Source organism: Paenibacillus sp. NPDC057934, assembly GCF_042887565.1.
Lineage (GTDB): Bacteria > Bacillota > Bacilli > Paenibacillales > Paenibacillaceae > Paenibacillus_AQ.
Genome location: NZ_JBHVPB010000007.1, coordinates 1 through 115,343, shown reverse-complemented (window position 1 = coordinate 115,343; position 115,343 = coordinate 1). Strand labels below are relative to the sequence as shown.

Annotated in this window: 91 protein-coding genes (1 of these 91 running past the window's edge); 66 read left to right on the top strand and 25 right to left on the bottom strand. The window is 49.1% G+C overall.

Annotated features, from left to right (window positions below; translation table 11 throughout):
- From ACFVRY_RS17415 to ACFVRY_RS17380, 8 genes are all read left to right on the top strand, one after another.
- Positions 1 to 772, top strand: the final stretch of a protein-coding gene (locus ACFVRY_RS17415; protein ID WP_387501519.1) for a glycoside hydrolase family 3 protein. Its footprint begins 926 nt before the window's first position; 772 of the gene's 1,698 nt are visible here — the last part of the coding sequence; its start codon lies beyond the left edge, outside the window; it ends in the stop codon at positions 770 to 772.
- 279 nt (positions 773 to 1,051) lie between these two features.
- Positions 1,052 to 1,693, top strand: a complete 642-nt coding sequence (locus tag ACFVRY_RS17410) for a TetR/AcrR family transcriptional regulator (protein ID WP_387501517.1) — start codon at positions 1,052 to 1,054, stop codon at positions 1,691 to 1,693.
- A gap of 279 nt (positions 1,694 to 1,972) precedes the next feature.
- Positions 1,973 to 2,905 carry an ABC transporter permease gene (locus ACFVRY_RS17405; RefSeq protein ID WP_387501515.1) on the top strand — a complete coding sequence of 311 codons (933 nt, stop codon included), beginning with the start codon at positions 1,973 to 1,975 and terminating at the stop codon, positions 2,903 to 2,905.
- Positions 2,906 to 2,918: 13 nt separating this feature from the next.
- Entirely contained in the window at positions 2,919 to 3,806 is an 888-nt protein-coding gene (locus ACFVRY_RS17400) for a carbohydrate ABC transporter permease (RefSeq protein ID WP_387501513.1), read from the top strand.
- Between the two features lie 61 nt (positions 3,807 to 3,867).
- Positions 3,868 to 5,379: an ABC transporter substrate-binding protein gene (locus ACFVRY_RS17395; RefSeq protein ID WP_387501512.1), complete on the top strand. Its 1,512-nt coding sequence runs from the start codon at positions 3,868 to 3,870 to the stop codon at positions 5,377 to 5,379.
- 30 nt (positions 5,380 to 5,409) lie between these two features.
- Positions 5,410 to 7,893 (top strand): glycoside hydrolase family 2 TIM barrel-domain containing protein, encoded by a 2,484-nt coding sequence (locus ACFVRY_RS17390; protein ID WP_387501510.1) that lies wholly within the window; start codon positions 5,410 to 5,412, stop codon positions 7,891 to 7,893.
- A gap of 146 nt (positions 7,894 to 8,039) precedes the next feature.
- Complete coding sequence (locus tag ACFVRY_RS17385) at positions 8,040 to 8,573, top strand: hypothetical protein (RefSeq protein WP_387501509.1); 534 nt, start codon at positions 8,040 to 8,042, stop codon at positions 8,571 to 8,573.
- Between the two features lie 104 nt (positions 8,574 to 8,677).
- Positions 8,678 to 8,929 carry a hypothetical protein gene (locus ACFVRY_RS17380; RefSeq protein ID WP_387501507.1) on the top strand — a complete coding sequence of 84 codons (252 nt, stop codon included), beginning with the start codon at positions 8,678 to 8,680 and terminating at the stop codon, positions 8,927 to 8,929.
- Positions 8,930 to 9,319: 390 nt separating this feature from the next.
- Here ACFVRY_RS17380 and ACFVRY_RS17375 read toward each other — a convergent pair whose 3' ends face one another.
- Positions 9,320 to 9,901 carry an LOG family protein gene (locus ACFVRY_RS17375; protein WP_387501505.1) on the bottom strand — a complete coding sequence of 194 codons (582 nt, stop codon included), beginning with the start codon at positions 9,899 to 9,901 and terminating at the stop codon, positions 9,320 to 9,322.
- Between the two features lie 225 nt (positions 9,902 to 10,126).
- On the opposite strand from ACFVRY_RS17375, the gene ACFVRY_RS17370 reads away from it, so the two are divergent.
- A complete protein-coding gene (locus ACFVRY_RS17370; protein WP_387501503.1) occupies positions 10,127 to 10,939 on the top strand; it encodes an SDR family NAD(P)-dependent oxidoreductase in 813 nt (270 codons plus the stop codon).
- A gap of 80 nt (positions 10,940 to 11,019) precedes the next feature.
- On the opposite strand, the gene ACFVRY_RS17365 is transcribed toward ACFVRY_RS17370, so the two are convergent.
- The 6 genes from ACFVRY_RS17365 to ACFVRY_RS17340 all read right to left on the bottom strand — a co-directional run bounded on the left by ACFVRY_RS17365 (position 11,020) and on the right by ACFVRY_RS17340 (position 15,663).
- Positions 11,020 to 11,601 carry a TetR/AcrR family transcriptional regulator gene (locus tag ACFVRY_RS17365; protein WP_387501501.1) on the bottom strand — a complete coding sequence of 194 codons (582 nt, stop codon included), beginning with the start codon at positions 11,599 to 11,601 and terminating at the stop codon, positions 11,020 to 11,022.
- A 168-nt stretch (positions 11,602 to 11,769) separates the two neighbouring features.
- Positions 11,770 to 12,270 carry a DedA family protein gene (locus ACFVRY_RS17360; protein WP_387501499.1) on the bottom strand — a complete coding sequence of 167 codons (501 nt, stop codon included), beginning with the start codon at positions 12,268 to 12,270 and terminating at the stop codon, positions 11,770 to 11,772.
- A 7-nt stretch (positions 12,271 to 12,277) separates the two neighbouring features.
- Complete coding sequence (gene pssA / locus ACFVRY_RS17355) at positions 12,278 to 12,802, bottom strand: CDP-diacylglycerol--serine O-phosphatidyltransferase (RefSeq protein WP_387501498.1); 525 nt, start codon at positions 12,800 to 12,802, stop codon at positions 12,278 to 12,280.
- 48 nt (positions 12,803 to 12,850) lie between these two features.
- Complete coding sequence (locus ACFVRY_RS17350; RefSeq protein ID WP_387501496.1) at positions 12,851 to 14,635, bottom strand: sensor histidine kinase; 1,785 nt, start codon at positions 14,633 to 14,635, stop codon at positions 12,851 to 12,853.
- Positions 14,632 to 15,312, bottom strand: coding sequence for a response regulator transcription factor (locus ACFVRY_RS17345; RefSeq protein ID WP_387501495.1), 681 nt, complete (start codon positions 15,310 to 15,312; stop codon positions 14,632 to 14,634). The genes ACFVRY_RS17350 and ACFVRY_RS17345 overlap by 4 nt, the downstream gene beginning before the upstream one ends.
- A gap of 111 nt (positions 15,313 to 15,423) precedes the next feature.
- A complete protein-coding gene (locus ACFVRY_RS17340) occupies positions 15,424 to 15,663 on the bottom strand; it encodes a hypothetical protein (RefSeq protein WP_387501494.1) in 240 nt (79 codons plus the stop codon).
- Between the two features lie 384 nt (positions 15,664 to 16,047).
- Here ACFVRY_RS17340 and ACFVRY_RS17335 point away from each other — a divergent pair, with 384 nt between their 5' ends.
- The 5 genes from ACFVRY_RS17335 (at position 16,048) to ACFVRY_RS17315 (ending at position 25,092) form a co-directional block, all read left to right on the top strand.
- On the top strand, positions 16,048 to 16,959 hold the full coding sequence (locus ACFVRY_RS17335) for an ABC transporter permease (RefSeq protein ID WP_387501493.1): 912 nt from the start codon (positions 16,048 to 16,050) through the stop codon (positions 16,957 to 16,959).
- A gap of 31 nt (positions 16,960 to 16,990) precedes the next feature.
- The gene (locus tag ACFVRY_RS17330; RefSeq protein WP_387501492.1) at positions 16,991 to 17,872 is read left to right on the top strand and encodes a carbohydrate ABC transporter permease; all 882 of its coding nucleotides are present in this window, start codon (positions 16,991 to 16,993) and stop codon (positions 17,870 to 17,872) included.
- An 89-nt stretch (positions 17,873 to 17,961) separates the two neighbouring features.
- Positions 17,962 to 19,545 carry a DUF3502 domain-containing protein gene (locus ACFVRY_RS17325; RefSeq protein WP_387501491.1) on the top strand — a complete coding sequence of 528 codons (1,584 nt, stop codon included), beginning with the start codon at positions 17,962 to 17,964 and terminating at the stop codon, positions 19,543 to 19,545.
- Positions 19,546 to 19,675: 130 nt separating this feature from the next.
- Positions 19,676 to 21,979: an AraC family transcriptional regulator gene (locus ACFVRY_RS17320; protein WP_387501490.1), complete on the top strand. Its 2,304-nt coding sequence runs from the start codon at positions 19,676 to 19,678 to the stop codon at positions 21,977 to 21,979.
- A gap of 770 nt (positions 21,980 to 22,749) precedes the next feature.
- On the top strand, positions 22,750 to 25,092 hold the full coding sequence (locus ACFVRY_RS17315) for a glycoside hydrolase family 95 protein (protein ID WP_387501489.1): 2,343 nt from the start codon (positions 22,750 to 22,752) through the stop codon (positions 25,090 to 25,092).
- A gap of 104 nt (positions 25,093 to 25,196) precedes the next feature.
- Here ACFVRY_RS17315 and ACFVRY_RS17310 read toward each other — a convergent pair whose 3' ends face one another.
- The 4 genes from ACFVRY_RS17310 to ACFVRY_RS17295 all read right to left on the bottom strand — a co-directional run bounded on the left by ACFVRY_RS17310 (position 25,197) and on the right by ACFVRY_RS17295 (position 29,935).
- Positions 25,197 to 26,891, bottom strand: coding sequence for a CocE/NonD family hydrolase (locus ACFVRY_RS17310; protein ID WP_387501488.1), 1,695 nt, complete (start codon positions 26,889 to 26,891; stop codon positions 25,197 to 25,199).
- Positions 26,892 to 27,113: 222 nt separating this feature from the next.
- The gene (locus tag ACFVRY_RS17305) at positions 27,114 to 27,887 is read right to left on the bottom strand and encodes an ABC transporter permease (RefSeq protein WP_387501487.1); all 774 of its coding nucleotides are present in this window, start codon (positions 27,885 to 27,887) and stop codon (positions 27,114 to 27,116) included.
- Entirely contained in the window at positions 27,884 to 28,870 is a 987-nt protein-coding gene (locus tag ACFVRY_RS17300) for an Ldh family oxidoreductase (protein WP_387501486.1), read from the bottom strand. The genes ACFVRY_RS17305 and ACFVRY_RS17300 overlap by 4 nt, the downstream gene beginning before the upstream one ends.
- An 18-nt stretch (positions 28,871 to 28,888) precedes the next feature.
- The gene (locus ACFVRY_RS17295) at positions 28,889 to 29,935 is read right to left on the bottom strand and encodes an aliphatic sulfonate ABC transporter substrate-binding protein (RefSeq protein ID WP_387501485.1); all 1,047 of its coding nucleotides are present in this window, start codon (positions 29,933 to 29,935) and stop codon (positions 28,889 to 28,891) included.
- A gap of 120 nt (positions 29,936 to 30,055) precedes the next feature.
- Here ACFVRY_RS17295 and ACFVRY_RS17290 point away from each other — a divergent pair, with 120 nt between their 5' ends.
- Positions 30,056 to 30,970, top strand: coding sequence for a LysR family transcriptional regulator (locus tag ACFVRY_RS17290; RefSeq protein WP_387501484.1), 915 nt, complete (start codon positions 30,056 to 30,058; stop codon positions 30,968 to 30,970).
- Positions 30,971 to 31,033: 63 nt separating this feature from the next.
- On the opposite strand, the gene ACFVRY_RS17285 is transcribed toward ACFVRY_RS17290, so the two are convergent.
- On the bottom strand, positions 31,034 to 31,798 hold the full coding sequence (locus ACFVRY_RS17285) for an ABC transporter ATP-binding protein (RefSeq protein WP_387501483.1): 765 nt from the start codon (positions 31,796 to 31,798) through the stop codon (positions 31,034 to 31,036).
- A gap of 244 nt (positions 31,799 to 32,042) precedes the next feature.
- On the opposite strand from ACFVRY_RS17285, the gene ACFVRY_RS17280 reads away from it, so the two are divergent.
- Positions 32,043 to 32,810 carry an HAD-IIB family hydrolase gene (locus ACFVRY_RS17280; protein ID WP_387501778.1) on the top strand — a complete coding sequence of 256 codons (768 nt, stop codon included), beginning with the start codon at positions 32,043 to 32,045 and terminating at the stop codon, positions 32,808 to 32,810.
- A gap of 247 nt (positions 32,811 to 33,057) precedes the next feature.
- On the top strand, positions 33,058 to 34,686 hold the full coding sequence (locus tag ACFVRY_RS17275; RefSeq protein WP_387501482.1) for a response regulator: 1,629 nt from the start codon (positions 33,058 to 33,060) through the stop codon (positions 34,684 to 34,686).
- Between the two features lie 101 nt (positions 34,687 to 34,787).
- Here ACFVRY_RS17275 and ACFVRY_RS17270 read toward each other — a convergent pair whose 3' ends face one another.
- A complete protein-coding gene (locus tag ACFVRY_RS17270) occupies positions 34,788 to 37,520 on the bottom strand; it encodes an alpha-mannosidase (protein ID WP_387501481.1) in 2,733 nt (910 codons plus the stop codon).
- 133 nt (positions 37,521 to 37,653) lie between these two features.
- Here ACFVRY_RS17270 and ACFVRY_RS17265 point away from each other — a divergent pair, with 133 nt between their 5' ends.
- The 8 genes from ACFVRY_RS17265 to ACFVRY_RS17230 all read left to right on the top strand — a co-directional run bounded on the left by ACFVRY_RS17265 (position 37,654) and on the right by ACFVRY_RS17230 (position 51,582).
- A complete protein-coding gene (locus ACFVRY_RS17265; RefSeq protein ID WP_387501480.1) occupies positions 37,654 to 39,462 on the top strand; it encodes a cache domain-containing sensor histidine kinase in 1,809 nt (602 codons plus the stop codon).
- Between the two features lie 198 nt (positions 39,463 to 39,660).
- Positions 39,661 to 40,587 (top strand): ABC transporter permease, encoded by a 927-nt coding sequence (locus ACFVRY_RS17260; RefSeq protein WP_387501479.1) that lies wholly within the window; start codon positions 39,661 to 39,663, stop codon positions 40,585 to 40,587.
- Positions 40,588 to 40,670: 83 nt separating this feature from the next.
- Positions 40,671 to 41,555 (top strand): carbohydrate ABC transporter permease, encoded by an 885-nt coding sequence (locus ACFVRY_RS17255; RefSeq protein ID WP_379194803.1) that lies wholly within the window; start codon positions 40,671 to 40,673, stop codon positions 41,553 to 41,555.
- A 55-nt stretch (positions 41,556 to 41,610) separates the two neighbouring features.
- Complete coding sequence (locus tag ACFVRY_RS17250) at positions 41,611 to 43,170, top strand: extracellular solute-binding protein (protein WP_387501478.1); 1,560 nt, start codon at positions 41,611 to 41,613, stop codon at positions 43,168 to 43,170.
- Between the two features lie 213 nt (positions 43,171 to 43,383).
- Entirely contained in the window at positions 43,384 to 49,407 is a 6,024-nt protein-coding gene (locus ACFVRY_RS17245; RefSeq protein WP_387501477.1) for an S-layer homology domain-containing protein, read from the top strand.
- 323 nt (positions 49,408 to 49,730) lie between these two features.
- Positions 49,731 to 50,396 carry a Type 1 glutamine amidotransferase-like domain-containing protein gene (locus ACFVRY_RS17240; protein WP_387501476.1) on the top strand — a complete coding sequence of 222 codons (666 nt, stop codon included), beginning with the start codon at positions 49,731 to 49,733 and terminating at the stop codon, positions 50,394 to 50,396.
- A 289-nt stretch (positions 50,397 to 50,685) separates the two neighbouring features.
- Complete coding sequence (locus tag ACFVRY_RS17235; RefSeq protein ID WP_387501475.1) at positions 50,686 to 51,174, top strand: hypothetical protein; 489 nt, start codon at positions 50,686 to 50,688, stop codon at positions 51,172 to 51,174.
- A gap of 153 nt (positions 51,175 to 51,327) precedes the next feature.
- Positions 51,328 to 51,582 carry a CPCC family cysteine-rich protein gene (locus tag ACFVRY_RS17230; protein ID WP_387501474.1) on the top strand — a complete coding sequence of 85 codons (255 nt, stop codon included), beginning with the start codon at positions 51,328 to 51,330 and terminating at the stop codon, positions 51,580 to 51,582.
- A gap of 521 nt (positions 51,583 to 52,103) precedes the next feature.
- On the opposite strand, the gene ACFVRY_RS17225 is transcribed toward ACFVRY_RS17230, so the two are convergent.
- The 3 genes from ACFVRY_RS17225 to ACFVRY_RS17215 all read right to left on the bottom strand — a co-directional run bounded on the left by ACFVRY_RS17225 (position 52,104) and on the right by ACFVRY_RS17215 (position 58,149).
- Positions 52,104 to 54,749 (bottom strand): glycoside hydrolase family 3 protein, encoded by a 2,646-nt coding sequence (locus ACFVRY_RS17225; RefSeq protein ID WP_387501473.1) that lies wholly within the window; start codon positions 54,747 to 54,749, stop codon positions 52,104 to 52,106.
- 109 nt (positions 54,750 to 54,858) lie between these two features.
- The gene (locus ACFVRY_RS17220) at positions 54,859 to 55,740 is read right to left on the bottom strand and encodes a helix-turn-helix domain-containing protein (RefSeq protein ID WP_387501472.1); all 882 of its coding nucleotides are present in this window, start codon (positions 55,738 to 55,740) and stop codon (positions 54,859 to 54,861) included.
- Positions 55,741 to 56,673: 933 nt separating this feature from the next.
- Positions 56,674 to 58,149: a protein adenylyltransferase SelO gene (locus ACFVRY_RS17215; RefSeq protein WP_387501471.1), complete on the bottom strand. Its 1,476-nt coding sequence runs from the start codon at positions 58,147 to 58,149 to the stop codon at positions 56,674 to 56,676.
- A gap of 215 nt (positions 58,150 to 58,364) precedes the next feature.
- Between ACFVRY_RS17215 and ACFVRY_RS17210 the strand changes: the two genes are divergently transcribed.
- From ACFVRY_RS17210 to uxaC, 7 genes are all read left to right on the top strand, one after another.
- Positions 58,365 to 59,588 (top strand): enolase C-terminal domain-like protein, encoded by a 1,224-nt coding sequence (locus ACFVRY_RS17210; protein WP_387501470.1) that lies wholly within the window; start codon positions 58,365 to 58,367, stop codon positions 59,586 to 59,588.
- An 83-nt stretch (positions 59,589 to 59,671) separates the two neighbouring features.
- Positions 59,672 to 60,514, top strand: coding sequence for an NAD-dependent epimerase/dehydratase family protein (locus ACFVRY_RS17205; protein ID WP_387501469.1), 843 nt, complete (start codon positions 59,672 to 59,674; stop codon positions 60,512 to 60,514).
- Positions 60,515 to 60,772: 258 nt separating this feature from the next.
- Positions 60,773 to 62,464, top strand: coding sequence for a carbohydrate-binding protein (locus ACFVRY_RS17200; protein WP_387501468.1), 1,692 nt, complete (start codon positions 60,773 to 60,775; stop codon positions 62,462 to 62,464).
- A gap of 100 nt (positions 62,465 to 62,564) precedes the next feature.
- Entirely contained in the window at positions 62,565 to 63,893 is a 1,329-nt protein-coding gene (locus tag ACFVRY_RS17195; RefSeq protein WP_387501467.1) for a family 43 glycosylhydrolase, read from the top strand.
- Between the two features lie 214 nt (positions 63,894 to 64,107).
- Positions 64,108 to 64,821 carry a GntR family transcriptional regulator gene (locus tag ACFVRY_RS17190; RefSeq protein WP_387501466.1) on the top strand — a complete coding sequence of 238 codons (714 nt, stop codon included), beginning with the start codon at positions 64,108 to 64,110 and terminating at the stop codon, positions 64,819 to 64,821.
- Positions 64,822 to 64,919: 98 nt separating this feature from the next.
- The gene (locus tag ACFVRY_RS17185; RefSeq protein ID WP_387501465.1) at positions 64,920 to 65,972 is read left to right on the top strand and encodes a mannonate dehydratase; all 1,053 of its coding nucleotides are present in this window, start codon (positions 64,920 to 64,922) and stop codon (positions 65,970 to 65,972) included.
- A gap of 14 nt (positions 65,973 to 65,986) precedes the next feature.
- Positions 65,987 to 67,408, top strand: coding sequence for a glucuronate isomerase (gene uxaC, locus ACFVRY_RS17180; protein WP_387501464.1), 1,422 nt, complete (start codon positions 65,987 to 65,989; stop codon positions 67,406 to 67,408).
- A 101-nt stretch (positions 67,409 to 67,509) separates the two neighbouring features.
- On the opposite strand, the gene ACFVRY_RS17175 is transcribed toward uxaC, so the two are convergent.
- Entirely contained in the window at positions 67,510 to 68,229 is a 720-nt protein-coding gene (locus ACFVRY_RS17175) for a YebC/PmpR family DNA-binding transcriptional regulator (protein WP_387501463.1), read from the bottom strand.
- A 205-nt stretch (positions 68,230 to 68,434) separates the two neighbouring features.
- Between ACFVRY_RS17175 and ACFVRY_RS17170 the strand changes: the two genes are divergently transcribed.
- Positions 68,435 to 68,836 (top strand): RrF2 family transcriptional regulator, encoded by a 402-nt coding sequence (locus ACFVRY_RS17170; protein ID WP_387501462.1) that lies wholly within the window; start codon positions 68,435 to 68,437, stop codon positions 68,834 to 68,836.
- A 95-nt stretch (positions 68,837 to 68,931) separates the two neighbouring features.
- On the opposite strand, the gene fabV is transcribed toward ACFVRY_RS17170, so the two are convergent.
- Positions 68,932 to 70,122, bottom strand: a complete 1,191-nt coding sequence (gene fabV, locus ACFVRY_RS17165; protein ID WP_387501461.1) for an enoyl-ACP reductase FabV — start codon at positions 70,120 to 70,122, stop codon at positions 68,932 to 68,934.
- Positions 70,123 to 70,304: 182 nt separating this feature from the next.
- Between fabV and ACFVRY_RS17160 the strand changes: the two genes are divergently transcribed.
- From ACFVRY_RS17160 to yajC, 8 genes are all read left to right on the top strand, one after another.
- On the top strand, positions 70,305 to 71,054 hold the full coding sequence (locus tag ACFVRY_RS17160) for a BofC C-terminal domain-containing protein (RefSeq protein ID WP_387501460.1): 750 nt from the start codon (positions 70,305 to 70,307) through the stop codon (positions 71,052 to 71,054).
- Between the two features lie 394 nt (positions 71,055 to 71,448).
- Positions 71,449 to 71,952 carry a crossover junction endodeoxyribonuclease RuvC gene (ruvC, locus tag ACFVRY_RS17155; protein ID WP_066365612.1) on the top strand — a complete coding sequence of 168 codons (504 nt, stop codon included), beginning with the start codon at positions 71,449 to 71,451 and terminating at the stop codon, positions 71,950 to 71,952.
- Entirely contained in the window at positions 71,949 to 72,566 is a 618-nt protein-coding gene (gene ruvA, locus ACFVRY_RS17150; protein ID WP_387501459.1) for a Holliday junction branch migration protein RuvA, read from the top strand. The genes ruvC and ruvA overlap by 4 nt, the downstream gene beginning before the upstream one ends.
- A gap of 46 nt (positions 72,567 to 72,612) precedes the next feature.
- A complete protein-coding gene (gene ruvB / locus ACFVRY_RS17145; protein ID WP_387501458.1) occupies positions 72,613 to 73,620 on the top strand; it encodes a Holliday junction branch migration DNA helicase RuvB in 1,008 nt (335 codons plus the stop codon).
- 33 nt (positions 73,621 to 73,653) lie between these two features.
- The gene (locus ACFVRY_RS17140) at positions 73,654 to 75,759 is read left to right on the top strand and encodes a SpoIID/LytB domain-containing protein (RefSeq protein WP_387501457.1); all 2,106 of its coding nucleotides are present in this window, start codon (positions 73,654 to 73,656) and stop codon (positions 75,757 to 75,759) included.
- 9 nt (positions 75,760 to 75,768) lie between these two features.
- Positions 75,769 to 76,797, top strand: coding sequence for a tRNA preQ1(34) S-adenosylmethionine ribosyltransferase-isomerase QueA (queA, locus tag ACFVRY_RS17135; RefSeq protein ID WP_387501456.1), 1,029 nt, complete (start codon positions 75,769 to 75,771; stop codon positions 76,795 to 76,797).
- Between the two features lie 16 nt (positions 76,798 to 76,813).
- The gene (gene tgt / locus ACFVRY_RS17130) at positions 76,814 to 77,953 is read left to right on the top strand and encodes a tRNA guanosine(34) transglycosylase Tgt (RefSeq protein WP_387501777.1); all 1,140 of its coding nucleotides are present in this window, start codon (positions 76,814 to 76,816) and stop codon (positions 77,951 to 77,953) included.
- A gap of 45 nt (positions 77,954 to 77,998) precedes the next feature.
- A complete protein-coding gene (gene yajC, locus ACFVRY_RS17125) occupies positions 77,999 to 78,310 on the top strand; it encodes a preprotein translocase subunit YajC (protein ID WP_387501455.1) in 312 nt (103 codons plus the stop codon).
- An 82-nt stretch (positions 78,311 to 78,392) separates the two neighbouring features.
- On the opposite strand, the gene ACFVRY_RS17120 is transcribed toward yajC, so the two are convergent.
- A complete protein-coding gene (locus tag ACFVRY_RS17120; protein ID WP_387501454.1) occupies positions 78,393 to 79,232 on the bottom strand; it encodes a phosphatase PAP2 family protein in 840 nt (279 codons plus the stop codon).
- 96 nt (positions 79,233 to 79,328) lie between these two features.
- Positions 79,329 to 79,721, bottom strand: coding sequence for a TIGR04086 family membrane protein (locus tag ACFVRY_RS17115; protein WP_387501453.1), 393 nt, complete (start codon positions 79,719 to 79,721; stop codon positions 79,329 to 79,331).
- Positions 79,722 to 79,941: 220 nt separating this feature from the next.
- Between ACFVRY_RS17115 and ACFVRY_RS17110 the strand changes: the two genes are divergently transcribed.
- Positions 79,942 to 80,709, top strand: coding sequence for a YetF domain-containing protein (locus tag ACFVRY_RS17110; protein WP_387501452.1), 768 nt, complete (start codon positions 79,942 to 79,944; stop codon positions 80,707 to 80,709).
- A gap of 4 nt (positions 80,710 to 80,713) precedes the next feature.
- Here the strand turns inward: ACFVRY_RS17110 and spoVB are convergent, their stop codons facing one another.
- Entirely contained in the window at positions 80,714 to 82,330 is a 1,617-nt protein-coding gene (spoVB, locus tag ACFVRY_RS17105; protein WP_387501451.1) for a stage V sporulation protein B, read from the bottom strand.
- Between the two features lie 214 nt (positions 82,331 to 82,544).
- On the opposite strand from spoVB, the gene ACFVRY_RS17100 reads away from it, so the two are divergent.
- The 6 genes from ACFVRY_RS17100 (at position 82,545) to ACFVRY_RS17075 (ending at position 89,407) form a co-directional block, all read left to right on the top strand.
- Complete coding sequence (locus tag ACFVRY_RS17100) at positions 82,545 to 82,796, top strand: post-transcriptional regulator (RefSeq protein ID WP_387501450.1); 252 nt, start codon at positions 82,545 to 82,547, stop codon at positions 82,794 to 82,796.
- 223 nt (positions 82,797 to 83,019) lie between these two features.
- Positions 83,020 to 84,270 (top strand): protein translocase subunit SecD, encoded by a 1,251-nt coding sequence (gene secD / locus ACFVRY_RS17095; protein ID WP_387501449.1) that lies wholly within the window; start codon positions 83,020 to 83,022, stop codon positions 84,268 to 84,270.
- Complete coding sequence (secF, locus tag ACFVRY_RS17090) at positions 84,260 to 85,156, top strand: protein translocase subunit SecF (protein WP_387501448.1); 897 nt, start codon at positions 84,260 to 84,262, stop codon at positions 85,154 to 85,156. Before secD ends, secF begins: the two co-directional genes overlap by 11 nt.
- A 123-nt stretch (positions 85,157 to 85,279) precedes the next feature.
- On the top strand, positions 85,280 to 86,248 hold the full coding sequence (locus ACFVRY_RS17085) for a cation diffusion facilitator family transporter (protein ID WP_387501447.1): 969 nt from the start codon (positions 85,280 to 85,282) through the stop codon (positions 86,246 to 86,248).
- Positions 86,249 to 86,279: 31 nt separating this feature from the next.
- Positions 86,280 to 88,682, top strand: coding sequence for a single-stranded-DNA-specific exonuclease RecJ (gene recJ, locus ACFVRY_RS17080; RefSeq protein ID WP_387501446.1), 2,403 nt, complete (start codon positions 86,280 to 86,282; stop codon positions 88,680 to 88,682).
- Between the two features lie 206 nt (positions 88,683 to 88,888).
- Positions 88,889 to 89,407 carry an adenine phosphoribosyltransferase gene (locus ACFVRY_RS17075; protein ID WP_387501445.1) on the top strand — a complete coding sequence of 173 codons (519 nt, stop codon included), beginning with the start codon at positions 88,889 to 88,891 and terminating at the stop codon, positions 89,405 to 89,407.
- Positions 89,408 to 89,502: 95 nt separating this feature from the next.
- On the opposite strand, the gene uraA is transcribed toward ACFVRY_RS17075, so the two are convergent.
- Positions 89,503 to 90,807, bottom strand: a complete 1,305-nt coding sequence (uraA, locus tag ACFVRY_RS17070; protein ID WP_387501443.1) for a uracil permease — start codon at positions 90,805 to 90,807, stop codon at positions 89,503 to 89,505.
- Positions 90,808 to 91,168: 361 nt separating this feature from the next.
- On the opposite strand from uraA, the gene ACFVRY_RS17065 reads away from it, so the two are divergent.
- The 15 genes from ACFVRY_RS17065 to ACFVRY_RS16995 all read left to right on the top strand — a co-directional run bounded on the left by ACFVRY_RS17065 (position 91,169) and on the right by ACFVRY_RS16995 (position 109,975).
- Positions 91,169 to 93,349 (top strand): RelA/SpoT family protein, encoded by a 2,181-nt coding sequence (locus ACFVRY_RS17065; RefSeq protein WP_387501442.1) that lies wholly within the window; start codon positions 91,169 to 91,171, stop codon positions 93,347 to 93,349.
- 21 nt (positions 93,350 to 93,370) lie between these two features.
- Positions 93,371 to 93,814: a D-aminoacyl-tRNA deacylase gene (gene dtd, locus ACFVRY_RS17060; protein WP_387501440.1), complete on the top strand. Its 444-nt coding sequence runs from the start codon at positions 93,371 to 93,373 to the stop codon at positions 93,812 to 93,814.
- A gap of 120 nt (positions 93,815 to 93,934) precedes the next feature.
- Positions 93,935 to 94,144 carry a hypothetical protein gene (locus ACFVRY_RS17055; protein ID WP_387501438.1) on the top strand — a complete coding sequence of 70 codons (210 nt, stop codon included), beginning with the start codon at positions 93,935 to 93,937 and terminating at the stop codon, positions 94,142 to 94,144.
- 214 nt (positions 94,145 to 94,358) lie between these two features.
- Complete coding sequence (locus ACFVRY_RS17050; RefSeq protein ID WP_387501437.1) at positions 94,359 to 94,793, top strand: hypothetical protein; 435 nt, start codon at positions 94,359 to 94,361, stop codon at positions 94,791 to 94,793.
- A 758-nt stretch (positions 94,794 to 95,551) separates the two neighbouring features.
- Complete coding sequence (gene hisS / locus ACFVRY_RS17045; protein WP_387501436.1) at positions 95,552 to 96,805, top strand: histidine--tRNA ligase; 1,254 nt, start codon at positions 95,552 to 95,554, stop codon at positions 96,803 to 96,805.
- A 59-nt stretch (positions 96,806 to 96,864) separates the two neighbouring features.
- Positions 96,865 to 98,649, top strand: a complete 1,785-nt coding sequence (aspS, locus tag ACFVRY_RS17040; protein WP_387501435.1) for an aspartate--tRNA ligase — start codon at positions 96,865 to 96,867, stop codon at positions 98,647 to 98,649.
- Between the two features lie 66 nt (positions 98,650 to 98,715).
- Positions 98,716 to 99,468 (top strand): tRNA threonylcarbamoyladenosine dehydratase, encoded by a 753-nt coding sequence (locus ACFVRY_RS17035; protein ID WP_387501434.1) that lies wholly within the window; start codon positions 98,716 to 98,718, stop codon positions 99,466 to 99,468.
- A gap of 221 nt (positions 99,469 to 99,689) precedes the next feature.
- Positions 99,690 to 100,988, top strand: coding sequence for an NCS2 family permease (locus tag ACFVRY_RS17030; protein ID WP_387501433.1), 1,299 nt, complete (start codon positions 99,690 to 99,692; stop codon positions 100,986 to 100,988).
- Between the two features lie 133 nt (positions 100,989 to 101,121).
- The gene (locus tag ACFVRY_RS17025; RefSeq protein ID WP_387501432.1) at positions 101,122 to 103,380 is read left to right on the top strand and encodes a HelD family protein; all 2,259 of its coding nucleotides are present in this window, start codon (positions 101,122 to 101,124) and stop codon (positions 103,378 to 103,380) included.
- Between the two features lie 155 nt (positions 103,381 to 103,535).
- Positions 103,536 to 105,098 (top strand): tetratricopeptide repeat protein, encoded by a 1,563-nt coding sequence (locus ACFVRY_RS17020; protein ID WP_387501431.1) that lies wholly within the window; start codon positions 103,536 to 103,538, stop codon positions 105,096 to 105,098.
- Between the two features lie 454 nt (positions 105,099 to 105,552).
- Positions 105,553 to 105,834 carry a CD3324 family protein gene (locus ACFVRY_RS17015; protein ID WP_066364419.1) on the top strand — a complete coding sequence of 94 codons (282 nt, stop codon included), beginning with the start codon at positions 105,553 to 105,555 and terminating at the stop codon, positions 105,832 to 105,834.
- A gap of 139 nt (positions 105,835 to 105,973) precedes the next feature.
- A complete protein-coding gene (locus tag ACFVRY_RS17010; RefSeq protein WP_387501430.1) occupies positions 105,974 to 107,191 on the top strand; it encodes a chromate transporter in 1,218 nt (405 codons plus the stop codon).
- Positions 107,192 to 107,465: 274 nt separating this feature from the next.
- Positions 107,466 to 108,770, top strand: coding sequence for a replication-associated recombination protein A (locus ACFVRY_RS17005; RefSeq protein ID WP_387501429.1), 1,305 nt, complete (start codon positions 107,466 to 107,468; stop codon positions 108,768 to 108,770).
- A 398-nt stretch (positions 108,771 to 109,168) separates the two neighbouring features.
- Positions 109,169 to 109,321 (top strand): hypothetical protein, encoded by a 153-nt coding sequence (locus ACFVRY_RS17000; RefSeq protein WP_387501428.1) that lies wholly within the window; start codon positions 109,169 to 109,171, stop codon positions 109,319 to 109,321.
- A 267-nt stretch (positions 109,322 to 109,588) separates the two neighbouring features.
- On the top strand, positions 109,589 to 109,975 hold the full coding sequence (locus ACFVRY_RS16995; RefSeq protein ID WP_387501427.1) for a hypothetical protein: 387 nt from the start codon (positions 109,589 to 109,591) through the stop codon (positions 109,973 to 109,975).
- Between the two features lie 120 nt (positions 109,976 to 110,095).
- Here ACFVRY_RS16995 and ACFVRY_RS16990 read toward each other — a convergent pair whose 3' ends face one another.
- Positions 110,096 to 110,542, bottom strand: coding sequence for a GNAT family N-acetyltransferase (locus ACFVRY_RS16990; RefSeq protein WP_387501426.1), 447 nt, complete (start codon positions 110,540 to 110,542; stop codon positions 110,096 to 110,098).
- A 62-nt stretch (positions 110,543 to 110,604) separates the two neighbouring features.
- On the opposite strand from ACFVRY_RS16990, the gene ACFVRY_RS16985 reads away from it, so the two are divergent.
- Positions 110,605 to 111,378, top strand: a complete 774-nt coding sequence (locus ACFVRY_RS16985; protein ID WP_387501424.1) for a class I SAM-dependent DNA methyltransferase — start codon at positions 110,605 to 110,607, stop codon at positions 111,376 to 111,378.
- 224 nt (positions 111,379 to 111,602) lie between these two features.
- Here ACFVRY_RS16985 and mnmA read toward each other — a convergent pair whose 3' ends face one another.
- The gene (gene mnmA / locus ACFVRY_RS16980) at positions 111,603 to 112,727 is read right to left on the bottom strand and encodes a tRNA 2-thiouridine(34) synthase MnmA (RefSeq protein ID WP_387501422.1); all 1,125 of its coding nucleotides are present in this window, start codon (positions 112,725 to 112,727) and stop codon (positions 111,603 to 111,605) included.
- A gap of 324 nt (positions 112,728 to 113,051) precedes the next feature.
- On the opposite strand from mnmA, the gene cymR reads away from it, so the two are divergent.
- Positions 113,052 to 113,471 (top strand): cysteine metabolism transcriptional regulator CymR, encoded by a 420-nt coding sequence (gene cymR / locus ACFVRY_RS16975; RefSeq protein WP_066364394.1) that lies wholly within the window; start codon positions 113,052 to 113,054, stop codon positions 113,469 to 113,471.
- Between the two features lie 149 nt (positions 113,472 to 113,620).
- On the opposite strand, the gene ACFVRY_RS16970 is transcribed toward cymR, so the two are convergent.
- Positions 113,621 to 114,109: a GNAT family N-acetyltransferase gene (locus ACFVRY_RS16970; RefSeq protein WP_387501421.1), complete on the bottom strand. Its 489-nt coding sequence runs from the start codon at positions 114,107 to 114,109 to the stop codon at positions 113,621 to 113,623.
- A gap of 125 nt (positions 114,110 to 114,234) precedes the next feature.
- Between ACFVRY_RS16970 and ACFVRY_RS16965 the strand changes: the two genes are divergently transcribed.
- Positions 114,235 to 115,122 carry an AraC family transcriptional regulator gene (locus ACFVRY_RS16965; protein WP_387501420.1) on the top strand — a complete coding sequence of 296 codons (888 nt, stop codon included), beginning with the start codon at positions 114,235 to 114,237 and terminating at the stop codon, positions 115,120 to 115,122.
- Positions 115,123 to 115,343 lie beyond the last annotated feature (221 nt).

Below are 115,343 nucleotides of genomic sequence, written 5' to 3'. Positions count from 1 at the left end.
TATGTTCTTGTTCAACAAGAATATAGAGGAAGATTTCAGCTTCATGGAGAAAGGGTTGGAAAGCGGAATCCTGACCATGCAAAGGCTGGATGAAGCCGTCACCCGCATTTTAGCCCTCAAAGCATCTTTAGGGCTCCATCTGCGGCAACGTTCCGGCACACTTGTTCCGGAGCCGGAGGCGCTCTCGCTGCTGCAATGTGAGGAGCATCGGCTATGGTCGAAGGCCTCCGCAGACCAAGGTGTCACCCTTGTCAAAGATACGCAACAATTGCTGCCAATTTCTGTCCCTAAGCATAGACGTGTACTCTTATATAGTCTGACAAACGGTAAAGTACCTGGGAAGGGTTCGCATGTAGGCCAACTGGCAGAGCGATTAGTAAAGGAAGGGTTTGAAGTCACACGCTTTGACCCTGAACGACTTGACTTTGCAGCCATATTCCAATCCGTAGAGAAGCTGCGCGATCAGTACGACCTGATTCTATACGCAGCAAATGTGGAGACAGCAAGCAATCAGACGACAGTGCGCATTCATTGGGAACCGTTTCTTGCTGCGAATGTACCGTGGTTTGTTAAGGAGCTGCCAACGGTGTTTGTTTCTTTTGCCAACCCGTATCATTTGCTGGATGTTCCCCGTATACCCACGTATATTAATGCCTATTCGTGCAATGAAGCCACAATTGAAGCTGTCGTTGACAAGCTGCTCGGTCGTTCACCTTTTGCGGGAACCGATCCGGTAGATTCATTCTGCGGTTTGTGGGAAGCAAAGCTGTAGCCTGTATAAGTTGAACAAAAGAGAGTAACAAAACGCAAGAAGGAACGAAGGGGGAAGTTTGGAACTGTAGGAGCGCAGCGATCGCCTTTGTCGCCAGATTTCAACCGCTACAATCGGTAATAAAGAAGAAATCTGGGGACAACAGCGACCGGAAGTCCAAACATTCCACCGTAGTGACGGCCGAGCTTTGTGTTCGATCTTAAGTTCGTCTTATATGCAAAGGATTTTATTATTGGAAATGCCAATTTCGGCAACTATAAATGAATAAGGGGGAGTTTAATGGAACCCAAATGGAAAGAACAGCTGGAGCTGCATAGAAATCAGCGGCGTGAAGATATTATCCAGCATGCAAAGCAGTTATTCATGGAACGTGGTTTAACCGCGGTTACACTTAAGGATATTGTTGAAGCTTGCGGGATTAGTAAAGTGACCTTATATAAGTATTTCCGCTCTCTGGATGAGATTATTTTCGAGGTGGAAATTGAGATTTTAAGCGCTTGGTTAGAAAAGGTCAATCAGGCGACTCACCAAGGCAATAGTGGCTATGAAAAGCTGCAATTCTTGCTGGAGGAGCAGATCCTGGACTCAAAGGGAAGTAAGGACGCGATTCGATTCATTGCGATGTTCGATACGCTCTATCAGGAAGAATATCCGACTCCAGAACTTGAAAATCGATACCGGTCGTTTCTACGTAGTGTGCCGCATCCTTTTTTAGCTACGCTCCAAGATGGGGTGAATGATGGATCGATCCGCCAGGATATAGATGTCAAGGCACTGGGTTACACCATAAGCAATGTCGTGAATGCGACCAAACAGCGGATGATGCTGCGCGGGAAACTGCTTCACCAGGACCAGGATACAGATCCTGCTATTGTGATGAGACATATGGTGGATATGATCTTGGCTTATGTAAAAGCTTAAGCTAGTACGCGTACGCGCTTAAATCATCGTTTCTGTAAATATAAAGGTGCTACTCCTTTGGGAATAGCGCCTTTTTTTGTCTCGGCGGCTTGGAATCGCACATTGGAGCGGATGTTATCCGTCCCCGGAATTTTAACAATAGATTTACTTCATGTTGATGATACTGTGACAATTTGATTCTATACTAAGGGTGTTTACTAGTGGTAAACACTTATGTACTACCAGTAAATGGTGGAGAGCGCAATGACAACAATTTGATTTTTAGAAAGGGAAGGCCACATGACGAAATCAACTACAGACAAAAGGAAAAGCCAAGCCAGGAAATCCGGCGTGCTGCTTCTAATGATGCTGCCGGGAATCTTTTACCTTGTAATCAACAATTACTTACCCATGTTTGGCGTGGTCATTGCATTCAAGGACTTCAATTATACCAAGGGCATTTTCGGCAGTGATTGGGTTGGATTCAAGAACTTTGAATATCTCTTCAAGACATCGGATGCCTTCGTCATTACAAGAAACACGATTCTGTATAACGGCGTCTTTATTATTCTTAATCTATTTATTGCGGTCGGCTTAGCTGTCTTGCTGAACGAGGTGAAGCAGCGCTTCTTATCCCGTTTTTACCAAAGTGTCATTCTGCTCCCGTATCTGATCTCTATGGTGATCATTGGGTACCTGACCTTTGCGGTATTCAGTATGGACAGCGGGCTCTTGAACAAGAGTATTCTGCCGATGTTCGGAATCTCCGAAATTTCCTGGTACAGCGAGGCGAAATATTGGCCCTACATCTTGACCTTTGTACACAGCTGGAAGAGCGCCGGTTATCTGTGCGTGATCTATCTGGCAGCAATCATCGGGATCGATCAGGAATATTATGAGGCTGCAACTATAGATGGGGCGGGAAAATGGAGACAGATCAAGAGTATTACCTTCCCGCTAATCATGCCGGTGGTCACGGTAATGACGTTACTGCAGATCGGGCGCATCTTCTACTCCGACTTCGGCTTGTTCTATCAAGTTCCGCTCAACACAGGAGCCTTGCAATCGACCACCAACGTTATTGACACCTATGTCTATCGCGCACTGATGACCCTTGGAGATATCGGAATGTCTTCGGCAGCCGGGCTGTATCAGTCCTTAGTTGGTTTTGTGCTCGTCTTCATCTCCAATTATGTGGTGAAAAAATTCAACAGCGATAATGCCTTGTTCTAAAGGAGGGAAAGTATTGAAAACAAGAAATTTGATGTGGCAATGGGGAATCAATATCATTCTGATGCTGACCGCCTGTGTATGTATCCTTCCTTTTGTCCTGTTATTGACATCTTCTATAACCGATGAGCAGGCCATTTATCAACATGGTTATTCCTTCTTCCCGGAGAAGATCAGCTTTGCTGCTTATGAATACTTGTTAAATGATGCTTCGGGCATCCTGCATGCTTACGGGATCACGATTTTCATTACAGTAGTGGGAACGGCTTGCGGCCTGGTCCTGACAGCTCTTCTGGCTTATCCTTTATCACGGCCCAATTTACCGTTTCGTAATCTTTGGTCATTCTTCGTATTCTTCACGATGTTGTTCAACGGCGGTCTGGTGCCGACCTATCTGGTGTATACACAACTACTCGATATGAAAAATACGATCTGGGCACTTATCGTGCCAGGGCTGCTGATGAATGCCTTCTATGTCATGCTGATGCGTACCTTCTTCGTAACGTCGATTCCTGAACCTGTTATTGAATCGGCCAAAATAGATGGTGCAGGTGAGCTAGGTACTTTTATCCGGATTGTGCTGCCGCTTTCCCTGCCGATTCTGGCGACCGTTGGATTATTTCAATCGATTAACTACTGGAATGACTGGTTTAACGGAATGATCTATGTTACGGATAGCAGCCTGTTCAGTCTGCAGAACCTGCTAAACCGGATATTGCTGGATATTCAATTTTTGGCGAGTAGCAATTTTGGTAGTAGTCAAGCGGACGTGTCTTCCAATGCGCCAATGGAAACCGTACGGATGGCGATGGCGGTGATCGGTGTCATTCCGATTGTGGTAGCTTATCCATTCTTTCAAAGGTTCTTTGTTAAAGGACTTACAGTAGGTGCAGTGAAAGGCTAAGGCTATGTCCAGTATGACACTGGTTAGCATAAATAAGGAACTCACTAGGGAGGCTTCAGAGATGGACAGAAGAGGGAAAAAAGCAGTGTACAGTATTTTGACGTTGGCGATTTCGGCAACAATGGTGCTGTCAGGATGCAGCACAAAGAAAGCCGGCGGGGAAAGTGCATCAACAGACGGGAAGAATGAAGCTCCTTACGAAGTGACCATGGCTTTCTACGGCAATGAGCAGAAGGATATGCAGGAAGTACAGGGTGAAATGAACAAGCTCATCCAGTCCAAAATCAATGCCACCGTCAAATTGCTGCCGATCGCAGTGAGTAACTGGGCTCAGCAAACGAACCTGATGCTTGCCAGCAATGAAAAGATAGATCTGATGTTCACGTCTTCCTTATTCAATTACAGTACGCAAGTGGCTAAAGGACAATTGACACCACTTGATGACCTGCTGGACAAAGACGGAGAGGGGATCAAAAAAGCGTTGGATCCTTCCCAGCTCTCGGCTTCCAAAGTTGACGGCAAGATCTACGGTGTTACGCCAGTAAGAGATCTTGCTTCTGACTACGGTATCTTAATGCGTAAGGATCTTCTGGACAAATATCATATCGACGCAGCCAATATCAAAAACATTAATGATCTGGACGCGGTCTTTCAGGTGATTAAAGATAAAGAACCGACGATAGTACCACTGGTGGCCAAGAATCCTGGAACGGCTCCGTTCGACGCGGGATATATCACGTACGACCCTCTCGGAGGAGGGGTAGGGGTTCTGCCCGACTTTGATAACAACATGAAGGTCGTTGATTTCTATGAAACGCCGAAATACGCAGAACAACTGAGCACATTGCGCAGGTGGTACCAGCAAGGATTTATGCTGAAAGACGCGGGGACAAGCAAGCAGGATGGTAGAGAAATGGTGAAAGCGGGCAAGGCCTTCGCTTACTTTTCCAACCTTAAGCCGGGATCCGAAATTGAAGCCTCCCGTAAGAGCGGCAAAGAAATGACGGTAGTTCGCCTTACACCGGCTTATGCTACGACGGACTCCATCACAGGTATTATGTGGTCGATTCCGGTAAATTCGCAGAATCCCGAAAAAGCGATGATGCTTCTGAACCTGCTGTACTCTGATAAAGAGTTGTACAATCTGTTCACTTGGGGTATTGAAGGCAAGCATTATGTGAAGAAGTCCGACAATGTAATTGATTATCCGCAAGGCGTAGATATTCAGAGCCTGGGCTATAACTTCGGTACGCCATATCTGTTCGGTAACCAATTCTTGTCCTACACCTGGACAACAGAAGATCCGGATATCTGGAACAAGATGGACAAGTTCAATAGGGGTGCCAAGAAATCCAAGGCGCTGGGCTTCAGCTTCAATGTAGACAATGTAAAAACTGAAATGGCGGCAGTCAATAACGTACTCTCAGAGTTTAGAGTAGGACTGGAAACAGGTACGCTTGACCCGGCAGAAAATTTGCCGAAATTTATTGAAAAGCTAAAAGCAGCAGGCAGCGACAAGATTATTAGCGAGAAGCAAAAACAGCTTGATGAATGGGCGAAGACTCAGAAATAAAGGGTACAGTGCAGAAGGAGTCAAAAGCGTATGCGGACCAGGGAGAATTTTGATACAAACTGGATGTTTCACTTTGGTGAGGTAGGAAAGATTGCGAAGACGGTTAAGAAAGCAGGGATGATAGCTGGCTTGACCAATGCGCTTGAGGAAGAGCGCCATGAGCCTTTCGCTATGGGTGAAGCCGCACGCATCACCCAGGACGTCATTCGGAAATTAATGGGAGACCCCAATTTTGAAATTTCGCAAATTTACGGTTCGGATACACCAGGAGACAAGCATACAGGCTGGGTTAGTGTAGACCTGCCGCATGATTGGAGATTGGAGCAACCCTATAGCCAGGAGGAACATGGGGCAGCGTTTCAGGGATATCTGCCTGGTGGTGTGGGCTATTACCGCAAAGTGTTCCAAATTCCGCAGGAAGATGAGGGTCAGAAAATCGTCATCGAGTTTGACGGTGTCATGCGGGCCAGCTCGGTGTGGGTAAATGGGTGCTTCGTTGGCGATCATCTCAGCGGGTATACCAGCTTCCATTATGACATTACTGATCTGTTGAAATACGGAGAAGCTGAGGGGGATAATGTCATCCTGGTTCGGACGGATACCACCGGCGGAGATGAAGGCTGGTGGTACGAAGGTGGTGGTATCTATCGTCATGTGTGGTTAACCAAATACGATTATCTCCATGTCGACGCCTGGGGAACCTTTGTCAGAACCGACTGGGTAGAGAATGATACGGCTGCGATTACAGTGGAAATGACGATAAGTAACGAGTATCCACAGACGATGGATTACCGCATTCGTACAAGTATTTTGGATAGGAACGGCAAGCTGTCTTCTACAACAGAGACGGATTGTACAACGGGTGGACTCGACAAATTAACAACGTTGCAATCCCTTCAAGTCCCGCATCCGCAGCTCTGGTCACTGAGCACACCACATTTATATGAGGTTATAACCGAACTGCTGCATGAGGGCAGCATCGTCGATACGTACCGGACGGTTACAGGCATACGCACGGTGGAATACCGCCGGGACGGGTTATACCTGAACGGCGAGTACGTGCTTCTAAAGGGTACTTGCAATCATCAGGATTTTGCGGGCGTGGGCATCGCGCTGCCGGATCGTGTACATGAATACAAAATCAAGCGGCTTCTGGAAATGGGCTGCAATGCTTATCGCTGTGCCCATCATCCCCCGGCGCCGGAACTGCTAGAAGCCTGTGACAGACTCGGAATGCTGGTCATGAACGAGAACCGTGTGATGGAAAGTACGGAGATCAAGCTCGAGGAATTGAAATCGATGTTGTACCGTGATCGCAATCATCCCAGCATTTTTATGTGGAGTCTCGGCAATGAGGAGAAGATCAGCGGGAGCTATCAAGCCAAGCGAATGCTTAAGCGTATGCGCGAGCTGGCTACAAAAATCGATCCTACCCGTCCGCTTACGGTGGCCTGCTTAAGTCAGGAGGGAATTGAGATTGATGTGAACGGTGTTAACTATGCTGAGTCTATAAAAGGAAGCCAATCGATCGGAGAGTGGTTCCATGACCATCCGCAGGCCAAGGTGCTGAATACGGAGAATGTCTCCTTCTTCTCTACAAGAGGGGTCTATGAGGATGATCCAGAGGGTGGGCGCTGCTCCAGCTACGGCTCTAAATATACGATGTCAGGTAAGGAGATGGATGTAGGCAACCTGGGCGGCGCGGGCGGAACGTCCACACCTGAGCGAAGCTGGCGTTATTTTCTGGATAACCGGTTTTCAGGAGGTTTGTTCGTGTGGACAGGCTTTGATTATCGCGGAGAGACGACACCATTCCAGTGGCCGTCTGTGACATCGCAGTTCGGTGTCCTTGATTACTGCGGCTTTGCCAAGGATTCTTATTATTTCTATCAATCGATCTGGAAGGATGAGCCCATAGTTCATCTAATGCCGCATTGGAATTGGCCGGAACGGGTGGGGCAGCCGGTGGAAGTCCGCGTGTATACCAATTGTAGTGAGGTAGAACTGGTACTGAACGGACAAAGCTTAGGTATTAAGAAAGCGGAAGTGGAAACAGGAGAACATACATTATCGTGGCAGGTCGTTTATGAACCGGGTGTGCTCGAAGCTGTTGCTTATCGGGACGGTATTGAAGTAGCGAGAGAGCGGAAGGAAACAACCACCGAAGCGTATGCTATTCATCTAGAGGCTGATGGGACAGAGCTAATTGCTGATGGTCAAGATGTATCCATAATTACTGTAACAGTAAGAGATACAACGGGAAAAGTAGTGCCTGTTGCCAATAACCTGATTCAGTTTCAGGTTTCAGGACAAGGCAAGCTGCTGGGGCTAGGTAATGGTGACCCCGGGTGTCATGAGTCAGATAAAGGGACTGCCAGAAGCGTATTCAACGGCTATGCCCTAGCCATCGTACAGTCGTTGAATCAGGCAGGGAGTATCCAAATTGAAGCGTCGTCGGCAGGCTTGGTATCGGACGTATTGACCTTAACCTCAAAGGATTCATCTGCTATCTAATAGTAATTGAAGAACACCCCTTAGAATAGACATTGGAATAAACCCCTGGTTTATCTGATAGAGTTCCAGGGGGTGTTTTTGCTTCGTTGATACTGATTGGTAAAATTTTGATATTTATGAGAATATAGAACAGGGAGGGGGAGCTTATGAGCAAATTCCTGAATGTAATTATGGTAATACTCATGCTGATGTTCATCTCTGCGTGTTCACAAGCAAGTTCCAATTCTGCTTTAGAAACAGGAGAAATGAGGACACAGAAAGATTTTATCGCGAGTAAAGTGGAATTCTACACCCAAGATCACTTTAGATTTGTGGAAAAATTCACAATTGATGGTGCAAAAGATCAGTATATACTTCATTTTTCTTTTGTGCCGGAAGTGGGTTCTGCCCCAATCAAAGAGGATATTTATCGTTCAATAGTGGATTATGCCTGGAATGTGACCAACTTCTTCCCGGAAATTAAACGTTATGAATTTCAGGTATTATGGGATGAGAATGTCAAGAAAGAGGCCGTAGAGGCCATTATGGATGAGGAGGTTGTAGAGAGCCTGGCCGTTCGTTATCTTGATTTGAAGAATACTCAATTAAGTGGCGGTGATATTTCTTACCGGTCGTTCTTCTCTAGCCTCACTGAATCGGATGAAGCAAAGCGTTGGGCGGAGAAAGAGACTGGAGCTTAGAATGCACCAATTCGCTGGTAGTTCATAGTTAAGGGATTACCCCAAAACTAGGTATATTTCTTGATAAGAAGCCTATCTGCTAAAAAATAAAGCGAAAATAGAAGATGGCGATGCTCGGAAGGATTCCTAAGCCTGCCATGTTCTATTTGTGGTCGATGACCACCTTCTTCGGCAAGGGAAAGGCAAGCGAAAGCCAGAGCCAGAGTGAAACCCAAAGCCAGAGTGAAACGCTGACCCAAACCCAAACCCAAACCCAAATCCAAACCCAAACCCAAACCCAAACCCAAACCCAAACCCAAACCCAAACCCAAACCCAAACCCAAACCACTCGGCCTTCAGGCGTGCAGATCCGCTAAAGTGAAAATGGGTGTTGCGGGTTATGCAGCGCTTAAATAACGGGAAATACTCCCGTTAATTTTTCGAAAATAGCGTGTTCCAAAAAAATAACGGGAAAAACTCCCGTTATTCTCTAAGATACCCTTCGATTTTCTGATAAAGGGGAAAAATAACTGGAGAAATTCCCTTTAATCCGAGCAAAACGCTTGAAAGGGGAGAATTAACGGTACATTTTCCTGTTAAATCAGATCTAAGCCCAGATCCCAGATCCCAGTTCCCAAGTTAGGATGTGAGGATCTGCATGGATTCTGACCAATCCACCATTCTGCGCTACAAGCGCACGGAGATTCAAGCCCCTTTTGGGACAACTTCTTCGTAAATAACGTTCACTTGGGAAGCGTGACTGTCGATTAAGTCCGGTCTTCGGTGAGATAGGTTTTGACTGCCGGCGGATTGTATGCTGCGAACTGATCCAGAATTCCATTGGCTGTAGTATCGACGAGCACCATGGACCGATATTTTTCCTGCATGAATTTCTCGGCAGCGATATGATCAAACATGGTGATTAAAGCGTCATAGTAATGTTCGATGTTTAGCAGACCTAGTGGCTTATTGTGAAGTCCAAGCTGGCCCCATGTAAAAATCTCGAAGTATTCTTCCAGTGTGCCTGGTCCTCCCGGCAAAGCGATGAAGCCATCGGCGAGTTCTGCCATCTTGGCTTTGCGTTCATGCATTGAATCGACAACAATCAGCTCTGTCAGGTGGTTGTGGGCAATTTCCCGGGTCTGCAGAAAATGTGGCAGGACGCCGACCACCTTCCCGCCTTTTTCTAATACGGCATCGGCTACGGCTCCCATCAAGCCAACACTGGCTCCGCCATAGATCAGGGTGATGTTACGCTCTGCAAGTTCATGACCTAGTTTCTGTGCGCCTTCTTTATAGAAAGGGGATGCACCTTCACTCGATCCGCAAAAAACAGCTACACTCTTCATCGTATCCTCTCTCCTTCGGAATGCTTTTTATAGGTATCCTACCATACGTATGTTCGGGTGTGAAGTGACCTGAGTCATCGGCATGAACGCTACACTTCGGGGCCGGACGAATTACGTTTGACTTTAATGATGTCCCTATCTATAATTAAAAATATGAACGGTCTGTCTTTTATTTAATGATTCATAATTGTCCTAATATTATAAACATCATAAGGAGAGATTAGAATGAGCAGAGTATGGTTTATTACAGGAACGTCTACAGGATTTGGACGGAAATTCGTGGAGCAATTGCTGCACACTGGAGATAAAATTGTTGCTACAGCACGGAACATTGATTCAATCGCCGATTTGAAGGATAAATCGCCGGAGAATGTTCATATCGCTGCACTCGATGTCACGAAGAAGGAAGAGATTGAAGCAGCGGTGCAAGAGGCAGTGGACGTATTCGGCCGGATTGATATTGTCGTTAATAACGCTGGCTATGGGCTATTTGGAATGCTGGAGGAATATACGGATGAGCAGATCAGAGATCAGTTCGATGTGAACGTGTTCGGTATGCTGGATGTTATCCGGGCAACCCTTCCGGTCTTCAAGAAACAGAAGTCAGGGCATTATGTGAATTTGTCATCGGTCTTCGGGGTGTGGGCTGTTCCAACTTACAGTATATACGCAGCATCCAAGTTTGCAGTGGAAGGCTTCTCCAAAGCAATGGCAGCTGAGCTGGCCATGTTCGGGATTAAGACTACGATTGTGGAACCGGGCGTCTTCTTAACTGAATTTATGGGATCTTCTCAAAAACAAAGCAAATCTACCGACGAATATGCACCGGTGTATGAAGCCTTCAACAAGAGCTATGAGGCCTTGAAAATAGGCGATCAGGGTAAAGCGGTAGAATCCATTATTGCTATGATCAATAGTGAGAATCCTCCCCTGCATTTCCCGGTAGGTGCTATGGCATCGTATAGTATCCGGGATGAGCTGGGCAAAAGAATCGAAGAAGTTGTGGCGTGGGAAAAGGTATCGTTGATCGCGGAGTAATCTCCACCACGTTCCCGCTACCCATAGAAAGAGACCTTACGATTGAAGCCGTAAGGTCTCTTTCTATTGACAATATCGGTTTATTTCAACTCTTCATTGATATAACGAGATAGTTGATCTTTGAGCAGTTGGAACGGGGAGAACGGGAGAAGCTTGTTCATGAGCAGGCCTCCCTCGATCAGAGAGAGTATGACTACGGCTGTATTACGGGGATTGGCATCCGATCGGAATTCCCTTTGGGCGATTCCTGTATTTATGATGTCTTCCAGCAATACGAGCATTCTGTCCATCGCTTCTTGTGCATGTTGGAACAGGAGAGGGGAAACAGCTTCGGCTTCCACAGCGGCATTGGCAATAGGGCAGCCCCCTGGAAAATCGAGGTCGAGATAAGTCTCGACGAAGGCGTTCAGCTTATCGGCTGCTGTTGATGCTGAGGCGATGGCTGGCTCTATCCGTTCAGTAATCAGTGTGCAGTTGTATTTGAACGACTCGATCATCAGGTCTTCTTTGTCTCTGAAATGATTATATAAGCCTCCCTTTTGCAGTCCGGTCGCATCCGTAACCTCGGCTAGGGAGGTGGACAAGTAACCGCGCTGGTTAAGCAGCAGGGAGGTTTTCTCGATCACATATTGTTTCGTTTTCTCACCTTTACGAATCTTCAACACCGCCTTTCAAGCTTATGCTTCTTCTTTATTCTAAATTCAAAGGAAGCAGACGTCAATAAAAGACTGATTGTTCGTTTTTATGGTGAATCATTCTGCGAATTAGTGTATAGCAGAGGAAAGTATGAACAATTTTCGTATTCCGGCAAGGCCAGCAGGGAGTGCTGTTTACAGTCCGGCAAAGGATATGTTGGACCCCATGTAATAACCGATAGAGGTGAATATCAGAACCCACACCAGTGACCCCAGGCTAGCGGTGAGGAAATATTTCCGAAAGGGCATGGCACTAATTCCGGAGATGTAGCTAGTAGCATGTCTCAAGCCTGGAACGAAGTACCCGAGCAGGATCGTCCAGAGACCAAACCTTGCGAACCAGCGCTTCACAATCTCAAATCGTTTAGTGGTGAGGCCGATCCACTTCCCATGCTTGTCAACCAGTGGCTGCCCCAGTTTTTTGCCCAGAGTATAACTAGTGACCATACCTGTGACCGCCCCGACGAAGCAGACCAGCACGGAGATCGAGAAATCAAGGACCATTACAGAACACAGATAGCCTACGAACAGCATTAGAATTTCATCGGGAACCGGAATGCCTATAATTCCAAGCGCAAGCAGCGCAAAAATCGCGAAATATCCATATTGAGTGATCATATCCATAATCCATGCCATGCTGCAGTCACTTCCTGGCGTAAGTTTTTTTAAAGGATGGAAACGGAATTCTGCTTATCATCAGAACAGACAGCAGGCCCATCACAAGCAGGGTCATTTCAGGCTTCACGCGGTCACCAAGTAATGTTGTAAGAGACAGTATTACTCCGGCAGCGGTAATAGGCAGACCGACGAACCCTCTGACGGGAGCACTTATATTAAATCTTGCCAACCGGAGCGCTCCGCATACCAGGAATAGAACCGCCGCAAGCGGTCCGAGCCACAGGGAATCCTCCAGCTTGTACATTAAGATCAGAAATACCGGGGCAATCCCGAAGGAGACGATATCTGCGAGCGAGTCCAACTGTTTGCCAAAATCACTGGGACAATGCAGTAGCCGAGCCAACAATCCATCTAGCACATCACATACGGCCGCTACCATCACCAGTGCAAATGCAACCATATATTCTTCGCGAATGGTAAAAAATAACGATAAGGCCCCTGCCCCCAAGTTGATTACAGTGAAAGCTGAGGGTAACCAAATCCATTTCATGTTTATTCTCACGCCTTTCGTGTAAAAAAAGATGATATTGAAAAATGATTAATGATCAAAGGTAATGACGATGCGTACGCCCATCCCCGTGTTCTCCGCTACATACTGGCAGCCGTGCAGATCCAGAATCCGCTTGACAATGGCAAGCCCAAGTCCAGTTCCTCCAGTCTGACGGCTGCGTGAAGGCTCTGCCCGGAAGAACCGCTCCCAGATCTGTTCTAACTGATGCTCCGGAATTTGCTCGCCAGTATTTTCAATGGAGAAAATAGAGGACTCTTCTAAGCCCTTAATACTTATAGTAATCGTACTACCTTCCACCGCATGCCGGATCGCATTGGTAACGAGGTTAGAGACTACCTGTTCCATCCATCTTAAATCGCCATAGAGCGGGAGTTCGTTGGACGGGATGATCACAGCTTCAAGATTTTTTTGCTTCAATAAATAGACTAGTTTGCCCATCACATCTTCCACCAGCTCGCTGAGCATATAGGTTGTTTTACGGAGCTTGAGGGTGTCGGACTGCAAGGTCGCCAGATTCAGCATATCCTGCACGAGCATTTCCATCTTCTCCGATTCCTCGATAATGACGCCGATATAGTGATCCTGCTTGCCGGCGCTCACGCCGTCCTGCAATCCTTCCGCGAAGCCCTTGATGATGCTGATGGGGGTCTTCAGCTCATGCGATGCATTGGCAAAAAACTCCTGCTGGGCGATCTCCATTTTTTGCTTTTCTTTCATATCACTCACCAGTTGCTGATTAGCCTCCTGAAGCTCCCCAAGCGCACTGTCCAGTTTGCGTGAGAGGGTGTGCATGCTGTGCGAAAGATTACCGAGCTCGTCATTTTGCCGGATAGGCTCGTGATCACTGAAGTCGAGATTGCCCATTCGCTTCGCTGCATTGTTAATCGAAATGAGCGGACGGGTCACGATTTTAGAGAAGAAGAGAGAGAGAAACAGGATCAGAATGAACCCGCCGATGCCGAGATAGACATAGAACCACTGCAGGGCCTGATTCGTCTCACTGACCTCCTGGAGCGAAGTCACGGTGAACAACAGGTCAATGTCGCCGTTCTTCATCTTCACAGGGTAGAGCAGAATGGAACTGCGGACGCCGGTCCAGGGTTCTGTCCAATCTGCTTGCTGAACCTCCAGTTTTTTTAGCTTCTCCAGCAGGGTTGGAGTTAGAGGGAACCATTCCTCCATAGCAGACAGCATAAGAACCTGGCGGGGGTTCCATGTCTTCAGATCAGGAAGCACAATTTCTGTAACTGTGCCCGTAATGGTCTCTGCTTCCCCAATCTCGTCTTCCCCGGCCACCACTTTTGTAGGAGGTTCTCCAACGACAGGTCTACCTTGCTTCTGAATGTTTATCGGATAAAGCACATGGATCTGCGATTCTTCAACGACATCGTTCTCACCGAAGATGGTTAGCTCATCGCCCTGCTGAATCTGGGCATTCTTCAGCTCGGTGCCATACATATTCATAAAAAGAGACAGGTTGATCGTAACGAGCTGCCCATTTTCTTTTTTCAACGTGATATGAAAGGGGTCGCCTAGCTTCACTTTGCCTTCCAGGGTCAGTATGGCCAGCTGGCTTTTGTTCTGAATGATGAACTTGGCCGTGTCCTTGGAGATTTGACTCATGCTCCGGTTCTCTTGGGAAGCGTAGTTTGCGGCGTATGCCTTCAAATGATTTTCTACCCGGGAGATTTTCTGGTTCTCGTAGAAGCCTTCGAAGAACAGCATTTGGCTGAGGATCACCATGCCGTAAAAGCACAGGAAAAAAACAACAGTCATGATGAACAGCTTATAGGTGACACCACGCTTCTTCATTCTTCCTCCTCGAACTTATAGCCGGTACCGATTACAGTACGAATATGCCGTGATTCCGTTCCGAGCTTGCTCCGCAGTTTTTTGATATGGGTATCCACCACCCGGGAATCACCTTCAAAATCCAATCCCCATATCCGGTCAAGTACGGTATCGCGCGAGATGACAATCCCTTTGTTTTTGATTAAGTACAGAAGCAGCTCATACTCCTTAGGGGCCAGCTCCACTTCCACATGGTTCACTTCCAGCCGGCGGGCCATCGTGTTCAGCACCGCGCTGCCAAACGTGATTAGTGCTGGTTGAGCTTTGGGAAGACCCTCGACTCTTTTCATCAGAACATTCGCCCGGGCGACGAGCACCTTGGGACTAAACGGCTTGGTGACATAATCGTCGGCGCCCAGCTCAAAGCCTAGTATTTTGTCATCCTCGCCGGATTTGGCCGTCAGTAAAATAATAGGCACCTCTGAGCGGCTGCGAACCTGGCGGCATACTTCCCAGCCATCGATTTTCGGCATCATGATATCTAGAATCAGGAGATCCGGTTGCAGGTCATCGAAGCGGAGCAAGGCTTCTTGACCGTTGCCCGCTTCGTGGACTTCCCAATCACTTTGTATGAAATAGTCGGCAATGACTTCACGAATACGGATTTCATCCTCAACGAGAAGCACTTTTTTATTCATGTAATCCCTCTTTTAATTCAGCTTGGAAAAAAGTATAACCTGCGGGTATGTCTTTCATGTGTCCATGAGGACAATGTGATCGTTTTTGGGGGAGAAGCGGGGGAGTCATTTTTAAACATCATCAAATGAAGTGAAAAACACATCTTCGAGGATCGCCTTCGCGTTCTTGAGACCACGGGGGCTGAGCTGTTCTAGCATTCTGGCGATATCGTCCATGTCCCCGGCTCCAGGTGAAGCCAGCTCTTGTTCATTAACATCTGGCGTTCCCTCCACCAGGGAGAACGGCGAATTGACAGGTTCATCTTCTTCGGGAGCAAAATGGGTCCATGAAGCATTCACAGCATCCTTCATACATTGAATGAGAAATTGCAGTTCCTCCTGCGAATATCGCTGTAAAAAAAGATGGCACCCTTGTCCATTTGCCGATGAAGTGCGGCATGCAAGTGATACAGCTCCTGCCCAAGGGGTGTGGTGGAGTAGAGAATCTCCTTATTAAGTAGGGTTTGTCATCAGTATAACAATAATAAGGGCACCTATAAAGTTTCGGGGAAACAATACTGCTGTCACATATATAACATGATTTTGAGATCAAAACGCAATAAAATCATAGAAATCGGTGCCTTCTTATCGTAGAAATGATAACAAAATCACAGTAATCGAAAGTATAAAATGAGTTATAGCTGTGATAGTATTCCATTTGTAAGCGGATTCATGAAATGTAGAGGGGGTTCCATTTTGCTCAAAGAACTGAATAAGCACAAGGTCTTGTATCTGATGACCTTGCCTGCGATGCTACTGCTGCTGGTCTTCAGTTATTTTCCGATGGCTGGCATCATTATCGCTTTTAAAGATTTCAATTTAAGTACGGGGATATTTCGCAGCTCCTGGGCGCACCCGATCTATGAGAATTTTCAATACTTCTTCACTTCATCCAATTGGGTTCGGGTGACCCGGAATACCATCCTGCTGAATTTATTGTTCATCGCGTTAGGCACCTTCCTTAATGTGGCGCTGGCGATCCTCTTTAATGAGATCCGGTCGGTCTGGTTCAAGCGGGTTTCTCAATCACTAACGCTGCTTCCATACTTCATCTCCTGGATTGTGGTGGGCGTGTTCGCTTACAACATCCTGAGCTATGAGCACGGAATGTTAAGCGAGCTGCTGGTGAGATGGGGCTTTGATAAGATTGACTGGTATTCGCGTCCAATGGCTTGGCCATTTATAATCGCCATAATTTTTGTGTGGAAAAGCATCGGCTATAACAGCATCATCTACCTGGCCACTCTGATGGGAATTGACAACACACTGTATGAATCGGCCCGGATTGACGGGGCTACCAAGTTCAGGCAGATCATTCATATTACCATTCCGATGCTGCGGCCAACCATTATCGTGCTGACTTTGCTCGGCATCGGCCACATTATGAACTCTGATTTCGGAATGTTCTACTCCCTTGTCGGCGATAACTCCCAAATCTATTCTACAGTGGATGTCATCGACACCTTTGTCTTCCGCAGCTTGAAGGGGGCCGGGGATATGGGAATGGCCGCAGCGGCGAATTTCTATCAGTCGGTGCTGGCCTTCGTGCTTGTGTACATCAGCAATCGGCTAGCCCGCAAGTATGAAAGCGACGCAGCGCTCTTTTAAAAAAAATGAGGTGCATAATGGAGGTACTTGCATGAAAATCAGCACATCCTTTTCCTGGGGCCAAGCGTTTCTAAATCTGATCGTCACGCTGATCGCCTTGTTCTGTGTCATCCCGTTTATCATCATTCTATCCAGCTCTATGACCCGGGAAATGGACATTCTCACGAGCGGGTATAATCTATTCCCGAAAAATGTGGACTTCGCAGCTTACCAGTATTTGTTCCAGCGGATGAGCGTCATTCTGAATGGCTACAAGGTCACGAGTCTGGTCACGGTGATTGGTACCATTGCCAGTCTGGCAATTACGGCCATGATTGCTTACCCGCTGTCGTTACGCAGGCTGAAATACCGTAATTATATCTCCGCCTACGTACTGCTCACAATGCTCTTCAGCGGCGGGATGGTGCCATGGTATATCATCTGCGTCAAATATCTTCATCTGCACAACAATATGGCTGCACTTATTCTGCCTTCGATGGTTAACGGGTTCAATGTGTTCCTGATGCGCAGCTACTTCTCCTCGATCCCGGAGGAAATGCATGAATCCGCCAAAATCGACGGTTCCGGTGAGTTCCGGACGTTGATATCCATCATTTTGCCGCTGTCTACACCGGTGTTTGCCTCAGTTGGCTTGTTTATAGCTCTGGGCTACTGGAATGATTGGTGGCTGGGGCTGATGCTGATTGACAAGATAGAGCTGCAGCCGCTGCAGCTGCTTCTGCGGACCATTATCTCGAATGTGGATTATCTGGCCAATTCCAGCGTGCTGGCCACGACTGCTGACCAGATGATGCCGCGCGAAAGCATCAAGATGGCCGCCACGATGATTACGATTGGTCCGATTATTTTTCTGTATCCGTTCCTTCAGAAGTATTTCGTCAAGGGATTGATGCTGGGGGCAATTAAAGGGTAAGACGTTACGAGTTTGGCAGGTTGATGAAGGCTTGAACGGCAATGGTGCCGCTGAGCATATTCACAAAATTGTTAATAGGGGGAACGGCAATGGTCAAAGGGAAGAGATCGGCTGCGCTGGCATTAACGGTGCTGCTGGCAGGAGGGCTGCTCGCGGGCTGCGGCGGCGGAGACAAAGAGAATGCAAGCACCACCCCAAGTAGTACAGAAGGTACTAAAACAAGCGAAGGACAAAAGGCAGAGCTGAAGCCGGTTACGCTGCGCTTTTATTTCCCGGGAGATAAGCCGCAGGCGACTGATGAGGTGTGGTCGTATGTGTCAGAGCTGACTAAGGACACCTTGAATGCCAAGTTCGAGATCAATTTTGTCAACTGGAATGACTATAAGGATAAAATGAAGTTGTTGCAGGCTTCGGGTGATAATTATGATCTTAATTTTGATGCGAACTGGAATGATTTCTCCAACGCCATGAATCGCGGCTCTTACCTGGATCTGACCGATCTGCTGCCACAATATGCTCCCCAGCTGACCGAAACGTACAAAGAACAGAATCTGCTGGACCCGATCAAGGTCAAGGGACGGGTGTACGGAGCGCCTTGGACACTGAAGAAAAGTATTAAGCCTATCGTCTGGTACCGGGGTGATCTGGCGAAAAAAGGCGGTTACATGAAAGACAAAGTAGAAACGGTGGAAGAACTGGATGAGTACCTCCATGCTGCTAAAAAGGCTTCGCCGCAAATTCTCCCTATCTCCTGGCGGCCGGATAACTGGTATAGCGATGTTGCCCAGGTGTTTCTGCAAAAGTATGAATACGAGAACCTGAACTCCATGGGCCTGGTCGTCAAGATTGATGATCCCGAGCATAAGGTCATTCCGTGGGAGCAAACTGAAGCCTTCAAGGAACTCGTATTCTATGCTAAGAAGTGGAACGAGGATGGCTTGATTCCGCGCAACCTGCTGGCGACCAAAGGAACGGAAGGTGACTTCTCGGCTGGAACGCTGAGCGCTGCTATCAATCAGATTGACGGAGGAATTCTGGAGAACCCTAATATTTTCAAGCCGTCCGTGGAAGCGGAAGGCGCTGTGAAGACCTGGTCGGAATTCTATCCGGACAAGAAATGGGTTATCGCTTCACCGCTGGATAATATTGTAGCGATCAACAAGAATGCAGCTAACCCGGAGCGGGTGCTCATGTTCCTGGAGGAGCTGTCGACCAACCAGAAGGTGTATGATGCTGTGATTTATGGCATTTTGGATAAGACCTACAAGCTGGATGGAGATAACGTGAAGTACATGGATGGGCAAGGCAATGGCCAGCCAACCAACTATCTTGATTGGCCGGGACAGTGGGGCTTCTGGCGCAAGGAATTCCAGAAGTATGATGAGCAGCATACGCCGAAATACTATGAGACTTATGATGCCTTCATTAATCGTCCAAACCAGATTACGTCGACGGTCAAATACTTTGTCCCTGACCAGACGCCGATCAAGACGGAGGCAGCCAAGCGGGAGCAGCTGCGCAGTGAGCTGGGCAATCTGCTGATGTGCGGAATCAACATCAAGGACGTGGACAAAGATGTAGCTAATTTTATCGCGAAGGAGAAGGATGCCGGAACCGACAAGATCGTGGCCGAGGTCCAAAAACAGCTGGATGAATTTCTCGCAGCGAACTAGGCTGGATTAACGAATATATGGCGTCAAACTGATCATCGCGAGTGGCGATATAACATTGCCATTCGCGATCCTTTTCGTCTATACTGGAATCCAATAAATGAAAGCGCTTAAAGAGAGAGGGAGGCTGTCGGTGACAAAGCTCAGGAGAGATTCTCTGTTTGTCCGGATGCTGTTATCCTTCATGGCATTGACGATGGTTCTTGTCGTGACGATGACCCTTGTTTTTTCCAACCTCTACTCCAAGACGCTCTTTAATCAGCTATCACGGGAACAAATCAAGGGACTCGAGACTTTAAGCGGAAATATCGACAATCTCTTCCGGGAGATGGATCAGATCTTTCTGAATTTGGAGATCAACGACAACATCAATTATTTCCTGGCGTTAAGCAGCAGTGATGCCTTGACCAGTAACCAGGCTCGCATCCAGATCCGTAATATCCGCCAAATCAATCCCTACATCCACTCCATTTTTGTTTACAACTCAGCGATCAAAGAATTCATTTGCGAGGGCGAGCTTGGCTTTGATGCCGCAGGCTTTTTGAGACAGGGGTCAACTTACCGCAAAAGTGTGGGCAACAAGCGGACCATCTACTTAACCCGGCTGGTTCCGACGGGCAACAAGCAAGACTTTTTGACCAATAAGAAGGATTACACCATCAGTATCGAATATACGAACCTTAGCATTAGTGGCGAGCAGCAGACGGTAATCATTAATATAGACGAGAATTTGTTTATTCATGATTACCTGGCGAACTCAGACAACGAACTGCTTATTGCGGACGCTCAGGGAACGCTGCTCGCACATACGAACCCGGAGAGAATTGGCGGGGATATCAAGGACACTTCCGCTTTTGCCACCGTATTGCAACAATCTGCGCCTAAGGGCAACCTCTCCGATAAGGAGGGAACCTCCCGATCGCTTGTCGCTTTTGTGCAAAACCAAACCACCGGCTGGTATATTCTGAGCAAGGCACCCTATTCCACGCTGGTCAAGCCGATTCAGGATAAACGCAATGGCTTTCTGGCTGTCTGTTTAAGTGTGCTCCTGATGTGTCTCGCTGCTATATTTTTGATTTCTAAGAGGCTCTATATCCCGGTAGAGAAGTTGACGGAATTGTTTAAACGCTCCCCGTTCCATGTGGAGGGCGGACAAACCGGCGATATCTCCTTTATTCAATCGGTTTATACAGAAACGCTGCTGCATATGCGTTCATTGGAAAACGAGAATCGGAGCAATCAGCGGATTGTGAAGGAGAGTTATTTGCGCAGCCTGCTGACCGATGGGGGAACTGATGAACGAGAAGAGTCCCATGCAGGCGATTACAGACTTGGGGTTTGTCTGGACCGGTTCCGTCTATGTCTGTTCAGGATCGATGCCTATTCACAGTTAGATGGGAAGGAAGCAGCCCTGTTCGAGTCGCTGCTGTTCGAGAGTATCGGTCAACGGCTTCAAAATGATTACGCTTATGAGGCTGTAAGGATGCCCAAAGGAGAGATCGCTGTTCTAATCAATGAGAGTGAGGAGGGAACGGAAGGCTTAGAGGATCTGCTAGATGTGTTGGAGAGTATCCAGAGGTTCATTGCGTCGCATGGGATCACGGTCAGTGTCGGGCTCAGCGATGTGCGGCAGGACAGGGATTGTGCGTTGGCCTACGCCCAGGGCCTAGAGATGCTTCAGCAGCGGTTTGTGCTAGGTTTTGGCCGAATCATCCATCTGGCAGAGGTTGAAGAGACACTTACACGCAGTTATGGACTTCCGGCCGAGATGGAGAAGAAGCTGATTTCTTGTATTTCTATGAACGACAGAGCTGGATTCCAGGAGAGTTTGGGTGGTGCAGCCTATGTGCTAAAAGGGTTCGTGTACTCTGATGCCATTAAGGCGCTGTTTCATCTCTTTCTGGTCTGCATCACCCAAATGAACCAGACCATTAATGACGAGAACAAACGTCTCGGTGTGCTGTATGGGGAACTGAATCTGATCTTTACCGAGATGGAGACGCTGGAGCAGGCCATGGAATGGCTGCTTAGACAATTCGACCATTACAGCAGCAGCTTGGACAGTATCAAGCAGTTGAAGGAGAACAAGTTCTACCGCAAGGTCGAAGAGATTATGCAGTACATCCAGCAGAATTATAACGACAATAACTTGAGTGTTGAGGTTCTGGCCGAGCGGGCCGGCTATACGCCTAATTATTTATCTAAGATTTTCAAAGAAGTCACAGGAATCAATTCCAGCGAATACATCCGCAAGGTGCGAATAGACAAGGCCAAGGAATTGCTGCGCAGTGATGAGTACCGGGTGAGCGACGTGGCCGAACTGTGTGGATACACCAACAGCAGCCACTTTTATTCCGCTTTCAAGAAGCAAGTGGGCCTGACGCCTTCGGCATACCGAGAGCTGTCGCTGCAGGACAATTCACCTGCTACTGGTTAGGGAGGACAGGAAGGTATTTTCTTTTGTATAAGAGGCTCAACATTATAATCTTTGCCTGCCAAAAGAACCTGGTCAAACCTACGTCATGAACACCATCCATTCCGTAGGTTGAAGCCTCAATTATAGGAGCGAACGGAACCGTATACCCTTGGTTCACCAGGATTTCACCCCTCCAGGTGACAATTGCGTCGAAAGGCTTAACTTCATTCTATAGGCATTCGAATAACAGGAAAAACGCCAGTTATTTTTATTGAAACTCCTTCTTTTCTAAGAATAACTGGAAAATATCCTGTTAATTACATCACCACTAGGTCATTACGGGATAAAAGAGGTTTTTAACAGGAGTAATTCCCTTTATTTATAACAAATAAGATGAAAGGAGACATTTAACGGTATGTTTTCCCGCTATCAAGGTCTCTCTTAAGCTTCGAACGTGGGCTCGGGTGATGATTCCAGTGAAGTGTAGACTTGCATTCGCCGTTGTTATCTTACTTCTTCTATTTTAAGCCTCTTCTATTCGCTGAACTTAAGAATGATAGCCCACGGATGTGCTACACAAGTTACACCTTAGTATACCAAGGATTTCGCCCTTCCAGGACGTTGGATTTCTAAGTTCACACTATATAGAAGCGGTTCATAAAGAAGAAATCAGGGGACAACAGCGACAGGAAGTCCAAACATTCACCGTAGTAACAACCGAGTCTTACATTCGAATCCTAAGTTCGTATTATATATAGAAAATATAGAAATTTGAGAGGAGAATGATTCACATGAGTTCAGCTTCACAGGTGAAAGGAATTGACGATCTGAGGTTATGGTTTACCTCCCCGAGCGACCGATGGGAGAATGCCATACCTGTAGGTAATGGCCGGCTTGGTGCGATGATCTATGGTGATCCGCTGGAAGAAAGAATCGCGCTGAATGAAGACAGCCTGTGGTACGGGGGGCCGCGGAATCGCAATAATCCGGATGCCAAGGCAAATCTGGCGGAGGTGCAGCAACTGCTGCTGCGGGGTGAGGTAGGAAAGGCACAGGAACTGGCTGTGCTAACCCTGTCGGGTATCCCTGAAAGTCAGCGCCATTATGTTCCACTTGGAGAACTGGCGCTAGTGTTTGAACATGGGGGAGCAATTGCGAACTATTCACGTCAATTGAATCTGGCTGATGGAATAGCCAGTGTCCGTTATGAAGTGAACGATGTAAGTTATGAGCGGGAGATCTTCGTCAGCTATCCCGATCAGGTGATGGTTATGCGCATCACGGCCAATGTGCCGGGAGCCGTGAGCTTCAAAGCCCGGCTGAAGCGGGGTAGCAACAATCGCTACTATGACGAGCTTGTCCAAGCCGATAATCATACGCTGGTTATGCGGGGGAATGAGGGGGGCGCAGGTGGGGTGGATTTTCGCACCGTACTGCGTGTGAAAGCCAAAGGTGGCGGCAAGGCGGCCATTATTGGAGAGCACGTCGTAGTGGAGCAGGCTGATACTGTGACTCTGTACCTGACAGCGGCAACCTCCTATCGCTATTCCCAGCCGGAGCTGCAAGCTTTGAAGGCTATGGATCAGGCGTGGGACTTGGAATATGCCGCGCTGAAGGAGCGGCATATCCTCGACATGGAGGCTGTGATGGGACGCGTATCGATCCGGCTTGGCGCAGCGGTCGAAGAGGGCCAATTGCAAGGGGATAACCTGCCAACGGATGTCCGTCTGGATCGTATCCGTAGCGGTGAAGAGGACCTCAGCCTGATCGCGCTCTATTATCAATTCGGGCGCTACCTTCTGGCGGCTTCTAGCAGACCTGGCTCCTTGCCGACCACGTTGCAAGGAATCTGGAATGAGCAGTTTCTGCCTCCTTGGGACAGCAAATATACGATTAATATCAACACCCAGATGAATTATTGGATTGCAGAATCAGGCAATCTGGCGGATTGCCATGAACCCTTGTTCGAGATGATTGAGCGTATGCGGGAGCCGGGCAGGATAACGGCCCGGGATATGTATGGTTGCAAAGGCTTCGTAGCTCATCACAATACGGATTTGTGGGGCGATACGGCACCGCAGGATCACTATATTCCCGCTACCTACTGGACAATGGGTGCAGCCTGGCTATGCCTGCATTTGTGGGAGCATTACCAATTCGGCAAGGATACTGCTTTTCTGGAACGCGTATATCCCATACTTAAAGAGGCGACGGAGTTCTTCGAAGACTATTTGACGGAGCTGCCGGACGGACGTATGGTCACCGTGCCGTCAGTCTCCCCGGAGAATACTTATCTGCTGCCCGATGGCACTGCGGGAATCCTCTGCGCGGGTCCATCGATGGACAGCCAGATTCTGCATGAGCTGTTCAGCGCCTGCATCGAGGCAGCGGATATTCTGGAGGTGGATGCTGCTTTTGCTGAGCGGCTGCATACACTGCGCGAACGACTGCCGCAGCCGGAGATCGGCAGGCACGGACAGCTACAGGAGTGGCTGGAGGACTACGAAGAGGCTGAGCCGGGCCATCGGCATATTTCGCATCTGTTCGCGCTGCATCCCGGGACACGTTTCTCCGCCAGGGAAACCCCGGAGTGGATGAAGGCGGCGCGGGTGACGCTGGAGCGACGGCTGGCGCACGGAGGAGGCCATACTGGCTGGAGCCGGGCCTGGATTATTAATCTCTGGGCTAGACTTGCGGATGGAGAGAAAGCGTGGGAGAATGTCCAGGCGCTGCTGGCTCACTCCACGCTGCCAAACCTCCTTGACAATCATCCACCTTTCCAAATTGATGGGAATTTTGGCGGCGCTGCCGGGATTTCCGAAATGCTCCTGCAAAGCCATGCCGGAGAACTGCATCTATTTCCGGCGCTTCCGAAAGCATGGGCCGAGGGTGAGGTACGGGGACTGCGGGCCAGGGGCGGCTATACCGTGGATATGATCTGGAGTCGGGGATTGTTGGACCAGGCTGTTATTCATGCCTACAATGACGGAGAATGTACGCTGCGTGTGCCTGGTGATGGCGATGTGGAAATCACCTGCAATGGACAGCCGGCAGTCGTTACGCGGGACGAAAATGGCTCCGTGAGCTGGACAACAATGGCGGGCTCAAGCTACGTAGTTCTTCCAAGGCATTAGCATTGTAGAACATCAATGCCTTCAAAGCTGACTAAAACAGGCGGCCCTGGTCAAACGTTCACTACGTTTGACCGGGGCCGCCTTTGATTTACACATTTATACGGCTAAGATTGTGGCTTCCATACCGGAAGCTGGATACAAGCGTTGTGACTTCCACCCCAATAAATACTCTGCTCGGCCGTCACAGTCTCCTGTATCCCGGCCCAGTTGCCGGCCTGGTTAGGGTGCACATGATAAGCAGGGAAGTTGGAAGAGGAAATATCGACCCTGATCCGTGAGCCTGACCCCAGTGCCCAGGTGATAGGCCATAACTGGAACGTTATTTCTTCGAGTGAGCCGGGCGAATAAGGCAGAGCTGATGGCGAGCCGTTCCGGTATGCCAGTGAAGTTATGCCATCAGCGATATTATAGGCGCTGCCGTCCGGCAGAACCTCGCTCACTTTGATGGTGAACGAGGTATCTTCAGCGGTTGACTTGATCTGCAGCACCGCTTCAATGGAGCCTGCGAGGTATAGTTCCTCTTCCAGCGGTACAGAGAGAAAGCTCAGGACATCCTGGCGATAGCCTGGTTCCGGCTGTAGTGCACAAGCTGTGCGGGGCTGGCCTGGCCCGGGTTCAAAGGTAGATAAGAGACCGCTTCCACCTACAGTAATCACTGGATCAAGCGGATCGTAAGTGTAACTTAACTGATGCTCATCCGCTTCGGGCACATTGCCAAGGGTGTTATGCTGGCCTAAATAACAGGTTCGCTTCTGCACCGGCGGCGGCCAGGACGTCCAATATTTCCAGTCATCCACGCCGATTACATAGGTCTTAACTGTGCCGAGCTCCTCTTTATACGCCGCCTGCTTGAGCATGTAATCAAACCATCCCATAACCTCGCGTAAACCTCCATTGCCGCCATTAACGGTTCCACCCGGAAAACTACGGTCGCCATGCGGCGTGAGCGAATGCACCCAAGGACCGACGATAAAGCGGCTGCGCGCCCGGATCTCCGGTGGAATCTGCTCATAAGTCAGCATCATGCTTTCCAGCGCAATATCAAACCATCCTCCGACCATACAGACCGGAACGGTAAGACGGGACGGAATATGCCGGAATTCCTGCCAGAAGTCCTCCTGCCATAGCTCGTCTCCGGCTCCCGGGTTCAACAGGAATTCACGGTACCATGCCAGCTCTTTACCGAGTAGAGTCACATCCATCTCCAGGGGAGGGCGGAATTCGCGCGCCTGCTTTTCCAGCTCCCGGGGACTGCGGCCTTTAAGATCGGCGTCAGCGTTGGTAACCGTCCAGCTGGTATAGATATCCGGACGGAACATCCCGTCCATATAGATGAAGCGTTGTTGTTCGGTACCGATCACGGAAATATATAGTGTCTTGACCTCGGGCGGCAGACTGTCTGCGAGCACCCAATGGTTAAAGCCAAGATAGGAACCGCCATATAAGCCAATATTCCCGTTGCACCAGTGCTGAGCGATAATCCAATCCAGTGTATCCAGGCCATCCTGCTTCTCATGTACAAACGGCACCCAGCGCCCGCCGGAGGAACCGCGTCCTCTACACTCCTGGATGATGACATTGTATCCATAAGCAGAGAGCATTACGACTTCGGGGTCTGGCCGGAATTCTCTGCCTATGTAAGGATTGCGAACCACAATCACTGGCGCGGGCTGTTCGCCCCTGCTTAACCATACGTGGGTCATCAACTGTACCCCGTCACTCATCGTCACCCATAGGTCCTGACGTTCTCCCACCTCATGATGCGGAGCAGGGAATTCAGGATCTTGATTCTCTGACATGTTAGACGCCTCCCGATAAAAGATGGTGATCTGTTGTTTTCAAATAGGAATGCTATATTTGAATTCTAACATGCAAGCCATAGAGATGATATTGGGCAAAGAGGTGTCATGGCATATTCCGCAGCGGACTTTACTCATGTAAAAAACAGGCGCAGCATCCCGCATAGAAGGGAAAGGCTACGCCTGTTTGGTTTATTCCTGCACGTGCAACTGATAAGATGATCAGCCGTTGTAATTATCCCGCCAGCGCAGCAGGCGGGTCTCAAGCTTGCGCACAAGGGAGTCGGTTAGCTTGCCGACTCCGGCGAAGATAACGATGCCGACGAAGACAACCTCAGTTTGGGCAAACTGGCGGGCATCCGAGATCATATAGCCGACTCCGGCATTCGCCCCCATTAGCTCGGCAACGATCAGGCTCAGCCAGGCCGTACCGAGGGACAAGCGGATACCGAGCAGCAGATTGGGCATGGCAGCCGGCAGAATGAGGCGGGTGATCTGCTTGAATCTACTGAACTCCAGAATACGGGACACCTCGAACAGCTTGGAGTCCACGCTGCGAATGCCGACGAAGGTGTTGAGATAGATAGGGAAGAAGGCACCCATCGCAATCAGCAGCACCTTCGAGAACTCCCCGAAACCGAACCACAGGATGAACAGCGGCATAATCGCCAAATGCGGAACCGTACGAATCATCTGTAGCGTCGGGTCCAGCGTCCATTCCGTTTTTTTATAGAAGCCAACTAATAATCCGAATACGATACCCAGCCCGCCGCCAATCAGAAATCCGATCAGGGCACGATAGATGCTGATCCCGATATTGGACAACAACACACCGCTTGAGAGCAGGTCAATAAAGCTTCTGCCGATCTTGAGCGGTGTGGGGAGCAGCTGGGGAGGCAACAGATGAAGCTCCCCGATCAACTGCCACACCACCACAATAAGTAGAGGGAGCAGGCTGCCGTATACATATTTCACATAAGATTTCTGTGTTTTCATAGCTCATTCCGCAGGTAATCAATAGCAGAATGGTGCAGCGTAATGACACCGGAGGCCAGTGCTGCCTGATAGCGCTGTTCCGAAGCTTGTCCAGGATAGGTAATGGGGCCCTCATGGCCTTCTGCCAGCGGAATATCTCCTAGTTCGCCAAGGAAGCCGGTGACCTGTGCGGTGAAGGATTCCACAGTATGACCGAAAATGGTAGGATCGATCAATTGGATGAAAGCTCCGCGATTCTTCTTGAGTCCTTTGGCTCCGATAGGCACGTTGACAAGGGCTCCGCTGAGAATTTCCAGTGCGAGCGCCAGGCCGAAGCCTTTGTAGCCGCCAAGCGGGGAGAGCCATTTAACATCCGCAGGATTCTCAGTCGGCTGGCCTTCTTCATCCACGCCCCAATGCTCAGGGATGGTTTCCCCTTTGAATTTAGCAATGCTGAGATGGCCCCAAGCCCGTTCCGACACCGCCATGTCGAGTACAAACAGCGGATCTGTATGCGGGATGGCAATCGCTAGCGGCGTATTGTTCACAGCAGCGCCTTTGCCTCCGGGCGGTGCCATCACGCTCATTCCGCCATAAGCGGAGATTAGCGTAATCGCGCCGCGTTCTGCTCCGTACCTGGCAATAATGCCCGGGCAGTTAAAACGGGAGACATCGGTGAGGCCGATGGTGATCACTTTGCGCTCGGCGAGTGCTGGAAGGGCGAGATCAATCGCTTCCCGGGCTACGATATGTCCGAGATCGTAATTTCCGGCTACATGTAGATAAGAGCCTTCTAGCGGAGCGGCTTCATATTTCCCTCTGCCTTCGAGGGAGCCGACCGCCTGCTTGAAGAAGGTAAAACCATGTGATGAGCGCCCCCTCAGATCGGCATCCAGATAATCACTAGCGATAATCTCTGCTTCATGCTCGGTAGCGCCGTATTTCAGCAGGACTTTTTTACCCATGTCTTTAAGTTCTTGGATAGGGATGGTGATTGTACTCATAGCTGTCTCTCCTAACGGTTATTTATCGTTTTTCACTTCTTCCAGTGCTTGATTGATGAAGGTGTTATCCACGACCTTGGAAGGGTCAACAGATTTATTTACTGCTTTTTCTTTTAACAGGAATGCTGCCAGCTCCCCTTGAGCTTTGACAAAATTATCAGAGACCGGGACAGTCGCGAACTGGACATTGGAGATGACGGATTTAACAACCTCGGGGTTCAGCTTGGTGCCCTCAGCGTAGATTTTTACCGCTTCATCCAGGTGATCCTTCTGCCACTGCAGTGTTTTTTCCAGTACCTTGAGATAGGCAACGACGAGATCCGGATGTTCATCGGCAAACTTGGTGCGGACAATATGGAATGCAGGACTGATGTAGTTAATGGAAGAACCGTCTGCGAGAACCTTGGCGCCTTCATCTACAACGGCTGTTGACAGGTAAGGCTCGCCGATAGCCCATGCATCCACAGAACCTCCGACGAACGCCGCCTTGGCTTCATCCGCACTGAGCTGGATAAGCTCCACATCATTTGCGGTCAGACCAGCTTTGTCCAGTAATCTGAACAGAATGTCATACGCTGCTGTTGCCTTGGCTACAGCGATTTTCTTGCCTTTTAGTTCGCTGAGATCGGTGATCGTACTGTTTTTGGGTAGCAGCAGTCCAACATTTTTGGAGCCGGTGCTGCCAATGGCAATCTCTTTGAAAGGAATATCGGATATTTGTCCAGTGATAACGGTCGTATTACCGGTTACCGCGAGATCCAGGCGATCCGTAAGAATCGCATCGAATTGCGCCGGTCCACCTGGTACTTCTACCCAGCTTACCTTGGCGTTATGCTTGGCGAATTCTTCTTCGAACCATTTCTGCTGCTGAGCCAGAACCAGCGGAGCAACGGCGTGCTGGACGCCGATATTGACAGTGACTTCTGGAGCGGAGGCCACTTGATTGGTGCCGGAGGCGGTGGAATTGCTACCGGAGTTACCAGAGTTATTATCTTTACCGCAGGCAGCGAGTACCAGCAGCATACTTATGGCAGCTAATAGAATTGCGAATGTATTTCTTTTCATGATAGTTCGAGTCCCCTTTGTCTAAGTTAAAGATCACTTTACTATATCCGATTAAACAAGTAAAATAACTTTGAATGATGTTTATATAACCATTGGTTATGGGAACGGGGAGAATTTCAGGTGAATATTGAACAAATAGAATATATTGTAAATGTAGCGAAAACAGGATCCATTTCGGCTACTGCGGAGACCATGCATATCTCACAGGCTGGTATCAGCAAAGCCATCATGAAGCTGGAAAAAGAGGTGGGGTTCGAGTTGTTCCGCAGAACGCGGCACGGGACGCTGCCTACTGAGCGGGGAAAGATCCTGATCGCCAAAGCTAGCGAAATTCTGCTGAAGGTTCAGGAGTTTGAGGATGAGGTCTCTGGTCAAAAGGAGCAGATTCATGGCGATATTCGCCTCTCTGTCAGCCCCAACTTTATCGCGATTCTTCCAAAAGCCATTATGTCTTTCAAGGCGAATAACCCCTATGTCAAGTTGGAGATCACTGAAAAGGATTCGGTGGAGATTCTGGAGGACATCCGCCAGGATATCACCGATATGGGGCTGATCTACTTTCATGCCGAGCATAGCCAGCATATTAAAGATTTATGGCTGACAACGATGGTAGAGACGAGGCTGGTTGTCTGTGTGGGCAGGAAATCTGTTTTGGCTTCAAAAAGTAAGCTAGTGATAGAGGATATTCTGGACCAGACTTTTGTCAGCGTGAACGGCAGTTTCTCCCGGCTTTTTATGAAAAAGCTCATGCTGAAATACGGCCCTGTGCAGGTTCTGTTCACGTCGACCAATCAGGAGGTACTGAAGCGGACGATTGCCGAAGGGGATGTGATCAGCATCTTCATGGAGTTCAATATTATGAACGATCCGCTGATTCTGAGCGGGGATATTGTAGCGATTCCGCTGGAAGCGAAGGAACTGGACCAGGAGGTAATCCAACTGGGCTATGCCCGCTCGAAGCGGCAGCATTTCTCTATCGCCCATCAGGAGCTGCTCCGGCATCTGCAGCAGGAGATCGAGCGGTTGGGATTATAAAAAAACGCCTCACCCGGCATGGGTGAGACGTAAATTCAAAATAGAGAAATTAAGATGTTCTTGCTAGATGCTGTATGCAGGTTCTGTCAGCTCGGAGTCACTCAGGGCTTCTAATACCCGCTTACGGTACTCCAGAAATGGCCCGGACACGCGGGAACGGGGATGCTGCAGGCTAATGGGAATAATCTCTTTCACTCTGCCCGGCTTGGACTGCATGACCACAATCCGGTCGGCAAGGAAAATGGCCTCGTCAATATCATGGGTCACAAGCAGCATAGTGGTACGGTTACTACGCCAGATATCCAGCAGTGCTTCCTGCATGTGGTTGCGTGTGAAAGCGTCAAGAGCACCAAAGGGCTCGTCCAGCAGCAGAACCTTCGGATTCCGGATCAGGGCCCTGGCAATGGCTACGCGTTGGGACATCCCGCCGGATAATTGCTTGGGAAAGGACTTCTCGAATCCGCCAAGCTTGACCAGTTCGATCATTTCATCGACAGCTTTTCTGACCTCAGGGTCTTTCAGGGATAGATCAGCGGCAATATTCTTTTCGACAGTCAGCCAAGGGAACAAACGGTGCTCTTGAAAAATAACGCCTTTCTGAATGCTAGGTCCTGTAACAGGCTTGCCATCCAGCTCGACAGATCCTTCATACCCGGTATCCAGGCCGGCAACGATCTTCAGCAGGGTGCTTTTGCCGCAGCCGCTGGGTCCGATAATGGCTACAAATTCATGGGGTTCCAGGGCAAGGTTGACGTTCTCCAGAGCCTGAACCTTCTCCTTCTGGGATGTAAATACTTTAGACACGTGCTGCAAATTAACTGTAGCCATCTGTGGTTTCACCTCGGGTGTGTTCTTTTTTTGACTAAAGGTACTGTAATTGATTTGAATTGTCAATCACGCTCCTTCTTGAACTGCTCTTCTGAATCGGCCTGACGAGCTGGCAGACAAAGGGGATCAGCAGCACCATCAGTCCCCTGAAAGATGCCCCAATCTATCCTTTATTTTCTCTCAAAATAGCGGTAGGATGGGTGTAATATATTACATGAATTTATCTGTTGTGGAGGGAAATGAAGTGAAATTTGTCTTTGATTTGGATGGTACTATTTGCTTCAAAGGCCAACCGGTATCCGAAATGATCCTGACTCGTCTGGAAGAATTGACGCATGCAGGGCATGAAGTGATTTTTGCCTCTGCCCGTCCGATTCGTGATATGTTACCGGTTCTGCATGAACGATTTCATTCCTTTGCGCTCATTGGCGGCAACGGGTCATTAGTGTCCAAGGAAGGTCAGGTTCAGCATGCCGAAGCTTTCAGTCAAGAGGAGGTGCAGGAGATCCATAGGCTGATTGAAGAACATCAGGCCACTTATCTGATTGACAGTGATTGGGATTATGCCTACACCGGCCCGCCTGATCATCCCATTCTGAATAATGTGGACCCCTCTGAGCTGGCCAAGCGTCTTCCTGTAGAATCACTGAAATCCATCGTCAAGATTCTAATCCTGACTGCTGACGATATGGAAGGGCTGGCGGAATCCCTGAAAGATCTTGGTGTGGTCATTCACAGGCACCGCAATGAAAATGTCATAGATATCAGCCCGCAGAACATCCATAAATGGAATGCATTACAACGGCTTGGGGTACGGAAGCAGGAATTTATTGCTTTCGGCAATGATGCCAATGACATTTCCATGTTCCAGCAGGCCCGCCATGCCGTTATGATCGGATATCATGAGGAGCTTGCTCCCTATGCCTCGGAATCCATTTCACTAGAGGGCGACTGTGAGGGCGCCATTGTTAATAAGCTGAAGGCATTATCCGTGTTATCCGTCCATTCGTGATCAGAGGTACATAAATTTTAGAAATGAAATACAGCGTATCACGTATAAAAATGAAACGGTAGAAGTCTCTCAGGACGATGCCGTTTTATTTTTTTTGCAAGAGATCATCCGTGCAATTTAATATCCACCCATAAAAGTTCAGGATTACCCCCGTGCATTCCAAACCGCTGTCAGTTAGTATGAAACTAAAGCATAATGTTGCCACAGGAAACAGAGGTATAAAAAAGCGAATCGGGAAGGTGAACAGATGCTTAGCGTACTTATAGTGGATGATGAATATGAGATTCGTGAAGGTTTGCGTAACCGCTTTCTTTGGGAGGATTACAATATTACGGAGATTATGGTGGCGGAGGACGGGGATATTGCCTTGCACACGGCGCTGGAGGCCAGACCGGATCTGATCATTACGGATATCAAAATGAACCGCATGTCGGGCTTGGAGTTCCTGAGCGCTCTGTCCCCTGTGGAGGACTATAAACCGGAGAAGATTATTGTCAGCGGATATGATGATTTTGAACTGGTGAAGCAGGCTATGCAGTCAGGTGTATGCGATTATATCTTGAAGCCGATCAACCTGGATGAACTGGGAAAAATGGTGGATAAATCAGTGGAGACGATCAACCGCAGAAGGATGGATCAACGCAACCGCCAGATGCTGCGCAACCAGGCCGTCTTCGCCATTCCCAAAATGCGCGAGGAACTGCTGAAGGAAATGATCGAGCATGTCTACGACCCCAATCTGGAGATGCGCAGATGTCACCGCCTGCAGACGTTGGAGCTGGAATGGATGCTAAGTGAGTCGATGTTCCTGATTGTCATCGAGGCCGATAATCTCAAGGCGATTGAGAACCGGAATCCGCATGAGAAGGAACTGATCCTGTTCGGGATCGGAAATGTCGTTCATCAGACGTTGGAGGAGGAATATCCGCATCCGTCCGCTCTTTATAAGGATAATCACAACCGCTGGATCGTCGTGCTCGGCAGCTCGCAACTGGAGCAGACGGAATTTGCCCAGGGGATGGCACAACTGTTGATTCAGAGAATCAATGAGTTTGTCAAAATTACGGCCAGTGCCGGGATGCTGACTAAGCCGGGCAACACCCGGAATCTTTATCACATGTACACTGAGGCGTTAAGTGTAATGGAGCAGAAGGCGGTCTATGGCGGCAACCGGCTGTTTACAGAGCAGGGGCTTTTTTATGATGGTGAGAATGAGGACCTGTCGCTTCAGGAGCCGGAAGAAATGCTTGATCTGGTCCGCTACGGGACGGATGCTGATATTTCAAGGGCGATGGACAGCTTCATCGAGATGGTGCATTCCTGGCAGCTTACACAGCTGAGGGATATTCAGCAGAAAATTTTTGAGTGGTTGTTCGAAGTGTTTCGCAGAGGGGCGGAGGGGACGGTCCTTAAGAATTGGAGGAGTAATCCGATAGCGGTCTGGGAGCTGCTGGAGCAGTACGATACATTGCAAGCCCTGCGTGTGCAGACTGAAGCGTTCTTGCATGAGATTGCTGCCGACTTCCGCAAGCTTTCGGAGACGCCAAGTCAGATCGTCAGCGAGGCGGAGAAAATATTACACCGTGATTATGCAGAAAGCCTCACGCTGCAAAGCGTGGCTTCTGCTGTTCACGTAACACCGGTGTGGCTCAGCAAGCTTTTTAAGAAGGAACTGCATAAGACCTTTCTCGAATATCTGACGGAGATTCGTGTTAAAAAAGCCAAGGAAATGCTGTACGATGTGAAATTTAAAATCTATCAGATTTCCTATCAGGTGGGATACAAGGACCCGGTGCATTTCTCGAAGCTGTTCAAGAAGCAGGTAGGCTGCACACCGAAGGAGTTTAGAAGACAGCTGGGGATGGCTGAGGAATAACCTTCTGGCTGCCCATTCGAAGGAATTGGCAGCCAGGAGGTCCAAAAAGCAAATCAAGTCAATTGCAGACCATATGAATCATTTAGGACGGAAGAAAAAGGTTATCGGGACGAGATCCCGACAGTCACGATGCCTGTCTTACTCACTGGAAGCGATTGTTCCAGAACGTCCGAAGTGTGTTGTTCCATGATATTGCTGGTATAGAGCACGGTATCCTCGCTGGTTTGAATGCTCAGTTCAGATGGTGTCTCCGCGAGGTTGTACCAGCGAGCCATCAGGTCACCGCTACCTTCGCTGAGCTTCAGGTTCGAGAAGGCAAGCCCTCTTCCTTCCCAAGTGAGGAAGTTGTGTACGGGCGGTAGTTCGCCTTCATGAATGTCCGTCTGGGCTGTGATGAGCGGAACAGCGAAACGATAGGCTTCACGATAAGCATCGAAGCGAGTCTCGTTGCCACGGTGCGGAATAATGCTCCACTCTGCTTCGTTTGCTCCAAGGCACTGGGCATCAGGAGTATGGAAGACACCCCAGTCGCCAAGCTCTCCGACACTGCGAAGCAGTGTGACGGCAATCGTGCCCTCGGTATCACGTAGCACTTCGTATTCGTTCAAGCCTTTGCCAGCAGCAGTCAGGCCTCTGCCGTCTCCATGCACATCGACGAAGGATTGCATATGCTGACAGTTGCTTGGGTTCTCCCACTCCGGTGCGGGTACGGTCTGGCGTTCAGCCACTTCAAAGACAGAGTCGGCATAATGCACAGCCGATTGGACGCCGGATGGCAACAAGACCCGCAGGCGGTGATCCTTCGATTGATTGTCGATACGGGTATGCACCTGCAGGGCATGACCGCTACGCTCCAGGCTGATGCGGGTGACGATATGAAGGGGGACAAGCTGTTGTGACCGGGTCGCCTGGCGCTGCCTGAACTCTACCATGGTCTCTACTTCCTGCAGCAGCAGCTCATTAGCCGAAGCCGGAATTTCCAGCGTATGGCGGATTTCAAAAGTAGCACGGTAAGGCGTATCCTCGGCTAACGTAATCTCGGCCTGCACACCACGACTTGTGATGGCTGTGTCGCCTACAGGCTGTTTGAAAATATATTCGTTCCCGATATCGCCGACATCCTCATAAATGCCAAGGCCGCTATACAGCTGGCCACTGGTTTTATCCAGCAGGGAGAAGCTGCCGTCTACTTCCAGGCTGACTCGGAGATGCTCGTTCTCCATAGTCAGGTCACCGGTAACCAGATAGACATCCTGGGGCTCCTGCTCCACCTGGACATCCTTGCTAGGAATCCACGCGTAGGAAGCCAGACCCAATGCAGGAAGATTCGTCGCCTCAAAGGTCAGGCGCAGGGCCCGGGCCATGTAAGGCTGTCTGAACTTGTCACCGGGTAGCTCGTAGCCGAAGCGTACGCCCAAATCTTCGGCGGTGACATCAAGTCTTACACCTGCTGCATCAACCAGATAGCCTTCGCCATGTGTACGGCCGGCGACCTCATTGAAGACAGCGACAGGATCTTCACTTTGGTTGAAGAAACGGCGGGACCATTCCACTTCTACAGTCACTGTACCGCTGGTCGCGTAGCCGCTGGTATTATAGACCACGAACGGAACGGCTTGATCGCTGTATGATGCGAATGCGGAAGTGTCCACCTTGGAACTGATGAATTTGGCACTCTCGGTGGCGAGGGACGAGCCGACTTCCATGCTCTTCGCGAACCGGGTCTTCATCTCATGATACACTTCGTCCACACTGCAGCCGCAAATGCTGTCATGCGGATGATTCTGCATCAGGGTCTTCCAGGCATATTGCAGCAGACCATGCGGATAGGCTTTGCCCAGCCCATGTGCCAGGGCAGCCAGCGGCTCTGCCGTTTTTTCCAGAAGCGTCTGATTCTGTTGATTGAGCTGCTTGATATACACGCGCGCCGATGCTGTATTGACCAGCGAATACCAGCCGTCAGTATGCTGCCCGCGCAGCTCGCCGGTAGTGAGGGTCAGATCTTCCGGAAGCTCTTCCTTGATCGCTTTCACGTAGTCATCGAAGTTCGAATGGATGAATTCGCAGTCAGGATAGAGTTCGCGCGCAACACGCAGGGCTTCGGACAGGTCGGTCTGGATGGGTTGATGGTCACAGCCATTCATCAGCAACAGATGTCGGGTGGAGGCATACTGCCGGGCACGCTCCAGGCGAATATCCCAGTAAGCCTTGGCCGCCTCGGGGGCGACTGGAATTTCCATACCGTTGTTGTACCAATTGGCGAACAGGATACCGAGAACACTGGAACCGTCGGGAGATTGCCAGATTAGCTCGGAGTAAGGAGATTCCAGGCCGGAAGCATCTTCTACACGGTTGTTGAAGCCGGTGGCTTTCACACCTCTGCCGAACACGGCTGTGCTTATACCAGCTTGCTGCAGGATTTGCGCCGCCTGGCCCATGTTACCGAAGGAGTCCGGGAAATAGCCGAGCTTGGAGATCGGACCGAACGTGCTGGCATCACGGTGGCCGATTTGCAGATTACGGACATTGGCTTCGCCGCTCGTCAGGAATTCATCCTGAAGGATATACCATGGACCGAGGGACAGCTTACCTTCATCGCACAGGCGCTGGATAATTTTGCGCTTCTCGGGATAGACCTGCAAATAATCCTCTACTACAATGGTTTGTCCATCAAGATAGAAGCTCTTGAATTCAGGATCAGACTCGAACGTTTCAATTAAGGTATCTATCGTTTCGATGAGTTTGACGTGATGGGCTTCGTAGGGCATATACCATTCCCTGTCCCAGTGAGTGTGGGAGATGACATGTACAACCGTTTTGCTGGGTGCTGTCAAGGCGATTCCTCTTTTCCATAAGATGATGGACGCTACAGCATAATTATAATCAATGTATCCGCTGTCACAATGAGTGGATCGCAAACTATTGCGGGGATTGTTATCGACATGCAAGAAAGGGAGGGCTGAAGCAGTGAATCGTTTTTCTCTGCGGCTCGGAGCATCGTTTCGGAACCGGATTATTCTGGTGTTCTTCTTGATCATTATTATGCCGTTCCTTATCTTTGCTTACTATGCGCATATCAAGTCCATTGAAGGCATCACTAACACCAATACCAAGATTTCACTAAGCTATCTTCAGCAGGCACGCAAAAATTTTGAAATCTATCTCAATAAACTCAATGATCAGGTCAATACGCTTATCGGCAATAAACGCCTGCAGGATCTATTGATCGACCCGCCAGCCAATACCGCTGAAGAAGAGGCGTTCACAGTAAACCTGCTGACATTGCTCTATCAGGCGACCCCGCAAATTGACGCCTTCCGGGTCAGAGTCTACCCGATGAATCTAGCCCTGTACCCTTCTTATATGAATACGCTGGGAGAATCGGCTGATCTTGTATCTGAGGAGGACTGGTTCCAGAAACCTCAGGAGAGTGTGGGGCCGATCTGGAAGCAGTTCTTGCCGGAGCAAGGCAAGTATGGACGGCCCTTGCTCGCCTATATCAAACGCTTCTCGGGCCTTTACGACCGGAAGCCCCGCGGTGTGGTCGTCACGGAAGTCTCGGAGGATCATCTGAAGCGTTATTTTTCACCCACGGAGCAATTGAAGAACCAGAAGCTGCTTCTTATGAACAAGAATGGCACCATTTACTATGATTCATCTGCCAATGAGTGGGCAGGTACAGCTTTCCCTTCAGAATCGTTCATAGAGCATCTACAACAAAGTCCGGAAGGCTCACAGACCATCAAGATCGACGGCAACACTTATCTTGCAACCTATGTTGGCTTGAGTAGCGAGCCATGGGCGATCGTCAGCCTGACGCTGCTCAAGGAGCTAACCGGGACGAATGATGAGATTAACCGGCTGTTGATTATTTTTCTGATCATCTATTTAATCTGCTGCATTGCCGTTGTCTTCTATATCACAGTGTATTTTACTCAGCCCATTGCACGCTTGGTGCGGTTGATGCGGAGAATGGAGGACGGGAATTTTCATAATATTATACTGAACTCGCCCCGGAAGGACGAGGTGGGGTGGCTGTACCGCGGGGTTGGCAGTCTGGTTCAACGGATTGATGTGTTGATTCAGGATGCATGGCGTTCGGAGCGGAAGAAGAAAGCCTTGGAGTTCCAGGTGCTAAGCCACCAGATCAATCCGCATTTCCTCTATAATACGCTAGAATCGATTCGCTGGAAGGCGGAGAACCATGGACGCAGCGATATTAGTGAAATGGTATCTGCACTCGGTAATTTGCTCCGGCTGAGTCTGAATCAGGGTAAGGAGATCACGACACTGCGGCGTGAAATCGAGCAGGTCAAGGCCTACGTGCTGATTGAGCAGGCCCGGATGGGCAGTGTCATTCGCATTCTGTATTCTATTGATGAAGAGCTGCTCGACTCGCCATTCTTGCGGCTGCTGCTGCAGCCTCTGGTGGAGAATGCGATTCAGCACAGTGTGCGGAGTGATTTTGAGAAAGGTAAAATCATTGTGTCTGCGCGCAGCGAAGGGCAGGATATGATCATTGAGATTACGGATAACGGTAAAGGCATTCCGCAGCAAATCATAGAGGAACTGGAGCATGACGTGCCTGCCGAGGAAATGTATACGGCCACTCGCCGGGGGGTAGGACTCCGCAATGTGAACGATCGTCTGAAGCTATACTTCGGGTCTGACTACAAGCTGCAGATTGAGACTGGCCCACAAGGCGGTACCCGAATACTACTGCGTCATCCCAAGAAGATAGAGGTGGAATTACCTAGGCCGGACGACAGTCGGTAGACTATTAGAATTGTAAAAGCAAGCATAGTAGCGGGTCTCCCCATATGGGAGAGCCGCTACTTCCCTGTTTGGGGGGATAAAGACCTTCAATAGGGTCATCAGGACAAAAGGAAACTACAAAGTGCAAGAATGACTCATAGAAGTGTATATCGCTCTCTTTTACAATTAAGTCATCCAAACAGCGAAAGGGAAGTCGATATGAAACTAAACGGAGTGTTCAAGGAACTGTACAAGAATCGCACCTTGCTGCTCATGTTCCTCCCCGTCGGGGTACTATTCTTGCTTTTTAACTATTTGCCGCTGGCCGGTCTTGTCATCGCTTTCAAAAATTTCGATTTCTCCAAAGGGATTTTTGGTAGTGAATGGATGCACCCCCTGTTCAGCAATTTTGATTATGTATTCTCTTCACCGGTAGCCTTCCGGGCAATCCGCAACACGATCCTGCTCAATGCGCTTTTCATTGCTATAGGATTAGTATTTGAAGTAGGTTTTGCTCTATTGCTGAATGAGATGCGTAACAAGTATTTCAAACGGATTACCCAGTCATTGACCTTTCTACCATTCTTCATTTCCTGGATCGTTGTAGGCGTATTTGCTTACAATCTGCTGAACTTTGAGAACGGTGCAGTCAACCGCTTTCTGGAATACCTGCATCTGCAACCGATAGATTTCTATAGCCGGGCCGAGCTGTGGCCAGCCATTCTGACCATTGCAGCACGCTGGAAAATAACCGGTTACGGCACAATTGTCTATCTGGCGGCCTTAACCTCTGTGGACAATTCTTATTATGAAGCCGCTTCAATTGACGGAGCTTCCAGATGGCAGCAGATTCGTTATATCAGTATTCCGATGCTGCGGCCAACGATCATCATCCTGACCCTTCTGGCGGTAGGAAGAATCATGAATGCGGACTTCGGCATGTTCTATGCCATGGTAGGGGATGCTTCACTGCTCTTCCCGACCACGGATGTTATTGACACCTTCGTCTACCGGAGCTTGCGTAAATCCGGTGACATCGGGATGGCTTCCGCTGCGGGCTTCCTTCAGTCCTTTGTCGCCTTCTTCCTGGTGCTTGGCAGCAACTATGCGGCGCGCAAAATTGACAAAGACTCAGCGATATTCTAAAGGCTGTGTGTCCGGGGGGGGCTTGCTAATAGAGGCACTTCGGACACCAGGCATATCATACTTTTAGGAGGTCATCCCACACGATGTCAGCACGAAAATTTTCCCTCAGCCAGTTCCTTATTGCTCTGGTCATCGGCCTGTTCAGTCTGGCCTGCCTGTTCCCGTTCCTGATGGTAATCTCAGGCTCCCTGAGTACAGAGAAGGACATTATGCAGTATGGCTATTCCCTTTGGCCGAAGACGATTACTTTTGATTCCTACCGGATCCTGCTGCTTGGCTCCAACCGTATATTCCAGGCTTACGGGGTCAGCACATTCGTTACAATCGTCGGTACTGTACTGTCCCTGTTTCTGACGAGTATGGGCGCTTATGTCATGGCCCGCCGTTCCTTTAAATACCGGAATATTCTTTCGATCTTCGTTATTATCACCATGCTCTTCAGCGGGGGACTCGTGCCTTGGTATATTATTATCGTCAGATACCTGCACTTGAAAGATACGATTTGGGCACTTATTCTGCCGTCTCTAGCTAATGCCTTCAACATGTTCCTCATTCGGAACTTTATGCTCTCCATCCCTGAAGATTTGCATGAATCGGCCAAAATGGACGGTGCCGGTGAATTCCGTATCTATGCCCGGCTGATTATGCCACTGGCCTTACCGGTTCTAGCTACTGTTGGCTTGTTCGTAGCCCTGGGCTATTGGAACGACTGGTTCCTCGGTCTGATGTTCGTCGATAAGCAAGAGCTTCAGCCATTGCAGTTGTTGCTGCGTACACTGATCTCTAATGTCGAGTTCTTGAAGAGCTCCAGCAATGCGGCGGCGATGCAGCGGATCTCGACCCAGATTCCTTCCGAGTCGATCAAGATGGCGCTCACAGTTATCACGATTGGACCGATCATTTTCCTCTACCCGTTCCTGCAGCGTTATTTTGTCAAAGGCCTCATGGTTGGGGCTGTAAAAGGTTAACTATGCCGACCACGGTCGTATAGTATAAATTACATTTCAAAAAGGGGAGATTTGGATGCGCAAAAGCATCGGTAGATTTCAGCTAATTCTAACCGCACTCCTGCTGTTCAGTTTAGTCTTGTCCGCATGTGGCGGCAGTAACAACAATACCACTTCAAATGCAGGTGAAAAGACGAATGCCGGCGGAGGAAGTGACACAGCAGCAACGAAGACTGAGAATGAAGTTACCCTTAAATTCTATTTCGGCGGTGATAAGAAGGCTGCCACAGATGAAGTTTGGTCCAAAATCAGTGAGTATGTGAAAGCCAAAGGCCTGAATGTCAAATTTGACATTAACTTCATTCCGTTTGGTGACTTTAAGGAGAAAATGCTCGTTATGGCCGCATCCGGCGATAGCTGGGACATGAACTTTGACGGCGACTGGCTCTCCTACAAGCAAATGGCAGCCAAAGGTTCCTATATGGCCCTGAATGATCTGCTGCCGAAGTATGCACCTAACCTGGAGAAGAAATACGAAGAGCAGGGGACATTGGGCGCGGCAACAGTAAACGGCCAAATTGTCGGATTGCCATGGACGATGAAAATGAATGAACGCAAATTTGCCGGCTGGCGTTCGGATCTTGCCGAAAAGGCAGGCATTAACATCGCACCGGATTCGATTAAAACGATTGAAGATGTAGACAATTTGCTTCGTGAGCTGAAAAAGGCTTACCCGAACGATAAACTGTCCCGTACCACACCGTTGTCTCTCTATTACATCCGTGATGAATGGGTGGACTTGAACTTCCACGGTCTGGGCTTCTATTTGAATGATCCGAAGATTACCGTTCAATCAGTTGAACAACAACCATTCTTCCTGGAGGCTTCGCAGTTGGCGAAGAAATGGTATGACGACAAGCTGATTAACAGAGATGCCATGATTGACAAGGAAGGCGCAGAAGACCAGTGGAGAAACGGCAAGCTGCTCTTTACCGTGACTTCTCATGAATGGGCTTACGCTGATCCAGGCTTCTCCGATTCTTCCTTTAAACAAGGCATGTCGCTCCTTTATCCTGATAAGAAATATGTTAACCGTACCGCTCTTGCAAACGTATTAGCGATCAACGTGAACTCCAAGAATCCGGACCGGGTTCTGCGGTTCCTCGATATGGTGGAAACCGATCAAACCCTGTATGACTTGCTGCAATATGGTATCGAAGGCAAGACCTATGTCCTGAATGGAGATGCTGCGGATTATCCGGAAGGCATGCAGTCCTCTACCAGTAACTACATGGAGTGGGGCGGACAATGGGGATTCTGGAAGCCGCAATTCATGCGCCCAACCACAACCTATGCTAAAGATTTCTGGGTGAAGGAAGCAGATTTCGCCAACCAGCCGAACAACGTGAACTCGCCAATCGACGGATTGTTCATTGCTGAAGACAGCATGAAGAATGAACTGGCTAAGCGTGACCAAGCCACTGATGAGATTAGCAGACCGATCGAATACGGTATGGTGAAGGATGTTAACAAAGCTGTAGCCGATTATGTAGAGACTCAAAAGAAGAACGGACTCGATAAAGTTATCGCTGAAACACAGAAACAAATAGACGCTTATCTTGCTGCCAAAAAATAAGGCTTGCGGCAAACAGGAAGCCGCCTTGGAAGGTGTGCTTCCTGTTTTTTAAAATATAAGGGTTTATATGTTTTACGCTATAAATTGTCCTTATATTTCTCGCTGAAACGGATAACCGTCCCTTTAGAGGACGGAAAAGCCGTTTCTACTTGGGCATAGCGTCATTGCCTATCCGCAGGAAGGATTGACCAATAAACTATTGGAGGTGCGTTTGTGAGTACAAATCGATCATGGGTCAAGCTCCGGGTACAGGTATCACGGATACTTGCGGCCCTACTGCTGGTGTCCAGCATCCAGCTTCCTCTTGGCACAGTAAAGGCTGCGGCCAATGCTGTACATGTTAGCCTGGGAGAAACACCGGTTGAGCAGGGGCTATCCGCTAGAGCAGGTGATACTACCGACGGTCTGAAGACCGGAACGGTCACTGAAGTCACCTATTGGGAGACTGGTAAGGACCTCGGAACAAGCTACATCTATCTGGACGTGGACAACGATTATTTGTATGACAGCAATGATTACGATGTAGATGTTACTGTAGATTATTACGACGAGGGCAGCGGGAAATTTGTTCTGCAATATGATGCCCAGACGGCAGCCTTCAAGGATGGAACCGTGTTCCAATATGGTGACTCCAAGACCTGGAAAAGTCATACCTTCACCCTGAAGGATGCCAAATTTGCAGACCGCACCAACGGAGCGGATATTCGCCTTAGCGTGGAAGGTGGGGGCATTGATTCTGCGACTAACAAGGATATTAAGGTTGCTGCAGTTACAGTTGTCAAGAATTTGAAAGCGGATACAAATAAACAAGTTAGTATTAAGCTGGGGGATCAAGTCGACTCTAACGGCATTACGGCGAGACCTGGAGATGGACCAGCTACCGGCCTTTTGACTGGAATAAGGGACGGCAAAACTTATTGGCAGACGAATCAGAATGTAAGCTCGTCGGACCCGGGGCAGAACGTCCTCTACTTCTATTTTAATGTGGGCGACGACTACTTGTATCAGAATACCGATCAGGATGTATTTGTAACGGTGGAATACTATGATCGCGGCAATGGAAGCATGGTTCTGCAGTATGATGCGGAGTCAGCGCACTTTAAGGATGCTGCATTATTCACCTATAAAAATACGAATACCTGGAAGACACATACTTACAAGTTAAGCGATGCTTATTTTGGCAACGGCACTAACGGCGGAGACTTCCGGGTTGGTGTCAGTGGCGCAGGCGCTCCGGCGAACAATCCGGAACTGATCTTGGCTTCGGTAACAATCACAAAAGCACCGCGCACCGCTGTGGATGCGCAGACCAAGGTATACACGACCAATTATGCAACACAGGATGTAGTTATAGCCGATGGGAGTGTCAAAGATTTTGGTGCTGTCGGGAATGGCGTCCAGGATGATACGCAGGCGTTCCAGGATGCCTTGACCGCAGCGGGCAACCGTGGGGGTGGGGTAGTCTTTGCGCCAGAAGGTCATTACAAGATTACTAGTAATCTCATCATTCCAACCGGAGTTACACTCCGTGGTGACTGGGTAAACCCGGACACCGTTAATAAAGAAGTAAAGGGAACGGTTCTTGAGGCTTACGGTGGTAGAGGGGACGCTGACGCGCCAAGTTTCCTTCAGCTCTCACCTTCTAGTGGTGTCACGAATCTGTCGGTTTGGTATCCGGAACAATCGGCAGAGCAGCCGGTTCTCTATCCTTGGACCTTTGAGCAGCTTTCAGGTGATAGCGCTACCATTCAGAACGTGACGCTCGTCAATTCCTATAATGGTATCAAAATCGGACCGATCTGGAATGAGCTTCATTATGTCAAAAATGTATTTGGAACCGTGCTGAATACCGGAATTTTCCTGGACTTCACCACAGATATCGGGCGCCTCGAGCACGTTCGTCTGGCTCCTGATTATTGGTCTGGTTCCGGTCTGGCCGGGGCTCCGCAAAAGGAACAATTGACGAATTATGTTACAAATCATGCAGAAGGGATTGTTATGGGCCGTTCCGACTGGGAATACATGTCGGACATCTATCTGTCAGGCTTCAAGACAGGGATGCGTGTAACGACCAGAACGGACAGCTTGGAATCAGCCAATGCCCAGCTCTACAAAATCAATATTGAGCATTCCCAGGTAGCGCTCAAGATTGAAGGCGTCAATGATTATGGTCTGCTGGTGACGGACAGCAGCTTTAAAGCCGATGTCGGACCGAGTCCGATCGCTATTCAAGCTACGCCTGGGTTCCGCTCTATCGTCCAGTTCAACCAGGTGACAATCGGCGGTCAGCCACATCACGCAGTCGTCAATGAAGGAACAGGAATTCTTTCTTTTGAGAATAGCACCTTCGAGAACTGGGATGACCTAGCTGGTGGCTATGCCATTACAGCCAAAGGAGGCTCGCTTATTCTCGGCCAGTCCACCTTCGACAAGCCGTCGAATCACATCTTGCTACAGGGTACTGTGGTAGAAGTGAACGCTGTCAATTCCGGCTATCAGGGTGAGCTTCAGGTGAAGAATGAGAGCGAGGGCGCGCAGCTGAACATTCACCAGGATGACAAGTATAGCCTGGAGGCACTGCCAGAAGTAGCAGCTCTTGATCTAGCGCAGCAGCCCAAACCTGCAACAAACGGATTATACAATGTAACTGCACAACCTTACGGAGCGGATAAAAGCGGCCAAATCGACACTGCCGCCATCGTGCAGCAGGCCCTTAATGATGCGAAGCTTGCCGGCGGCGGTACCGTGTATCTGCCAGCAGGGATCTACCGGTTGAACTCACCTATTACTGTGCCGAGTGGTGTTGAGCTGAGAGGATCATGGGATGTGCCCCATCATACGATTGGTGGAGGAACCGTGTTCTTCACCAATTATGGGGAAAATGATCCCGATGGCACACCTCTGATCACTCTGGAGGCTTCCTCAGGAGTCAGAGGCTTGTCTGTCTATTATGACAAGCAGAACTGGAACACGGTGAAGCCTTATTCCTGGACGATTCAAGGGAAAGGCCATAGCGTGTACGCAATCAATACGACTTTGATTAACTCTTATCAAGGGATTGACTTTGGCAGCTATGATACCAGCGGACATTATATTGATTATGTCGCCGGTTCTCCGCTTAAAGAAGGCATCTTCCTTGGCGGCGGGGCAGAAGGCGGAATGGTCCGCAATGTCCAGTTTAACCCGCACTATTATGGAAGAAACAATTATCCGAATCATCCTGAAAGCGGCGAGGACTTCAATAAAGTCTGGAACTACCAGAAGGATCATCTGGATGCCTTCCGTGTAGGACATGTGAAGCAGGAGACTATCTTCAATACCTTTGTTTACGGTTCAATGTATGGCATTCATTTCGAGGAACAGAATGGTTCTGGTCCGGAAGCAGTTGTTATCGGTCACGGAACAGACGGCAGTAAAAAAGGTGCCGTTATTGACAGCGCAGGTCCCGCAGGACTTTCCCTGATCAATACCGAGCTTGTATCGATGAGTAGCTCGGATAAAGTATATGTCGTAGTCGGCGAAGGCTTTGACTCCAAAGTCACGCTCTTCAACACTTCGATGTGGGGAGATACGACCCGTTCCTTCGATATTCACGCGGGAACTGTACGTATTCAGCAAGCTAACTTCACGACTGTTGGGGAACGAGGAATCAATGCTCTGGGCGGAGATACAGCACTGTACAATTCCTACTTCCAACAGCCGCGCACTACACATGTCTATGCCGGCCCGGATATTAGCAAGCTGGTGATTTCTAACAACCTCTTCAAGGGTGGCATGCAGCTGGTCAACGAAGCAGTGAATAAAGTATTTGGCACCAATCTGGTTCCGGTTGCCTTGGGCATTAAACGCAGTCCGTTCAATGCCAGCGAACCGGACAAAGCGAACAGCGTGCTCACCGTAACTAATGTAACTGAAGAACAGCCGCTGAGCGGACGTCTGGAGTTATTGCAGCCTGCCGGGTATGCCGGGAAGCTCAAGCCTGTCCGGTTTGAAGGTATTGCTCTGGGACAGTCCTTGGAGATTGCCTTGCCATTCCTGTCCAGTGACACACTGAAATACCGTGTCACATTGGATGACGGCTACACTTACACAACTTCTGTCAGACTGGCACAGTCCTTTGCCGAGCGCCATGGAGCGGAATCGGTGGTTACTCCGACGATTGAACTGTCCAGCATTGACCAATATTCCAGTGTAGGGGGTCAATGGAAAGGCCCAGACGATCTCAGTGCCCATGCATCTGTGGCCTGGGATGACCAGAATCTGTACACTACGGTTGTCGTGAAGGATGATGTGCATGCACAGACCTGGAGTGGCGGGGATATCTGGCAGGGCGACAGCATCCAGCTTGGCATTGATCTGTCCAAGAAAGATGGATCAGCCAGCAAAAATGTAAATGAGTTAGGCTTTGCCCTGAATAATCAAGGCAGTGTCACTAAGTGGAGATGGAGAGCACCGGAAGGGGTGCCTACCGGGGCATTGAATAATGCCCAGGCAGATATTACCCGTGACGAGTCTACCCATTTGACCACTTATAAGCTGAAGATTCCGTTCAGTGAGCTACACAAACCAGGATATACCTTCTCGCCTTCCGATGTGATAGGCTTCACGCTCTTGATCAACGAGAATGACGGAGCCGGTCGTTCCGGATTCATGGAATACAATCAGGGCATTGGCTCCAGCAAGGATGCAACAACGTATGGGGACCTGATTCTGTTGAACAGCGATTATGCCGGTCTGCTGGAGCAATCGGCAACAGCACAAGTTACACAAGCAGAGGCGCATAAGGATATCACCCATAAGGATACAGCAGCCAATTTTGTCAGTCTGCTGCCTGAAGGTCCGGTGAAGACTGCGCTGATTGCCCGGTTGGCAGCCATCGGAGGTTCGGTCGATCCAGGACCTGGTACTGATCCGGGTACTGACCCAGGGAATCCAAATCCGGGCACTGACCCGGGGGGACAAAAGCCGGAACCCGGCACGGAAACGCCTTCTGCCAGCAATCCAAGTTCGGGAACTTCATCCTCTGTCCCTGCGGCTTCGGGAAGCAAGACATCCATCACTCTGCGGGGAGATGGAACTGTTGAAGTGAAGACCGGACCTGTAGTAGATAGCGCATCGCAATCGGCTAAAGCCGTTGTGACGTCATCGGAGCTTACCAGTGCTTTTGCTCAGGCTAAGCCTGATAAGAACGGTGTAAAGCATGTGTTCGTTCAGGTAGCGGCAGCCAGCGGAGCCAAAGGCTATAGTATTGAACTTCCAACTGCCTTCGTAGCTGCGGGTTCTCCAGATCAAGTGCTGGAGCTTGTGCTGCCGACAGGCACACTTACTCTGCCGGGCAACCTGCTGGCATCCCTGAGTAAGGAGCTGGATACGACAGTAACCTTCTCCTTGCGGGAGGCTGACCGCACAAAATGGAGCAAGGACCTGCAATCTAAACTGGGTAGTCGCCCGGCAGTAGAACTGTCCATCCTGTCGGGGAACAAGACTCTTGCGTGGAGCGACAAGAATTCGCAGCTTACGCTGTCGTTGCCATACGCGCTCTCTGGCACTGAGCAAGCCCAAGCATCCAGTCTTGGCATTTGGACAATTCTGCAGGATAAGCAGGGCGCTGTCGTAGCTGGGGCGAAATACGCAGACGGTACGGTGCAATTCAAGGTAACAGCAACAGGTCAATACGCTGTTACTTTAACCGCGCCAGCCTTTGCAGATTTGAGCAATGTTCCTTGGGCACAAGAGGCTATTGAGCAACTCGCTGCCAAAGGAATCATTCAAGGCGTGTCGGCTTCAGCGTTTAATCCTGGGGCACAGATCAAACGGGCGGACTTCGTAAAGTTGCTCGTGGACACTCTAGGCTTGACGGCAGCCACCACTGCTAGCTTCAGTGATGTGGAGCAGGATGCTTACTACGCTGAAGCACTGAGTGTAGCCAAGGCACTTGGCATTGCAACAGGGTCCGGTGATGGTGCATTCCTGCCGAATGCGGCCATCAGCCGCGAGGAAGCAGCGGTTTTCATTGACCGTGCACTGAAGCTCCAGAAGATTGTGCTGGCGCAAGCCGGCACAAGCACACTAGGCGGCTTCAAGGATTCCAGCCTTATCGCGGGCTATGCCCGAGACAGCATTGGAACACTGGTGGAAGCCGGTCTGCTGCAGGGTAGCGGTAACAGCCTGAATCCTAAAGGCAATCTGACGCGCGCAGAGACAGCCGTGCTGTTGTACCGGATTTACAGCCGGTAATGTTCGATTTTTAATATTTTGAATAGGAAGACAGTGTAGGTTAAAGGTCTATAAAAAAGGCGTCCTTAGCAGTCCGTTTATCGGCTGTCCGGGGCGCTTTTTGTTTGAAGGGGTTTAGTAGTATGCGGAAAAAAGGAGATCCCAAGAGCACATATTTCTCATGCTTAAATTCCATGTTATGGTAATATAGAGTTGGATTTATGAAAAGTGTACAAGGGAGTGCAAGCGAAATGACTGAAGAACCGTTCATCTTTCTAGCGTGTGTAATATGTTTTATCGTTAAGAATGGATGAATGTAATAATACATATGGAGGTAATTAAGTTTGAGTACTCACTACTATTTCAGTTGGTTTAATAATTTTTTTCCAGAGAAGCTGGTCCATCGTTTACATGAGGATATACAAGACAGAAAATCGCTTGTTATGATTAGCGCTGATCCGTCTGGTTATACAGGTGAGCAAATTAACTTTGATGATGTTTCTGAATGGACATGGTTGAATCAGGCTAATATTCTTTTTGATGAATATCATTTCATTGATTACCGCATGCAGAAGGAAGATGCACGGCGATTAATTCAAAACGCTTCTGTCATTTTTTTATGCGGTGGATATCCTGTTTTGCAGAACGATTTTTTGGCGGAATATGAATTATCGGATGTTATTAAGAACAGCAATGCCGTTATAATGGGTGCCAGCGCCGGTGCGTTAAACATGGCTGCAAAATGGTTAAGCTTGAATAACACTGATGAAGTTGAAACAAGTACTACTTATGATGGTATTGGCTTTGATCATTTTGCCTATGAATCTCATTCTCAACGCGACTACGCCACGTTTGTTCAAGGCTACCTGTTTCCCTTGTCTGAAGAGATTGATGTTTACGCGGCAGAACAGGAGAGCGCTATACGTGTAAAGGACGGCAAAATAGACATAATGGGTCCTTTATATTTAATTTCCCGCTCAAAGATTCAGAAATTGGTTGAGACGCTCTAATTAGCTTGAGTGGCTGTAGCCTAACAGAATTAATTCCTTTTGATATATTAAATCAAGGCTTACAGCGAATCATCTCAGGTAAACAGATGCAATCTTAATATCCCCAGGACTTATTGTTGGGCAGAAATGATAAATTTTTTAGACCGCCTTCAATGGCGGTCTTTCTATGCTCGGCGGATGCTGGCTGCTCATTTTATTGAACTAACGGGAAACGATAGTTCCAATATGTGCTAATATTAAAGGGCGGAGTCTGTCAACTGAAATGCGATGGATGAGATGATTTTATAAGTTGGGGGATGGCATGGTGGATATTGGATTCCTCACTCGCTGGGAGCATGAGCATAATGCTATACAAAGAACAATCGAGGGCTTCTGGAACACTTTTCGCAGCTGGAAAACTCAGGACAAAGACGGTTATCATGAATTGTTTCTAGGCAAATTAGATGAGGATTTTATTATTATCGATGTGCTATCAATTAGCTTAAAACAATACTATGATCGTGAAGGTGCCACCATCTTTTGCTCCCTTCGTTTACATTATCTGCATACGATGATCGGAACGTATGATATGGAATTTTTGTTAGATGGTGTAACGGCAGATGACTATTTATCATTTGAGGATAGAAATGCACTTCATCGATTACTGGCTATTGACAAGTATGCTTTGCGTTTTGCCCGAAAAGCATTAGCTGAAGGAATAGAAGAGAGTACAATTATGAAGATAACTGGGTTAGAAGCAGAATACATTTCCCTTTTGAAGAGGAAGTTATTAAGCTAACGTGAAACGATAGAGGAGCAGAATGCTGCGGCAGCTGCTCCTCTTGTTGTTCAACTATTGGGCAGATTACGTTAATCAATAGAATATGCAGAGTGGTGATATAAGTATTTCAAGGCACTTAGTCGAACTTAATTTTAGAAATGAGGCCTTAACATGAAGAGGTTAAAATGCCCCTGTTGCGAATATTTCACTGTAGAAAGTGATGATGAGGCAATTGTCGATATTTGTGAAGTGTGTTTTTGGCAGTATGATATTGTCGCACATAAATTTCCTGAAAGAAATATAGGTGCAAACCATGTTTCATTAAGTGAAGCTAGAGAAAATTTCAAAAAGTATGGTGCATGTAAGAAGGAATTTAAACATTTGGTAAGAGAGACGCTAAAAGAAGAACATCCTAAAAATAACTGACAATCAATCTTATATAGACAAAGAATGTTAAGCTAACGGGAAACGTTAGTTGAATGACACACATTGATGAGTAGGAGCTACGGTATCCTGCTTTTTTCATTGAACTAACTACGGATTTAGGAATAAGTTAATATTTAAACGATACATATATGCAAATATTCAAATAAGGAGAATATTACATTGATACTACTCAGAACAAAAAGAATCAAAATAATTGGCTTTTCTACCAATCTTTTGGACTCCCACTCTGCATTCCAGTCTAATGCTAAAAGTCATATAAATTATGAGCTGGCGTGTTATGAGGTTTCGAGGTGGTATGGGATTGTTGGTACCCCTGGTTTATTAAAACTAATTGATTCTTTAAATAACGGTGGAGATTTTAAAGATGTTTATAAAGGGACCGAAAGTAATTGAGTAATAAAGCTAACGGGAAACGATAGTTCAATATTACAGCGGCAGTCCAGGACTTTATTCTCTCGTCCATGGCTGCCGCTGTTTCTATGACTGGGGGCCGTCATATGCTAGACAACTATAAATTCACCTGAAACTGCGATGTCGGCAGAGCTGCGGCCGATCATTATCCGGAAGGTGCCGGGCTCGACGATCCACTCGAGATTCCGATTCAGCAAGCTTAAGTCCTTCGGCGCTAGTGTGAAGGAGAGTGTGTGTTGTTCCCCTGGCTGTAAGTGAATCCGCTGGAATCGCTTCAGTTCCTTCTCGGGCCGGGCAACAGAGCTGTGTACATCACAAATGTAGAGCTGAACGACTTCATCTCCGGCCAGGGTTCCAGTGTTGGTCACATTCAGAGTCACATGAAGATCCTCGTCGGGATGGATGGAGGCTGATCTGAAGTGCAGGCTGTCATACTTAAAGGTGGTGTAGCTTAGCCCGTGGCCGAAAGGATATAACGGCTGGTTGTCGCCGCCGACATAATGCTTTTGCCCGCCGCGTCTGCGATTGTAATATACCGGAATTTGGCCAAGGGCTTTCGGGAACGAGATCGGTAGGCGTCCCGCAGGATTGTAATCGCCGAACAGGACTTCGGCGATCGCATGACCGCCATTCTCGCCAGGGTACCAGGCTTCCAGAATGGCTGGAATATGCTCCGATTCCCAGCTAAGGGTGATCGGGCGGCCGTTCTGAAGCACGAGGATGACCGGTGTGCCGGTCTCATACACAGCCTTCAGAAGCTGAAGCTGTGTGCCCGGCAGATCCAGGCTAAGCCGGTCGATACCCTCTCCGCAGGTACGCTCGGAATCGCCGAGCGCGACTACAGCGATATCTGCTTGTGCAGCTGTAGCAGCAGCCTCTTGAATGAACTCTGCTGCATCATTCCAGCCCAGTAACACCTCGACGCCATTCGTATCTTTACAATATTCCACGCGCAGCGCATATTCCTGTCCAGCCTTCAGTGCTACCGGCACGTTTTGGCGGGCGCTGTGTCCCTGCCCCCAGCCATCAACAAGCAATTCTCCATCCAGCCACAGCCGCATGCTGTCCTGGCTGGAAAGACCGATATAACCTGTGAGATCATGCTGAGGAATAAGGCTGCCACTCCAGCGTACCGAGAAATCATGATTGCGGACGATTTCATCCGGCTTGGAAATCGCCCAATTGAAATGAATCGTCTTATCCGTCCGGGTTAGAACAGGGGATCCTTCCAGATCCGGATTATTGAAATATTCGCCCAATAATCCATTGGCACCGGAGCCGTGGGTGAAGTTTATCGGTGGAATAGGCTCCAATTCATCGTCCAGAATACTGCTGCCTTTAGCGTACAGCACTCGAGTCTTCGGACCTACAGCCGCTTTGATGCCGTCCAGCACTGTTACCGGTTCAAAACCTTCGATATAAGGGGTGTAGTCACCCAATCTGGCTGTATCCGCGCTTGGGCCAATAACCGCTATGGTGCGCAGGTTTTTGTCCAGCGGGAGAAGGTTTTGATCATTTTTCAATAGACAAATGCCCTCGCGAGCGGTCTGTAGTGATGTTTGAGCATGCGCTGTCTGGCGGATCACCGTCTTGCTCAGATCCTCATCCGTATAAGGATTTTCGAATAGTCCGAGCATGAACTTCACTTTGAGTACTCGCCCGGCTGCTGTATCTACGGTATCCAAGGCGATACCTCCACTGGTGACAAGCTCTATAATAGACTCTTGATAGACATCATGTGGGTAATCGTAATACTGCATGTCAGTTCCGGCTACCAGTGCCTGACGAATCGCTTCCTTCTCGGTGCTGGCCGTATAATGGGCATGCTGGAGGCGGGCAATCGCTCCCAGGTCTGATCTTACGAAGCCGGGCATATTCCAAGCTCCACGTAGGATCTCTGTAAGCAAGCTATAATCTGCCGAGCAGGGAACGCCGTCAATGGAATTGTAGGAACACATAGCATTGATCGCACCGCCTTCCACAAAAGCAGCCTCAAAGACAGGCATATGAAAGGTATGCATATCGTTAGCTCCAATAGAGGCCGGGGAATGGTTCAGCCCAGACTCAGGAATGCCATGTACGGCAAAATGCTTCGGCTCGGCAACGATATTCCGCCCGGAAGCCAGGTCGTCCCCCTGCAGTCCCTTGATCATGGCAACTGCCATCCGGGAGGCCAGATAGGTGTCTTCGCCATAAGTTTCCTCCACACGTCCCCAGCGGGGCTCGCGGGCGAGATCCAGCACCGGACCAAAGGTCTCGTGAATACCGAGGCTGCGAGTTTCGGCAGCAATCTCACTCCCCAGTTGTTTTACAAGTTCGGGATTCCATGTGGAAGCCATGGTGATCGCATGCGGATACACGGTACAACCGGGACGTAGCAGCCCATGCAGTGCTTCCTCGCTAAACAGGATCGGGATACCAAGCCGGGTCTGCTCCACAGCGTATTTTTGGATCGCGTTGTTGACTTTGGTAGTACCGTAAAGGTCGTGCAGACAGCCGATGCCATCTTCGCCAATCAACTCCCCAATCTTCTCCCAGAGAATTTCGGAGTCATCAGCCATAACGGTATGCATCTGCGGATGAGTTGCGCTCATAAAAGAAGCCCCGAAGTATTGGTCCAACTGGCGGACCTTTTCCTTCAGTGTCATACGTTGCAGTAAATCTTCCACCCGCTTCTCTATCGGAAGCTCCGGGTTTCGGTAAGGTGCATTTGAATGCTCTGTGGATATGCTCACTGTAAATTACCTCCTTGTACAATCTAAAGTGCATTGCGGCTGAGCCTTGTTTCTTTGAATTATAAAAAAAAGACCCTGACTTTACCTGTCAGGGATTGATGATCACTTGTCATATTTTGCTGCGATAGAGGGTGGGTGTGCATCCGTTCACTTTTTTAAAGACACGGTTGAAGGTCTCGATGCTGTTGAATCCTGCTCTGTAAGCCACCTCAGTAATGCTCATGTCACTTCCAAGCAGCAGTTGTCCGGCATGTTTCGCCCGAAAGGCGTTGATATAATCAACAAAGGTGAAGCCGGTAGCGTCTTTAAACAGCCGGGTGAAATGATAAATACTGTAGCCGGCAATATCTGCTGCTTGCTTGAGTGTCAGCTCGCTTCCGGGATGATTTTCGATATGGTTCAGTACGCCTTCCAGCCGATCGAGTTGTTCCAGTCGGATTTTGCGCTTGGCTAGTGCCTCTTTGCTGTAGATCTCCCGGGGAACCTGGCGAAGGAGCAGTGCCATCAGATCATGCATACGGGCATTGATGACCAGTTCGAAGCCGTCACTTTGGCCTTCCCATTCACGCTGAATGTCGAGGATCAGTCTTTCGAGCTCCCCATGCAGCGCTATCTGCCGGGTATTGATCTGTTCATTGGTGACGGCAGGGCCGAGATGGGGCTGAACTATTTTCTGGTTGAAAATAAGGTCGCCCCAAGCTCCAAACGGCAGCTTATCCAGTTGAAGAATAATCTTCTCGCATCCGTTCGGATTGGCGTAATTTTGATGCACCTCGCAGGAATTAATCAGCAGAATATCTCTTGTCCGCAGCGTGTAGATCTCCCCGCCGATGCCGATCTGCATGCCCTCTCCAAGGATGTATACCATCTCAAGCTCCTTGTGCCAATGGGCCGGATAGCCTTCCTCCAGCGAACTAATAATGATATTGAGGGGCTGGCTTGTTTTGTGGCGGATCTTCTCATGCCATGCCCGTATGGATGGTGGGGCCACGTGAACTGCCTCCTTCACTCCTTATTTAATGCTTTTCATTAAACAGGGCAATATCGAGTACACAAGTTATAAGTTCGTTCTCATAGATAATGTTTAAGTTTGGTTCAATACTGTTTGGGATTCTACAGCTCAAGCATTCCATTTACAGTAGCACTCCGTTCTAATATTAGAGACCAGGTTTGATAGTATTTAAAACGAACTGAAGATACGAACGTAAGGGTAAGGGATCAATCGTCACTACGGTGGAATGTTTGGACTTCAGATTGAGGTTGAAATCTGGTGACAGCCTGTGCTGATGGGTGCGATCTTTCCTGCGAAAAGTTTTCAGGCGAGTGCTACCGTTCCTACAGTTTCAAACTTCCGCCTTTACTTCTTCTCGTATCCCAATTTGTAAATAACGGCATTTTTGTACCCTAAATATTCTGCAGCTAAGGGTTTATGGAAATTAAGTGCAATATTGTACCTTAAATCTTCCATAATGCCTTTTTTCAGCGTGCTTTATCGAAAATAAGATACAAAAACGCCTCTATTCCCCTTATTTACCTATATTAAAGGAAATTAAGGTACAAAAACGCTTTTAGTTGGCGAAGTGAATCCTTTTTCACTGTTCATGATAAGGAGGATGGGGGATTTACGTCCTAAAGCCCTCGCTTCCGATGCGCTTCTTCAACTGTCTCCGCCGCCTCCGGGGATAATTCCACCCGGTATCCGTTAATAGCAACCAGAATAACGCCTAGTTTTCTGTTTGGATTATCAGCTTTTTTATTTGATGTTTAATTTCACTCAATACAATTAGTATATCTTTTCCACTACACGTGTGCATTGGAATTTGAGCATCTATAAACAAACGCTTAGCTTCAATAGACAAAAAAGGCCGTTTTCTTATAGAAAGGCGGCCTTTTGTTTAATCCTATGTTTTTCTAAAAAGTAAAATCAGGTCCCGCAGTATGTTCGGTAAGGAAGCTCTGATGGATCAGCCGGTCTGCAGTACTTGGCTTGCTCCGGCGTATGGGCAAAAGGATCAGAAAGGGTTTCAAGAAGCTGTGTCATGACAGAATAGTCACCACGCGTCACGGCAGCTTCCAAAGCTTCTTCTACTCTGTGATTGCGGGGAATGACTGCCGGATTAGTCTTTCGCATCAGCTCCTGGGAAGCAGCGTCTGATTCCGGTTGTCTGCTTTTTCTTGCGTTCCACCGCTCAACCCATTCCGCAAACTCCGCTGTATCAGATAATACGGTATCTTCCAGCTTGTTGTTAGTCAGTGCCAAAAAGGTATTGGTGTAGTCTGCACCCTGCTTCTGCATCATCCCCAGCAAATCTTCGATCAGCGCCTCATCCTGAGACTCTTCATTAAAGAAGCCCAGCTTCGCTCTCATACCAGATAGCCAATGCTTATCAAACAGTACAGCGAATTGGGAAATGGCTTCTTCCCCAAGTTTAACGGCTTGCTCTGCATCTTCATGCAGCAGCGGAAGTAGCGTTTCGGCAAATCTGGCCAGATCCCATGCGGCAATATTGGGTTGGTTGCCAAAGGCATAGCGGCCACCGGTGTCAATAGAGCTGAATACGGTGCCGAGATCATAAGTATCCAAGAAGGCGCAAGGGCCATAGTCAATAGTTTCGCCGCTAAGAGCTATGTTGTCTGTGTTCATAACCCCGTGGATAAAGCCGACAAGCTGCCATTGCGCAATTAATGAGGCCTGTCGTTGAATGATCGCTTGAAGCAGAGCGAGATACCGGTTCTCTTCCTTTTCGGCTTCAGGGTAGTGTCTATGCAAGGTATAGTCAGCCAATGTGCGGAGATCTTCAATCGTGCCCCATTTTGCAACATATTGAAAGGTACCCACGCGCAGATAGCTGGCAGCAATCCGGGTCAGAACAGCACCTGGCAGCTCGGATTCACGGGTGATATTCTGTCCGGTCGCTACAACCGCCAAACTTCGTGTCGTCGGAATACCTAGTCCGTACATGGCTTCACTGATGATATATTCACGCAGCATCGGTCCGAGTGCGGCCCGCCCGTCTCCTGCGCGGGAGTAGGGAGTTTGGCCGGAGCCTTTAAGCTGAATATCAAATCGTTCCCCGGAAGGGGTAATCTGTTCCCCAAGGAGGAGTGCCCGTCCATCGCCTAGCATGTTGAAACGTCCGAATTGATGTCCGGCGTACGCTTGTGCTAGCGGTGAGGAACCTTCAGGTACCTCATTGCCGGCGAGTTCCGCCAGCCCGTCACTGCTCTCCAGATATTCGGAGTTCAAGCCTAAGGATGAGGCCAGAGTATGATTCACAATGGCCAATTTAGGGTCTCGTACAGGGGTTGGATGCTGTCTGGTAAAAAGCATTTCTGGAAGAGCGGCATAACTGTTATCGAAATTCCATCCGGTTATTTGTACTGCTTTTTTCTCTGCCATTATAGCGCCTTCTCCCCTGAGTATTAGTTTTGGTAATTACTTAAAGAGTGATCTATTTACTTTGAATTTTAACATACAACGAATTCCCAGGTAAAGCCAGAGGGCTGGTTACAGTAGAAAGATAGAAATGGGATGGAAAGTTTAATATTGCCCCGTTTGGATGTACGGAAGATTGCATTAAAATAGACACGACACAAAAGAGGGATGGTGATCTGATGGCAAAAATTACACGTATCGAATGCATCCGCACCAGACATGATGGAAGCTGGACGATTGTGAAGGTATCCACGGATCAGGACGGTCTATATGGACTGGGCTCCGCCTCTGATCTCTATAATCCTGAGGCAGTGGTGCAGGTCATTGAGCAATTGCTGGGTCCGTTGCTAGTTGGGCGAGAGGCTTCCAATATAGAAGACTTGTGGCATCTGATGCATATGAGCGGGTACTGGCGAAACGGGGCAATCCTCAATACCGCTATTGGCGGAATTGATATGGCCTTGTGGGATATCAAGGGCAAGGAAGCAAACCTCCCGGTCTATCAGCTGCTCGGCGGAGCCTGCCGGTCGGCAGTACCATGCTACGGACATGCTGGAGGTGCGGATATCAACGAGCTTAAGGAGGATGTCCAGCGTTTTATAGAAGAAGGCTATACGGTGATTCGTGTTCAAATGGGCGGTTACGGCGGCGGGGGCTTTGTTAGCGGCAAGGAAGCGAAGCTACCACGCGAGTCGTGGAGCAGTGGTCCTGTATTTGATGAGCATACGTATCTGAATACCATCCCGGAAATGTTCGAGAAGCTGCGTGTGGAATTCGGCACAGGGATTCAATACACGCATGATGTGCATGAGCATCTGTCCCCGATTCATGCCATTCAATTGTCGAAACGGCTGGAGCCCTACGGATTGTTCTTCCTGGAAGATGCCCTTCCACCGGAACAGATCGGTTGGTATCGGCAACTGCGCCAGCAGAGTGCGACGCCGCAGGCGGTGGGAGAGTTGTTCGTGAATCCGCAGGAATGGACCGGGCTGATTCAGGAAAAGTTGATTGATTTCATCCGGGTTCGAGTATCCAAGGCTGGCGGAATCAGTGCCTGCCGGAAGATTGCTACACTTGGTGAGGCCTACGGTGTCCGCACAGCTTGGCAAGAAGGCGGGGAGAATGATCCCGTCAATCAGGCGGCTGCAGTTCATCTGGATATGGCACTTTGGAACTTCGGTATTCAAGAGGTTAACCATTTCAGAGATCACGAACTGGAGGCTTTTCCCGGACACATTATCAGAGAAGGCGGATATCTGTACCCATCGAGTAAACCAGGACTGGGCCTTGATCTGGATGAAGTGAAAGCGAAGGGATTGCTGGGAGATTCATGGAATGTGAGTCGATATCACCGTCCGTATCCACTGGACCGCAAAGCCGACGGAACATTGGTACGTCCGTAAACAAGTACAGCAAATTACACAGCAGAACGAAGTACAGTGAATGACCTTAGATATTCAAACACAGTAAAAGGAGGGTTGGAAAAATGAAAACCATTGCGGTTACAGGCGGAGGCGGCAAGCTTGGATCACAGGTCATCAGTAAGCTGCAGCAGCAAAACTACGATGTAGTATCGCTGGACAATCACTTGTCAGACCGGATTCAATGCAGGCAGATCAAGGTGGATCTCAATGATTTTGGACAGGTAGTGGGGGGACTTGCTGGAGTGGATGCCATCATCCATTTGGCTGCGATTCCTGCGCCGATCCATTTTCCTCATGCCTATATTTTCGCCAATAATACGGTTGCTGGTTATCATGTGCTAGAGGCAGCTTCCTTATTGGGCATTCAGAAAGTGGTGATGGGTTCCAGTGAATCGTCGTATGGATTTGCTTGGGCGCCCCAGCCATTCTCGCCGGATTATTTTCCGGTGGATGAGGGGCACCCTCAGCAGCCGCAGGAGTGTTATGGCCTCTCCAAGGTTGTTAACGAGTTGACTGCTGAGATGTTCCACGGGAGAACCGGGATGCAAGTAATCTCGCTGCGGTACTCGATGATTGTCGGCCCAGGAGAGTATCGACATATGGCTACGGCCAAGCCTGAGACCTTTAAGCAAATTTTGTGGAGTTATATTGATATTAGAGATGCGGTAGATGCTAGTCTGGCAGCCCTTCATACGGATTATGCCGGAACGATACACCTGAACATTACCGGCAACGATACGTTAAGTGAATGGAAGACGCAAAAGCTGCTAGAGACCTTTTACCCCGGTGTGGATGATCTGCGGGCGCCTTTTCAGAATAGAGAAGCTATTGTCAGTAACAGTCTGGCGCAGAAGGTTCTAGCTTGGCGTCCTAAACATTCCTGGAGTGATGAGGAACTAGAGTAGCACTCGTCCAGTTTCTTTTGTAATTCCCTGTTTTGTTTATGATCGTCACATGGAGTCTAATAGTGGGAAAGGGTATGCTGTAACTGATAAACCACCTATTTTTGCAAGAAAATCCTGATAGGCCCAAAGAGGAGGCGCAGTGGAGGTAAATAACGCCCGCAAGAATATTTCAGAATGTGAATCCGTTTTCTTTCAAAGCTTGTCTCAGACCTTATTTGGACAGTAATTAGCAGGCAACCCAAAGAACAGGAGGATCTTATGCTAAATTTTGTGCAAAAAAACAAGAGGTTATTGGCTTTTGCAAGCGCGGCTTTATTGATTCTTACGGTGTGTATTTCCTTTGCTCCTTCCGTCGTCTCGGCGGCTTCGGCGTTTAATCAAACGGCCGCTTCCGGTTACAACAGCCAATCAGGAGTTCAATTGGAGAATTCCACCGAGGGTGGGCAGAATGTTGCTTTTATCGACAATGGGGATTATATCGTCTTCAACAATGTTGATTTTGGAAGCGGTGCCAATTCAATAGATGTTAGAGTTGCTAGCAACAACAGCGGCGGAAATATTGAGGTTCGTCTGGACAGTCTTACCGGAACGCTCGTGGGAACCGTTGCTGTACCGGGTACCGGGGGCTGGCAGTCCTGGGTAACGAAGTCCGGTGCGATTAGCGGTGCCAGTGGTGTGCATACGCTCTATCTTAAATTCACCGGTGGCAGCGGGAATTTATTCAACCTGCTCTGGTTCAAGTTCAACGCGGGCTCCACGGGTGGTGGCGGCGGGGATGTGGTAGGTAAGCTGTATGCAGGATATCAGGGCTGGTTCAACGCAACTGGTGACGGTTCGCCAAATGGCGGCTGGGTGCACTGGTCCAAGAACAGTAGTGCCCCGTCAACCAACGGGAATGTGAACTTTGAGCTGTACCCGGATCTCCGTGAATACTCCAAGCTATATCAGACCAGTCTGGCTAATCTCGGCAACGGTACGCCAGCCAAGCTGTTCTCTTCCTATGATCAGGAGACGGTTAACAAGCATTTTGAATGGATGCAGAGTTACAATATCGACGGCGCGGCATTGCAGCGGTTCGGCGCTGAAGAGAGCGATACGCCTAACAACTGGAAGACCAACCGTGACAGCGTAGCTGTCAAAGTGAAGAACGCGGCTGAGTTCTACAACCGAAAATTCTACGTTATGTATGACATTACCGGTATGAATGCTAGCAACTGGGTTAATGCAGTCAAGCATGACTGGACGACTAACATCGTCAACAACATGCACCTGCCTTCATCCTCAGCCTATGCGAAGCAGAACGGCAAGACGGTTGTCTGTATCTGGGGCATCGGCTTTACCGACCGTCCGGGTACTGCAGCAGAGGCAGCGGATCTGATCGGCTGGTTCAAAAACCAGGGTATTTACGTCATCGGCGGCGTGCCTACCTACTGGAGAACCGGGAACAATGACTCCAGATCCGACTTTCTGAACGTGTACAAATCGCTAGATATGATCTCGCCGTGGTCCGTGGGACGCTTCGGTATGGATGGAGTGGATAACTTCAAGAACAATCAGCTTCAGCCGGACCTGACCTTTACCCAGCAGAATGGAATCGACTATCAGCCGGTAATGTCACCGGGATTCGCGTGGTCCAATATGACTGGCCAGCAGAAAAATCAGATTCCGCGTGCGCATGGTGATTACATGTGGAAGCAAGCTTACAACATTAAGAGCTTGGGCATCAACACCGGTTATGTCGCTATGTTCGACGAATATGACGAGGGTACTGCCATCGCCAAAGCCGCAGAGAACAGCTCGATGATTCCGACCAATCAATACTTCCTGACGCTTGATGCCGATGGTGTGGCGGTATCCGCGGATTTCTATCTCAGGCTGAGTGGCGACATCAACCGTTTGCTCAAAGGACAGATCCCATTAACGGCGAATCATCCTACGAGCCATCAGTAAGTGAATAACAAGGCCTTCGTGGATGGTAGATTTGCATGGCGAAGGCCTTAGTAAGAAACCAATATTTTATGCAAAAAGCATATCTTCAGGAGGACTTATTATGACCACTGGCAATCAAGGCTTACAAACTAGGCGGCAAAAGACAACATCCCTGAACCCGGCGATTACTTCCATCTATACGGCAGATCCGTCGGCCCATGTATGGAATGATGGCAAAATCTATATTTACGCATCCCATGATATGGACCCGGCCAGAGGCTGTGATCTCATGGACAGATATCATGTATTCTCCTCGGAGGATATGGTCCACTGGGTGGATGAAGGTGAAATCCTTAGCTCGGACGATGTGTCCTGGGGTCGACCGGAGGGCGGGTTTATGTGGGCTCCCGACTGCGCATACAAGAACGGAACCTATTACTTCTACTATCCGCACCCGAGCGATTCGAACTGGAACGATTCATGGAAGATCGGAGTTGCCACCAGTGACAAGCCGGCAAGCGAATTTACCGATCAGGGTTATGTTCCAGGTCTTGGCGGGTTTGCCTTGATTGACCCGTGTGTGCTCGTGGACGACGACAATAGCGCCTACATGTATTACGGGGGAGGCAGTGTCTGCTTGGGCGGAGAGCTTAATGAGGATATGATATCCCTGAAAGACGGGATGAAGGAAATGGAAGGGTTAGAGGATTTTCATGAAGCGGCTTGGGTTTTTAAAAGAAACGGCCTCTACTACCTGACCTATGCGGACAATCTCGAAGATCACAATCGTATGAGATACGCGACCAGCGAGAACCCGCTTGGACCGTGGACGTACAGGGGCATTTTCCTGGAGCCGACCGGCTGCTCTACAACTCATGGTTCGGTGGTGGAATTCAAAGGACAATGGTATCTGTTCTATCATAATCAGGCAATTTCCGGGCAAGGCAATTTGCGCAGCGTGTGTATCGACTATCTGGATTTCAATGAAGATGGTTCCATCAAGACCGTTGTTCAGACCCTGGAAGGCGTATCATCTGTTGGTCCGGCTCCGGCGGTCAATCCTCAGCAGAAGTCGTATCCGGCAGCGAAGAGTAAGGTGTTCGGCGGTGCTGAAATTCGCAAACTGGAATCAGGTCAGAGCGTGGTGACTGATCTGGAGCATGAAGGCTCCTACGTGCTGTTTGAAAATGTGGATGGAGGCGAGGGCGGCAGATCATCCGTCGAGCTTCATTATGCCACCGGTGAACGTCTGGCCAAATTGCAGCTGACCGTCAACGAGAAGAACTATTCCTTACTGAATGCTCTGTCTACGGGTGGGCCGCAGGAGTTTGGAGGAGTTACTGATATCACCGTTCACTTGCAGCCAGGAGAAGCCAATACAATCAAGCTCTCGGGCGGACATAGCGCAATTAGCCTTGAACGCATCACGGTCAGCCCGCTGAAGGATTAAGGGAGACGAATTTCAATATTTGCTGCAAGCCCCACAGGAGATCCTCTTGCGGGGCTTTTTTGAATGTAAGCATGAACCCGCAATGAGAACAGTTGACTAGAATCTGCGAAGATTTGCTATAATGATGTACTGAGTCTTTTAGCCAGATCGGCTTAAGAGGTTATAGGGTACTGATCCGTACAGGTTGGTGTAGATGAAGGAGTGTTGTGTGCTGATGATGAAGATATCCCCAAGAGTAGCTGGAGAGAACAATAAAGATTATTCCTATAGAGTTATCCGTGAAAATATGATGTCGCTCACCCTGACCCCGGGACAGGTCATCAGCGAGATTGATCTTGCCGATGCGCTGCAGATTTCCCGTACACCGATCAGAGAAGTGCTGGCGAAGCTGAAGGAGGAGCATCTGATAGATGTGGTTCCGCAGGTTGGCACCTATGTGTCCAAAATCAAGGGCCATCTGATTGAAGAGGCTGCTTTTATGCGTTTTACGCTGGAAAAAGAGGTCCTGCTCCGCTCCTGTCAGTCGTTCCCGGCAGAGGCATTGCTAGAGCTTAAGAAGAATGTCGGGCTGCAGGAGCTGCTGATCGACAAGAAGGGCAAGGAGCTTGATTTTCATCACCTGGATACGGAATTTCATGGGATCATCTATCGGGGCAATCAGCTCGAGAATGTGTGGAAATCCATCACCCGTCTGAGTACTCACTACAATCGCATCAGACTGCTCTCGGAAAGGGAGCATAGTTTCGAAGAGGCAGTAGCGCAGCATCGCCAGATGGTGGGGCTTATTGAGCAGGGTCAGACCGATGTGATCGAACATGCCGTCGAACAGCATATCCTCGCGCCGATGAACCAATGGGAGGAATTGTACCGGGCGGATAGCCGTTTTGCAGATTATTTTGACGTGGGTTCAGGGATCTCTGTATCTTGAACTATTATTAGCTGGAGGGCATTTATCATATTGCTCCCCCTTATCTTGTATGCTAGTATACAAGTATTCAAGTTCGTGAATAAGGAGGCCAATAAGAAATGGAAATGTCGTTCCGCTGGTATGGGGAAGAGGACCCGGTCAAGCTGGAGTATATTGCTCAGATTCCGGGGATGAAAGGCATTGTCACCGCAATCTATGATGTGCCTGTGGGTGAAGTGTGGCCGATGGAGAAAATTACGGCTCTGAAGGAAAGAGTCGAGTCTGTGGGTCTGGCGATATCGGTTATTGAAAGCGTTCCCGTACATGAGGATATCAAACTGGGACTGCCTACGCGTGACCGTTACATTGAGAATTACAAGGAGACTATCCGCAATTTGGGCCGGGCGGGTATTCCTGTGATCTGCTATAACTTTATGCCGGTGTTTGACTGGACACGTTCGGATCTGTCCTTCGAGTTGCCGGATGGCTCCACGACTCTGATCTATGAGGAAGAAATCATCCGCAGAATGGACCCGAAGCTGGGTGAACTAGCGTTGCCGGGCTGGGATACTTCTTACGGAGAAGGCGGACTTGGGAAGGTTCTGGATCAGTATGAAGAGATGAATGAAGAGAAGCTGTGGGAGCATCTTGGCTATTTTATTGAAGGGATTCTACCCGTTGCCGTAGAAAGTCAGGTTAAAATGGCCATTCACCCGGACGATCCGCCATGGTCCATCTTCGGCCTGCCGCGCATCATCACGAACAAGGCTAATCTTGAACGGTTCCTGAACCTGTACGATTCCCCGTATCACGGGCTGACGTTATGCTCTGGCTCCTTAGGCTGTGATCCAAATAATGATTTTGTCGATATGGTTAAGTATTTCGGCGGGGTCAAGAACCGGGTGCATTTTGCTCATCTGCGGAATATCAAGATCACGGGCGAGAAGTCCTTCCACGAGTCCGGGCATCTGTCCGAATGGGGATCGCTGGATTTCTATGAGATTGTTAAGGCTTACGTCGAGTATGGCTTTGACGGGCCGTTCCGGTCGGATCATGGGCGCATGATCTGGGGAGAGACGGGAAGAGCAGGGTACGGATTATATGACCGGGCGCTTGGCGCCGTCTACATCAACGGCTTGGCCGAAGCGGTCAAGAAGTCGTTACATTCCTGAAAGGAGAGCGGACGATGACATCTTTCATTCATGAGGATTTTCTGCTGCAATCGGAGACGGCCCGGAGACTGTACCATGAGTATGCGAAGGATCTGCCCATCATCGATTACCACTGCCATCTGGACCCCAAAGCGATTGCGGAGAACGCACGTTTTGACAGTATTACAGACATCTGGCTGGGTGGGGATCACTACAAATGGCGTGCTTTAAGAACGTATGGTGTCGAGGAGAAATATATCACCGGAGATGCTTCTTCTGAAGAGAAATTCGCCAAATGGAGCGAGGTGCTGCCTTTTACCATTGGAAACCCGTTGTTTCACTGGTCGGCCCTGGAGCTAAAAACCTACTTTGGTGTGGACGATTTGTTGACCGCGGACAATTGGGAGGAAATCTACAGGAAGTGCAATGAGGTCATCGCTCAACCTGATTTCACCACTCAAGAGCTGATTACCCGTTCCAATGTAAAATGGATCTGCACCACAGATGACCCGGCAGATGATTTGCGCTATCACCGTCAAATTGCAGAGCAGAAGGATTTCAAAACCGCCGTCACGCCTACCTTCCGGCCGGATAAAGCACTGCAAATCGGTTCACACGGCTTCCTGGAATATGTGGGGGTGCTGGAACAAGCAGTGGGGTATCCTATTCAGTCCTATACGTTAATTGAAAAATCCTTACTGGAGCGTATAGCATATTTCAACCGGTTCGGCTGTATGATCTCCGATCATGGCTTTACCCACTTGCCGTATGCCGAGGCTTCGGCTGAGGAACTGGAGTCTATTTTCTCCAAACGTTTGCAAGGTGAGTCTCTGAGTAATCTGGAGTGTGACCAATATGCTACTTCGCTGTTTCTGGCTATGGGCCGGAAATATGCCGAGTTCGACTGGGCCATGCAGCTGCACATTGGCGCGATCCGTAATCCTAATACCAGGATGTTCCGGCAATTAGGACCTGACACCGGGTTCGACACAATAGGCGACAACAACTATGCCGATAATCTCTACAGATTGCTGGATGGATTGGAACAGAGTAATGAATTGCCGAAAACTATTCTGTACAACCTGAACCCGGTCCATAATGATGTACTGGCTGCGATGATCGGGTCGTTCCAGCAGAGCGGCATCCGAGGCAAAATCCAGTTCGGCTCCGGCTGGTGGTACAACGACCAGAAGGACGGGATGACCAAACAGCTGACGGCTTTGTCCAATCTGGGTCAGCTCAGTTGCTTTGTCGGTATGCTTACTGACTCGCGCTCCTTCCTCTCGTATACACGTCATGAATACTTCCGCCGTATCCTGTGCAACATCCTGGGAGGCTGGGTAGAGAACGGCGAAGTGCCGAATGACATCCTGTTCCTGGGCCGCATTGTCGAGGATATTTGCTACAACAATGCCAATGCCTACTTCGGGTTGGAGGGGCATGCTTTAAAGAAATAGATGATGACTATTAAGTAGTACGCACTACCATGTGTATAAAAAACAGGCTAAGGAACCACCGTTCAGCGGTTTCTTAGCCTGTTGTAATGTACAGTTTGATTCTATTCCTCGGAATCCACGTTATGATACACTTGCTGAACATCATCGAGGTCTTCCAGCGCGTCAATCATTTTGCTGAATTGAGCCTCGGCATCGGCCGGCAGCTCGATATAGTTCTGGGCCAGCATCGTGATCTCAGCAACCGTAAATTCCGTAATGCCTGCTTCCTTCAGTGCGGTTTGCACGGCGTGGAATTGGTCAGGAGCAGCATATACGATTACAGCTTCCTCTTCTTCCAGGATATCGCGGGCATCAACGTCGGCTTCCATCAGCAGCTCCAGGACTTCCTCAGCGGTTTTGCCCGTCAGACCAATGACCGCTGTTTCATCAAACATATAGTTAACGGAACCAGCTACTCCAAGGTTGCCACCGTTCTTGCTGAACGCTGCTCGCACTTCGGAAGCGGTGCGGTTCACGTTATTGGTCAGTGCATCGACAATGACCATGGAGCCGTTCGGACCAAAGCCTTCATAGCGAAGCTCGTCATAGTTCTCGTCGGAGCCGCCTTTGGCTTTTTCAATCGCACGGTCAATTATGGCTTTGGGAACATTATAGGTCTTGGCACGCTCAAGGACGAATTTCAGGGCCTGATTGGATTCAGGGTCCGGCTCGCCTTGTTTGGCTACTACATAAATTTCGCGGCCAAATCTAGCATATATACGACTTGTATTGGCATCCTTGGATGCTTTTTTCTCTTTAATATTATTCCACTTACGTCCCATAGTTTTCGCTCTCTTTCAACATTGAATGTGCATCACTATCTTTTATTATATCTCTTTCAGGGGGGCATGATCAAATATTCTGTGTCGATTAGGGGCAAAAAAATTCAATAAATTAGGACCTGACTTAGCAAAACTGCCCCTCATGTTGACCCCTTGCTGATTCGGCGTTATTATAGATGAACAAAGTCTGTAATTGAGGTGTTACATGAAATACTCAAAAGCTACCAATTACGCGCTGCATACGATGCTGTTTATGATGGCGGCTGGTACGGATAAACCCGTGGGCGTTCAACAGCTTGCAGAAAGACAAGGTGTGTCCCCTACGTATCTGTCCAAAATCTTGACAAAGCTCGTTAAGGGCGGTCTCATCGAATCCGCTTCCGGAGCGAACGGAGGCTATCGTCTCAAGCGCAAGAAGGAAGATATCTCTTTCCTTGACGTGATTCATGCGATTGAAGGCACGGCTTCCTTGTTCGAATGCAGTCTCGACCATTCTTCGGAATGCCTGATTCAGCAGGTGATGGTAGAGGGGGAGCAGAAGATGGAGCAGCATTTGCAGAATCAAAAGCTATCCACGTTGGCTGAGAAAATAACGGTCGTTCTATAAAAAGCAAGTGCCGACAACGGTACTTGTTTTAGATTTCTTCATTAAAAAGAGTCCAGCCTGATTACCCAGGCTGGACTCTTAATTTTTTTAGCGGATTAATATGAATTTGGAAGCTCTACAGCAGGATCTGACTCAGCGTCATAATCCACGCCTTCGGTCTGGAAACCGAACAGGTTAAAGAAATCCTCACGGTAGCCTTCCAGATCAGCAAGCTCTGACACATTGGCGGTCTCCAGCTTGTTCCACCGGTCCATAACTTCCTTCTGCACATCTTCACGCATTTCCCAATCGTCAATGCGGATCAGCGTGCTACCATCGGCAGTTGCTGGGCCTTCACCATACAAGCGGTCGGAGAACAGGCGATAGATCTGCTCGATGCAGTTCTCGTGAATTCCTTTTTCCTTCATTACTTTGTACAGTGCCGAAATGTAAAGCGGGACAACAGGAATAGCGGAGCTAGATTGAGTGACCAGTGCTTTATTTACGGATACGAAGGCACGACCGCCTTTAGTTCCGAGTTGCTCATTCAGCTTGACTGCTGTTTGCTCCAGATCATTTTTGGCCTTACCGATAGTTCCTTCACGGTAAATAGCGTGAGTAACTTCCGGTCCAATGTAGGAGTATGCAACGGTGGTGGCGCCGTCGGCCAGGACACCGGCTTTCGACAGCTCATCAATCCACATGCTCCAGTCCTCGCCACCCATAACAGCAATCGTCTGACGAACCTCTTCCTCTGTAGCTGGTTCGATGGTTGTATCGGATACTTCGCCGGTATGGAAGTTCATAGTCTTGTTGCTATATGCTGTGCCGATTGGCTTAATTACCGAGGAGAAGGTCTCTCCAGTAACCGGATGCGTGCGACGCGGGGAAGCCACACTATAAATAACAAGGTCTACGTTCGTGAATTCGTTTTTGATCAGCTCAATGGTTTTTTCCTTGATTTCATTGGAGAAGGCATCGCCGACAATGCTGAAGGACTTCAGACCAAGCTCGTTGGCTTGCTCTTCAAAGGCTGCTGAGTTGTACCAGCCTGCGGAGGCTGTACGTGAGCCTTCTGCCGGTCTGTCGAAGAAGACTCCGATCGTATTGGCACCTGCACCAAAAGCTGCGGCAACCCGCGAGGCTAGGCCATAACCGGTCGAAGCGCCGATGACCAGCACGTTGGCTGGGCCGGAGATTTTCTTCTGGGACTGTACATATTTGATTTGCTTCTCTATTTGCTTGGCGCATCCTTCAGGATGGGCTGTTGTACATATAAAACCGCGTGTTTTTGGTTGGATGATCATCAAGGAATTCCCCTTTGTAAATAAATTTAAGCCTGCAATCAATCAGTAAGAGTATAGCAAACAATATTTAGTAATTCAAAGCATTTGCACAGTGTGTCATCCACAGTCATGCATAAAGGCTCCCTCTACAGGTCACAATAGGAAAAAACCAGAATGAAGGGATTAACGTGAATGCTTCTCGTTTGAAAAAACAGCTTTGGCGTAGATGGAGACGTTGGAAAAAGGCATTGTGGGTAGGAGCGGCCTGTGTCGCTATAACGATATTAGCGTGGCGTGGAATGCAGCTTCCTGGCGAAATAAGTGAACTGCTGGAGGAGCCATCCGCTTCTGTGGAGGATTCTTTGGAGCGTCTGCGCGGCACGGTTGAGAACGGGGAACATTCCGGAGAGGAGCCGGTAACGGCAGTTTTTCGGGAAGGAGATGACGATGAAGAGGGGGGCTATAGTCCGCGGCGCGAGCAAGTTCTCCAAACGATACAGCAGAGCGGACTCAGCAGGACGGTTCATCTGAAGGTTAGCTATGTATCCGGTGAGGAAATTCAGAATCTACCCGGTCAGATGAACCCGGCCCAGCTTCAGGAACTGATCGCCAAGCATCCTTCCTGGGAGGCCAGAATCAGTGCTGCCGGAGATCTATGGTTGGAAAAGAGAATCGCGGACCTGTCACCAGCCGTCAAGAAAGAAGCCTATTTTGGCGTAGACGAGCATGGGAACTTGACACTGTTCAAGGGTCCTCCAGGGCAGGATGAGGTTCTGAAGACTTTTTTTCAAATGGATATGGGTTCCATGAAATCCTCTTTGCCTGAGGACATCTGGAGGCAGTTGCAGGAAGGCATCCGGGTGCAGGACATTGAAGAGTACAATAGTGTGCTGTCCACGTTCAGTGACTACGCGCGGGATAATTCCGAGCAGGTCATGCAAAATAAGGAATAAGCCGGAGCTTGTTTTCTCGCGGAGTTGATAATAGAAAGTACTGGATTGAGGCCTGGGGTGATACCCGCAGGTCTTTTTTGCTGTTTATTTGTGACTCTTTCTCATTAATCAGACCTTGACGATATGAAGGAGCACAGCGGAAGAACCCTCTGAACGTGTAGCCTCTGCACGGACAAGTGCTGATTTTACTGTTGAGCCTTATTTTACTTTTTTTTCGCGACATACACCCCTGTGTATAGGGCCAAAAGACCCCTTTTCTGGGAGCAGGGAAACTTTCTCCTCACCGGGGAGTCTATTTTTGCTATAATGGTTAGAAGGAATACATATGTTCGCTTTAGTGCTGGAGCCGAGGGACGGAGCCCGGCTTCTTATTGACCATAGAGGAGAGAGAAGTGTGCGCATATTAGGAATTGACCCGGGGCTGGCGATTGTCGGCTTCGGCTTTGTGGACAAGGAAGGCCATAAGGTGACGCCTGTGCAATATGGCTGTATCCAGACGGAGGCCCATACCCCGGAAGAAGAGCGGCTGCTGCATGTCTACGAGGGTATTGTTCAGCTTATGGAGAAATACAAGCCAGATGCGGTGGCACTGGAGAAGCTGTTTTTCGCTCGTAACGTAACCACTGCACTGCCAGTCGCGCAGGCTCGCGGGGTTATGGTCCTGGCAGCGATTCAACGTGGGCTCCCTATAGCGGAATATACGCCGATGCAGGTTAAGCAAGCAATTGTCGGCTACGGCAAAGCGGAGAAGCGCCAGGTGCAGGAGATGGTGAAGATGTTCCTAAAGCTGACCGCCATTCCCAAGCCCGATGACGTGGCGGATGCGTTAGCCGTTGCCGTATGTCATGCTCACTCTTACAGTCTTAATTCCAAATTAAATGAGGTATTGCGAAAATGATAGATTTCTTAAGAGGTCCGGTTGTACACCTTGAATCCGAATACGTAGTGCTGGATGTGCAGGGGGTGGGATACCGTGTGTTCTGTCCGAATCCCTATGCTTTTGCCAAGACGGAGGGCCCTGTAATGGTCTTTATCCATTATGTGACCCGTGAGGATGCCACGTTGTTATTTGGTTTCTCTACCCGTGAAGAGCAGAGGCTATTCCGCAAGCTTATTGAAGTATCTGGTATTGGCCCGCGTGTGGCGCTTGGTATTCTGACAGGCGGAACCCCGGATCAGCTGATCTCGGCGATCTACCAGGAGAATATTACATTCCTGACGAAGCTGCCGGGAATCGGGAAGAAGACAGCCCAGCGAATGATCCTTGATCTGAAGGATAAGCTGGATGGACTTAGCGTGGCTTCTATGCAGACAGGCCTCTTTGCAGTTCCGCAGGAAGAAGGCAGCGATGCCCTGCCGTGGGATGAAGCTAGAGACGGCTTGAAGGCGCTTGGCTATACCGAGAGCGAGTTGGACCGTGTGTGGTTAGCCCTGAAGAAAGAGGGAGCCGATATAGGAAGTGTCGATGTATTGATGAAAAAGGCGCTGAAGCTGCTGTACGTGGCGAAGTAAAACCTGCCTGCGGGCATCTTTATAAAGAACTGGAAGTGATGAGAGAATGGATGACCGGATCATATCTGCTAATCTGATGATGGAAGAACAGGCTGTGGAACTGAGCTTACGCCCTCGCTATTTGGCTGAATACATCGGACAGAATCAGGTCAAAGAGAACCTGAAGATTTATATTGAGGCGGCCAAGATGAGAAACGAGGCGCTGGACCATGTGCTGCTCTATGGCCCGCCGGGCCTTGGTAAGACGACGCTGGCGAACATTATCGCTAACGAGCTCGGTGTGAACTTGCGGACGACCTCGGGACCAGCGATTGAGCGGCCGGGAGATCTGGCGGCGTTGCTGACCAACCTGCAGGAGGGCGATGTGCTATTCATTGATGAGATTCATCGCCTGCATCGCACGGTGGAGGAAGTTATGTATCCAGCTATGGAGGACTTTGCGCTCGATATTATGATCGGCAAAGGGCCGAGTGCGCGTTCCGTACGCCTGGACCTGCCTCCGTTCACGCTGATTGGCGCGACGACGCGGGCAGGACTGCTGTCTGCGCCGCTGCGTGACCGCTTCGGCGTGGTCAGCCGGCTCGAATTCTATTCCATCGATGAGCTCAGCTTCATCGTCTCCCGTAATGCGGATCTGCTGGGCATTGAGATTCAGGGCGACGCCGCTGAAGAAGTGGCGCTGCGGGCACGCGGAACACCACGGATTGCCAACCGTTTGCTTAAGCGCGTCCGTGATTTTGCCCAGGTGCGCGGCGACGGAATAATTACACCTGACATTGCGGCTGAAGCCCTTCGTATGCTTCAGGTCGACCCGCGTGGGCTGGACAGCATTGACCATAAGATGATTCACTCCATGATTACGAGTTTCCGCGGCGGTCCTGTAGGACTGGATACCATAGCTGCTACTATTGGAGAAGAAAGCCAGACCATAGAGGATGTATATGAGCCTTACCTGCTGCAGATTGGCTTTCTGCAACGGACGCCACGCGGCAGGATTGTCACGCCGGCTGCCTATCATCATTTGGGTATTCCGCTCCCTTCGGAGCAATCATGAGTTTTTAATTCCCTGTATGAAGGAGGATGCTGAATGAAGTATGGAAGATGGGGATTCTCAGCGCTGAAGGTGCTGGGCCGGGGAATGCTGGTGTCAGCGCTGGCTGCAGGAAGCTTCCTGATCCCTGCCGGGAGCAGTGAGGCTGCGCCCGGTGCAACGATTCGTGTAGCACTGTATGCCGATATTGGCAGCAAATATAAATCTACTGTGGCGGCAGCAACGCTACAGTCAGACCAAAGTTTTAATCTTGTGACCTCGCAAGGAGGTGGGGCACCGCTCGCGACTGTTCCGGCCAAGAGTAGTATTCGTGTCAGCCTGGATGGCTTTCGGGTGAAAGTGCTGGAAACCCCGTCTTGGCAGGCGGCAGCCGATGCCGCCAAGAAACTGCAAGCTACTTCAGACAAGCCTCAGCTATTTGTGGTGACGAGAAATGGGTCCAGCCTGTACCAGCTTTACACAGGAGTATATGCCAGTGAAAATGCAGCGAAGGATGGATTATCCAGAGTAACCAAAGCTGGATTGTCCATTCCGCCGGGGCAGACACCGGCAGTGACCGGCACCAAGCATTTGTCTGCAGGTTCCTTTGCGACACAGGATGAGGCTGATGCAGTGATTGTTAGTTTGGCAGCAGCGGGATTTGATGCCTGGCCGGTATTGTCTTCAGCTCAAGACGGCAGCTCACGGGTCGAGGTCTGGGTTGGAGAAGCTGTAAATGATACGAATCTGGCGGCGTTAGCTGCTGCGGTGAATGTGGCGCTGCCGCAGATTACGCTGTCCACCGGTGCAGTCTCAACAGCCGGATTGATCGTGCGTAGTGATGCGGGGCTGGATCTTACTAATGCGGGACAAGTTCCCCACTATGTTGTATACGGTAACGGAGCCAAATTCCTTGCTGCCGGCAATGATGCTGGCATCCAGCTTGTTGAGCGCTCCAAACGTGTGTACCGAGGTAATCTGGAGCTTAGTGGGTTGAACGGATCACTTGCGGTGATTAATGAAGTGTCACTGGAGCAATATTTGTATGCTGTTGTTGGCGGAGAAGTCTCTTCAAGCTGGCCGGAAGAGGCCCTCAAGGCACAGGCTGTCGCAGCCCGCAGCTATGCTCTGGCTCAAGGCAACAAATTTGACGTGGCGAATGTGGTGGACACCACACTGAGCCAGGTATACAACGGAATTGGGGCTGAGGCACCATCCATTACCAAAGCTGTGGATGCTACCGCTGGTGAAGTGTTGAAGAGCGGCGCGCAGATTGTAGAAGCCTTGTTCTCCTCCAACAGCGGCGGTGTAACGGCGGATCCTTCAGAGGTGTGGGGGAACGCCAGTGACGTGTTTGTCAGTGTGCCGAGCAAGGAAGATGTTGCATCTACAGCTTCCAAACAGTGGTATTATGTTCTGCTGTCTAATGGAACCGCTGGATATGCCCGGGAAGACAATATCAAATTCACGGGCAGCAAAACATTAGCCGGACTTGATTTGGCTACAGCAACCACGAAGGACGTGAACATTCGTCCCTTGCCGGTCATCCAAAGTGATGCCAATCCAGTGGGCAAGCTGAACCCAGGAGATAGCGCTGTGGTGCTGGACAAGGTGTATGAATCCGGTAGCTACTCTTGGGTGAAGGGTCCTTATTCTTCGGTAGATTTGTTGAAGAGCCTGCAAGGCAAGACAAGCAATGCGCTTCCTTCTTCAATCATCAGCCTTCAGGTTACCCAGCGCGGCCCTTCGGGCAGAGCTACTGAGGTGAAGGCCAATGGGGAGATTCTGAAGGTGAAATATCCGGATCTGTTCCGTTCGGCATTCAATGGGCTGCCTAGTACATTGTTTGATATTGTGCCAACTGGCAGTTATACTGTACTAGGCGCTGACGGCTCAGTTTCTACCGTTGGTAGTGGAAGCAATGTTGGTGTTCTTTCCGCAAATGGCAAAGTAACGTCCTCCGCCAGCGGTACGGTGGTTATGGGTAGCGATGCCAAAGCTAGAGTAGTTACTGGCGGATCGGGCTTCCTGTTCATCGGCCAAGGCTATGGCCACGGTCTGGGCATGTCCCAGTGGGGCGTGAAGGGGATGGCTGACAGCGGGTATGATTACAAGCAAATATTGCAACACTATTATCGTAACGTTACTATAGTTAAGGAATGAAGACGCACAATGAATGTAGAAGATTATGATTTTAATCTGCCTGAAGAGCTGATTGCCCAGACTCCGCTGCTTGACCGTAGTGCCTCGCGGCTGCTGCTGGTCAACAGGGAGACAGGTGAGACAGATCACCGGCATTTTAGCGATATGATCGAATATTTACAGCCAGGAGATACACTGGTCCTGAATGACACCAGAGTCATCCCGGCCCGTCTGTTCGGTGTTAAGGAAGACACTGGGGCGAAGGCAGAAGTGCTTCTTCTGAAGAACCTAGGGGAGGATCGCTGGGAAGCACTGGTGAAGCCTGGCAAGAAGCTGAAGAGCGGTGCAGTTATCGTATTCAGTGATGAACTGCGGGCGGTAGTGGAAGACGAGTCTGACATGGGCGGGCGGACACTACACTTCATTTATAAAGGGATCTTTCAGGAGATTCTCGACAGACTAGGAATGATGCCGCTCCCACCGTATATCAAGGAGACACTGGATGACCGCGAGCGGTATCAGACGGTGTATGCCCGGCATGAAGGCTCGGCGGCTGCGCCAACAGCAGGACTACATTTTACCACTAGCTTGTTGGAGCAAATTGCGGCCAAAGGGGTATCCATTGCCTATATTACGCTGCATGTTGGTCTGGGCACGTTCCGGCCGATGTCTGTAGAGAAGGTCGAGGAACATGTCATGCATGCCGAGTATTTCGTCATGTCGCAGGAGACAGCAGATACACTTAATGCTGCCCGGGAGCGCGGGGGACGAATTATTGCTGTAGGTACGACCTCTTGCCGTACACTGGAGACAGTTGGGCGGCAGTGTCAGGGTGGACCGCTCGCGGCATGCAGCGGATGGACAGATATTTTCATTTATCCAGGTTATCCATTCAATGTCGTTAATGCACTAATCACGAACTTTCACCTCCCTAAATCAACACTGGTGATGTTGGTCAGCGCATTGGCAGGTCGTGAACATATTCTGGCCGCCTATGAAGAGGCGATTGCCGAGAAATACCGGTTTTTCAGTTTTGGAGACGCGATGTTTATTTATTAAGTAAGAGGATGGGTTAATCATGGCAGCAATTACGTATGAGCATATCAAAACGTGCAAGCAATCCGGCGCAAGACTCGGAAGAGTCCACACGCCGCACGGTATCATTGAGACACCAACATTTATGCCTGTAGGCACCCAAGCTACAGTAAAGACAATGAGTCCAGAAGAGTTGAAGCAGATGGATGCTCATATTATTTTGAGCAATACCTACCATTTGTTCCTGCGCCCAGGCCACGATATTATTCGTGAAGCTGGGGGTCTGCACAAGTTCATGAACTGGGATCGTCCGATTCTAACCGACAGCGGGGGTTTTCAAGTCTTCTCGTTAAGCGACATGCGCAAAATCACCGAGGAAGGTGTACAATTCCGTTCCCATCTGAATGGAGACAAGAAGTTCCTCTCCCCTGAGGTGGCGATGGAAATTCAGAATGCGCTTGGTTCGGACATTATGATGGCATTCGATGAATGCCCGCCATTCCCGGCGGAATATGATTATGTTAAAAAATCGCTCGAGCGGACAACCCGCTGGGCAGAACGTTGCCTCAAGAGCCATGCCCGTCCTGAGGATCAAGGGCTCTTCGCCATCGTGCAGGGAGGCATGTATGAAGATCTGCGTCGCCAGAGCGCCGCTGATTTGACTTCCATGGATTTCCCGGGGTATGCTATTGGGGGGCTCAGCGTCGGAGAGTCCAAGCAGCTAATGTATGAAGTGCTGGATTACACAGTTCCGCTGCTGCCGCAAGGGAAACCCCGCTATTTGATGGGCGTGGGTTCACCGGATGCGCTGCTGGAAGGTGCAATCCGGGGTGTGGACATGTTCGATTGTGTTCTGCCAACCCGTATTGCCCGCAACGGAACAACGATGACCAGCCAAGGAAGACTCGTTGTACGCAACGCTCAGTATGCCCGTGATTTTGGGCCGCTGGATCCCGAGTGTAACTGTTACACCTGCCAGAATTATTCCCGCGCTTATTTGCGCCATTTGATTAAGGCAGACGAAACGTTCGGATTGCGGTTAACGACATACCATAACTTGCACTTCCTGTTGGAACTGATGCGTAAAGTGCGTGAAGCCATCAGAGAAGATCGGCTGCTTGATTTTCGCGATGAGTTTTTTGCACAATACGGCTTAAATGATAATCTTAAAGGCTTCTAGAAACGGAATTGTGCGTTTTCCAGTCATTTGAAAGGGGGGAGAATTATGTTTGAGTTAGCAGGTACAGCCCAGTCCGGAGGCAGCATTCTGGGTCTGGTAGGACCTTTTGTACTGATGTTCGTAGTCTTCTATTTCCTTCTGATCCGTCCTCAGCAGAAGAAAACCAAAACTCGTAATACGATGCTGAAAGCGTTGAAAAAAGGGGATAAAGTGGTTACAATCGGTGGTCTTCACGGAACGATTGTAGAAATCTCCGACGACATCGCGGTTCTTAAGGTTAATGATGTGACTAAGCTCACATTTGACCGTGGCTCCATCAGCCATTCGGTTGCGTCAGACGCGGAAACGAAAGAGTAGGAAGATTCATATAAAAGCGGCATTTCTTCTCGTTAGAGAGGAAATGCCGCTTTTTACTGTCTCATATGAACTTGTTTGAGTATCAACGCATAGGGTTGGCACCGCTTCGGAAAGTAAGTCTCTGCGAACGGGTTCCCAGTGTTCGCTTAGCCAGTTGAACACCTACTGTAGCGGATAATATCGCAAGCACGGTACCGCCAAGCATATCGGTTAGCCAATGAATGCCTAAATAGAAGATTCCGAATACAATGACAACTGCAGATACGGTGGTGATTGCCATCCAGCGGCGGTTGCCTGAACGGTAAGCTAGCAAAGCCATCGTAACAGAGATGGAGGTATGAAGACTCGGGAAGCAGTTATCAAGCCCTGAAAGCGGTCTGTACTCCTGCTCAAATTTAGGGAACACATCCAGCATGATAAATCTAACGCCTGCCGGAGCATATGACCACACCTCATTCACCGGGAAGAATAGATAGAACGGAATGGCAATGGCATAGTTCAAAATAATAGCGTAGCAGGTAGCATAGAGCATCATACGGTTATTGTCGAGCAGATAGACGCCCAGTGAGGCCGCTAACACCGCCTGCAACATTAAGATATAGAAGAAGACGATTATAGGTGTCAGCCAGGGGTTATAGAACAAATGTTGCACGCTCTGGACAAAATGTCCCTCCAGTCCGAACACAAATGGAGTGAAATCCGAGGTGATATTCAGCTTCTTTTCAATCTGCAGCTCGTATTTATTGAGGGCCAGCACCCCGAATAAACCTACAAAAAGCAACAAAAACTTATAAGAGCCTAATAGTTCTCTTACGATCTCAATTAATGCGGTAAATGGGTTGCGGCGCGAGCCGATCCAGACAAGTGCAATAACGAGAACAACAGTGTACAAGACGATATGATCCATGGATTGGTAAAGCAAAGCAATCGAAGCCTCCTTGATCCCTTTTAAAGTCAGTGAACACAGTTTAACATATTTTAAGGGGAGCAGTTCCGATTTTTTTAAAAATCCTTAAATTTATTCTTTTTGTAAATTAACCCCAAACATTCCACCCAGCGCGCCGATTGCCGCTGCCGCCAAAGTCCAGAGCAAGTCCGAGCCTGAAGGCGCACTGTCGAGCGCTAGAAAGCCGATGATCAGCACAATAATACCGTAGAAAAGCCCCGTTAGGCTCCCTTTATACCAGCCTTTGCTGCTGGCTCTGCGGCCTGCTGTGAGCCCTCCAAAGGCGACGGCTACGGCATGTACAATGTAGGTGTACAAGGAGAGGTCCTTTTCCTCCAGTCCGCTACCCCAGAGCAGAAGCGAAAGGACAAACGCGCCCACCAGCATCCAGAGGAACGATCGGCTGAGGCCTGATAATACAGGATTGGCTATTCTCCATGAGAACAGGCGCCGGATTACATGCATGGTACAACCTCCTAAGCATTTTTATTATGGCAATACAAGCTACTACTCATTGTATGGGAAGGCTTGCCCTGTTAGTACAAGAATGAGACGGTCGTTACTTTTACCATTAATTAATAAGCCAGCTTCCGAATGTTCCCTGACCCGAGCGGTCAGAATAGGGTATACATTAATGACCTGCGGAGATGTTCAATGCGGGTAAACGCGGAAGGAGAGAAGCAATATGTTCCAGCAGATCACATACCACATTTTCATGACCGTGCTGATGTATTTCTTCATTTTTCTGTGCTTGCGGATAATGGGGAAAAGAGAGATCGGAAAGCTGTCGGTGTTTGATTTGACGATTTCGATCATGATTGCCGAGATTGCAGTATTTGTTATAGATGATATTAAAAGGCCGATGTATGAAGGGGTTGTGCCCATGGCTACACTCGTCCTGATTCAGGTGCTAGTGGCCCAGCTTGGTCTGAAAAGCCGCGGTCTACGCTTGTTTATGGATGGTAAGCCGAGCATCCTGATTTCCGATGGCAAATTACACCGTGGCGAGATGCGCAAGCAGAGATACAACATTGATGATTTGCTGCTTCAATTGCGGGGTCAAAATATTGATAATCCTGCTGATGTGGAGTTTGCCATTCTAGAGGCTAGTGGCCAGCTTACAATCATTGAGAAGAACAAGAATGGCTCCTCATCGGCCCAATCGGCCAGCAGCTCGGAAGAGCAAAGCAGTGAAGCGGGAGATAGCTCAGGCGGAAACGCGAACAATTCCAAGACCGTGAAGCTTCCCAAGGACAAAATCAGGTATGAAGGACTCCCGATTCCACTGATTATGGATGGAAAGGTACAAGATACGAATCTGGAGATGATTGGAAAAACTAGATTTTGGCTGAGACAACAAATTCGCCAAAAGGGAGTATCGGACTTTCGCGATGTCTTCTTGTGCTCGGTGGATCACCAGGGCAAAATCTATGTCTCCCCTCTGCATCACTGATGCTTTAGCGCCAGCGCTTGATAAAGGGCAGGCGATCCATATCGCGGACCGAGACGAGTCCCGATAACAGGCAGATGGCCAGGTAGATCAAGAGGCCAACAGTGGCGGCAAAAATAAACTGGATCCACTGTGCTCCGGCAACGGGGATAGAGGTATACGCAAACTGAGTACCGGCGCCCATAATGATCATAGCTGCCGCAATTTTGAACAAATCCCTAATACGTAGAGATAAAGAAATGAGCGAGATGACACTGTACCCATGTAGCAGTGTTACAAGAATGCTATTGGCAATAATTGCGATAATAGCGCCATAGATCCCATACTGTGGCTGTGAGGCTAACAGCAGAATTAACAGAATTTTGACCAAAGCTCCGATCAGGGTGTTAACAAGTGCTCTCCCCGGCCGGTCCATGGCCTGAAGTGCTGCTTGAAGGGGTGCCTGTACATACAGGAACACAGCGAACGGTGCAATTAGGCGCAGCATGGGGGCGGTATCCGCGTTCCCGTACAGCAGACTGCAGAGCGGAACGGCCAGGATGTACATAAGAACAGCGAATGGGGCACCCGTGACCAGGGCAAGCCTCAGCGCCTGATGCATCCGTTTATGGATCATGGACAAGTCCTTGCGGGCGGCGGCTTCTGACAAAGAAGGAACCAGCGATACCGCCAGAGATGAAGTTAATGCTCCCGGTAGTAGTAGCAGCGGAATGACCATCCCTTGCAGTGCGCCGTATTGTGCAGTGGCTACGGCTGTAGCAATCCCGGCAAGGGCAAGGCTGCGGGCCGTGATAATCGACTCCAGCAAGTAGGAGGCGGAGCCCACTAGACGGCCAGCGGTCACAGGAATGGAGATACCTAGCAGCCGCTTCAGTAAGGAACCGGTAGCCGGTGCTTCTGAAGGTGCTTCTTTAGGGACAGTTGCAATTGAAGAGTTATCTCCCGGCTGTGGTCCGGTTTCAGGCCTGTCTTTTCTGACAATGAAGTAATATTGCCATAATAGAGCGAACATACCCGCTATTTCGCCGACGGTGACCCCGATCATAGCTCCTGCCGCCGCAAAAGCGATCCCCTTAGGCAGCAACAGCCAGGAGAACCAGAGCATAGCAAAAATCCGGATCACGGACTCCAGCACGGAAGAGAGTGCGGATGGAATCATATTTTGCCTGCCCTGGAAGTACCCGCGATAGACCGCAGATACAGCAATGATACACAGCATGGGAATCATGGCAATGAATGTATAGAAGACCCGGTTATCTGTCAGCAATACGTTGGAAACCCATGAAGCGCTGGCTAAGGCAACCAATGTGAAAAATATACCCAGCGCTAGACTGAGCGCAAGTGCTGTACGCAAAATCTGCTTTGATTTGTCAGGGCGGTTCTTGCCCTCTGCCTCGGCCACCATTTTGGCGACCGCCAGAGGCAGCCCCCCTGTAATGACGGTAACGAGCAAAATAAAAAACGGATAGCCAAGCTGGTAAAGACCCACACCCTCAGCCCCGATCACGCGAGGAAGGACAATCCGGGGAATAAAGCCGAGCATGCGGTTGATAATTCCTGCAGCCAGCAGAATTAACGTACCCTGTATAAAGCTTTGTTTGTTTAAGGAGCTTAGTTTCTTCAAAGAACATTCCTTCTTCCCGGCATGAAATGGGACGCTGGTGGCAACTCACCGTTAAAGCACTTTAGTGGGCTTGTTCTATGGATATGCTGAACCCCTACGCCGGCATGACAAGCATTGTGTTACATAACTTTCTTAAGGAAGAAGGAAAGGCAGGGGAGAGGGTCGAATAGATAGGGTGAACGTGCGTATACGAGCGACCTGGAGGTGTCAACACGTGGAATCGGGGCAATGTATTTATGACGAGCTTAGTGAGGAGATCGAAGCCATGTGCTGCAGCAAAGCGGAGGAATTCCGACTCCTTGGCTACGAATATGTTACTGGCAAAGATATCTGGGAGTGTGTCAGCCGTAATTACGCAAAGGAAGGAAAGCCGCCGCTTTACAAGCTGGTCAATGATATATATTCCTTGAAAGCCAATAGTTATATGAATTATTTGACTATTGCTGCGTATCGGGGACAGATTTGATGCAAGGAAACATTTTTCTTTGCAAACCACTTCACAAAGCGGTAAAGTTATGAAGGGATTGAATTTCACATTTCCTACTGAAAAACGGATGGCTTGCCAAATGGGGAGAGCCCGCCGTTTCTTTGTGTGAATATAGCCTTGCCCATTCTTACATGAATTGACGGTCATTTGGAGCGTGGCTATAATAGGAATATTGAGTTATGAAAGGGGAACTAGCAAGAGCATGAAGAGACTTATGAGCTTTATCGTTACCGTGCTCGTTTTAACAGGCGTCATGGTATTCACTACCCCTGGTCTGTTGGACAAGGTCCGTCTGGGTCTTGATCTGAAGGGCGGCTTCGAGATCCTGTATCACGCTGAGCCGATGGAGGCTGGAGGGGCACTGACCCGGGCTTCACTGCAAAAAACTGCAGAGAGTCTGGAGAAACGGGCCAATGCGCTCGGAACTAGTGAGCCGGAGGTTACCACGGAAGGAACGGATCGTATTCGTTTGAAAATTGCGGGTGTGACCAATGAGGCAGAAGTCCGCAAGAAGATGAAAGAACCTGCAGTCTTGACTTTCCGCAGTGCTGCCGAAGGCGATCCTGCCGGAAAATACAGCAAGATTGAACTGGTGGGCAGTGACTTTGTGGAAGGTGCTGCAGAGGTCGGTCGGGATAACCTGAACCAGCCAATCATCAGCATCAAAGTGAAGGACAAGGCTAAGTTCGCAGAAATTACCAAGCGGCTCTTGGGCAAGAACCTTGCCATCTATCTGGATGAGAATCTATTATCTGATCCTGTAGTTAGAGCAGCATTGACGGATGGTAGTGCTTCAATTTCCGGCAGTTATACGCTCCAAGAAGCACGTGAATTGGCTGATACGATTAACCTTGGTGCTCTTCCGCTGAAGCTGACGGAGAAATACTCCCAAAGCGTAGGCGCCACACTGGGTAAACAGTCTCTTGAGCAAACGATCAAAGCCGGTCTTGTCGGTTCCCTGATAATTCTTATTTTCATGATTGGCATGTACCGCTTGCCAGGTCTTCTGGCCAGCTTCGCGCTGATCCTTCATACATGGCTTCTAATTCTTGTCTTTGTTTGGGCTGACTTTACCCTAACCCTTCCCGGTATCGCCGCGTTTATTCTCGGTATAGGGATGGCAGTTGATGCGAACATCATTACCAACGAGCGGATCAGAGAAGAAATTTACAGCGGGAAAAGCATTATGTCTGCTGTAAAAGCAGGCAGTAAATCTTCATTCCGTACTGTAATGGATGCCAATATCACCACTATTATCGTTGCGGCAGTAATGTTCGCTTACGGAACAGGTGCTGTTAAAGGTTTTGCACTGGTTCTGATTGTGGAAATCGTGCTCAGTATTGCCACGAACCTTTACTTCTCCCGCTGGTTGCTCAATCTGCTTGTTAGAGCCGGTAAGCTGAGCAAACCAAAGCAATTCGGGGTTAAGGAGAGTGAAATCCGTGCACTTTAAGAGAGAGTTTGATTTCGTACATCTAAGTAAATATTTCTATATCTTCTCCATTGCGTTGACTGTGGCCGGTTTGATCTTCCTGGCAACTTTTGGATTGAATTACAGTGTTGATTTCAAGGCAGGTTCCAATGTGGATATCTCCCTGTCCAAGAATCTTACGCAAGAACAAGTTGAAACGGCAATCAAGGACCTCGGTGTCACTCATGAACCGAGCATCTCTCTTGGTCAGGAACGGGTCAATATCCGTTATGATAAAGAGCTGACTGAGGATCAAAGTGAAGCGTTGAAGGCTGGAATTACCAAGCTGGATGACAAGGCTTCCTTCGAAATCAACACCGTGGATACGGAAATGGCAAAAGAATTGGCGCGCAACGCCATTTATGCCGTACTTATTTCCTGTCTCGGGATTATCATTTATGTAAGTATCCGTTTTGAATGGCGTTTTGCCTTGGCTGCGATTGTCTCGCTGCTGCATGACGCATTCATGGTTGTGGCCGTCTTCTCCATCTTCCGTCTGGAAGTGGATTTGACCTTTATTGTCGCGGTGCTTACGATCATCGGTTATTCCATCAATGATACGATCGTAATCTTTGACCGTATTCGTGAGAATCTGCGCTTTGGCAAGCAGAAAACTTATGAGGACATGAAAGCTCTTGTGAACAAGAGTGTGACTCAGACGCTCATGCGTTCCCTGTATACGGCATTTACGGTATTTGTAGCGGCATTCTTCCTGCTGATTATGGGTGGAGAATCCATTAAGATGTTCTCGCTTGCCATGGTTGTCGGGTTGCTCTTCGGAGCTTACTCCTCCATCTTTATTGCGAGCCCGCTCTGGCTGCTTCTCAAGAAGCGTCAGAAGCCGAAAGTGACCAACAAAACGGCTTAAATCTAAAACCTGTCTGTAAAGAAAGCCGCGTCAAAGGCGACGCGGCTTTCGAAATCTTCGGAGCTGCACGCCATGCGCTTTTTTTGCATCATGAGATGATATGCAGCAGCAAGGAGGCCTTCCATGAATGACAAACATTCACCGCAAAATGAGACGGTCGCCTGGACTGGGATCGTGGGCGATGTCGTTCTGGCCATAGCCAAGGGAAGCGTGGGTTACATCTCAGGCAGCAAGGCATTAATGGGGGATGCTTTATATTCTGGAGCAGACGCCGCAGCCAAGCTAACAGGTATCCTTCCGTGGCGCTCTGGACAGAAAAAGAACAGCAAAGCTCCCTCCCGATCCAAGGCTGGTGCCTGGCAGGGCAGCAAGGAGCCAATTTTGGCCATCTCCTGCTCGGTGCTTATTTTAATGGGCGGGATGCAGGTTGTTTTCTCCGCCATTCGTGATCTGACTTATGGACATTTAACCACGCCCGGGCATTACGCACTTGTAACGGTTTTATTATCTATCTTGGTAAAAGAAATCGTGTTCCAATATCAATATCGTCATTTCAAGAAGTTGGGTGATGGTAGCCATGCTGCTTATGCCGACAGCCACCGATTCAGTCTGTATACTTCAATCACTGTGCTGATCGGGATTACACTTGCGATGGCTGGAAGCTACTCTGGCTGGCATCCGCTGTTGTATATGGACCCTATTGCGGCGCTGCTCACGGGATTCCTGATTTTGCGTAAGGGCTATAGCCTAATTGCCAGTTCGGTTTACGGAAAGAACATTCAGGAGCTTCCCTCGAAAGATGCAGCCAGCTTTATCGAGACCGTGCAGCGAGTGCATGGGATCATCCGTGTGGAGCATCTGAAGGCGATGGAGCAGGGACGTTATGTGAATCTGGAGGTCAAAATCAGCGTTAACCCGCGCATTACAGTGCTGGAAGCGCAGGAGATTGCGGAATGTGCCAGAAAGTTGCTATTGCAACGTTTTGTTCACGTTGGCGAGGTGCGTATGGATGTCGTGCCGTACGATCCAGGTTATCCTTATAAGAGCAATCATGAACTGGTGGATGATGATCTGCCCACCCTGCTTCAATAGTTTGCCAAGGTAAGAGAAAGGTGAGTTATTAGTGCTTCATTCTAAAACAAGATGGCATTCTCCGGCAGTCGATCCCGATGCAGTACGGGAACTGGCCCGGAGCCTTTCTATTTCTCCGCTGTTGTCGTCACTGCTGATTACTAGAGGTAAAACAACGCCTGAGGAGGCGCTGGTATTCATGGACGGCGGTGGACAGGAGCAGCACGACCCTTTTTTACTCAAGGGAATGGCTGAAGCGGTTCCGAGAATTAGAAAGGCATTGGAAGAAAATGAACATATTCTGGTCTACGGTGATTATGATGCCGATGGTGTGTCCAGCACAGCGCTGATGATTCATCTGCTGCGTTATCTGGGAGCTTCCTATGACATTTATATTCCGCACCGTTCAAACGAAGGCTATGGTTTACATAATCATGCCCTGGATTGGGCCTTGCAGCAGGGAGTTTCTCTGATTATTACCGTAGATACAGGCATCAGTGCTTATCACCAGATTGCTTATGCAAAGGAACTGGGCATGGATGTGATCGTAACGGATCACCATGAACCGCCGGCACTTCTGCCAGAGGCCTATGCCCTGATTAATCCAAAGTTGCCGGATTGTCCTTACCCATTCAAAGGTTTGGCTGGTGTAGGTGTTGCACTTAAGCTGGCGCAGGCACTGTTGGGTGGAGATACACCGGAGGCATGGACCGAAATCGCCGCCATAGGTACTGTGGCAGATCTTATGCCCCTGATAGGTGAGAATCGGGAGATTGTACGCACAGGAATCCTCTCCATGCGCAATTCCCGTTTCCCGGGCATTCGTGCCCTGCTTGAGGTTAGCGGGATAGCAATGAATACCGTAGGTGCGGTGAACATTGCTTTTGGCATGGCACCGCGTATCAACGCTAGTGGTCGTCTTGATCACGCGGGACGGGCTGTCTCTCTGTTGACCACAGAGCATACGGAAGAAGCGCGTGAACTGGCGGATGAGTTGGACCTGCTGAACAAGGAGCGTCAACTGGTTGTAGAGAGAATCGTGATTGAAGCCACTGCTAAGCTGGAGGAAAAAATCGAAGTTGAGAGTCTTCCCGATGTGATCGTCTTGGCTTCGGAAGGTTGGAATGTAGGTGTGGTAGGCATCGTCGCTTCCAAGCTTCTGGAACGTTACTACCGGCCGGTAATCATTCTGGATATTCATCCCGAGACGGGGATGTGTAAGGGCTCTGCCCGCTCGATCCCGGGATTCGATATTTATGCGGCCTTATCTTCCTGTTCCAGCTTGATGGATCATTTCGGCGGTCATCCTTCGGCGGCCGGCATGAGCCTTCATCGCGATGGCCTTGGTGCCTTCGCTGAAGCACTGAATGGCTATGCTTCTGGTGTACTGACACCGGAGCATTTTGTGGCGGTGACATCAGCGGATGGTGAAGCTACGATCGCCGATCTGTCGCTTCAAGCGGCGGATGAACTGGAACGACTAGCGCCCTTCGGCATGAGCAACCCGCTGCCGAAGTTTATTCTACGCGGTGCGGCGGTCAAGGAGACGCGCACTATGGGAGCCGAAGGTAAGCACCTCAAAATTGTTCTGCAGCAAGGCAAGCATATTATTGAGGCGGTTGCTTTTGGCAAAGGTGCGCTCGGGGCACTACTTCCTGGCGGTACTAAAGTAGATGTGCTAGCCGAATTGTCTGTGAACGAGTGGAATGGCTCCCGCAAGCCGCAACTGATGCTGCAGGATCTGGCGGTCCACGAAACTCAACTGTTCGATCTACGCGGAGCTACTGATGCGGTTCGGCAAGCACGTGAGATCAGCGAGCGTCTGACGCCCTATGTAGGAACCGCTCCGTATCGGAATGTAGTCGTGTCCCGCAAGGAGCGAGCCCTTCTGCCAGATGAGTTGAAAGGCATGTCTCTTTGGATATACGATGAGCACGGCGGAATTTCTGCACTTGACCATGAGCAGAATAAGCTGGAAGAGAGGCGTGTTTCTGTGCTCTGTTTGCTGGATCTGCCGGAGTCGCCGGAACAACTGGACGCGGTACTTCAGACCTTTCCGTTTATAGATAACGTGGCGCTGCTTCATTCGATTCGAGAGAGACGTGAACGTCTGCTGGTTCCTACCCGTGATCATTTTAAGGCCTTATATAAGCTGCTTGCTTCCGTCGCTGCTGCGGCAACCCCAGAGCATGAGGTATTGCTGCGTCTGAGTCGTCAGACCCCACTGAGCGTACGTATGCTGGGCATGATGCTGGATGTGTTCGAGGAGCTTGATTTTATCGAACGAGACCAAGGGCTGATCACTTTTGTTACGCAGCCTGCTGCCAAGAGTCTTACAGCTTCGCAGCATTTTATCCGGTTGGGACAGGTAGCGGAGATGGAAGAGTATTTCATGGACGGCAGCCTGTCAGAGGTGCAGGGCTTTATGCAATCCCGCCGGCAGGGTGTTTCTTGAGATTATAGAGATGCTTCCGAGGTAATTTTGTTCGAAGTATTGCACCGAAGTATAAGCTCACAAAAAGCGTATGCTTCCGAAGTAAGTTTGCTCGAAGTACCCCAACGAAGCATACGCTCACAAACTAAGCCTATGCTTACGAAGTAATTTTGTTCGATGTATTGCCCCGATGTATAAGCTCACAAAATTTTTAGGAGATGATAATCTTGAACTTCAAAGAAATTATTCGCGTGATTCCAGATTTCCCACAACCGGGAATCAGTTTTAAGGATATTACTACACTGCTTAACAATGGCGAGGCTTACCGCCAAGCAATCGATGAACTAAAAGCCCTGGTAGCCCACCTGAAAATTGATATTATTGCCGGACCTGAAGCCCGTGGCTTCGTTGTGGGCGCACCACTGGCTTATGCACTTGGCGTAGGTTTTGTGCCGATCCGTAAGAGCGGTAAGCTCCCTTACGAGACTATTGAAGTCGGATATGACTTGGAATACGGTAAGGATAAGCTGGCTGTGCACACCGATGCCATCAAGCCAGGACAAAATGTTCTAATCGCCGATGACCTGCTGGCAACTGGCGGTACGATTGCTACTTCGGTTAACTTGATCGAACAGCTTGGCGGCAAAGTTGTCGGGGCAGCGTTCCTGATCGAGCTGGTTGAACTGGCTGGACGCAACAAGCTGACAGATATCGAAGTTATCTCTTTGCTCAACTACGAGGACTAAGATTTAAACATAATAGCGTTTCCCGGGAAATAAAAAGCGGACTGCTGTCATCTATCGACAGCAGTCCGCTTTTTTAAAATGATTTTACTCCGGCATTAATGAGCAGGTTTTTCATTATCTTTCTCATTGCTAAGTCCTAGCACTTCAATGAGCTTGAACAACAGGGAGAGGGCCATACCGACGATAGTTGCCAGCGCCATTCCCTTCAGATGAACATTACCGATAGTAAGGGTTGCACCACTGATGCCTACGACAAGGACGAGTGTTGCCAGAATCATGTTGGTTGCTTTGGAGAAGTCGACCTTTTGCTCTACAAAGATACGTAGACCCGATGCTGCAATAACACCGAACAACAGCAGGGAGACACCACCCATTACTGGAAGAGGGATATTGGCAATAACGGAAGAGAAGGTGCCGGAGAACGAGAGCAGAATGGCAATGATGGCGGCCCCGCCAATCACAAATACGCTGTAAACTTTGGTTAAAGCCATAACTCCGATATTTTCACCATAAGTCGTATTAGGAGTGGAACCGACAAATCCGGAGATAATGGTAGATATCCCGTTTCCGAACAGTGAACGGTCCAGACCAGGGTCCTTGGCCAGGTCCTTGCCGACGATATTACTTGTAACCAGCAAGTGGCCGATATGCTCAACAATAACGACAAGGGACACAGGGATAATGGTTAGGATAACATCCCAGTCAAAGGAAGGTGTAATAATGGTTGGGCTGGCAAAGAAATGGGCATTTCCAATAGCTGCGGTATCTACTTCACCCATCAGATAAGCCAAGCCGTAACCGGTCACGATTCCGATCAGGATGTGAATGATTTTGGGGAAACCGCGGAAGAGAACCGCGCCAATCACCGTAACACCCAGGGTTACCATGGACAGGATAATGGCATTGCTATTCGGGGTCCATTCAGTTGCACCTTCAGGACCGATCAGTCCGGCCATACGTGCGGCTACAGGCACCAGTTCAAGTCCAATGGTGGCTACGATCGCACCCATGACAGCTGGAGGGAAGACTACGTCAATCCAGCCGGTGCCGGCAAAACGGATAATCAGTGCGACAAGGATGAAAATCACGCCGGTGACGATAAATGCGCCAAGTGCAAGCGAATATCCACGTTGATGATCATCCTGATGTTGTGCCAGCACGGACATAACAGGTGAAATAAAAGCGAAGCTGGAGCCGAGATAAGCAGGGATTTTACCGCGGCAGATTAAGATGTACATGAGTGTGCCGATACCGTTCATCAGCAGAATCATACCGGGATCTACCCCGAACAGGTTGGGCACCAGCACTGTGCTGCCGAACATGGCGAACAAATGCTGAAGACTCAGAAGGAAGCCCGGCCCCCAGGGAAGCCTTTCGTTAACTTGAATTTCGCGTTGCAATGGTGGTCACTCCTCTTTCTTTTTCATAATATAAAGTATTCCGTGGCAAACCGCCTTTACTAGATTAAATAGAACTTGACTTTTTTACAACAACAATTTCACAAGTGACATCAATTTGTACGTTATTGTGACTTCTGTTGACACTAATGCCATGCGATGGCAAGTGTTGACGTAATCCCTCGCAAGCGTCATAATTATAGACAACTTTCAACTATTAGAGGTTGTTCACAGAAAGCGGTATACCGATCAAGAAACCTGCAGACGATGCATATTTTTGCAGGTTTGTTTATTTTATCGACTACATCATCGAGAGACTCCTGGAAGGAGTTTTTCTTATAGAAAGGAAACGGATACGACGAGAATGGGCATTGAGCGATTAATTGACAAAGCTGGCGCATATATAAAAGAAAAAGATCTGCTCCGCATCACGGAAGCATATGAATTTGCTGATCAGGCCCACCATGGGCAAGTTCGCAAATCGGGGGAGCCGTATATCCTGCATCCGCTTGCCGTCGCAGATATTGTCGTCAATATGCAGATGGATGTAATCTCCATTATTGCTGCGCTTCTGCATGATGTTGTGGAAGATACGACAGTGTCCCTCGACCAGATCCGTGCGAATTTTGGCGACACCTGCGCCATGCTTGTTGATGGTCTGACCAAGCTGGAACGCATCCGCTTCCGTTCCAAGGAAGAGCAGCAGAACGAGAATTACCGCAAGATGTTCATTGCAATGGCGCAGGATATTCGGGTCATTGTCATCAAGCTGGCGGACCGTCTGCACAATATGCGGACACTGAAATATCAGTCAGAGGAAAGCCAGCGCAGGATCTCTTATGAGACACTGGAGATTTTCTGTCCCATTGCAGATCGATTGGGAATTTCGGCAATCAAGTGGGAGATGGAGGATATTGCCCTCCGGTATTTGAACCCTCAGCAGTATTACCGCATTGCCAATCTGATGCATAAGAAGCGGGCGGAGCGCGAGCAGTTCATCGAGAGCGTTATCGGCCGTATTCAGGCCAAGCTGGACGAGATGGGCATCGAAGGTGACCTGTCCGGACGTCCGAAGCATATCTACAGCGTTTATAATAAAATGAGTACGAAGAACAAGCAGTTCAACGAGATCTATGATCTGCTGGCTATTCGTATCATTGTCGATAACATTAAAGACTGTTATGCCACACTTGGCATTATTCATACCCTTTGGAAGCCGATGCCTGGCCGGTTCAAGGATTATATTGCTATGCCCAAAGCGAACATGTACCAATCGCTTCACACCACGGTGGTTGGACCAGGCGGGGAGCCTACAGAGGTTCAGATCCGTACGTGGGAGATGCACCGTACCGCTGAATTTGGTATCGCGGCGCACTGGGCGTACAAGGAAGGCACCGGTAACAACGGCAATCCCGAGAACCGGATGCCATTCTTCCGGGAGATTCTTGAGCTTCAACATGAGGCCAAGGATGCAGAAGAATTCGTTGAATCGTTGAAAATGGACTTTTTCTCGGACCTTGTCTTCGTGTTTACTCCCAAAGGCGAGGTTATTGAACTGCCTGCTGGCTCAGTTCCGCTTGATTTTGCCTTCCGTATTCATACGGAGGTCGGTAACCGGACCATCGGCGCCAAGGTGAACGGAAGAATTGTGCCGCTTGATCATAAGCTGAAGACCGGGGATATCGTGGAGATTCTGACCTCGAAGCATTCGTATGGTCCGAGTCGCGACTGGCTGAAGATTGCCCAGTCCTCCCATGCCCGGAGTAAGATCAAGCAGTGGTTCAAGAAGGAGAAACGTGAGGAGAATGTCGAGAAGGGCCGCGAAGCGATTGAACGTGAGCTGAAGCGCCTAAACGTTGAAGTCTCTGAGTGGATCTCAGATGACAAGTTGATGGAGGCCGCGAAGAAATTCGCCTTCAACGATATTGAAGACATGCTCTCTGCCGTTGGGTTTGGCGGCATTACGGCTGCGCAAATCGCTTCCAAGCTGACCGAGAAGCTTCGCAAGGAGCAAGAAGAGGCGGCTAATCATCTGGAGCTGACCTCCGAGATGAAGGCGATCAAATCCTCCGGCGAGAAGCGGAATCAGCCGACTAACGGTGTGCGCGTCAAAGGCATTGATAACCTGCTTGTTCGTTTTGCCCGATGTTGTAATCCCGTGCCAGGCGATGACATTGTTGGGTATGTGACCCGCGGCCGCGGAGTATCTGTTCACCGCCAGGACTGTTCGAATATTCCAGGCGACGGTGAGGGGGAAGAAGCGGCACGGGTGATCGAGGTAGAGTGGGAAGGCACCGTAGAGGCCAACTACAGCGTTGATATTGAGATTACAGGCCATGATCGTAACGGGCTGCTCAATGAAGTGCTGCAGGCGGTCTCGGAGAGCAAGACCAATATCTCGGCGGTGACCGGCCGATCCGATAAGAACAAGATGGCTATGATTCATATGACAGTTCTGATTCGCAATACCGAACATTTGCAATCGGTAGTGGATCGGGTCAAGCGTGTCAAGGATGTCTACACGGTTCACCGGATCATGCAATAAGGCAAGGAGCTGAAAGCTGCAATGAGAGTAGTAGTACAGCGCTGCAAGGAAGCGAAGGTAACGGTTAATGGCGAGGTGACCGGCGAGATTGGCGAAGGTTTAATGTTACTGGTCGGTGTGACCCATGAGGATACAGAGAAGGATGCGGCTTATCTGGCTGAGAAGATCGCGGGACTGCGGATTTTTGAGGATGAAGCAGGTAAAATGAATTTCAGCGTCACTGACACCGGCGGAGCAATCCTGTCTGTATCGCAATTTACGCTATACGGCGACTGCCGTAAGGGCAGACGCCCCAACTTCATGGCCGCCGCTGCGCCGGCTGAGGCCGAGCAGTTATATGATTATTTTAATCGTGAGCTGGTTGCCCGCGGTCTGCAGGTTGGAACCGGGGTGTTCGGGGCGATGATGGATGTGTCGCTCGTCAACTGGGGACCTGTCACGTTAATTCTCGATAGCCGGGGTTAGATCAAGCGTTACAATTGTTATTTCATTTGAGACGGGTAAGATATCGGCGGATGCCGCATTACTGTTCCTTTGGGAGCCGTGTGCGGCATCTTTTTTTTGAATGGATAGGGTATTGTTCGTATGGTTAGACTAGAAGCGGATGGATATTACGGTAATTTGCAAGGAGCTGCGGCAATGAGACAATCCCAAAAGGCTTGGGTGTGGAGAAGCAACCCGACACTAGCGACAGGAAGCCCTGCAGAAGCTGGTGCAATTGTAAAAGGAGCGGAGGCTCCAGCCGAGATTCAGGTATTGAAGGGAAGAAGCCGCGACCTGCTGCCGCGTACTTGATACGGGCGCTAAGGCGGCTTTTTTCTATCATGCTATCGGCAGGAAAGAGATCAGCAAATGGGTTCATTCTGTAGGGCAGGGTTAGAAAATACATTGAACCGGGTAATAGAAGAGCGAGAACACTAAAGGTTGATGTAGACAAGCAGGAGCGGCATTCAAGGATAAAGTGGTGGTCTTTGACTAACTAGAGCATTTATCCAAGGAGGGACTAACAATGGCTAGAAGAATTCAGGCTTATTTCAAGACAGAAGATGATGCACTAGGGGCAAAAACAGCACTTATCGCCTATAACGTGGAAGGGCTGGAGGTATGGCCGCTCAATGATCGACTAGGACAGGACCTCCGTTTCCTACTACCTGTGATTCCACTTGGGAATTCCGCCTTGGCAGCGGGTGGATTCAGCACATCGGGTACCTCTGGGGCACCGGGTGCCGGAGCTGCGTTGGTCGCTAGTACTGGGATTCCAGAGTCTGTTGACGATGTTGAAAGCCGCGGGTTTGAGGGAAGCACCGGGGAAGAAGCTAAACTCAGCGGCGAAGAACTTGGGGAACTTCGCTATATCATGGAGCTGAAGGTGGATGAGGCTAGATATAACGAAGTCATTCAAATTCTGCGTAGCAAGCAAGCTTATGTGGAGCGGTTTGATTAACGGCTGCATTCAAGGGTGATGAGCAATATAGTGTCGGATGGCCTTTATCGGCTATCCGGCATTTTTGGGATGTCCCTGAAAATTAAGCGCTTTCTTTTCTGTAATATACTCGTAATATTTCATACATGATTCCTTAATATAGCGTGTTTATAATAAAGACATGACCCCCTTTTTAATAATATATGATGATGGACCCGCAGCAACCGGCTGCGGGTCATTTTTTTGTAACAGGAGAAATTTGACGATTAAGCTCGCTTTCCGCCCTCATTCATCTTAAAATTTTTAATATCCTTTCTTGACTTTAGCGCAGTGGTTCAGTAGAATCTAACAATAACAGTTATATTATAGTGCTTTGATGACGGGAATAAGTAATTCGGCCCCCACAACCCCAGAGAGGAATCCCCTGACGAATCGGTAGTGTCCATACCAAGGACGATTAAGCCGCTGCGTCTGGCTGTAAGGATTCTGTTGATGAGCGAATGAATGACCTCCCCGAGAACGCACGGCGAACTTCGGCAGGATTTGACAACTGCTGCAATCAGTAGCCGTTTGCGCGTAGGCGGGCGTTAACCGCTTGAAGCGGATGTGGTGAGAGCAATCTCCTGCTCCGGAATGTGGGTGGTACCACGGGTGAATTATTGGTTATGATAATCCCTCGTCCCTGTTTGTGATAAACAGGGCGAGGGATTTTTTGTTATGCTGCGCACTAAACGCAGAAATTAAGGATATAAGGGGTATTTTTTCAGGAGGGATAGGCAGTGGCTAAAGAAAGATTCGAGAAACCCACAGGCACGCAGGATGTGCTGCCAGGCGCGGTGGAGAAATGGCAGTTTGTAGAAGCGAAGGCCAGAGAGCTGTGTCACCGTTTTAACTACCGTGAGATCCGTACACCCATGTTCGAGCATACCGCTTTGTTTGAAAGAGGCGTAGGCGAAACTACGGACATTGTGGAAGGCGAGATGTACACGTTCAAGGACAAAGGCGACCGGGATTTGGCGCTTCGTCCTGAAGGGACAGCAGGCGTTGTACGTGCTTATGTTCAGAACAAGCTCTATGGCGAGCCGGATGTCAGCAAGCTGTATTATATCGGGCCGATGTTCCGTTATGAACGTCCACAAGCGGGAAGATACCGTCAGTTCCACCAATTTGGTGTTGAAGCCTTCGGAGCAGTGGATCCGGCGATTGATGCTGAGGTTATTTCCTTGGGTTACGAGTTCTATAAGGAACTGGGTTTGAAGGATGTTCGGGTGGAGATCAACTCCGTGGGTAACGCGCCAAGCCGTGCGGCCTATCGGGAGGAGCTTCTGAATTTCCTGAGACCGATGAAGGACAATCTTTGCGGTGACTGCCAGCGGCGTATGGAGCGCAATCCGCTGCGGGTACTGGACTGCAAGGTGGACCAGGATAAATTCACCGATGCACCGTCCATTTTGGATAGTCTGGATGAAGAATGCACAGTGCATTTTGCCAAGGTGAAGCAGCACCTGGATGTCATGGGTGTTGAATATTCTATCAATACGCGTCTTGTGCGCGGACTCGATTATTACACGCATACTGCGTTTGAATATAAAGCAGCCGGCATCGGTTCCATCGATACGGTCGGCGGCGGCGGGCGCTACAACGGGCTCGTGGAACAAATCGGGGGCCCGGATCAACCGGGTATCGGTTTCGGGATCGGCTTGGAGCGTATTCTGCTCATTCTGGAACACCAGAAGGTAGAGCTGGAATCCTCCAAGCCGCTGGATGTCTATTTCGTAGCGTTGAGTGAGGAAGCTGATCTTGAGATTACGAAGCAGTTGTATCTTCTGCGCAGCAAAGGCTACTCTGCCGAACGCGATTATTTGGGCCGGAAAATGAAGGCGCAAATGAAGTCGGCAGACCGCATGGCGGCCAGATACACCGCGATCCTGGGCGAAGACGAGTTGAAGGCCGGTGTTATTGCCTTAAAGTCGATGGACACAGGAGAACAGCGTAACGTCAAGCTGGATGAACTGGTTCAGTCCATTGGATAGCCTGAAGTAACAGTGATAGTACAAGCGATATTTCAACCATGAAAGGATATGATCAAATCATGCAAAGAAGTCATCATTGTGGACAATTAACGCAGGACCATATTGGACAAACCGTTACCCTTAACGGCTGGGTACAGACCCGCCGCGACCTCGGGGGCGTGCTTTTCATTGATCTCCGTGACCGCAGCGGAATTGTACAGGTTGTTTTCAATCCCGACTATTCGGGCGAAGCGCTGCAAATTGCTGACAAAGTACGCAGCGAATACGTTCTAGCTGTTACAGGTAACGTGGTTAAGCGCGATGCCGAAACCGTGAATAAGAATCTGCCTACCGGTGAGATTGAAGTGCAAATCACGAATATTGAAGTGCTGAACGCAGCCAAGACACCTCCGTTCTTCATCGAAGATGGTGTGGAAGTGGACGAATCCTTGCGTCTGAAATACCGTTACCTCGACCTGCGTCGTCCTGAAATGCAAAAGACGCTGCTGTTGCGTTCCAAAGCATCTAAAATATTCCGTGACTTCCTGGACAGCGAAGGCTTTATTGATGTAGAAACACCGATTCTAACCAAAAGCTCACCAGAAGGCGCGCGTGACTATCTTGTACCGAGCCGAGTGCATGAAGGGGAATTCTTCGGTCTGCCGCAATCTCCGCAAATCTACAAACAGCTGCTGATGGTGGGCGGTATAGAACGCTACTATCAAATCGCCCGTTGCTTCCGCGATGAGGATCTGCGTGCTGACCGTCAGCCGGAATTCACCCAGGTCGACATTGAGACCTCCTTCCTGTCCCAGGATGATCTGCTGGGTATGATGGAGAAGCTATTGCAGCGTCTCTTCAAGGAGACAGTTGGTGCTGATCTCGCTCTTCCGTTCCAACGGTTGACGTATGCTGATGCTATTGGCAAATACGGCTCCGATAAGCCGGACCTGCGCTTTGGGCTGGAACTGATCGAGATGAATGATATCGTAGCGACCAGCGGAGTGAAGGTATTCGCGTCCGTTATCGAAAAAGGCGGAGAAGTGAAGTGCCTTAACGCCAAGGGCTGTGGTACTTGGACCCGTAAAGAAATCGACGATCTTGGACCGTATGCCGCGCGTTACGGCGCGAAAGGGTTGGCATGGATTCAAGTGAAGGATGGCGAATTCAAGGGGCCAATCGTTAAGTTCTTCTCCGAAGAAGAGATTGCTGCTGTTAAGGAACGTACTGGCGCTGAGGAAGGCGACTTGCTGCTCTTCTCCGCAGATAACAAAAAAGTGGTTGCAGATGTTCTTGGTGCGCTACGTCTCAAAATCGGACGCCAGCTCGGCCTGATCGACGACAACGTCTTCAAATTCGCTTGGGTAACAGACTTCCCACTGCTCGGGTATGATGAAGATCAAAAACGTTATGTGGCTGAACACCATCCGTTCACACGTCCGCGTGAAGAGGATCTGCACCTGTTCGAGACTGATCCGGGTGCCATTCGTGCCCAGGCTTACGACATCGTGCTGAACGGCTACGAAGTCGGGGGCGGCTCGATGCGGATCTACAAACGTGAAGTGCAAGAGCAAATGTTTAAAGCACTCGGCTTCTCTGAAGAAGTTGCTTACGAAAAATTCGGTTACCTGCTCGACGCGTTTGAATACGGTACGCCTCCGCACGGCGGAATTGCCTTCGGCCTTGACCGTCTCGTGATGCTGCTCGCTGGACGCACCAACCTGCGGGAAACAATCGCATTCCCGAAAACAGCAAGTGCAACCGATCTGCTAATGGATGCTCCATCCCCAGTGGAAGGCTCGCAATTGGAAGATTTGCACATCAAGCTGGCTCTGAAACCGAAGAAGGAAAAAGACAAAGAATAATCATACTATTCATTCACTGCGAAGCGCATCCTGCGCTTCGTAGTGCTTGTTAAGGAGGCTGAAAATATGTTGGATCAGTTCTCGCGTACAGAACTTGCCATCGGGCCGGAAGGCCTCAAAATCCTGAAGAATAGCACGGTAGCGGTACTCGGTATCGGCGGTGTTGGCGGCATGGCCGCAGAAGCGCTGGCCCGTTCCGGAATCGGCCGGATTATTCTGATCGACAAGGACGTGGTGGATATCACTAATGTGAACCGCCAGATCCACGCGCTCACCACCACCGTAGGCCAGAAGAAAGCCGAACTGATGGTAGACCGCATCAAGCTGATCAACCCGGATTGCGATGCCATTGCGCTGAATATGTTCTATACAGAAGAAACCTATGAAGAATTGTTTAAATATAAGCTGGATTATGTGATCGATGCCTCGGACACGATCATCTATAAAGTCCACTTGATCAAAGAATGCCTGGCACGGGGCATTCCGATGATTTCAAGTATGGGTGCAGCCAACAAAATGGATCCTACCCGGTTCCAGGTTGCCGATATTTCGAAAACAACCTATGACCCGATTGCCCGGATTATCCGTCAGAAGCTGCGTAAAGAGGGCATCAAAAAGGGCGTTAAGGTGGTATTCTCTACGGAGATTCCGATGAAGCCGCGTCAGGATGTTACGGATAAAATCGTTCCCGAGAACGCACCGGACAGACGCAAAGCTAAACAACCACCTGCGAGCAACTCGTTCGTTCCCCCTGTTGCTGGTCTCATTATGGTTAGTGTAACCGTTAAGGACCTTCTGGAAGCTAAGGGCATCAATTAATAAACTAGGCGGGTCATTAGGGATTACGTTCAGTTGTGCTTGATCGTCATGTCCCGATAGAATCCGGTGGATAAAGGGTAGACTAATCAACAAGCGTCACAAGGACAAAAGGGCGTACAGCCGGTTTCCGGCTGCTGACGCCCTTTTGTTGGGGGTTAAGCCTCTTTTTTTAACAAGCATGAATTGGACCTGACTTGACATTTAGCGGAGGTTTTTAGAGAATGAAATCGAATTTTTGGCGAAATAGCGTAGGTTTACTGCCTGAACATGACTGGAAACGGGAATGGGCGGCCGGTATTCTCTCCTATTTCGCTTCAGTATATATTGTAATGGTCAATGCGGCTATTCTGCACGATGCAGGAATGCCGCTGCGGGCGGGAATGGTAGCTACACTGCTGACGGCCCTTACGGGCTGTCTGTTGATGGCCTTTGCTGGCAAGACGCCGATTATTGTGGTGCCGGGGATGGGGATCAACGCCTTTTTCACATACACCCTTGTGCATTCCATGAAGCTGGACTGGCGGGAGGCGCTGGCTGTAGTTGTTGTAACCGGCGTACTGTTTGCTATCGTGGCGTTCACCTCGCTGTATCGCATCTTGAGCGAAGCAATACCGCACAATTTGCAGCATGCCATCACAGTCGGCATTGGTCTGTTCCTGACCTTCATCGGCCTGCAGAAGAGCGGAATTGTTATTGCCCACCAAACGACCTTCGTGGCCATCGGCCACTTCAGTGATCCGGCAGTAATCACGTCATGCATTACTCTGCTGCTCGCACTGGTACTGTTCATCCGTGGTACGAGTGGCGGTCTGCTGATCAGTATGGCGGTAGGCACCGGACTTGCTTATCTGCTGGGTGCCACCAAAGGACCGGAGAATGTGGAATCCGGACATGTTTTCAGCGGATACAGTAATGTATTCTTCGGCATGCAATGGACGGGCCTGCTCAGCCTGGTATTCTGGATTGCCATTTTCTTATTGTTACTAATTGTTGTCTTTGAAAATATCGGTCTAATCGCCTCTCAGACTCAACTGGCGAACCGTCCAGAGCGCTTTAAAAGCAGCTTACGCGCGCTTTCCATTGCCAACATCGCGGCAGGGATCTTCGGTAGCAGCCCGGTTGTCGCCGCTGCAGAATCCAATGCCGGTATTGCGGCAGGTGGCCGCTCCGGTCTGACCTCGCTGGTCACAGGTATCCTGTTCGGTGCAACCTTCCTGTTCATTCCACTGCTGGCTTATGTGCCGGACAGCGCCATTGCCCCGATCCTGATGGTCATTGGGGGATTGATGGTGCAGAGCGTACGTGAGATGGACTTTAGCGATATGACAGAGCTGTTCCCGGCATTCCTGGTTATGGTCATGATTCCGTTCACCTATAGCATCGTCGACGGGATGGCGTTTGGCTTCATTACCTACCCGATCCTAAAGCTGTCGATGGGCAAAGGCAAGGATGTCCCACCAGCCCTGTACGCCATAGCGGCCCTATTTGTGGCGAATTTTATCCTGCACGCGCTGTTGTAATCCCCAATTATCTTGTCCAGCTTGAAACATATGGATTTCGGGCCTTGGTTATGCTACAATGAGAATCCTTTTTGTAAGTGGAAGAGGAATAAGGCAACCATGGCTCGATAATACTTTTAGGAGGTAACTGAAATTGGAAGACAATCTTCAAAGTGCCTATCAAGAGGAAGAAGACAGGCTGGACAAAACACTTGTAGAAATTGATGCTGTGCTGGAGAAGCTTCGCAATACGCCGGTGTATACCGGGCATGAATACACGGAGCAAGCCCTGGAGGCTATCAGAGAGCAGAAACGCAGGGATTTGACCAAGCTAAGGCAGGAGCCTTATTTCGGACGGCTTGATTTTCAAGGTACAGATGAGAACGAACGCAGGGCACTTTACATTGGTAAAATCGGTGCAGACCGAGAACAGGTAAGCGACCGTCCGCTAGTCATCGACTGGCGCGCACCGGTAGCAAGCCTGTTCTATTCGTTTACCGGCGGGACGGAGCCAGCTTCCTATGAAGCTCCAGACGGATTGGTAGAAGGGCTGGTCTACCTCAAGCGCAACGTGGTGATCCGCAAGCAGATTCTGGAACGGGTGGCGGACACCTTTAACCGGGAGAGCGACGGTCCGGCGGTATCGGACGAATTCCTCGTTTACCGCCTTGGCGAGAACAAGGATAACCGTCTGCGGGACATCGTGTCCACAATCCAAGAAGAGCAGGACAGGATTATCCGGGCTGCTAAGAATACTGCGCTGATCATTCAGGGCGTGGCGGGTAGTGGGAAGACGACGGTAGCTCTGCACCGTCTAGCCTTCTTGCTCTATCAATACAAGGATCAGGTCTCGGCGGAGAAAATGATTATTTTCGCCCCGAACCGTATGTTCCTTGATTACATCTCTGATGTGCTTCCAGAGCTTGGTGTCGGCAATATTGCGCAGAACACGTTCCCGGATTGGGCGGCAGAGGTGCTTGGATTGGAGCTTACGCAGCAGGATGCGACGCAGACGCTAAACCGCTGGTTCGAGACTTCTGGCAGCATGCCGGAAATCACGGAAGAGACACCGGGCCGCTTCAAAGGTTCCACTGCACTGATGGGCCTTATCGAGGACTCCATCAAGCTGCTGGAAGCAGACACTGTCCCAGAAGGTGACTTTATCCCTTGGGAAGGTGCGGTGCTGCGTCGCTCGATGATTTTGCGCTGGCATAACGAGGAGTACGCACCATACCCTCCGGCGAAGCGCAAGGAGCGGGTGATGGCACGGATACACCGCTGGATCGAGATGGAGCTGAAGAAGAGCCCGTCTGCAGCAGCTATGAAGGAACGCAAGAAGAAAGGTGCTCAGCGGGAAAAAGCGTACAGCGCCAAATGGTCCAAGTACGATCCGCTGACCATCTACAAGCAGATCTTCCGCGCGGCGAAGACCCCGGAGAGCTGGCCCACAGAACCTCCGGAGATCATTCCGGCTGGTGTGCTGAAGGGAACGGCAAAGGAACTGAAGAAGGGAATTATTCGGGAAGAGGATTTGCCGCCCCTGCTGTATATTCATTATCTTCTGAACGGCAACGAAGGCATCAGCCGCTTTGACCATGTCGTGATTGACGAGGCGCAAGACTTCTCACCGTTCCAGATCGCGATTCTGGATCTGTACGTGCGCGGACACTCCTTCACGATCCTAGGGGATCTGTCGCAAGGTATACATGCCTACAAGGGCGTGCATGGCTGGGAAGAGATGCAGAAGCTCTTCGATCCTGAGCATACGGCTTATCATGCGCTTACGCGTAGTTATCGCTCGACGATGGAGATCATCGAGTTCGCGAACGGCATCCTGTCTGCGGGTGTGAACAGCCCGCTGCTGGCCGTACCGGTCTTCCGCAGCGGGAATCCGGTGCGTCTCATCTCCTATGGCGGGGCAGGCCATCCTGAGACAGGCGGCTCTGGAGCAGACCGTCCTGAAGGGGGCAACTCGTTGACGGAGAATGAGTACCTGGCCTCACGCGTTCAGGACCTGAGAGCCGCGCTGGCGGCTCTGTCTGGCCGGGAGTATCGTACGGTCGCTGTGCTGACACGTAGCTTGCGGGAAGCCACGGAGCTGCATGCGGCACTGACAGAGCATTTTACCGATATCCACCTCATCGACGGCAGTATGACAGCTTACCAAGGCGGGTTATCGATACTTCCGGTATACCTGTCCAAGGGACTGGAATTCGACGCCGTTATCCTGGCGGATGCGGACCGGGGTCACTATGGGGACGCAGCCTGGGACGCGAAGCTGATGTATGTCGGGTGCACACGCGCACTACATGAGCTGTGGTTGCTGCATGACGGGGAACTCCCGGCCTACGTGCAGGCATCAGAAGGAGAGGTTCTGATCGGCTGGCCGACGGAGACGTCACCGCAGAAGTAAATTATCAAGGAACTACCGGGGAAATTGCCCCGGTTAGTTCCTTTTTGTATAAATGGAATCAAAATCCTAAAAGAAGCGGTTGACATGCCGGCTGAGATCATTAATCCTTAGAAGTAGGTATAAGTGGAATATGATAGAGAGCAGGTTACACATCAATGACAACTAATGGACAACAGTTCTACCGCTTCAGTGAAGCCCCGATCTGGGAGCTGCAGCGTGCTTATTTTGAAGAAAAAGGTATGAAAGCTTGGGAAGACGACGAAGTGCCACAATATATTACGAGCAATCCTATGATTGCAGAAGCTTACGCAGAGATGATCTTCGGATTTCTTCAGGATCGGGCCGCACAAGGACATGTATCGGAGCCGGTTACCATTCTGGAGCTTGGAGCAGGCGCTGGTCGGCTGGCCTTCCATATCGTTCGACAATTACGCGAAATTAGGGATTACGCAGGGCTTACCTTGCCTCCTGTTCGTTATGTTATGAGTGATTTAGCCGCTAAGAACGTAGCCTCCTGGCAGCGTCATCCTGGCCTGCTGTCTTTGGTAGATGAAGGGCTGCTGGATTTTGCCCGTTTTGATGCCGTTAATGACACGGAGCTGCATCTGACACAGAGCAAAGAGGTCATCCGTCCTGGGGATTTAGAGCAGCCACTCTTGGTAATCGCCAATTACTTTTTTTGCAGTATCCCGCAAGAGCTGCTTTATGTGGATGAAGGGAAAATTTTCGAGTGCGAGGTGGCACTGAAATTTCCAGAGGAAGCGGAAGGGCTTAGCCAATCTGAGCTGCTCAAAAGAGTAGTTCCCGAGTTCCAATACCGTCGTGCAGCCGGCTATGAAGAGGATACGCATCCTTATCAGGGTGTTATAAAAATATATCAGGATAAGCTGGAGGACTCGCATATTCTGTTCCCTGCGGCAGCGTTGACGTGTATGGAGCGTCTGAATGCCTTGTCCCTGGCCGGGTTTCTTCTGATCACGGCGGATAAAGGCGATCACAGGCTGGAGAACTGGGAGTTCGCACCGCCACCTGAACTGATTCACCACGGATGTTTCTCTCTGACAGCGAACTATCATGCGATCCAGCATGCTTTTGAGCAAAGAGGAGCCGTATCGCTGTTCACACAGCATCACTATAAAGACATCAATGCCGGCTGTATTGTCATGCTTCAGGAGCCGACTAGTTATGTACAGACCCGACTGGCCTATCGGCGGTTCATCGGCTGCTTCGGACCGGATGATTTTTACTGCCTGAAGGGATCTGTAGATCAGCATCTGGGTGAAATGGAACTTCGTCAGCTCTTAGCTTTCTGGCGGCTTGGCGGCTATGATGCCGAGTTATTCATCCACAGCGCTGAGCATATCTCGGCCCTGCTCCAGGATTGCGGTGACGAGGAACTGCTTGACTTACAAAGAGGGATACAAATCATGTGGGCCAATCATTATGCGATGGAAGCCAGCTATGATCTTGCCCTGGACTGTGGACTGCTGCTGTTCGAAATGGATCAATTTGCGGAAGCACGGGAGTTCTTGGAACTCACTGTGCAAGCTAATCTGGATGAGCCTGTAGTGCCTGTCCTGTATAGTCTGGCCATCTGCAACTACGAGCTTGGGGATGATGCGGCTACCTTGGAATATACGACCAGAGCATTGGAGCTGGAGCCGGAATACGAAGAGGCTTTGGAATTGTTGAATGCGCTGAAACAGGGAGTGGAATGATCTGCGCGTGGAGGGTATTGTTGGTGAAGAATGTTTTAAACTGTTCTTGCACTTGTAACTCCACTGGGGCTATGGCTTAATAATAAGTGTCCGGCCGGGCAAGATGACTTCTGGAAGGAGGCTGATTACGATGATTTCAGTATACGAGGTGGTTTCCGTCTAACGACGGAAACTGCAATACAAGGGGAGGCCGCAAGGCCTCCTTATTTAAAAAACATAACGAATAAAAATCACAATGTATTTTAAGACACGGGCTCCAAGTTTGTAAACACTAACATAAAAACGATGACAAGATTGTTGTATCTGAATATAGACGCCTAACGGCTGGTTTAATATAATGAAATTACGGTATTTACCAAATTTGAGAATAAGAAAGGAGAGCGTGACATGATTATCTTTAACAAGAAGTTGGTCGGAACTCAAGGAACACACCTGTTGAAGGAGGAAACGAAACGTGAGTTATGTAAATGGGAGGGATGTTCTTCCCCCTAGGCTCTTAGAGGAGCTTCAGGGATACATTCAGGGAGAACTGTTATACATCCCCAAGAAATCGGAGCAGCGTGTCAGATGGGGCGAGAACAGTGGTTCAAGACAGGAGATTGCGAACCGCAATGAAGAGATTTTTTGTTCTCACCGCAGCGGATGCTCTGTATCGGAGCTTCAGAAAAGATATCATCTATCGGAAGAAAGTATCCGTAAAATTATATCAAAAATGCGGCTAGCGCTGAACCGCTAGGCCGCACTTTGAACAAAGAGCATGGCTCCCGTCCCGCTGACGAGGTCATGCTCTTTATTATGTATTTCTCTGATATGGTATGATAGGAGAAACATGTGTCGATCTGCCGATTCATCGGTAAAGGAGGACTAAAAGTACCGTGAGCAACAAAAAAGTTGAGATCGAACATGAAGCTGGAAGCAGAAGTCGCGCCCTTTTGGAAGTCCTGACTGTATCAACAAAGCTTGGTCTTACTTCGTTCGGAGGGCCCATTGCACATCTTGGTTATTTTCACGATGAATACATACGCCGGCGGAAATGGATGGACGAACGAAGCTATGCGGATCTGGTTGCACTGTGCCAGTTTTTGCCAGGTCCTGCCAGCAGTCAAGTCGGGATTGGAATTGGTTTAATTCGTGCTGGTATACTAGGTGGCCTAACGGCTTGGGTAGGTTTTACGCTGCCTTCAGTCCTGATGCTGGTCCTGTTCGCTTTTCTACTCCAAGGGTTTGATATTGGCAGCGCGGGCTGGATTCACGGTCTTAAGATCGTCGCAGTTGCCATCGTTGCACAGGCGATCTTTGGGATGGGTCAGAAGCTGGCTTCTGACCGCAACAGGGCAACGATCGCGATCGGGGCTGCATCGGTTGCTCTTTTGTGGCAGAATGTCTTTACTCAGGTCCTGATTATTATTATTGCAGGCATCATTGGTATGCTGTTGTATAGAAAAACCGCAGTTTCGGAAACTACGACACTATCCGTACCTATTAGCCGAAGGGTGGCCATCCTCTGTTTGGCGCTTTTCTTGGGACTCTTGATTCTGCTGCCGGTGCTGCGACAGTTTGTGATAGCGGATGGACTCTCCCTATTCGACAGTTTTTATCGGTCAGGGGCGCTAGTTTTTGGTGGTGGGCATGTTGTCCTTCCGCTGCTTGAAAAAGAACTTGTACCGACAGGATGGATCAGCCAAGCGGATTATTTGGCTGGATATGGTGCGGCGCAAGCCGTACCTGGTCCGCTGTTTACCTTTGCCAGTTACTTGGGAGCGATGATTAACGGAGTTAGTGGTGCTTTAATTGCCACAATCGCTATTTTTCTTCCTGCCTTTCTGTTAATTACAGGCTGTCTGCCGTTCTGGAATGCTTTGCGTAAAAGCTCTGGCATTCAAGGCGCATTCGCTGGGATCAATGCAGCAGTAGTCGGAATTTTACTGGCAGCGCTGTATAATCCGCTTTGGACCACGGCCATTTTGGCCCCTGTGGATGTAGCGTTGGCTTTGATTCTGTTTTTGATGCTTGTGTTCTGGAAGTTGCCACCTTGGATCATTGTAATTGCAGGAGCGGTGGGCGGAACTTTGATTACATTTCAAACTATATAGATTGAACTTGAAAATTTGAGTTAAGGGAAAAGTGGCGGAGGGAATTTTGGAACTGTAGGAGCGTTAGCGACCGCCTAAAAGCTTTCCAGAGAAAGGCTCTCATCGGAAGCATAGGCTGTCTGCGGATTTCTACCGCGAACAGCGATATTAAATCAAGAAATCTGCAGACAACAGCGGCCGGAAGTCCAAACATTCGCTGGAGTCACGATTAATCCCGAAACAGAAAAATCACTAGTTCAATCTATTTATAGAATATCGCAAGGAAGTGAAGAATATGGATTTATTTTCATTTGAAGAGAGCAGAGGAGACGGACGGCTGCTGGCTGACCGCATGCGCCCGGAGAATCTAGATGAATATATCGGACAGGAGCATATCATAGGCCGGGGCAAATTGCTGCGCCGGGCGATTGAGGCTGACCAGGTCTCGTCGATTCTGCTCTATGGGCCACCGGGCTGCGGCAAGACGACGCTAGCTCATATTATTTCCCACCACACGAAAGGGGAGTTTGTGCGGTTGAATGCCGTCGAGGCTTCCATCAAGGACGTGCGTGAGGTGATAGAACAGGCCCAGAGTAACAAGGCATTGTACGGGACGAAGACAATTCTCTTCCTGGACGAGGTGCATCGCTTCAACAGCTCGCGCCAGGATGCCTTGCTGCCCGCGGTGGAGAAGGGCACGATTATCTTCATCGGGGCGACGACAGAGAACCCGTTCCATTATGTGAACGGGGCCTTGATGAGCCGGTCCACGCTGTTCCAGTTGGAGTCGCTGACGCGGGAGCATAGCCTTACGGCGATGAAGCGCGCCCTGGACGATAAGGAACGGGGCCTGGGGTTCATGGACCTCCGAGTGGACGAGGAGGCCCTGCAGCATATCGCCACGATGGCGAACGGCGACATCCGGCGGGCACTGAATGCGCTGGAGTTAGCTGCGCTCACGACAGCGCCCGAGAGCGACGGTAGCGTGCATATCACGCTGGAGGTCGCGGAGGAGTCCATCCGCCGCCCGATCGTCAAGGCGGATGAATCGACGCAGTATGATGTGCTGTCTGCTTTTCACAAGAGCATTCGCGGGTCTAGCGACGCCGCACTGTTCTGGTTCCTCTATGCCGTCGAAAAGCTCGGCATGGACCCGATGACCTTTATCCGGCGTCTGATCGCGGCCAGCAGCGAGGACATCGGCCTTGCCAATCCGCAGGCCATGGTGCAGGCTGTCAGCGCCCTGGAGGCTTACCGGAACAACGGCTGGCCGGAAGCGAAGCTGAACATCGCCCAGGCGATTCTGTTCGCAGTGGAGAGTCCGAAATCCAATGCCGTGTATACGGCTATCTCCAAGGCTATGGCCAGCATTGAGGAGCTGAAATCGGCAGAGGTGCCATTGCACCTGCGGGACACGCATTACAAAGGCGCATCCGCACTGGGTCACGCCGGGTACCAGTACCCGCATGATTTTCCGGGCCATTATGTGAAGCAGGAATACTTGCCCAAGGCGATTTCCCGCAGAGTGTTCTATCAAGCCACCGAGCAGGGCAATGAAGCGAAGATTCGGCATAATCAGGCGCTGCGGCGGGAGCGATAGATTTGAGTAGGACTTTTCTTAACCTACAGCAGGAGAGTTTTCCAATGGACGGAGCTTTTTTACGCTAATGTAATGGTAGTGCTTATGTGGATATTACATGGGGCTTTAGGAGGGAAACTATGGTTACACTAGTTAAAATGACGCTTGAAGATTCTTACAGAATCTGCAATATAGATGATGACATTCACATGCTGAAAAAGCTGTAAGTTTAATAGGCAGCCTTAATAACTCTTGATTAGAAAAAGTCCTGTCAGGCAGGCTTTCATATTGTAGTTCGGCGATTGGCTTCGCGGCGACGAGCATGACTCAAACAGTATAACTAAGGAAATAGGAGGAGGAATGGCCATCCTATTCTTAGGATGGCCGAGATAAGAATATTACTGACAGGGGGAGTAATATTGAACTTACGGATGAGTGCTTCTTCTTATCGGCTGGAGCTAGGCTACGAATTAGGATTTGGACCAAGTGTTTATGATACTATGGCAGAAATAATTCTTTCTTTTCGCGAACCGAAACAAGATATTCTTTTCTTACTATACGAACTGGAATAGAGAATTGGATCCGCACAGGGAGGGGATGATTCAATTTTGGGCAGGGAGTTTCCATTCTAATGTTGTCTACGACCCTGATCAAACGATTCACCAAAGAGTGAAGGATATTCTGCTACAGCATTACGCTCCTGAGCTCGATCCCAATGAAAATCAGACCTACATGAATGAACTTCTCTCTCAATTCAGAGGAACAGCGTATGAAGAATTAAGTAAAGAACGGATATTGAAAGTTGGAGCTGCCGTGAATGATATGAATTCAATATTACAGTGCTCGTTCCCTCTTGGGGAGGCGTTCTTCTTTCCTCTCTGTCATTCCCACATAGCCCGAACAGCTTCGGCAATGGAGCAGCCTTGCTCCCGACCGGCGATTGCTGTTATGGCGCAGCGCGTCGAATCGTAGGGGTTGGTGCCAGTGGCCGCAACACTGTGTTCATCTGGGATTATGAGATAAACGTTGTGGGATTTACGCTTAAGGAAATCAAAGCCGTTATGGAGGAAAAAAAGGGGAGCAAACTTGAGATCTCCCGGTCCATTGAATTGTTGCGGGAGAAGATGTTGGAAATGGACTTCAGGAAATTAGAATTGGAGCAAGCGCAGGTACTTCTTGCCCGTATGCTAGCCAATAAGCTGGCGTTGTTGAAGGAGAAGCAATAAAGAGACTAGGAGTAACGAAAAAGAAATGTTTCTAATCTCTATACGTGGATTGGTGCAACCTTCTTCATCCGCTTGTGGTTGCTGACTTCTCCCTCGTAACGTCTATTGGTCGCAGATGACTTAATTAACGGAGAAATGTACCCAATCTTTCCCTTGGATGGCGTTCATTTTATGGAAGAATGATTGGGCTCGTTCATTATGAATAGAAGTTATCCAAGTCATATTGGCGTATCCCGAATCCTTACAATAATTTTCACATGCCGAATAGAGTTGGGACTCCAGTTCTGAGTCTCTATAAGGTACCTTGAGGAAGAGATCGTTCATTACAGCGATTTTATCTGCTCTCATTGAACTAAAAGTAAAGTAGAGAGTAGCAAAACCGACGAGTTTACCATTTTCTTCTGCAACGAATTGAATGCCAAATTGTTTGTCAAAAAGGGTTTTAATCAGTTGATGAATTTTGTCGATAGGCGGGTGAGGGTTTTGATAAAAGTCGACATACTCATACATTAATTCCGTCAAACTTGTTAAATCATTAGGTTCAGCAATTCTTACAAAAGACGACATAGTAATTCCTCCAGATAGATAGTATTAATATAATATAACCAATTTAATAGGGGGTACTTGTGTTGAATGATTCTGTTCTAAAGTTCTATGATGAGATTGCAGAAGACTATCATCTTATATTTGTTGATTGGAATCAAGCAATTTCGCAGCAAGGTGAGATTCTCGACAAAGTAATCCAATCCAAGTTGACTAATTCTAACACGCAAAACCCTTCACTTTTGGACTGTTCGTGCGGTATAGGTACACAAGCAATCGGATTGGCGAAATACGGGTATAACGTAAGTGCGACTGACATAAGTCCTGTTTCTGTAAAAAGGGCCGAAAAAGAAGCGATATCCCGCGGGGTTAACATCAACTTTGGAGTAGCAGATTTTCGCTCATTGGATAAAGATGTACCGGGATTATTTGATATCGTTCTGTCGGCGGATAATGCGATTCCTCATCTACTTACAGACGGAGATCTAAATAAAGCTTTTCAAAATATGCATACAAAGCTTAATCAGGATGGTTTGCTTTTAGCCACCATAAGAGACTACGATGCATTGGTAAAAGAGAAGCTAACAACCACACATCCGCGTGTTTTCGATGAGGGTAAGCGGATTGTCTTTCAGGTATGGGATTGGGCAGAAGACGGAAAAACGTATACGACAAACCAATTTATCGTGCAAGAAATTAACGGTGAGTGGGTAACAAAACATAATAGAACTGAGTACAGAGCATTGTTGCGTGAAGATATTAACAAAGCATTAAGTGCGACTGGTTTTACAGATATTGAGTGGCATCTTCCTGTCGATTCAGGATATTACCAGCCTATTGTGACAGCCCGGAAATTTTAAAAAATCTTATTCTCAGTTGTTGCAGTAGAGCCCCTAGAATTTATTCTAAGGGCTATTTGGAGTTCAGGGAGACAACTTTGAGCATATGCACTTGAGAATGTAATTAAGATAATCCTTTGAAGGATCTGTATCTGAAAGCTAATAAAATAAAATGGCGACCAGACGGAATTCTCCGTGGTCGCCATTTATTTTAGCCAACACATCTACAATGCTCTAACAACAAGTTAGGCATTCTGCGCTAAAGGCACAACTTTCTCTGCATATTCAATCGTCCCGCCGCCAAGGCACTCTTCGCCTTGGTAGAAGACAACGGCTTGTCCAGGCGTAATCGCCTTTTGTGGCACGTCAAACGCTACATGCACGGTTCCGTCTTCGCGTGCAGTCAACGTTACGCCTTGATCCGGCTGACGGTAACGGAACTTCGCCACACATTGCAGCGGCTCCGCGCCGAGCTGTGTGCCGTTGATCCAGTTCACCCCGGAGGCTACGAGCCCGGTGGAGTAGAGACTGTGGTGCTTGTCGCCTTGCACTACGTACAGAATGTTGCGGCTCAAGTCCTTCTCTGCCACAAACCATGGCTCACCATTGCCCGATCCGCCGATGCCCAGTCCCTGGCGTTGTCCCAGTGTGTAGTACATCAGCCCTTCGTGACGGCCTTTGACTTCGCCAGTAGCGATGTCGACCATGTCACCCGACTGGGCTGGCAGGTACTGACTGAGGAATTCACGGAAGTTGCGCTCTCCGATGAAGCAGACGCCAGTACTGTCTTTTTTCTTCGCGGTATATAGACCTGCTTCTTCGGCAATTCTCCGTACTTCCGGTTTCGGCAGATGGCCGATCGGGAACATAGCTTTGGAGAGCTGGTACTGATTCAAGGCGTTCAGGAAGTAGGTCTGATCTTTGTTGTTGTCGACACCGCGCAGTAGCTTGTACACGCCATCTTCCTCAACCACGCGCGCATAGTGACCGGTAGCCACATAATCTGCGCCGAGCTGCAGCGCCTTGTTCAGGAATTCCCCGAATTTGATCTCACGGTTGCACATGACATCGGGATTGGGGGTGCGTCCAGCCTTATATTCATCGAGAAAATAGGAAAAGACTTTATCAAAGTATTCCTTCTCGAAGTTTACGGTATAGTAAGGGATATCAATCTGCTCGCAGACGCGGCGAACATCCTCTGCATCCGTTTCTGCCGTGCAAACGCCGAATTCGTCGGTATCGTCCCAGTTCTTCATGAAGATGCCGATGACGTCATAGCCCTGCTGCTTGAGCAGAAGCGCCGTGACGGAGGAATCGACTCCTCCGGACATGCCGACGACGACACGTGTGTCTTGCTTTGCTTTTGTCATCGTAATCACCATTTCTGTGCAAAATATGAAGCGAACGGCCAAAGTATTTATGAAACACCCGGCTCAAATTGTATTATAACATACCTGTCTACCACAGACTGTCCACTTTAGGCTAAATTCAGCCAAAAAAGCCCAAAGTCATGACAATTTGTCCACTGGGAGAGAACATTCTTGCAAAAAAGTTACGTTTTGTTCTCCAAATGTGGGCGCAGATATGTTAACATAAACTCATAGGAAACATCGGAATACGTTGAAATGTATGTTTTGTATTACCCGACTAATGATTATACTATAAACAGCAACTAAACTGAAAGAGGTGCCCCTTTGAAAATATCGACAAAAGGACGTTACGGATTAACAATTATGATGGAGCTTGCCATGAAATTCGGCGAGGGCCCAACATCACTTAAAAGTATTGCCGAGAAAAATGGATTGTCTGAGCATTATCTGGAGCAACTGATCGCTCCCTTGCGGAACGCGGGTCTTGTAAAAAGTATTCGCGGAGCCTACGGCGGTTACATTCTGGCCCGCGAAGTGGCTTCCATCACTGCGGGAGATATTATCCGCGTATTGGAAGGTCCTATTTCCCCTGTCGATTTTACGGAAGAAGATGACCCGGCTAAGCGTGACCTGTGGCTTCGTATCCGCGACAGCATTGCTGATGTGCTGGATTCCACCACATTGTCGGATCTGATCAATTTTAAAGAAGAGAATCATGCTGACAACTACATGTTCTATATTTAGATAAAATGTAAATTAACTTATTTCAAAATACTTCACGCATGACTCTGCTATCCCCTGTTACTGGGGAGCAGATAACCAGCAATAAAAGCCCGTCAACCTTAATTGGTCGGCGGGCTTTTATTCTTTTTACATGATAAGCTCCGTGAATATTAACTAAAGTGGAGATACATGATATGCATATCTGAGTACAATCCGTTCTTCAAGCGAAACCCTTCGGGAATGGTTCCTACAGTCTTGAACCCTGCTTTCTGATAGGTGTGGATAGCTGCAGAATTGCTTGAAACTACTGCATTAAATTGCATTCCTCTAAAGCCCAACTCTCTAGCTTGTTCGATCGATTTTTTGACCAGTGGGTCTGCCAGCTTTCGGCCGCGGTACAGTTTGGAAATACCATAACTCGCGTTTGCTACATGGCTGCATCTGCCGATATTATTAGGGTGTAAAATATAGTAGCCAGCCACTTCACTATCTACCAAGATACATGTGACAGCGGATTGCTCCTCCAGCATTTTTTCGAATTCGCTCTCCTCGTAATGATCTTCTCCAGGAAATGCGACACCATCATTCAATATGTCGTTCCAAATATTCTTAAGGAGCGTTATATCTTCTTTCTTATAATCTCGGAATGTAATATGCATTTTTGCTCTCCTAACTTTAAATGTAATTTGAAATTAGATATGATGATATCATCAATTATTTGAGTTATCTGCAATTATATTATCAATTTATATAGGAATATCGTCATTTTGAGAGCGGGGGTTATATGAATAAGAATTTAGAGGAAAAGAATGATTATCCAGACACCCTTTTCCCAATTGAAATGTATACGGTCACTCGATTGTCGTGTATACCTCACGGAAGAGGCTTTAATGACTTACACTGGCATGATGAAATTCAACTAACCGTGGTCACTTCCGGTTGGATAAGCATGCAAATTAACGGTGATAATTATAGGCTTAATTCGGGAGAAGCAATTTTTATAAATAAAGGCTTGTTGCACGTAACCACAGAGATGTCCGCTGATGGGCAATATGTAAGTTTCAATTTTCCTGAAAAACTATTATGTTTTTTTTCAGGAAGTCGAATGGAACTCCAGTATGTCCAACCCTATACCAATAGTTCAGCATTTCCAACGAAGATTCTCAATAAAGACGTAGAATGGCAAGCCTATTTAATTCAAATGTTATGGGACCTAAAAAAAATGTATGAAGAACCAAGATATTTTGGGTGGGAGTATGAAGTGGCATGCAAGATAAACTGTATGTGGATGAAATTGATAAGCCATGTGCCCTTACAAAATAACGAAACAAATAACAAATCTAAGATGCAGCAGTTGGAGCGTGTTCAATCCATACTCAGCTTTATCCATCAAAATTACTCGGAAGAGATCGCTTTAGCAGATATAGCCCAATCGGCTAGGGTCAGTATCGCAGAATGTGGTAGATGTTTTCATAAAATTGTTCATACAACTCCGTATAACTACCTTATTGGATATCGGATTAAACGAAGTGTGGAACTACTAGATGCTTCAAGATTCACTATTACTGAGATCGCCACTCGAGTTGGATTCAATCATGTTAATCATTTCATTCAATCCTTTAAGAAGCATCATGGAATAACACCTCGAGAATATCGAAAATCTAGACTCTAAACTCTTCCATTAGGAAAGCTAGCACCGGAACATAGACTGTCGACAGATTTCAACCACCAGGAGCAGTATATTCCCCTTCACCAGTTGTCTTTACAGTGAAAAAGAGGGGTGCGTCCCCAACTAACAGCATTTTTGTACCTCTGTCAATAGAGTGGACACAGTAAATAGGGTCAATTCGCGAGTTTTAGATTGCTGTAGTAAAGTGACTCAAAACGATCTGG

What these genes read in the sequence shown, in the direction of transcription:
- ACFVRY_RS17410 (WP_387501517.1), top strand. Translation starts at nt 1,052, where the DNA reads ATGGAACCCAAATGGAAAGAACAGCTGGAGCTGCATAGAAATCAGCGG.
- ACFVRY_RS17405 (WP_387501515.1), top strand. Translation starts at nt 1,973, where the DNA reads ATGACGAAATCAACTACAGACAAAAGGAAAAGCCAAGCCAGGAAATCC.
- ACFVRY_RS17395 (WP_387501512.1), top strand. Translation starts at nt 3,868, where the DNA reads ATGGACAGAAGAGGGAAAAAAGCAGTGTACAGTATTTTGACGTTGGCG.
- ACFVRY_RS17390 (WP_387501510.1), top strand. Translation starts at nt 5,410, where the DNA reads ATGCGGACCAGGGAGAATTTTGATACAAACTGGATGTTTCACTTTGGT.
- ACFVRY_RS17385 (WP_387501509.1), top strand. Translation starts at nt 8,040, where the DNA reads ATGAGCAAATTCCTGAATGTAATTATGGTAATACTCATGCTGATGTTC.
- ACFVRY_RS17380 (WP_387501507.1), top strand. Translation starts at nt 8,678, where the DNA reads ATGGCGATGCTCGGAAGGATTCCTAAGCCTGCCATGTTCTATTTGTGG.
- ACFVRY_RS17375 (WP_387501505.1), bottom strand. Translation starts at nt 9,901, where the DNA reads ATGAAGAGTGTAGCTGTTTTTTGCGGATCGAGTGAAGGTGCATCCCCT.
- ACFVRY_RS17370 (WP_387501503.1), top strand. Translation starts at nt 10,127, where the DNA reads ATGAGCAGAGTATGGTTTATTACAGGAACGTCTACAGGATTTGGACGG.
- ACFVRY_RS17360 (WP_387501499.1), bottom strand. Translation starts at nt 12,270, where the DNA reads ATGGCATGGATTATGGATATGATCACTCAATATGGATATTTCGCGATT.
- pssA (WP_387501498.1), bottom strand. Translation starts at nt 12,802, where the DNA reads ATGAAATGGATTTGGTTACCCTCAGCTTTCACTGTAATCAACTTGGGG.
- ACFVRY_RS17350 (WP_387501496.1), bottom strand. Translation starts at nt 14,635, where the DNA reads ATGAAGAAGCGTGGTGTCACCTATAAGCTGTTCATCATGACTGTTGTT.
- ACFVRY_RS17345 (WP_387501495.1), bottom strand. Translation starts at nt 15,312, where the DNA reads ATGAATAAAAAAGTGCTTCTCGTTGAGGATGAAATCCGTATTCGTGAA.
- ACFVRY_RS17340 (WP_387501494.1), bottom strand. Translation starts at nt 15,663, where the DNA reads ATGAAGGATGCTGTGAATGCTTCATGGACCCATTTTGCTCCCGAAGAA.
- ACFVRY_RS17330 (WP_387501492.1), top strand. Translation starts at nt 16,991, where the DNA reads ATGAAAATCAGCACATCCTTTTCCTGGGGCCAAGCGTTTCTAAATCTG.
- ACFVRY_RS17325 (WP_387501491.1), top strand. Translation starts at nt 17,962, where the DNA reads ATGGTCAAAGGGAAGAGATCGGCTGCGCTGGCATTAACGGTGCTGCTG.
- ACFVRY_RS17315 (WP_387501489.1), top strand. Translation starts at nt 22,750, where the DNA reads ATGAGTTCAGCTTCACAGGTGAAAGGAATTGACGATCTGAGGTTATGG.
- ACFVRY_RS17310 (WP_387501488.1), bottom strand. Translation starts at nt 26,891, where the DNA reads ATGTCAGAGAATCAAGATCCTGAATTCCCTGCTCCGCATCATGAGGTG.
- ACFVRY_RS17305 (WP_387501487.1), bottom strand. Translation starts at nt 27,887, where the DNA reads ATGAAAACACAGAAATCTTATGTGAAATATGTATACGGCAGCCTGCTC.
- ACFVRY_RS17300 (WP_387501486.1), bottom strand. Translation starts at nt 28,870, where the DNA reads ATGAGTACAATCACCATCCCTATCCAAGAACTTAAAGACATGGGTAAA.
- ACFVRY_RS17295 (WP_387501485.1), bottom strand. Translation starts at nt 29,935, where the DNA reads ATGAAAAGAAATACATTCGCAATTCTATTAGCTGCCATAAGTATGCTG.
- ACFVRY_RS17285 (WP_387501483.1), bottom strand. Translation starts at nt 31,798, where the DNA reads ATGGCTACAGTTAATTTGCAGCACGTGTCTAAAGTATTTACATCCCAG.
- ACFVRY_RS17275 (WP_387501482.1), top strand. Translation starts at nt 33,058, where the DNA reads ATGCTTAGCGTACTTATAGTGGATGATGAATATGAGATTCGTGAAGGT.
- ACFVRY_RS17260 (WP_387501479.1), top strand. Translation starts at nt 39,661, where the DNA reads ATGAAACTAAACGGAGTGTTCAAGGAACTGTACAAGAATCGCACCTTG.
- ACFVRY_RS17255 (WP_379194803.1), top strand. Translation starts at nt 40,671, where the DNA reads ATGTCAGCACGAAAATTTTCCCTCAGCCAGTTCCTTATTGCTCTGGTC.
- ACFVRY_RS17250 (WP_387501478.1), top strand. Translation starts at nt 41,611, where the DNA reads ATGCGCAAAAGCATCGGTAGATTTCAGCTAATTCTAACCGCACTCCTG.
- ACFVRY_RS17230 (WP_387501474.1), top strand. Translation starts at nt 51,328, where the DNA reads ATGAAGAGGTTAAAATGCCCCTGTTGCGAATATTTCACTGTAGAAAGT.
- ACFVRY_RS17215 (WP_387501471.1), bottom strand. Translation starts at nt 58,149, where the DNA reads ATGGCAGAGAAAAAAGCAGTACAAATAACCGGATGGAATTTCGATAAC.
- ACFVRY_RS17210 (WP_387501470.1), top strand. Translation starts at nt 58,365, where the DNA reads ATGGCAAAAATTACACGTATCGAATGCATCCGCACCAGACATGATGGA.
- ACFVRY_RS17205 (WP_387501469.1), top strand. Translation starts at nt 59,672, where the DNA reads ATGAAAACCATTGCGGTTACAGGCGGAGGCGGCAAGCTTGGATCACAG.
- ACFVRY_RS17200 (WP_387501468.1), top strand. Translation starts at nt 60,773, where the DNA reads ATGCTAAATTTTGTGCAAAAAAACAAGAGGTTATTGGCTTTTGCAAGC.
- ACFVRY_RS17195 (WP_387501467.1), top strand. Translation starts at nt 62,565, where the DNA reads ATGACCACTGGCAATCAAGGCTTACAAACTAGGCGGCAAAAGACAACA.
- ACFVRY_RS17190 (WP_387501466.1), top strand. Translation starts at nt 64,108, where the DNA reads ATGATGAAGATATCCCCAAGAGTAGCTGGAGAGAACAATAAAGATTAT.
- ACFVRY_RS17185 (WP_387501465.1), top strand. Translation starts at nt 64,920, where the DNA reads ATGGAAATGTCGTTCCGCTGGTATGGGGAAGAGGACCCGGTCAAGCTG.
- uxaC (WP_387501464.1), top strand. Translation starts at nt 65,987, where the DNA reads ATGACATCTTTCATTCATGAGGATTTTCTGCTGCAATCGGAGACGGCC.
- ACFVRY_RS17175 (WP_387501463.1), bottom strand. Translation starts at nt 68,229, where the DNA reads ATGGGACGTAAGTGGAATAATATTAAAGAGAAAAAAGCATCCAAGGAT.
- ACFVRY_RS17170 (WP_387501462.1), top strand. Translation starts at nt 68,435, where the DNA reads ATGAAATACTCAAAAGCTACCAATTACGCGCTGCATACGATGCTGTTT.
- fabV (WP_387501461.1), bottom strand. Translation starts at nt 70,122, where the DNA reads ATGATCATCCAACCAAAAACACGCGGTTTTATATGTACAACAGCCCAT.
- ruvA (WP_387501459.1), top strand. Translation starts at nt 71,949, where the DNA reads ATGATAGATTTCTTAAGAGGTCCGGTTGTACACCTTGAATCCGAATAC.
- ruvB (WP_387501458.1), top strand. Translation starts at nt 72,613, where the DNA reads ATGGATGACCGGATCATATCTGCTAATCTGATGATGGAAGAACAGGCT.
- ACFVRY_RS17140 (WP_387501457.1), top strand. Translation starts at nt 73,654, where the DNA reads ATGAAGTATGGAAGATGGGGATTCTCAGCGCTGAAGGTGCTGGGCCGG.
- queA (WP_387501456.1), top strand. Translation starts at nt 75,769, where the DNA reads ATGAATGTAGAAGATTATGATTTTAATCTGCCTGAAGAGCTGATTGCC.
- yajC (WP_387501455.1), top strand. Translation starts at nt 77,999, where the DNA reads ATGTTTGAGTTAGCAGGTACAGCCCAGTCCGGAGGCAGCATTCTGGGT.
- ACFVRY_RS17115 (WP_387501453.1), bottom strand. Translation starts at nt 79,721, where the DNA reads ATGCATGTAATCCGGCGCCTGTTCTCATGGAGAATAGCCAATCCTGTA.
- ACFVRY_RS17110 (WP_387501452.1), top strand. Translation starts at nt 79,942, where the DNA reads ATGTTCCAGCAGATCACATACCACATTTTCATGACCGTGCTGATGTAT.
- secD (WP_387501449.1), top strand. Translation starts at nt 83,020, where the DNA reads ATGAAGAGACTTATGAGCTTTATCGTTACCGTGCTCGTTTTAACAGGC.
- ACFVRY_RS17085 (WP_387501447.1), top strand. Translation starts at nt 85,280, where the DNA reads ATGAATGACAAACATTCACCGCAAAATGAGACGGTCGCCTGGACTGGG.
- ACFVRY_RS17065 (WP_387501442.1), top strand. Translation starts at nt 91,169, where the DNA reads ATGGGCATTGAGCGATTAATTGACAAAGCTGGCGCATATATAAAAGAA.
- dtd (WP_387501440.1), top strand. Translation starts at nt 93,371, where the DNA reads ATGAGAGTAGTAGTACAGCGCTGCAAGGAAGCGAAGGTAACGGTTAAT.
- ACFVRY_RS17055 (WP_387501438.1), top strand. Translation starts at nt 93,935, where the DNA reads ATGGTTAGACTAGAAGCGGATGGATATTACGGTAATTTGCAAGGAGCT.
- ACFVRY_RS17050 (WP_387501437.1), top strand. Translation starts at nt 94,359, where the DNA reads ATGGCTAGAAGAATTCAGGCTTATTTCAAGACAGAAGATGATGCACTA.
- aspS (WP_387501435.1), top strand. Translation starts at nt 96,865, where the DNA reads ATGCAAAGAAGTCATCATTGTGGACAATTAACGCAGGACCATATTGGA.
- ACFVRY_RS17035 (WP_387501434.1), top strand. Translation starts at nt 98,716, where the DNA reads ATGTTGGATCAGTTCTCGCGTACAGAACTTGCCATCGGGCCGGAAGGC.
- ACFVRY_RS17030 (WP_387501433.1), top strand. Translation starts at nt 99,690, where the DNA reads ATGAAATCGAATTTTTGGCGAAATAGCGTAGGTTTACTGCCTGAACAT.
- ACFVRY_RS17020 (WP_387501431.1), top strand. Translation starts at nt 103,536, where the DNA reads ATGACAACTAATGGACAACAGTTCTACCGCTTCAGTGAAGCCCCGATC.
- ACFVRY_RS17005 (WP_387501429.1), top strand. Translation starts at nt 107,466, where the DNA reads ATGGATTTATTTTCATTTGAAGAGAGCAGAGGAGACGGACGGCTGCTG.
- ACFVRY_RS16990 (WP_387501426.1), bottom strand. Translation starts at nt 110,542, where the DNA reads ATGTCGTCTTTTGTAAGAATTGCTGAACCTAATGATTTAACAAGTTTG.
- mnmA (WP_387501422.1), bottom strand. Translation starts at nt 112,727, where the DNA reads ATGACAAAAGCAAAGCAAGACACACGTGTCGTCGTCGGCATGTCCGGA.
- ACFVRY_RS16970 (WP_387501421.1), bottom strand. Translation starts at nt 114,109, where the DNA reads ATGCATATTACATTCCGAGATTATAAGAAAGAAGATATAACGCTCCTT.
- ACFVRY_RS16965 (WP_387501420.1), top strand. Translation starts at nt 114,235, where the DNA reads ATGAATAAGAATTTAGAGGAAAAGAATGATTATCCAGACACCCTTTTC.